We start from the raw sequence: 115343 nt of genomic DNA on the forward strand, positions 1-115343 counted from the left end.
TACCCGAGTTCCCGCGGGCACCACGCACCGCCCCGATCGCAAGGGAGTCAGCGACATCGCCGCCATTGTCGAGCTCCGCTACCGCTGCCTCCATAGTGTGCGCCATATTCGAGCCCGTATCGGAATCCGGTACGGGAAAGACATTGAGCGCGTTGATCTCATCGCGGCGATGGGCTAATTCGCCCACGGCGCGGGTAGCCCAATTGCGCATTCCGTGGGAATCCAGCGTGCTGGGGTAGGACATGCGCAATAGTTTACAAGCGCCAGTCTATTTCCTGTGCGCCTTGGTCCCGCAAAAGGGCGTTTGCCCGGGAAAAGGGCTGAGACCCAAAGAAGCCGCGGCTGGCAGAAAGCGGTGAGGGGTGCGGGGACTTGATACAGGGGACGTCGGGAAGAAAGCGCTCACACGCTTGCGCATCCCGGCCCCAGAGAATCGCTACCATGGGGCTGCGGTTGAGCGCGCGAATGGCAGCCTCGGTGATCTCTTCCCAGCCGATGCGGCGGTGCGAACCAGCTTGGCCTGGGGCTACGGTAAGCACTCTGTTAAGCAGCAGCACTCCCTGGTCCGCCCAGGCGCTCAGGTCACCATCCTCCCTGCCGTTGATGCCCAGATCATCGTGCAGCTCGCGGTAAATATTGACCAAGGAACGCGGTGGTTTCACACCCGGGCGGGTGGAAAAGGCCATGCCCATGGCGTGTCCTGGGGTGGGATAAGGGTCTTGGCCCACGATGAGCACTCGGACCTCGTCCAGCGGCATCTGCAACGCACGGCAGACGTCCTCCGCCGGGGGCAAATAGTCCTGTCCCTCAAGAGCGTGAGAAATCTGTGGCCATTGGCTTTCTACTACCGGCGCCAACACCGGTTCCCAGGAAGGGTGGTAAGTGGGATGCATGGTTAAAAACTCAGCCAGCCTTTCTGATAGCTCGGTGTAGTGCCTCCCAGCGTAACCCCGCAGCCGCGGGTTACGGTGCCAATCTTTCGGAATCCCGAGGGTGCTTCCTTTGCGGTCGTGCCGATGAGAGTGTGGTCTTCGCCGCCGCTGAGTACCCATTCCCAGGGATCGCAGCCGAGTAGATCCGCGGCCTGGCACAGCAATTCTTCCGGTTGCAAGGCCTGCGGATCCAAGTCCATGTGCACACAGGAGTGCTCGGCCATCGTCGTGCAGTCTTGAATCAGACCGTCTGAGTTATCGGTCATTGCGGTCACCCCCGCGGCACGGGCAATGACGCCGCGGCCGGGGTTGAGCCAGGGGGCACAGTGGGCGTCGATAAGCGGCTGCAGGTGCTCATGCCCTGCAGGCAGGTTCCGGCCAAAGCGCTCCAACAAGGCCAAGCCGGCGGCCGAATGGCCGATCTTGCCGTGCGCTACTACCTGCTGGCCTGCCCGCGCCCCGTCCAAGGTCAAGGCAGGAAGGCTGCCGCCGAGGAAGCCTACGGCCGTGATATTGATGACCAAGAGATCGGACTTCGTAAGGTCGCCGCCTACCAACTCGGCGTTATAGAAAGAGCTATGCTCCGCGATTCCCTCGGCAATGCCGCGCACGAAGGGCACCGGGGTATCGCCTGGCGCGGCGATTGCGAGGAGAGCGGCAACCGGTCGGGCACCCATAGCTTCCACATCGGCAAAATTGCGCAAGATGGCCTTCTTGCCAATCTCGCGCGGGGTAGACCACTCGCGCAGGAAATGACGTCCCTCCACCATCAAATCGGTGGCCGCTACGGTGCGGGAATTCGGCGGCGCACTGGGCAGAACCGCGGCATCGTCTCCATTGAGCCCACTGGAGGCCACGGAGGTAATTTCCCGGATAGCGGCGCGTTCTCCCACATCTGCGAGAGTCTGAGTTAAGTTCACCAGCTTCCTTTCGATACTATGAGCCCTTATGACATCCCAATTTAACCGCACCGCGATCTTCATTTCACTTGGGTTGTCCATAGTGATGGTTCTGGCGGTCCTCTTCGGCGCAAAATACGTATTCAATAACGTCGCCAAAGCACCCGTGGCGGTCTCCCCCGTGGAGTCTAAGGAGGCAGACTCGCAAGCCTGCCGCAGCTTTATCGACGCCCTTCCAGATCAGGTCATGGATAAGCCACGCGCCGATATTGCCGAACCCGTGCCTTCCGGTGTCGCAGCTTGGGCCGCTACTTCAGACGATAAGGTCACCGTGCGCTGTGGCGTGGATATGCCTTTCCAGTACACCGAGTACTCCCAGACCCAGGACGTAGAGGGCGAACAGTGGTTCCAGGTGCGCGATGCCACCCCTGGCTCCAACCTCACCACTTGGTATGCGCCGCAGCGCTTCCCTATTGTCGCGGTGACCGCCTCCACTGATGCAGAGCCGGGCGAGCTGAACGACGCCCTTTCGTCCCTCGAGAAAAAGCCAGCCACCGCGCACGAGGCGCCACTCAAGGCGCTCAAGGCGGGCGATGACCAGATGTGCGCCGAGGTGGACAAGGCCCTGCCCGATTCGGTGGCTGAGGGATACAGCCGCCGCGAGGTAGAAGAAGAGAATACCTATGTGTGGAGCGCCGATGGCCGCGAAGACATCGTTGCGCGATGCGGCGTAGCCAAGCCGGAGAACTATCGCGCCGGAGTCAAGCTCCAGCAGGTTAACGATATTCCGTGGTTCGAGGACACCACCTTGGCCCATGGCACGACCGCAGGCACGTGGTTTGCCCTCGGCCGCGAAGACTACCTTGCGCTACACGCCCCACAAGATGCCGCACAAGCGGCACTCGTGGAAATCGGCGATGTGCTCGCAGAGCACACGACCGAAAAGTAGGCAGCGCTCGGGCCTACTTGGCTAGGGCCTGCTCGATAAGCGCCTCGAGTAGCGCCGGGTATTCCACCCCGGAAGCCGCGAGCACCTGCGGGTACATGGAGATCGGGGTAAAGCCCGGCAGGGTATTGATCTCGTTGATGTACACGGAGTCCTCGGTGACGAAGAAGTCGACTCGGGACAGACCCTCACAGTTGAGGGCCTCGAAGGCGCGGATTGCCATGCCTCGTAATTTCTCGGTTAGCTCAGGTGCGAAAGGTGCAGGGATTTCGGCGGTGACCACATTGTCGAGGTACTTGGTGTCGAAGCCATAAAAGCCCTCATCGGAATCATCGATACCGGCGAGCAGCGCTGGGACGGAGGCCAGCAAGGTGCCATCGGCATAGTGAAGTACGCCGATTTCTACCTCTTTGCCTACGATTTCCGGCTCCACCAGGATCTTTTCGTCATCTTCCAGGGCAAGGTCAACGGCTGCGGGAAACTCCTCCCAAGTAGTGACCTTGGATACGCCGATGGAGGATCCACCGCGTGCGGGTTTTACAAAGACGGGCAGGCCTAGTCGCTGCTTTTCGTCCTCGCTTAGCTCGGTGCGGCCTTTGAGGATAACCTCGGGTGCTACTGGCAGGTCTGCGGCCGCCAGCACCTTCTTGGTGAATTCCTTGTCCATACCCACCGAGGAAGCCAATACCCCTGGGCCTACATAGGGCAAGCCGGAAAGCTCAAAGAGTCCTTGGACCGTGCCGTCCTCACCAAAGGGGCCATGCAGAATGGGAAATACCACGTCGACCTCTGCGAAGAGCGTGCCGTCGGTGACGTTGTGGAACTGGCCCCTGGCATTGGGATCAAGAGAAAGGGTCAGTTCCACACCTGGGCTGACCTCCGGCATGACACCATCGACAATTTCTAAGCCCTCAGTGGTGCCGGGTGTCCACGTGCCCTCGCGGGTGATGCCGATGGGCACCACCTCGAATTTCTCTGGGTCGAGGTGGTTCATGATCGCGCCTGCGGATACGCAGGATACGGAGTGCTCGGTGCTACGGCCGCCATAGATAACGGCCACGCGGGTCTTTTCAGTCATGCCCGCAGATTTTACCCTCGACCTACTCTGACTTCTTGGACCGACCCATCAAAGCGATGATCATATCTTCCACCGCCATACCCTCGTAGCACACGCCATAAACCGCGTGCGTGATAGGCATCTCAACTCCGGCCTGCTGGGCGAGGCGATAGATGGAGTCACAGGAGTAGACGCCCTCCGCGACCTGGCCATTGGTCGCAGCCTTGGCCTCTTCAATCGTGCCGCCTTGACCCAAGCGGTAGCCAAAGGTGCGGTTGCGCGAGAGTGTCGAGGTGCATGTTGCCACCAAGTCGCCTATGCCTGCGAGGCCGGAGAAAGTAAATGGATCCGCCCCCAACTCCACGCCCAGGCGAGTAATTTCCGCCAAACCGCGGGTGATGATGGTGGCCATGGTGTTATTGCCCAGCCCTTTGCCGGAGGCGATACCACAGGCTAAGGCGATGACATTTTTACAGGCGCCACCGATTTCTGCGCCGATGACGTCGGTATTGGTATAGGGCCGCAGGTACGGCGCGGCGACCGCTGCTTGCACGCGCTGAGCGCGGTCTTCATCGGAGCAGGCAATCACCGTTGCGGCCACTTGGCCGGCAGCAATCTCCTTGGCCAGGTTCGGGCCAGACAGTACCGCCACCCGGTCTGCTGGCACGCCCGCCGCATCCATGATGACCTCGCTCATGCGCTTGAGCGTGGCGGTCTCTACGCCTTTCGAGATGGACACCAGGGTCGCGTCCTCTGGCAGGTGCGGCGCCCACTTTTCCACGTTGGCGCGCAAGGTTTGGGAGGGAACGCCGAACACGACGACGTCGGCAAGCGCCAGCGCTTCGACATCATTGGGGGTGGCCCGCACCGCGGCCGGCAGCCGGGTATCCGGCAAATAGTCCGGATTGGTGTGGGTCTCGTTGATGGCCTGCGCCAATTCCGCGCGGCGCGCCCACAGGCGAACGTCATTTCCGGCGTCCGCAAAGACCTTGGCCAAAGTAGTGCCCCAAGAACCAGCACCCATCACGGCAACATTAACCATGGTGTCTCCTCCAAACGTGCAAATCTATAACCCCAACCTTAAAGCATGCCTGACCCCCGTGGGGCGAGGATGCACAACGCGCCTTACCCGTGGGACAATGGGCGCTTAGACGTTGTTCTTATATACCCGATTACTGTGGAAAGGCCCGTGGAGGCAGACGATGCCCAATATTAAAAAGATGCACGAAACCGACAAGGATCAACAGCACGAGGAATTTATCTCCGGCCGCCATCAGGAAATCCCGGTGGACCCTGCCAAGGAATTCCACCGCACTACCCTTGCCGCCGGCGCCGTAATCTGGCGCGGGTCCCCGCAGGACCCAGAAATCGCGCTCATCCACCGCCCCCATTACGATGATTGGTCCCTGCCCAAGGGCAAGGTGGATCCCGGCGAGTCTCTTCCTACCACCGCAGCCAGGGAAATCCTGGAAGAGACCGGATTCAGCGTCCGGCTAGGCAAGCTCATCGGCAAGGTAACGTACCCAGTCCAGGGCCGCACTAAGGTGGTCTACTACTGGGTAGCCAAGTACCTGGGCGGAACCTATTCCGCCAATAGTGAAACCGATGAGCTACGGTGGCTGCCCATCGACGAGGCGCAGGACCTCCTGTCCTACGACGTTGATACCGCGGTAGTGGCCAAGGCGGCTAAGCGCCTACGCATCGCGCCCGCTACCCGCGTGCTCTATGTGCGCCACGCACGCGCGCATGACAGCGGTAGCTGGGAAGGCGATGACAACCTTCGCCCACTGGATAAAAAGGGCCGCCGCCAAGCAGAGATGCTGGTGCCAATGCTGAGTGCCTTCCACCCCACCGCCATTTACTCGGCCTTGCCCCAACGCTGCCAGCAGACTGCTGCCCCGCTTGCCGACGAACTAGGCAAGGACATTTCCATCAACAAAAACTTTGGCGACGAGGCCTGGGAGAACGACCCAGAAGCAGCCAAGAAAGCTTTCCGCCGCGTGGTCAACGAAGGCGGGGTGCCCGTCATCGTCAGCCAAGGCGCCACCATTCCTGGCATCATTGAAGACCTCGCCCCAAAGTTCCTGAAAAAGCCGGTGGACAAGCTGAAGTTTAAGAAGGCTTCTGTGTGGGTCTTGTCTTTCAACAATGGCGAGCTCACCGGTGCCGATTACCTGGCTAGCCCACTGCCGGTGCGCTAGTTTTCTGGTTCCTCGCCGACCAACAATTAAGGCCCTGCCTTCCATCTCATGCGGTGGACGAGCAGGGCCTTATTTGCGCAACTATCGTGCGGCTGCGGGGTTTTCTAACCGCGCAAGCCGAGCGTGCGACGGACGAAGAGGACCAAAATGAGGGTATTCAGTGCTGGGTACACAAACATGCCGACTAGGGTAAAGCTCAACACTGCGTACAGGACGGCACTCAGGACGACTACCAAGATGGTCACTCCGACATTCTTCTTCGCTACCTCGATGGAAGCCCCAAAGGTCTCGCCAACGGATAGCTCAGGACGTACGGCCTTAACAGCCGGCATCCAAGTAAAGAAGAAGGCGGCGAAGAGTCCCGGAATAATCAGGAGAACGAAGCCCAGGGAAATAACCAGCCACGAAAGCACATTCACCGCCATGAGACCGGCGACATTTTTAAAGCTCAGAAAGTCCTTTATCTCCAGCATCCCGGTATCAACCTGTTTATTAGCAGCCTTGTACCAGGTGCTAATGGACCAAATAAACACTAGGAACATGGCGATAATAGCTAAGAACATTACCGCAATTAACCCACCAGTAAGTGCGGCATCGGAACCCGAGCCACTATTGGCTAGGGCATCAATGGATGTACCGCTGCCTGCTAGGACGAGGGTCAACAGCAAATAGAGAATGGAGACAATTACGATCTGCACCAGTGGGCCAAAAATCCACTGCGCCCAATTGCGGCCGAAGTAGCGGAAGCTATCGCCGATGATCTGAATAGCATCTACATCTCGGCCAAACAGGGAATCGTCTCCCGGATATGGGCTTCCGGCGTATCCGGGCTGGCCGTATTGCTGCTGGCCAAACTGCTGTTGACTATTGTGCTGTTGGCTGTAGCCAGGCTGGCCATTCGCATCGTGTCCATAAGATGCAGACTCATGGCTGGCTCCGGGATACTCTGCCCCGTTGTTTCCTGAATTGAAGGAATCATTATTCGAATAGGGATTGCTCATAAATCTAAAGCTAGGGGGATACTTTGTTGCGGGAAACTGGAGCAAGCAATTGTTATCTATACGTTACCGAGTTGTACCCCCATTTACCCCAAGGCGAAAGCTTGAGGTTCACGTATGAACGCACAGCACCCCCGACAGCCTTTTCGCCTAGCAGGACTGTAGGGGCACCGCCGGCCCGCCGATCGCCATCGACTTTTCTGCTATTGAGCGTGAACAGCGGGCTTGAAGCTGGGGCGGCGCGATTCGTACGCAGCGATTGCATTTTCATTGCGGAGGGTAATGCCGATGTCATCCAGCCCTTCCATCAACCGCCAACGGGTGTAGTCATCAATATCGAAACGGTAAGTATTTTCTCCTACCGTGACCGTTCGAGCCTCCAGGTCCACGGTGACCTGAGTTTCTCCAGATTCGAGCTGCTTCCAGATGAGCTCGATATCTTCTTGCTCCATCAACCCAGTAAGCAGTCCGGATTTTCCAGCATTGCCGCGGAAAATATCAGCAAAGCGGGAAGAAAATACCGCGCGGAAACCGTATTCACTCAACGCCCATACTGCGTGCTCACGGGAGGAGCCGGTGCCAAAATCACTACCCGCAAAAAGCACCGAGCCATCCTTGAATTGCGCCTGGTTGAGCACAAAGTTGTCATCGGAGCGCCAATTGGAAAATAGGCCTTCAGAAAAACCGGTCCGCTTAACCGACTTCAAGTAGCGCGCGGGGATGATCTGATCAGTATCCACATTGGAAGCGCGCAGGGGCACGCCCGTTCCCGTATGGGTAATAAATTTCTCCATTGTCAATGCCTTTCTAAGCGCTTAATCCAGGTCTGCAGGGCTAGACAGGTAGCCGGTCACGGCAGTTGCGGCAGCCACCTGCGGGGAGACAAGGTGCGTGCGCCCACCAGGACCTTGACGGCCCTCGAAGTTGCGGTTGGAGGTGGAGGCGGATCGCTCGCCCGGAGCCAATTGATCTGGGTTCATACCCAAGCACATCGAGCAGCCGGCGGTACGCCACTCCGCGCCGAACTCTCGGAAGACTTCGTCGAGGCCTTCCTCCTCCGCTTGGGCCTTGACCAGGGTGGAGGACGGCACGACCATCATCCGCGTATCGGCAGCGATGGTGCGTCCCTTGACCACGTCGGCTGCAGCGCGCAGGTCTTCGATGCGGGCATTGGTACAGGACCCGACGAAGACGGTATCGATCTTGATATCACGCAGTGGAGTACCTGGCTGCAGGTCCATATACTGCAAGGCCTTTTCCACAGTGGCCTTTTCATTATCGTCACCACAGTCTTCCGGATCTGGGACCTTCTCCCCTAACGGAAGGCCCTGCCCAGGATTGGTTCCCCAGGTAACGAATGGGGTCAGCGAGGAGCCATCAATTTCCACGACGGTATCGAATTCTGCGCCTTCGTCCGTGGGAAGCGTCTTCCAATACTCAACTGCAGCATCCCAGTCTGCTCCTGTGGGAGCGAACTCGCGCCCCTTGACATACTCGAAAGTCGTCTCATCGGGAGCGACCATCCCAGCGCGGGCCCCTGCCTCAATAGACATATTGCACATCGTCATACGCGCTTCCATGGACATCTTGCGAATGGCCTCACCGCGGTATTCAATGATGTGGCCTTGCCCGCCACCGGTACCGATTTTGGCGATAATGGCCAAAATGAGGTCCTTGGCAGATACCCCCTCTTGCAGCTCGCCAGTCACCTCAATAGCCATGGTCTTGAATGGCTTTAAAGAAAGCGTCTGCGTAGCCATGACGTGTTCTACCTCAGAGGTGCCAATACCCATGGCGATAGATCCAAAGGCGCCGTGCGTGGAAGTATGCGAGTCGCCACACACGATCGTCATACCTGGCTGGGTGATTCCCAGCTGCGGGCCAACCGTGTGCACGATGCCCTGCTGGGCATCACCCATCGAGTGCAAGCGCACTCCAAATTCCTCGCAGTTCTTGCGCAGGGTCGATACCTGGGTGCGTGAAACCTCATCCTTGATTTCCAAGAGGTTTCCGGTCTTGATGCCTTGCGTGGGAACGTTATGGTCTTCGGTAGCCAAGTGCAGCTCAGGGTGACGCAACGTGCGGCCGGCCAGCCGCAGGCCATCAAATGCCTGCGGACTGGTAACTTCATGTAGTAGCTGAAAGTCAATAAAGATGAGGTCTGGTGCCCCAGCATCGCCGTGTTGGACGACGTGATCGCGCCACACTTTTTCTGCCAATGTCAGCTTCTGGTTCATAAACATCTCTCCACACTTGAAATCTCATAAGTTGGGACGTAGATTTCATTGTATGGGAGAGTATAGCGCAGTTTCCGGAATTAAGGTGTTGGATCGAGCAATGGCCATTATGATGGCCGCCGCCAACCACCCCTCCACCCTCAATGAATTATGCGAAACCACGGGGCTACCTCGGGCGACGGCACATAGATTGGCCACCGCGCTCGAGGCACACCGCATCCTCGTTCGCACCCCCGATGGAAAGTGGAAGGCCGGCCCTGCCCTTCCCGGCAACCGCGATCACCTCCTCGAGGCAGCGGGACCAATCATGGAGAAACTGCGCGAACACACCGGAGAATCCATCCAGCTCTACAAAGTCACTGGAAATACCCGCACCTGCATTGCCACTAAGGAGCCGGAATCCGGCCTCCACAACGTCGTGCCAGTCGGGCGCCAGCTACCGCTTAGCTCCGGCTCTGCCGCACGCATCATTGCCGCATATGTAGACATCAATACCGACGACGCCTCGTTTACCCAAGAAGACATTGAGGCGGCCAGAAACCAAGGTTATTCCGAGTCCATTGAGGAACGCGAAGCCGGCTTAGCCTCCATCTCCGCGCCGGTTTTCGATGGTTCCGGCACTTTCCTCGCAGTATTGTCGATTTCCGGATCTGCCGAGCGCTTCCAACCTTCCCCGGCCCAAAAATACGCCGACATTCTCACTTCTGCCGCACGCGAATTGAGCAATCTCCTTTAAGATCCTCCCTAGCTTTACGACGCCCGCCTCCACCTACCCCAAGGAGGCGGGCCCTTTTATTTCCCAAACCAGAAAAATCAAAGAAACGCGCCCACGCCTATTGAAACCGAAATGAAAATGCGGTTTAATGAAAACACACTGAAAACAACGGGGCTTCCCCCACCAGAGAGGATCAGACATCATGACCCACACCACCCACGAAGACCATACCCACACCCATGGCGCCGATTGCGGCCACGTTTCCTTCCCACACGGCGACCACACCGACTACCTCCACGAAGGCCACATTCACCGTGAGCATGATGGCCACTGGGACGAGTGCGAGACCACCGAGCACGTTGAAGCCGAGGCGCACGCCGACCACACCCATGGTGAAGGCTGCGGCCACGTAGCGATCCCGCACGGCGACCACGTGGACTACCTGCACGACGGCCACCGCCACGCCGCCCACGGCGATCACTACGACGAGCACTAAGCGCTTATCGAGGCATAGCCCCATACCGCTTGCCGCCTGGACCCCTTCAACTGTGGGCCCAGGCGGCCTTCTCTATGCCCACCCCCTACTGCTGAAATCCTCCCCGAAATTCACACCAGAAACATATCTGCAAGCTCGGCGGGACGCGCTCTCTCATTTCTGTTTAAAATGACAGTCAGACTATTAGTTCTTTCCGGTTGGGTGCTACGGTTTTTCGAGTGATTACTAGTTGGAAGATTTTTCTTCAAGATTTTGTCCGCTTGTGGCGGACCCCGCAGGTCTGGGTGATCCTCATTGGTTTGATGATCACCCCAGCCCTGTATTCTTGGGTAAACATCTCCGGTTTCTGGGACCCATACGGAAACACAGAACACCTCAAGGTCGCCGTAGTTAATGAGGACAAAGGCGCATCCTCGGAGATGACTGGCCACTTAGACGTTGGCGGGCAGATGATTGACAAGCTGCATGACAATGACGAGCTGGGCTGGCAGTTCATGGACAGGCAGGAAGCCGAAGACGCCGTTAAGAAGGGTGACGTCTTCGCCTCGGTGATTGTCCCCGAAGACTTCTCGGCCGATTTCGTGAACCTTTTTAAAGGTACCTATTCTCAGCCCACGCTGGAATATCACGTCAATGAGAAGCTCAACGCCATTGCACCGAAGATTACTGATACTGGCGCTTCGACACTAGACACCACCATCAGCTCGACCTTCAAGGAGCAGGTAGCGGATTCGGTGGCTACGGAGCTAAAGAACTCCGGTGGCGATTTGAGCCAGAAGATTAACAGTACCGCAAGCAAGACCGCGGATTCTTTTTCAGAGACCGCAGATACGGTAGCTAACTCCCGCAGCCAACTTGCTGACGTGCATTCCACCATCGAGGATGCGCGCCCAACTATCGCGCAAGCCCGCGAGTCTTTGGGCACGGTGCAAAAGACCCTCGACGATGCCCAGACCGCCTTGGATGAGCTGAACGCTATAACCGCAGAGGTCCAGCGGGAAGTCACTTCTTTCTCGGACGATGCCACCGCTGCCTACGTAGAAGGCACGACCGCTATGGCGGACGGCACCGCCTCCGCCAATGCCACCGTGGGCTCGGTCTCCGGCAAACTGCGCGGCGCCCTCAACCGCGTTGCTGCCGCATCCGCTGGCGCGTCTGGAATCGTCGGTGAAGCTGATCGGGCTATCGATCAGCTCGATAAGCTTGCGGCTTCACCGGCCCTGCCCCCGCAGGTTTCCCAACAGATTAAGGATCAGGTAGGAGAACTCCGCGAACGCAATGACCAAAATAAGGCCGTTCTCGGTGACTTAGATACTCTCAACGGCGATACGAACGACACCATCGATTCGCTCAATAAGACCACGGGCATGTTGGAAAAGATGGCCGCCCAAACGCGCGATGATTCCCACGCGCTGCGCGATAATGTAGCCGAAGGCCTACCCAAGCTCAACGCTGCGCTTTCCGCCGTCACCGCTACCACCGGCAAGCTATCCGCCTCACTCGAAAGCCAGCAGGCACTGGTCGGGCAAACCGATGGGCTCTTGGGCGGCGTCGACGAGCAGCTAAGCCAGGCCCAGCAAGTAGTTGAGCGTTTTTCTGTGGACCTCGACGGTATTGAGGAGGGGCTTCGTGCCTCCCGCAGCGACGTGATTGCGCTGAGCAATACTGCCAATAACAATTCCATTTTGCAGTCTGTCAAGGGCCTTAACACCGATGAGGTGTCTTCCTTCCTTGCCTCCCCTGCGGAGATGGAAAGCCACGCCGTATTCCCTGTAAAGCACTATGGTTCCGGCATGTCCTCGCTCTTTATCAACCTCACGCTGTGGATCGGCGCGTTCATGCTGCTCATCATCTTCCGTGCTGAGGTAGACCCGCAGGGCCGCAAGGACCTCACCATTACCAAGGCTTACCTTGCCCGCTTCCTTTTGCTTTCCTTCTTTGCCATTGCCCAGGCACTCATCGTGTCCATCGGCAACCTGGCCATTGGTGTTGAACATGCCAATGCATTGGCCTACGTCGCTACCGCGGTCATCGTGGGCCTGTGCTACCTGAGCATTACCTATAGCTTGGTTTCTACGTTTGGACACGTAGGCCGCGGCATCGCGGTGGTCTTCGCCTTCATCCAGATTCCGGGCGCATCCGGCCTCTACCCCATTGAGATGACGCCGGACTTCTTCCGCGCGGTGCATCCATTCCTGCCCTTTACCTACGGCATCGATGCCATGCGCGAGACCGTCGGTGGTTTCTACGGCAACCACTATGCGCGCGACCTTGCCGCGCTCATCGGCATGGCCGCGATCGCTTACCTCATCGGTACTGTGATGCGCCGCGGCCTGTCCAACGTCAACATGCTGGTCAATGACGAACTGCATAAGGGCGGTCTCGTTATCAATGAGCAGGTCCACCTGGTCGGCAGCCGGTACCGCTTTACCGACCTCCTCTATGCCTTGAATGACCGCGAGGCGTACCAACAAAGCTTGGAGGATAAGTGGAGCATGGCCCGCAGGAATTACTCCCAGCTGATGAAGATTACCGTCGCGGTAGGCCTAGCGTTAGTCGTCGCTTTGGGCATCTACTCACGCATTAACCCTGAAGAAAAGGCCATCATCTTCGGCCTGGCCTGCCTGGTGACGCTCATTGCGGTGGGCGTTATCTGCTCCCTTGAGTACGTCAAGCAGAGCATCGCGCACGATAGCCGCCTGGCGGATCTCAGTGATGAGGAAATCCAGGAGCACCTCGAGCACCGACAGGAACACCCAAACCGCTACCTCCTAGAGGACTTAGACGAGGAATCCACATTTTCTAATGCCAGCGAGACCAAGGAAATGCCCGCCGTTGATGGCGATGGCTCCGGAAAGGGAGGCGAGTAAGTCATGAAAAACATCCTGACCATTCTCCGCGATGACCTCCACGCCATTCGCACCAATGTAATGACCGCGGTCATCATCTTTGGCCTTGCCATCATCCCGTTGCTTTTCACCTCCTTCAACGTGTTGGCCAGCTGGGATCCCTTTTCTAATACCGACCAACTCAAGATCGCTGTGGCCAGCGAGGATGAAGGCCACGAAAGCGACCTCGCCTCCCTGAAACTGAATTTGGGCGATAAGGTGCTCTCACAGCTCAGCCGCAATCAAGATATCGATTGGGTCATTACTGATAGCGCCGATGCCGTCGAAGGAACGAAGTCTGGCGAATACTATGCCGGCATTGTTCTGCCCAAGGACTTCAGCGCGGATTTGCTCACGTTTTATGTAGAAGGAACCGAGCCAAGCAAGCTCAACCTCTATACCAATGAGAAGAAGAATGCGCTGTCTACCATCATCACGCAAAAGAGTGCGGACGGCGTCATCCAGAAAATCAACGAGTCCTTCACCCGCGTGGTATCCAATGTCGGCCTTGGCGTCGTCTCGGATTTTGATAAATACCTTAATGAGGACGATACCCAGACTGCACTCAATAACCTGCACAACCGCGTCAATAACGTCAGCACTCGCCTCGATGCTGCGGCTGGCACCGTAGGTGCACTAAGCAATCTGGTCGACTCCACCCTGCCGCTTACGCAGGCTGCGGACAATATCCTCGCCGAGGCTGGCCGCCAGGCTACGGAGACCGACAATGACCAAGGCGAAAACCCCATCGACGTTCTGCGCTCTACCCTCAATGACTCGGCTGGCTCACTCGACGCTTCCTTGGCGGCTACAACGCAAAGCTACGATGCGCTCTCTGCCCAGGTTGATGAGTTGCTCGATAATGCAAGCACCACCAGCGCACAAACGGCGCAGACCTACCGCACCGCAGCTGAGCGTGTAGACGAGCAGACAAAGGCCTTTGAGGGAGTTCGCGCTTCCCTCAAGGACCAAGCCGATAAGGTAGCTCTACCAGCTCCAGTCGCGGGTGGATATAAGGCGATGATGGGCCAGATTGATGCCTCCATTGCGCAGAGCAACGCGCTGCATGATTCGCTGGTATCTACCGCCGATGACCTTGAGCAAGGCCGTGGCACGTCCCAAGACTCCCGACAGCGCACCAAGGGTGCCATCGCCAATGCCAAGCAGGCTGCTGAAAAGGCACGCAATTCCTATAACGAGAACCTCAAGCCGCAGCTAGACCAGCTCAACCAGAGCGTCTCGGTGGTCGCGGACGATATTGATGCTGTCAAGCAGGACATCGCAGGCATTCGCTCTTCGGTCTCCCAGAAGGAGGGGTCGCCACAGCAAAGCCTGGCGCGCGCCCGCGATACCACCGCCAGCCTTGCCAGCACCCTGCGGGAGCAAAGCGGCCGTTTTGCTGACATGGGCCGAAAAATCGACGAGGTGCGCCGTGGCGGCGATTTAGACAAGCTAGCGGATATCGTCGGCAACGATCCAGAACTGCTCGCCTCCCGCATTGCCGCTCCCGTGGCTGTAGACCGCCAGCCGGTCTACCCTGTCGCTGCCTTTGGCGTGGGTATGACGCCGTTCTACCTCGCTTTGTCGCTGTGGGTAGGGGCCCTTCTGGCATGCGTGCTGGTGCATACCAACGCCGAGCGTAAATACTTGCGCAAGGACGAGAACGGCAATTACGACGAGAGCGAATTCACCCGTGGTCAAGCGTTCTTCGGTCGCTTTGCCACACTCGGCCTAGTTGGCCTCGCGCAGGCCACCTTGGTGGTTCTCAGCCTTATCTTCTTCGTCCAGATCGAGCCCGCGCACCCATTCATGCTCATGTTCGCCGCATGGATAGTCTCCCTGGTGTTTATGTTGATCATCTATTCACTTGTCATCACACTCGATAGTGCCGGCAAGGCCTTGGCGGTGTTGTTGCTCGTGATACAAGTCTCTGGCTCCGGCGGCGCGTACCCGCTGCCCCTGCTGCCTGAGTGGTTCCAGAACGTGAGCCCGTGGCTGCCAGCGACGTACGCTATTGATGCTTTCCGCAGCGCCATTGCGGGCATCTACCACGGCGATATATGGCGCGAGTTGGGCATGCTACTGTTATTTACCATCCCCGCACTCATCGTCGGCCTCATTCTCCGCCGCGCTATGGATGCCTATCACAAGCGCCTCAAGAAGGCGATTAAGAAGACGAAGGTCATGGCGTAGCCGCGCTGGGCGACGTCTCCCCTTCCGCACTTCCTACACCGCCCACCAAGCCCTTTTCACGGCTTGGTGGGCTTCTTTCATCGTCGGGTCCCACGCTAGTGCCCCAAAGACCTAGAAGGGGCCGAGAAAGCCGCATATGCATCCACTAAAGGGACTCGGATACCCTTCCTATCGGCTAGTTCTAGCCTCCTTCTTAAGGGATTCCCTCGAACGCAGCTATCGGGCACGTAGTCACTTACGGCCCACCTGAGTCCCTACTAAAAGACCGCTACGGGAGTCTGCGCCCCGCTTTACCTCGGCTCCCAAACCGTCCCGTGGGCAGGACGGTTAGCCCTTAACCCTCGAGGCCTCCCCTACATGTCGCTAGACCGCACAGGTCTTAGGTAAAGAAAAAGCTGCGAGCCATCTGGCTCGCAGCTATCCGTTGGTACCCCGTACGGGATTTGAACCCGTGTTACCGGCGTGAGAGGCCGGCGTCCTAGGCCGCTAGACGAACGGGGCGCGTTCGCAGCAATCGCACACTGTGCGTTGCGGACTTGTTAAGAGTAAACGATGGGTTAATTCAGCACAAATCGCGCGGTCAAGAACGGTTTTGGGGGCAGGCGAAGGAAAACGCAAAAATTCCCGAGTCCGGTACTGCAGTGAGGGTTCTTCGTGGCCGAGGTGCGGATCGAATCAGTGGTTATTCCGCAGGCAATCTGTGGATAGTCCGTGGCCGAGAACGCTGTGCTAGTAGGACTCGGGATGGCGCTGTGCGTCGAAGTGCATATGCTGCAGGCTCCTATACTTCGTACAAACGTTGGTGGGAAGGAAGTTGTGGATTATAGCGTTACTACCTGGCTGTGCTTTCGGGCTGTGCGCCTTGGCTGTGGTGCGTTTCGCTTTCTGTCACCCGCTCTCCTTTCTGTTTGTTTTCTGCTGTACTTGCAGTGTATGCCTGCATGTGCAGGACAGGAAGGGTTTTGCACAACTTCGCGGTGGTCTTAACCCTGGTTTCATTGGCAGCAGGCTGCGGCCTGCGCAGATAAGGTTAATGGTCTGGGGGTAGGTTATAACCAGTTTTGTTCGCGTCGTGGTCGCGCCCCAGACTGACGCTGGAAAAAGACATTGCCCCGGATATGAAAAATCCTCCAGCCTTTGGGCTGGAGGTCTTTGTACCCCGTACGGGATTTGAACCCGTGTTACCGGCGTGAGAGGCCGGCGTCCTAGGCCGCTAGACGAACGGGGCGTAGAACTAGTGAGCCTGCCATTTAAAGCATTTTCACTGCTGGCCTACCAGGACTCGAACCTAGAATGGCGGTACCAGAAACCGCTGTGTTGCCAATTACACCATAGGCCATTTGCTAACTTGCGTTGGAAGCTTACTACCTTTCGGCCGTTCTCCCTTGCTCGCTGCAACGTGTAATAACTATAATGATCATCGCGTAAACTGCCAAATCGCCAGCACACAACGCATTTTCAGGCCAGTAGAATGGTTAATAAAAATGCGGCGAATGACAGCGCTGTAGTTCAGCTGTCATTCACCGCATCGAAGGGCGGGGTTAGATATCTATCGCCGCCTTGCTGGAGGCACTCCTCCTACTGTGCTGCCGGCACGTAGGGAGTCACTTCACGCGCCGCACGAAGGCGGGCCAGGGTGGACTCCTTGCCCAGCAGCTCCATGGACTCAAAGAGCGGTGGGGAAACCTGGGCGCCGGAAATAGCCACGCGCAGTGCGCCATAGGCCTTACGGGGCTTCAGTTCAAGGTCTTCGATAAGCGCCTTGGATAGTGCCGCCTCAATATTCTCAGTCTTCCACTCCGCAATACCCTCGAGGGTCTCAATACCCACCTCGAGCGGCTGAATGGCCTCTTCCTTGAGATTCTTCTTCGCCGCCTTCTCATCGAGCTTTAGTTCGGCATCCGGGGTCACCAAAAAGCTCATGAGGCCATAGGCATCAGACAGAGTCTTGATACGGGTTTGGACAAGGTCTGCAGCGAAGGCGAACTTCTCGCCGTCATAGTCGGCCGGGAAGTCCGTGTACTCGGTCAAGTAGTTACGCAGACGGAAGGCAAACTCTTCTGGGTCCAGCTGGCGGATGTGGTCCGCGTTGATGGCCTCGAGCTTCTTCTGGTCAAAGCGCGCGGGGTTACCCAGCACGTCGTGGACGTCGAAGTTTTCTACCAAGTCATCCATGCTGAAGATGTCCTGGTCCGCGGACAGCGACCAGCCCAGCAGGGACAGGTAATTGAGCATGCCCTCAGGAATGATGCCGTTATCGCGGTGATTAAAAAGGTTGGACTGCGGGTCGCGCTTAGATAGTTTCTTATTGCCCTCGCCCATCACAAAGGGCAGGTGGCCAAACTCTGGGGTGAACTCGGCAACGCCGATCTTCTTAAGGGCGTCGTAAAGTGCGAGCTGACGCGGAGTAGAAGAAAGCAGGTCCTCACCACGCAACACGTGGGTGATACGCATCAGGGCGTCATCTACGGGGTTAACGAGGGTGTAGAGGGGCGCACCATTGGAGCGAGCCACCACATAGTCCGGCTGGGTCTCCGACTTGAAGGTCATCTCCCCGCGCACCAGGTCGGTCCAGGTCCAATCCTGCTCCGGCATGCGCAGGCGCCAAACCGGTTTGCGGCCCTCAGCCTCGAAAGCGTCGATCTGCTCCTGGGTGAGATCGCGGTCAAAGTTGTCATAGCCCAGCTTCGGGTCACGGCCAGCAGCCTTGTGGCGCTCCTCCACCTCTTCGGCGGTGGAGTATGCCGGGTAGACAAATCCGCCGTCGATAAGCTTGTCTAGGACCTCTTTGTAGATGTCCATGCGCTGGGACTGACGGTAAGGCTCGTGCGGGCCGCCAACATTGATGCCTTCATCCCAGCCCAGGCCAAGCCAGGTCAGGGAATCAATGATGGCCTGGTAGGACTCCTCAGAGTCACGGGCGGCATCGGTGTCTTCGATGCGGAATACCAGCTTGCCGCCGGTATGGCGGGCGTAGGCCCAGTTGAACAACGCGGTGCGCACCATGCCTACGTGCGGCGTACCGGTTGGGGACGGACAGAATCTAACGCGTACTTCAGTCATGCCCACCATCGTAGTGGAGGTCGCAATCCCAGTCCGCACCAGCCCAAAGCGGGCCCACACCACCCCGGCGCGCGGGGCTACTTTCCGTGTGCACCTACACACAAATAGGGGTAAGCGGAAATAGATTTCAGTAAAAATGCACAGGTCATCGAAAACGGCTTCCATTACCACTAACGGTTTATGAAATTCATTTTCTATAGTTTCTGATGGAATTATGAGAACTGTAGAAAGGCCTCCCCAACAGTGGCTTCCCCACGCATCCGCTTCCTTGCCGCGCTCAGCACTCTAGCGCTTATCACGCCCGCCACGGCCGTCGCCGGCCCCGATGATGGCAAGCACATTGCCACCGATACCCATGTTGACTCCCCTAAGTCTTTCTGGGAAAACAACGACTTCGTGCTGAAGTCTGAATTTGGCGGCCAGGAACCGCCGATCGCAGACACCGTCGCCTGGGTGGGCAGGGGCTACAGCGCTATGGACGGCCACAACCAGTTCCTCTATACGCTGCCGGAAAACGGCACTCAGGACTATATTGGGGCGCCCGGAACCACGTACTACACCGCGCCGCACCAAGTGTCCGGCAATACTTCACCCATCTGGTTAGGCTTTGGCGCCGATACCTCCCTGCCCACTGACAAATTCCGGGATGGCATAGCCTTCCTTGACTTGCTCAGCGTCGATGGCCCCGGCGAGGTCGAGCTTTTCACCAATAAAGATGATGAGGACGGCACCCAGCTGCACCGTATGCTCGGCTCCTTCCCTGATTCACCGCATTCGGCCTATCTCGTTGCCGGCACGCACACCCACAACTCCACGCTGTTTACCAAGCCTGGCCGTTACCGCCTGACCTACCGCACCAGTGCGCGCGGCAAGGACGGCCAGCTCATCGCCAATGAACCGCAGACCACAACGATTCAAGTAGGCGGCCAGAAGCCCAAGGATGAGCAGACTCCAAGCCTCAAGGAACGCTTTGCCCAGTCCGCGACTGGCGACGCCGCCGCTGCCGGCTACAGCCTACGCATGGCCCCTAAGCGCAATCCCGAAAAAGACGGCGATGACAAGCTCACCACTATTTCCTTCGACGCTAAAAATAAGGCGCAGGGTACCCTGACGCTGCTTATCGACGGCTACTTCCTCACCGACCTCCCCGTTAAGAACGGCCGCGCGCAGTGGGACGAGTACATGGGGCCAGAGCCTTCCCAGGTACAGGCTGTGTTTACCCCAGAGGGTGATGCCCCGCGCTGGATTTCTAATCCCCTTGATGTCCAGCCCGGCGCGTCCGTTCAGACAGATTCTTCTTCTGCCGCCGAGACGTGGCAGGAAGCCTCCCACCCGCGCCAGCTTGCCCCCACCCAGGAAACCGAGCTGCAGGAACTGGGCTATACCATCCGGATGCGCAAGCAGGGCAAGGGTGGCACCAAGATCGTGGTCGATACCGAGGATAAAAACTTCAACGGCCTTCTCACCGGCGGTCTTTATGATGCCAAGGATTCCAAATACCCCACCGTGGATCTGGAAACCCCTATTACCAACGGGCACGGCGAGGTTTCCTTTGACGAGGGCGAATACTTCACGGGCTCTTATGCAAAGGTCAATCTCTTTCCTCATTCCACCGTGAAAGCTGGGCACGCAAGCAGCGTAATTACCGAGTCCTTTGCCTTCGGCGAAAACTACGAAACCACGGGGCGGTTCTCCACTTCCAATGAGGAACCGGACACCACTCCTGGCAAGGAAGACTCGCCATCGCAAGCGCCGCAGCCTGGCGCAAATGAAGCGGAAGCCGACACTCACCAGTGCAGCGAGAAATACCTACTGGACCGTGGGCACGTGGACATCAAGGCTCAGCCTGCCGAAGGCGGCTTTACTACCGTTCTGCGCGATGACACGGCACAGGTGGATAAGAAGTCCGTCGACCGCAAACTCGATGACGTGGTGCTCGGCGTACACGATAATGCGCTCACCCGACGCAACGACAAGCTTGCGGGCAAGGAGTTCGACTTCCTCGGAAAACCCGGTGAGCGCTTCTATCACCTACCGCAGACACAGAATCAACACATTATCTGGCCCGGTTATAACACTCAGGACTTGGATTATTCCGCGACCAAAGACAATGCCGTCAACCTCAACCTGAAGCCCACCTCCACCCCAGACGGGGCCGAGTGGGGCGCCTTTATCGACGCCTCCCATGGCAAGGGCTTTTCGGTCTTGGCGAACTCCGCGGCCAAGGACTACACCATCGAGACCAACTTTCCGGCCCACACCCACACGCACTGGGCCTTTTCCAAGCCTGGCCTCTATACCTTCGAGGCCACCTATACGGCCACGGGGAAGGACGGCAAGGAACTTAAGTCCGAGCCGCAAACTCTGACCTTTGCCGTGGGCGATAAAACCCTAGATTCTTGTTCCTCCCGCAAGCCGAGCGACTCCGAGGGCGAGACACCCAGCGAAAAGCCGACCGAGAAGCCGGACGATGCCCCTAGGCCAGAAGAGCCAACGGGCTCCTCGTTTAGCCCGTGGAGCTTAGTCCTCCCAGCGGTCCTCGTGGTGGTCTTCAAGGCCTTCTATAACTTCTTCCGCGATAACGAAGACCTCATCCGCCGGCGCTTCGGCCTCAATTTCTAACCCACACCAACCCAACTGACTAGACGGGACACCACAATGCACCAAACCCACTCTCCTGCCACCCGGCGCGCCCCACAGAGGCGCCGGTTCATGTCGGTACTTGCTGCTGTCTTTGCCGCAGCTTTAGCCTTCTTCTCTCCCGGCGCAGCCTTGGCCTTCGATGAGGTCTTTGATTCCGGACACGTCGACGCCTTCTATGTCACGGCCCCTGATGGCACGCTGCACCTTTCCATGAAGGAAGACATCACGGGGTCTGCCGTTCCGCGCTCTGGCGATGACGTAGTGCTGAAAGTCGTCGAGGATGCCTGGTCCGATGCCACCGAGGGCGTGCCAGAAATCGGCCAACCCACCTATTTCCTGCCACAGACCCAAGACCAGCGCATCATCTGGCCGGGCTGGGATACTCAACCCGCCCGCGATGGCGGTTTCGAAAGCGTTGATTTGGAGTTTGCTGAGGTCTCCGGCCCCGGTTCTGTGTATGTCTTTGAAACCAGCGGCTTTGGCGACGTCAAGGCTGTGACCGATTCTGGTTCCATGGAGCTCACCAGCGGTGAGGTCATCAACCAGCCCAATCCTGCCCACCGGCACGTCAATTGGGCTTTTAGTGAGGCCGGCACCTACACCATGACGGTGCGCGCCCATTCCAATGGTGAATCCAGCAATGCGGTGACCTACACCTGGGAGGTGGGCGACGGCGGCGATGCCTCCACCGCGGATCGCGCGGCTGATTCCGGCGACGCCACCACTGACCAGGAAGCTGCAAGCACAAAGCGACCTGCAGGCAAGAGCGACGCGACAGGCTCGGAGACCTCCGGCGCAGCAACAGGCGAAGAGTGCACCCCGGGCATGACCCCGCAAATCAAGGACGATACGGTCTCGCCCTCCGAGTGGCGCGATGCCGATGGTGCCACCTTCTACCTCTCCGATAAATCCAGCGTGGATCTCCCCCAAGAAGTAGGACCAGTGCCAGCAGGAAAGGCCTGGATGATTGGTTCTACCCAGGTCGAGGGTGTTCCGTGGTTAGGTGCGAATACCCAAAGCCCGTCGATGCGCGAGAATATCCCCGGCGATGTCACCTGGGAGCTGGTGGGTTTCAAGGGCCCCGGCCCGATGATGGTCTACTCCCAAGGCGGGCTAGGCAAGGTCGTCGGCGAGGAATGGTTCCGTGGCAACGCAGATGCAGCAGAAGGCACCCATTCCATCGCCCCGAATACCCACGTGCACCCCAATTGGGTCTTTGGCGCCCAGGGAACCTATGACGTCACCATCCGCCAAGTGGCTCAAACCGGTGAGGGAAAGCAGGTTGCCGGTGAGGCAACGCTCCATTTCGTCGTCGGCGGCGATGCACCGGCCAAGGCGTTTGATAACGGGCACTTCGACCTGGGAGCTGCCGTGAATCCAGACGGCGGCGACTGTGGGAATGGCGCGGCTGTAGGTGGGGCGTCGGCAAGCGCAAGCAGCTCTGCCGCACCCACCGGATCGGGCAACGGGCAGTCGGCGCAGGCACAAGGCACGGGCGGTTCTTTAGCCAATACTGGGACCCCCATCGTGCCCCTCGGCATCGGGGTATTGGGCCTGGGAATGCTCTTCCTCGGCCTGGGCATTGCGCGGCTGGCCGTAGCTAAGGCAGCGGACTAATGGAGCGTTCATCTTCCCACAATCGCCGGTGCCTTACCGTAGGGGCGATTCTGGGCTGTTGCCTGCTCACCGCTGGTTGTGCGTCCTCGGCCGCTGGTGATGCTGGAGACGGGGAAGGAGTCAGCGTGGTGGCTACCACCCCAATCCTGGCAGACCTAGCGCGCAACGTGGCAGGAGAAGATGCCCAGGTCAAAAGCCTCATCCCCAGCGGCAAGGATCCGCATACCTTCGAGCCAACGCTGCGCACGGTGCGCGATATTGCCAATGCCAACCTGGCGCTAAGCAATGGCTACCTGCTAGAGCCGCAAGCTCTTATCGATACGCTGCACGAATCCACCGACGCCCCCGTGGTGGAGGTCGCCGACGCTGCCTCCACCCGCGGTGCCACCCTGGTGCCACTGGTCGAAGATGTCTCCTTGGATGCCATTTGGCTGGGCCTGCGCATCAGCGGCGCCGCGCAACACTCCTCCGGAGTGGACTTTCGCATGGTTTCAGCCGACGGACCGGGCGACGTGGCGGCCTATGTGGTCTCCGCCTTCGGTACCCCGGAGATCCTCTTTAACTCAGCTGATGGCGTCGATGGCAAGGAAGATGCAGTAACCCTTCCTGCCAACGCCCACACCCACGTCTCTTGGGGGTTTTCCCAACCGGGGATCTACCGCCTTGGGTTTCAGGCCGACGGGACCGAAGTCCAGCACCTCACCGTGGCCGTGGGCGTCAACCCACCTAAAGGAATGCAGGCAATAGATTCCGGGCACCTGGATATTGAGGCCAACCTGGCCCAGCACCGCATTGACCTGCGCGACCAAGACAAGCGCTTTGACCCCGCCACCACCGCGGTATCTATCCCCTCGTCAGTGCTGCAGCCCATCCCGCCGGATCCGGCCTACCGCTTCCTCGGCGCGCCGGGCTCGGATACCTATCTCCTGCCGCAGGCCGTGCTGGGCAAGCACATCCATGGCGAGGTGGATCCGCACTTGTGGCACAACGTGGACAACGCTATCGCCTACGTGGATGTCATTGCGGAGGAGATGGCGCAAGCCGATCCCTCCCACGGTGCCGCCTACCGGCAGCGGGCAGCGGCCTATACCAAGCGCCTGCGGGACACGGATTCCTATGTGGACCGCGCCATTGCCTCTATCCCTGCTGAAAACCGGCACCTAGTGACCACCCACCATGGCTACGCCTACCTCGAGCAGGGCTATGACATTTCGGTGGCAGGATTCGTCACACCTAACCCGGCCATCGAACCTTCCCCGCGGGAGGTTATAGCCTTGCGCCGCACGCTGGAGAACCTGCACCTGCCGGCCGTTTTTGTCGAGCCCGTGCAACAGGCCAGCACCGAGACCCTTACCCAGGCCGCCGCGGAACAAGGCGTGGCGCTGTGCCCCATTTATGGCGACACGCTGGACGGCACCGTCGGCTCCTATATCGACCTCATGAAGTTCAACGCTGATTCCCTCCAGCGTTGCCTGAACCCCAATTCCACTGATGGAGAAAACAATGCATAAATTCGCTACCCGTACCGCTATCCGCACCGCCGCCTGCGCCCTTACTGCCGGCCTTGCTTTTTCTACGAGCCCTGCTTGGGCCGGCGACCTCGCACAAGTGGTCGGCGCCGAAGAACAGGTCGCCCCACAAGGCGAGGACAAGGTCATCGACACCGGCCACGTTGACGTTGGCGCTTTGCTCGACGGCACCGATTCCGAGCTCATGGCCCGCGATGACGCCGGCGACAAGCCCGTCTGGCGCCACCTAGATGATCTTGTCTTTGCCGTGGGCGATAAGGCGCAGCAAACCCTACCGGAGACCGATGACTTTGGCTTCGTTGGCGCCGATTCCGGCGAAAAGGTCTGGGTAGTTCCCCAAACCGAACAGGTCGGGGTTCCCTGGCTGGGTTGGAATACCCAGGCGCCCTCGCTTGTCGATGCCGCCGATCGCGGAGTCACCATGGAATTTCTCGGCCACTCCGGTCCTGGCGATTTCTCCCTTTTCTTACAAAACGGCGGCTTTGAAGCACCACAGCTGCTGTGGTCTACCGCGCAAAAGAGCGACGAAGACTTCTGGGTGGACCTCAATACCCACACCCATGCCAATTGGACGTTTACAGAGCCAGGCACCCATCAGGTAGGCATCAGGGTCAAAGGTAAGACCAAGGATGGCGCCGATTTCAGCACCGATGGCGTGCTCACCTTTGCTGTGGGCGATGATGCTGACGTCCAAGCGGCCCAAGATACTACTTGGAATCCAGACGATGCCCAGACCGCAGGCTCTTCCATCCCCACTTGGGTCTTTATCCTCGCCGGCGTGGGTGCCGTCGTACTCGTGGTGGCCCTTGGCCTAGTGCTGCGCTCTTCCAAGCGAGGCGATAGCCGTGGCTAAACCGCTCATTTCCGTTGCCGACTTGGAAGTATCGCTATCCCACCGGCGCGTAATCACCGGTGCGAGTCTAGAGGTCCACCCGGGCGAATTCATTGGGCTTCTCGGACCCAATGGCGCGGGCAAGACCACGCTCATGCGCGCCATTTTAGGGCTCATCCCCTCCTCCGGTACCCGAGAGATCGGGGGAATCGTAGGCTACGTGCCCCAGCGGCACGAGGTGGAATGGGGCTTTCCCATTAATGTGTACCGCACCGTACTCAGCGGGCGCACCGGCATCATTGGCTGGCTCAAACGGCCACGCGCCGCGGACCACGCCGCGGCGGCAGAAGCTCTTCGCTTGGTAAACATGGAAGATTTTTCCACCCGCCCCATCGAAGAGCTCTCCGGCGGTCAGCGCCAACGCGTCCTCATCGCCCGAGCGCTCGCCACGCAACCAGACGTGCTGCTGCTCGACGAGCCCTTCACCGGCCTAGACGCCCCCAATACCGAATCACTACTCGAACTATTTGAAGAGCTTTCCCAGCGCGGCAAGGCCATCCTCATGTCCACCCACAACTTGTCTGAAGCAGCGCACTCCTGCCACCGCTTGGTCCTCTTTAACGGCACCGTAGTGGCCGATGACTCCGCTCCGCGCCTTCTTCACCAGAGCGCTCCGTGGACGCAAACCTTTGGCGTACGCGCCGGCTCTCCCCTGCTTTCTGCCATTGGAGTCTCCGCATGATAGAAATTTCCTTCCTCGATTTCCTGCGTGACCTCGCCAACCCCCACCTCGACTTTCTCGCCCGCGCGGTAGGTATTTCTGTGCTTGCGGCCATCGTCTGCGGCGTCGTCGGCTGCTACGTGGTGCTGCGCGGCATGGCCTTTATCGGCGACGCCGTCTCCCACGCGGTCTTTCCCGGCTTGGCCATAGCCTTCGCTTTACAAGCCTCCGTGCTCGTCGGTGGCGCGGTGGCCGGTGCGGTTGTGGCGTTGCTCATCGCCGCCTTTTCACAGCGCCGCCACGTGCGGGCAGATTCCATCATCGGCATCTTCTTCGCCGCTGCCTTTGCCTTAGGCATGGTGATCATCTCGCGCACCGATGGCTATAGTGCTTCGCTGACCAGCTTTCTCTTCGGCTCGCTCACCGGCGTATCCCGCAGCGATATCATCGTCGCGGCCAGTGTGTGCGCTTTGGTTATTGCCGTCGTCGTAGCTTTTGGCCCCCAGCTCAACGCCACCTGCCTGGACCGGGAAACCGCACGCGCCATGGGGCTTCCCGTTGTTGTGCTCGACATCATGTTGTACCTGTGTGTCACCGCTGCCGTGGTCATTTCTGTGAGCACCATTGGCAATATCTTGGTCCTCGCGCTTCTCATCACCCCGGCCGCGACGGCACGCCTGCTTACCACGCATCTTGCGACCATGATGTGGCTTTCCGCCCTCATCGGCGCGCTGTCCAGCTTCCTCGGCATCTACCTGGCATGGGCCATTGATCTTCCGGCCGGCGCCACCATCGTGCTCACGCTCACCGTTATTTTCTTAAGCGTTTGGGCCATCCATCCACTCCTCGGCGCCCGCAAGCACGCCGGTGCCTCGCTTTCCGACGCCCCACGTCCCGACACCCCACGAAAGGAATCCGTTACCTCATGAAACCAGTCTGCCGCACCACGGTGGCCCTAGGCGCTGCCAGTCTCATCGGCCTCGGCTCACTTTCAGGGACGGGCGTAGCCGGCATAGCCCCCACCTCCGCCCACGCAGAAGAGTCCGCCGCGGCCTGCTCTGCCAGCGACTTCGATCTGATTACCAAGGGCCACCAAGACATGGCGCTTAGCGGCGATTCCGGCGACCTCAGCTTCACGGTCAAAGACGATGACAAAGGCATCAAGCATGACTCTGGGACCTTTGCTATTGAGGTGTCCGATGGCTTGAAACAGCCACTATCTGGGCTCGGCGATAGTTCCCTTCCTGAAGAAGGCTGGGTGCTGCCTCAAACCCAAGACCCCACCGCTCCCTGGCTGGGCTTTAACACCCAGGAGCTATCCCAAGACCTACTCGCCGCTGATGACACCGCAACCTTGAGCATGGCGATCGCACAGGGCCCGGAAGATGGGCGCATTGTGGCCTACCAGGCGGAGCTAGGCGAACCCACGGTGCTCATGGACACTGAAGATGGATCCGCCTGGGATTACCCAGGCAATTCGCATTCCCACCCGGCATTTGCGTTTACCAAGCCCGGAACCTACGCGGTGAGCTTTACCTTTGAGCTTCCCGATGGCTCCCGCCACCACCTCCATGCCGGCTTCCTCGTAGGAAAGCAGGCTGAGGCCAAGGACCTATGCGGCGTGGACTATTCCGAAGCGGATGCGGCCACTGGTTCTGGCAACGGCGCGGATAGTCGCCCCAAGCAACTGGAAAAGGACATCAAAGATGTAGACAAATCCATTGCCGGGTTGGACAAGGAACTGGAGAAGACCCTGCAGGAAGGCCAAAAATTCCTTGACGGCGGCGCACCTGACGATGCAGAAAAGGGCAAGCACTCAACACCCAAGAAGCCGGCGAATACTGAAAAGTCTGGAGCGCCACAAAAGTCCCACGCTCCGACATCAACCCGATCCACTGCCCCTGCGCAAAAGTCCAGTTCTGGTTCACGAACTACGACCCACCACTCGGCTAGCCATGTCAACGACTCTGCCTCCACCGCAAAATCAGGCAAGAGCACGTCATCTGGCTCGCACTCCTCGGCTTCCACCAGCGGTTCTTCCCGCTCGACTGCCAAGAAGTCCGCCAGTAGGAAGGACACAAAATCCTCCTCCCGTACGAAAGCAAAGTCCGCCGACGCCCGCAGTGCACAGCATGTTCCAGATGCAACCGACACAGAGAATAAGGACAGCAAAAATGTGCTGACCGATGCCGCTGCCTATACCTCTACCCTCGCAAAAAGCAGCTTTTGGGCGGGGATCCTGGCCGGACTGGGCGCATTCGCCTTAGTACTCGGCATCGGGTTGTTGGTCTATGTCCAGTTCTTCCGCAAAAAGAAGACACCACACCAGCACCAGGCCAGTGATGCCACGGCGAACATAACGCGCGTCGATTAGCGCAGGTCCGGCTTAAGAAAGCACAAAGCCCAGAGGATCTCTCCTCTGGGCTTTAGCGGTGGCTAAGAGCTACTGCTTTTATACCCGGGTCTTGGACGATAGGAAGTCCCAGACCACGTTCGGCGTATCTGGCTGCCAGAACCAGGTGTGGTCTTGCGGAACCTTTACCAGTTGCACATCCTTGTGGCAGCCGTTAAAGCTCAAGCGTTCTGAACCGCCGGCCTCTGGAGTGGATTGGAAGGTCATATCGCAGCGATTGCGCTTCAGGTAGCCGCCGAGGACCGTGCGCACGGGAAGGTATCCAGCCTCGTGCCGGTCACCGCCCTCATAGGTCATCATCTTGTCGTTAACGCCGTGCATGATGAGGGTATTCATCGGCGCATCGGCACAGTTGACCTCAACTGGATTGTAGAAGGCACCCGAAACCATAGCTACAGCAGCAAAGGTGTCCTGTGCGTGGCAACCAAGCACCGAGGTAAAGCCGCCACCATTAGACATACCCATGGCGTATACGCGGTTTCGATCAACATGGTAGTCCTTGTCTACCGAATCAAGAATACGCTTGATAAAGCGGATATCCTCCCCATCGCGCGTCTTAGCATAAGGCGCCGCCTCCCAAGCTCGCTCAAATCCCTCTGGATAGACGATGATGGCCTCGTTATTGGCCTCAGTGGTCTGCATGCGTGCATAGCTGGAATAGTTCTCCGGGGAATCTCCCCACCCACCAAAGCCGAAGAGAACTGGGGCCGCCTTTTCGGGCGAATAGTGGTTAGGAATGCGCACCAAATACCTGCGGGTCTTACCCTCGTGTTCCATCTCTAGGGACTGCATGGAACCCGGCGCAAACGGCGGGTTCGGATTGATGCTGGTATCAACCATTGCCGGCCGCGGCGCTGGCTCGGGAAGGGATGATCCCTCCGGAACAGGGGCTGCATTGTCATCGCTGCTGCCGTTTTCTGCTGGTGCCGGGGTGGATTCCTTAACACCTTCTGGAACTAGGTGGGACCCATCGGGCTGCGGGGTAACCGGCTTTGCGTTTTCGGGAGCAGGTACTGGAGCCGGGGCCGGTGCAGGAGCGGGGGTTGGCCCTTCTTGTGCATGGGCAGGCGCAGCACACACTAGCGCAGCGCTAGCCAGCGCAGCAGCGAGGATTAGGTAAAGGGAACGATAAAGAAACTTAGTAACATTAGCCACAAGGTTAAAATTAACCACATCATTCACTTGATTCACTGTTTACACGCCCAGTGCACACTCAATTCTGTAAGAAAAGCCCAAGGCACTAAGCTAGATCCCCATGCACGAAGACAGACCAAGCACCGCCCCCGATTTTTTGCTTTCGCGAGCAACGGGGTCTGTCCGTACCCAAGGTGCGCGCCACACTTTTAATGACACCGACGCGGCGATTTCCGCCCTGCGCAGCAAAGATGTTGACATGGTCGTCGGTGCGATCCCGTTCGACTCTGACACGCCCGCCGCGCTAACGGTACCGGAGGCCATCATCCGCGAAGAGGGTCCGCTGGAACCGCACGCCTACTACCGCAATAAGAGTTTGAGCTCCCGCGTGGTTGGCTTCGATCCAGAGCCCGAGGAGCACCTGCGCCGAGTTGAAGCGGCCATCGGCACGATCGAGACCTCCAAACTGGAAAAGGTGGTTTTGGCACGCGCCGTAGATATCGAATTCCCTGGGGCTATTGATCCGCGCCTCGTGGCGGCTCGCCTTATCGACCTTTCCGCCAACCGCGATGGCTTCATTGCCGATCTCTCCCCCGCCGGGCGGCCGGGCGCGATGCTGGTTGGTTCTTCTCCAGAAGTTTTGGTCAAGCGTCAGGGCTCGACCGTTTCTGCTTTCCCCTTGGCCGGATCGTCACCGCGCCGCACCGCAGCGGCTGAGGACCACATCGCAGGTCAAGATCTCTTGCATTCCGCCAAGGATCTCCACGAGCATTCCTTCGTAGTGGAACACCTGCGCCGAGTGCTTAGCCCGCTATGCGAGCAGCTAGACATTCCGGACGCCCCGCATCTCATTAGCACCAATGAGATGTGGCACCTTGGCACGCCAATTTCCGGAACACTCAAGGATAAAGGCTTGACCGCTCTTGAGCTTGCCCTGGCGGCACACCCCACCCCGGCCATCTGTGGCACGCCTGCAGAGGCCGCCCAAGCCCTCATTGAGACGGCAGAAACGGACCGTGGATTCTACGCCGGAGCGGTCGGCTGGTGCGATAGCTCCGGCGACGGCGAGTACATGGTAGCCATTCGCTGCGCAGAAGTGGCCGGCGATGGGCTATCGGCGCGCGCGTGGGCCGGCGGTGGCATTGTGGGCGATTCCGACGCCCAGGCCGAACTGGAAGAAACCACGGCCAAGCTGCGCACCATTTTGAAGGCGCTCAGCCTCTAGGCTGCACGCTTGGCGACGAGCACGACGTCGCTGCGGTGATGCGCACCGGCGCCTTCCGTCAGGTGACGCTCGCGGCGTGTCAGCTCGACGGTCTCTAGCTCGCGCAGGTTTTCCGCTAGCCATTCCGGCATCGCTATCTCAGCCGATTCCATGTCGTGATGGACAAAGAGCAGAGTTCCACCAGGAGCTACCAAACGCTCTAGCTTTTCTACGTCTTCTTGCGTTGCGCGTACCCCGCCATAGTGGACGCTGACCAAGTCAAAGGGCTCATGGCTAAAGTCACTAAACGTGGCGACCTGCGCCGCGACGCCGTGGACTTTAGTGCGTGCGACGGCAGTCGGGGCGAAATCAATTCCCAACACATCCCAGCCGTGGTTCTTTAGCCAGAGCGCATCCGCGCCTTCTCCACACCCGATATCAAGGGCAGTGCCAGGGGTCAGCTTCGCAGCATAATCGACAAGGGTCTCGTTGGGATTGCCCGACCACACCTGCTCAGACCCCTGATAGCGTTCCTCCATTTCCTCGGAGGTGGGTACGCAGGCGCGGTGTTTTTGGTCGCTCGGGTTATGCACGGTGGATGGTATTGCGCAGGTTACCGAGGCCTGGGATCTCGATTTCGATGGTGTCACCTGGGACCATAGGAGCGGTGCCAGCCGGGGAGCCTGTGGTGATGACATCGCCAGGCAGCAAGGTGTAGGCAGCGGAGATCTCCTCCAAAATGCCGCCCATCTTCACAATCATCTGGTCCGTATTGGAATCCTGCTTTTGCTCACGAGAACCCTCGTGCGTCAGATAGGCATTAATCTTCTGATCGTCTAGATTCAAGCTGTCCAGATCGGTTTCGATCCACGGGCCGAGCGGGCAGAAGGTGTCAATACCCTTGGCCCGAGCCCATTGACCGTCTTTGAACTGCAGGTCGCGGGAGGAAACGTCGTTACAGATGGTGTATCCCAACACGTGATCTTTCCAGTTCTCGGCCTTGATATTCTTCGACGGCTTGGAAATGACCACGGCGAGCTCGCCCTCAAATTCGACATTGGTGGCGTAGTCCGGGATCTTGATCGCGGCGTCCGGGCCAATCACCGCGGTAGATGGCTTGATGAAGATGGTGGGAGGAAGGCTATCTGCAGACTTTTTGAAAACCTCGGCAACGTGGTCCGCATAGTTGCGTCCAAGCGCTACCACCTTGGTGGGAAGGGTCGGTGCCAAGAGGCGAACCTCGTTAAGTTTCCACTCGCGGCCGGTCGGCTCCGGTGGAGTAAAGGGCGTGCCGGCAATTTCCTTTGCTACTAGCTCTTCCATTGGGGCATCTTTTGGCCCATCGATAATGGCGAAACAGATTCCTTCTGGGTGTGCAATTCGTCCTAAACGCATAGCGGTAATCCTACTCAATAGCCACCTTCACATGTGTGCAAAGGATACGGTGTTAATTAGTTAATTTGAGTAAATTCCCATTGTCCTTTAATCACCGTTGCTAACCCCAGTGCGGACTACGCCAGGACGCGGGGGTTGGGGACGTCGGCAAGCGCCCAGCGCAAAAAGCCCGCTTCTATTCGACGAGCAGCTTGGCGATTCGGTCACCGACTTCGACGGTGTTTATTGGTTCGGCACCGCGGTCCGCCACATCCTGTGCCACCGCATCCTCAATACGCCGCGCATTGGACTCATCGCCCAGGTGACGAAGAAGCATGGCGGCGGACAAGATTGCCGCCGTTGGGTCTGCTATCCCCTTACCTGCAATATCTGGCGCAGAACCATGCACCGGCTCGAACATGGAAGGATTCGCGCCTGAGGCATCGATGTTTCCGGATGCAGCAAGGCCAATACCGCCAGTTACCGCGCCCGCCAAATCGGTGAGAATGTCTCCAAAAAGGTTATCGGTGACAATGACGTCATAGCGCGCCGGATCGGTCACCATATAAATGGTTGCAGCATCAATATGCTGGTAATCCACCCGAACCTCTGGAAACTCGGCGGCGACTTCATCAACGGTGCGCTGCCACAACCCACCAGCATTGACCAAGACATTTGTCTTATGCACCAAGGTCAGATGCTTACTGCGCTGCGCTGCCCGCGCAAACGCATCGCGCACCACACGCTCCACACCGAAACGAGTATTTTGCGATACCTCGCTGGCCACCTCGTGCTCAGTTCCCTCTCGCAAGGTACCGCCGTTTCCGCAGTACAGCCCCTCGGTACCTTCGCGCACCACAACGAAATCGATATCACCCGGTTCAGCGAGCGGCGAGGAAGCGGTGGGATAGAGCTTGGACGGGCGCAGGTTCACGTGATGATCCAGCGCAAACCGCATCTTAAGCAACAGCCCTCGCTCCAGCACGCCTGGTGGCACCTCACCTGGGGCGCCGATCGCCCCCAACAGGATCGCATCGTGTTCGCGCAGACTCTTCAAGTCAGCGTCCGTGAGAAGCTCCCCATTGCGCAGATAACGGCGCGCGCCGAGATCATAATCAGTGGTCTCGATATCGGAGCGAACGGCTCGCAGCACCTTGAGCGCCTCGGCCGTCACTTCTGGCCCAATTCCGTCGCCGCCAATCACCGCAAGTTTCATTATGTAGGATTCCTTTCTCACAGAGTGGATATGGACTTACCCTACCAAAAGAAACCCGCGCGGCGCAGGAAATTACCTAACACCACGCGGGTTGAGACTCTGTTGCAGTCCGCAGCCTTATGCTTCCATGTCCAGCTGTTCGCATTCAGCTCCCAAGGCCGCATTAATGTCGGCGATGAGATGCTCTGTCACCTCGGCCTCCACGCGCAGAATCAGCACAGCATCAGATTCCTGTTTACCGTGCGTAAGAGCGGCTGCCACGATGTTGATTCCCGCAGCACCCAACTTGGTTCCTACCGTCCCCAATGCACCTGGGGCGTCCGCGTAGCGGAAGAAAAGGTTGCGGCCGGTAGCACGCATATCTACGCCGCGGCCGTTGATGCGAATAAACTTTTCGGTTCCATCGATGCCGATAAGTGCGCCGGTGAGCGAGGAGCTCTCGCCATCGGCACCGATAACCTTTACCTGCAGGGAGGAGCGGTGCCCCTTGGACTCCGTATTAGTAGTTACTTCCACCTCTACCCCGCGACTATTTGCAATCTGCATTGCATTGACAAAGGTCACCGGCTCCGAAGTAACGCCGCTAAACAGGCCTCGGACAGCAGAAAGTCCTAGCACTTCTACGTCTTCGGTAGACAACTCGCCACAGGCCTCCACTTCAACGGCAACGGGGGCCTGACCCAAAAGGCGGCCAGCAGTAAGTCCTAGCTTGCGGGCGAGGTCCAACCAACCAGCAACCTCTTCTCCCACTGTCCCGCCAGAGACGTTGACAGCATCCGGCACAAACTCTCCTTCGAGAGCCTTCAAGACCGACTCCGCTACATCTGTTCCCGCACGGTCCTGGGCCTCTACAGTGGATGCGCCTAGGTGCGGGGACACGGTGACTTGCGGCAGCTTAAAGAGCGGAGAATCAGTGCACGGTTCCGTGGAATAAACGTCAAAGCCCGCACCTCGATGATGTCCCGACTCGATAGACTCAGCCAGGGCCGCCTCGTCTACCAAACCGCCTCGCGCTGCGTTAATGAGAATCTGTCCTCGCTTCGCCTTGGCCAAAAGTTCTCTATCAAACATTCCTGCAGTCTCGGGAGTCTTTGGCAGGTGAATGGTCACGAAATCGGAACGCGACATCAGTTCTTCCAGCTCAACCAATTCCACGCCCAGCGCCGCCGCGCGAGCCGGGTTGGCATAGGGATCGTGCGCGACAATGGTCGTCTCAAAGGACTTCAGACGCTGGGCAAAGAGCTGGCCAATGTGTCCGAAGCCGACAATGCCGATGGTCTTTCCGTAGACCTCTACGCCCTTGAAAGAAGAGCGCTTCCACTCCCCTTCGCGCAGGGACTGGTCGGCCGCTGGTATCTGGCGCGCCGTCGCTAAGAGCAGGGCAATTGCCTGTTCACACGCAGAGTGAATATTCGATGTTGGCGCATTGACCACCATGACGCCCTTGTCTGTGGCCGTCGGAATATCGACATTGTCCAGTCCCACCCCGGCACGGCCCACAATCTTGAGCTTTGTGGCCGCTTCCAATACCTCTGCATCAACGGTTGTGGCAGAGCGCACCAGCAAAGCCTCTGCTTCCGGGACCGCGGCGAGGAGCTCCGCACGGTTCGGTCCATCTACCCAACGAACCTCAACGGAATCCCCCAAGGCCGCAACTGTAGATTGAGCTAATTTATCGGCAATGAGAACTACCGGCTTCGACATATCTTCCTTCGCTTAAGTGAAATGCGGTGCACGCGGGATGTCCGCGTGTCAAGGAAGTGTAGTTCAGTCGGGGTTGCCCTGCTTGATTTTTGCCTTAAATTCTTTCACTCGACCGAATTCCGGCCCCAGGGCCACTAAGGCGCCATCCTCTAGGCCGGCAACAGCGGCCATACTGTGTTTATCCTGCAGCGGATCGGCAGTCGGCATCACCAAAACCCTTCCACCGTAGGCCGCCGCCGTAATGACGTTTGCGATGGGGCTATCTTTAGTTGCAACGATATTCGGCGCCATTTGGCCGTCCCTGCGGGACTGCGCTGGTATGGGGTTCTTCTTTTTCTCATCAGTGCGCGCCTCGCCTTCATACGGCACCCACGCAGGGCGCAGCTCCACTTGGGGAGTCTTATCCAAACGCGCGATATCCTTCACCATCTGTTCTGGGGAAGCAACCACCTTGGAGCCGTACTGGAATGCCGTGAACTCCCCCAATGCTTTATGCGTTCCCGGATCCTTGATCACGTTGAAGTCCCCAGATGTTTCCGTCCACGGCACGTCTCCAATTACCACCAAGCGACTTACCCCTAGGTCCGTGAGCAGCTTATGGATTTCCAAACGCCTATCATCGTCATACTGCACCGCCGGCAAATGCTGGTTTACCGCCAAGGTCGCTGCTCGAAGGGTTGATTTATCATCCCCTGCGAAAAGGACCAGGGAATCCGAGTCTTCAAAAAATAGGCGGCTGGCTTCAATCCCAATGGTGTCATTGACAATGACAAACCTTTGATCAAATTTCGGATCAATGAGCCGATTTTGGTTTTCCGCCTTGGCCTTGTTGAGGTCAATTTCAGACTCGTCCAAATCGGACAAACCACGTTTGACCAGCTTGGATTCTGTGACCGGAGTGCCACAGGCTGATAGCGCTAGTGCAGCAACCAGCACTGTGGCTGCCAAGCGCACAAATTTAGCGATCAAAAGCTTGCGGACCTTCCTCTCCACCACAAAGGTTTGTTTCATCCACATCACGAATAACGGGTTTACCTAAAGCATATTCCACGATGCCCAAGAACCTATGGCGGCGATCCGCAAGGAATTCACGCGGCTGTGATGCGCGCAGATAATCCAGATTCATTTCGTGAGATGCTAGCACCTCATCAAATTGCGCATCTTCCATGATGGACTTGGACTGAACGCGGGGTAGGTAGCGGTTAGGAGCGAAACCGTCGAGCACCACCTCGGTACGCTTGCCCATCGGGGTGTAGTTCATGACTGACTCTGCCAAAACGGGATCAACTCCGTGGCGCTTGCACCAGTTCAGAGGAAACACGGGGAAGAATCCTGGCTTCAGCTCTTCAAACGTATGGCGATTGAAGGCCTTTCCGGTGCGCCAGTCCTTCGCGCCGCGCGCCATGAGAAGGGCGTAAAGGCCATGCCAGACACCGTCTTTGTCATCTACGGAAAGCAGACGAGATTCACGGAAGGTGGCATCGGTGACAGTTTTCGGAGCCTCATCCGTAGCACCGGCTACCCATTCGGTGACCTCATCGACGTCGCGAGCAGCGCGCAGCTGCACCGCAGAAGAACCGTAGAGCTCGCCAAAGACACCACACCAGAACCACTGGTTGATGCGGTCCCACGACTGCTGGGTAGACAGCGCTCCCCCGCGCTTAGCCAACCGGGCGATGATGACTGCCAGGGGAACGATCTGCTCATTAAACGGAACTTGGTCCAAGCTAAGGATGCAACGCTGCGCGAGGAACTCGGAGACTTCGCGGAAAGTAATGCGCAGATCGTTGGCCGCCGACTTGTACTCCGCCAAAGACAACTTCAAAATATCCTCGCGCTGGCCACCGGCACAGCCCTTTTCGCCGGAGACCAGAAGCGATACTGCGGAAAGAAACTCGGTGCGCCCAATTCCGTCCAAGGCTGGGGACTTACGCAGGTCCCTTTCCACTTCTTGCCAATCAGTGGCCAAGTGGAAGCTGGGGTCCTCAGAGGCGAAAACGGCAGTAAGAAGATCGAATACATCCATCTGCAGGCCGGCCGAGTTCGCTTGGGCAAAAATCGAGCCGATGCCGGCTCGCTCCGTCTCGCGGGAAAGTCGAATCATTGGCAGGTCATAGCCAGACAAAGGTCGAATGATGCGATTATTAAAAGCCGCCAGTTCTGCGCTGTATTCCTGCTTGGTTGCTGCAAGTTCAAATAGCCTGCTTACGCCATCTTCGCTCAACAAAGAAGCCACGGGAATGCACATATTCTCTAGTGCATCTTCGCGCGATAGGATGTCGCCCTCAATTGCCGGTGCGAAGTGCGAACGAATCTTACCGTCTTGATTGACCGCGAAGATGGCGTCATCCGGCATGAGATCACCGCGCACGGCCGCACGAATATCGATAAAAAAGCGGCGGTGAATCTTCTTCTTGCGGAAGTCAGTGGTGTCTACGAAGCCTTCGCCGTTGAAGCAGTGATACAGGGTGGTCAGGCGTTGTTGCCCGTCCAACAGGAGCAAGCCGGGGTCGACGCCAGTGTCGGGTGCGCCGGCAAGGGCACGGGGACGGAAGCGCATCTTTTCGTTTCGAGTATCGAGAGCCATGAGCGCGCCGATGGGATAGCCGCGCAACACGGAAACAATGAGGGAACGAATACGATCTTCATCCCAGGCATAACTGCGCTGGAAGTCAGGTAATTGGATATCCCCGCGATCAATTCGTGCAAAAAGGTCTTTGAGATCATAGCTTGGCGTCGTAAAACCCATGGCCCTCATCCTACTCCCCGCACTGGAGTTTTACCTGACACAAATAAGGCAAAACCCACGGTAAACATGCCTGTTCACCGTGGGTGTGCGCTACAGACGCCGCCTTTTATTCCTAGGCAGTAGCATCCAGCGGGTTCTTGACCCAGCTCATCAAATCGCGCAGCTTGGTGCCGGTCTTTTCAATTTCGTGCTGCGCAAATTCCTCACGCAGATTCTCCAGCTCCTTGTTGCCGCCTTCAATATTGGCAAGCAGGCGCTTGGTGAAGGTGCCATCCTGGATATCGGACAAGATATCCTTCATGCGCTGCTTTGCATCGGCATCGATTACGCGAGGGCCAGAAATGTAGCCGCCAAACTCGGCGGTATCAGATACCGAGTAGTTCATGTTGGCGATGCCGCCCTCAAACATCAGGTCCACGATGAGCTTCATCTCGTGCAGCACCTCAAAGTAGGCCATTTCTGGCTCGTAGCCAGCCTCAGTCAGGACCTCGAAGCCGGTGCGAATCAGGAACTCTACGCCACCACACAGGACAGCCTGCTCACCAAAGAGGTCAGTAACCGTCTCTGCTTCGAAGGTCGTCGGGATAACGCCGGCACGCGCACCACCGATGGCTGCGGCATAAGACAGAGTCAGATCGTGGCCTTCGCCCTTAGGATCCTGTTCGGTCGCAATCAGACACGGAACACCCTTGCCATCAACGAACTGACGGCGAACCAGATGGCCAGGCCCCTTTGGTGCAACCATGCCAACGGTGACATTGGCTTGCGGTTCAATCAGCTTAAAGTGAATATTCAAGCCGTGCCCAAACAGCAGCGCATTGCCGTCTTCCAAGTTGGGGGCAATTTCATCTTCAAAGATCTGCTTCTGAGAGGTATCTGGTGCCAACAGCATGATTACATCCGCCCACTTGGCAGCCTCTGCAACGGTCTTGACCGCAAAGCCTGCCTCCTCAGCCTTTTCGGCCGACTTGGAGCCTTCACGCAGACCAATAACAACCTCCACGCCGGAATCGCGCAGGTTCTGCGAGTGCGCGTGCCCCTGGGAGCCGTATCCGATAACGGCTACCTTACGACCCTGAATGATAGACAGATCCGCATCATCGTCGTAAAAGGTTTCAATAGCCATGTTGTAGTCCTCAATTCTGTAGTGATTGTAAGTTCAATGAATCAACGTCCCACCTAGCACTGTACCACTGCATGAGACGCTATGCCCATATGATGGGATTTAATTTCGCGGGGGTGCCATCGCCTTGGGACCACGCCCCAAGGCCACGTCACCAGACTGCACCAGCTCGAGCACACCGAATGGCTCCAGGACATCGAGAAGCGCCGCCAGCTTTCCAGGGGTGCCGGTAGCCTCCACGACCACCGATTCTTGTGCCACGTCTACCACGCGGGCACGGAAGATATTAACGGCATCGACCACCTGCGGCCGGTTGGCATTATTCGCAGCCACCTTGACCAGCATCAGGGCTCGCGCCACGGTCGAGTCCGTTTCGAGCTCCACCACCTTGATGACCGGCACAATCTTGTTGAGCTGCTTGGTCACCTGTTCCATAATCCTTTCGGAAGCATCGACCACGATGGTCAGCCGGTTAATCCCTGGATTTTCCGTTTGGGCAGAAACCAGCGAAATGATGCTGTATCCACGTCGGGAAAACATGCCCGTCACGCGCGACAAAATTCCCTCTACGTCTTCTACCAGGACCGACAGGGTATGCCGGGAAACGTCACTGGGGGCCATGCCTATACCTCCTGGATAGTCTCGTCGATATCGGCAGGAGTTTCTGCTGCCGATTCATTTTCATCAAACAGCGGGCGCAAGCCGCGGGCATACTGAATCTCCTCGTTAGACGCCCCACCACCAATCATGGGCCAGACTTGAGCGTCCTCACCAACGATGAAGTCAATGACCACCGGGCGGTCAGTGATTGCGCGGGCCCGTTCAATGGCCGGCACCACTTCTTCCTCACAGGTGACGCGGATAGCCTCGCACCCTAGCGCCTCTGCTAGTCGTACGAAGTCTGGGGTATAGACATCCCGTTCTCGCAGCTTGGTATTGGAGTAGTTCTCATTAAAAAACAGTGTCTGCCACTGACGGACCATGCCGAGGTTGCCGTTATTAATGACGGCAACCTTAAACGGAAAGCCCTCCAATGCCGCGGTGGTGAGCTCCTGGTTGGTCATTTGGAAGCAACCGTCACCGTCAATCGCCCACACCTCCTTATCCGGGCATGCTGCCTTGGCACCGAGGGCCGCCGGCACGGCATAGCCCATAGTTCCGGCACCGCCGGAGTTGATCCAGGAGCGTGGGTGTTCAAAGTCAATGAACTGTGCCGACCACATCTGGTGCTGCCCCACACCGGCACAGTAGATAGCCTCAGGACCTACGGTTTCACTCAGCTTTTCCAACACAAATTGGGGATTGAGCTGCCCATCCGGAGTGGGATCATAGCCACGGGGGAACCGTTTCTTGAGCCTATCGAGGTAATCTCGCCATGGGCCTACCTGCGGAGAATTCACCGCGGAGTTTTTGCGGTACTCCTTTAAGAGACCTGCCAACACGTTGCGGGCATCACCCACGATTGGCACGGCAACGTCGCGGATTTTCCCAATTTCAGCCGGGTCAATATCAGCATGAATTACCTGGGCCCCAGGGGCAAAAGTGGAGGTATCACCGGTTACTCGATCATCAAATCGCGCGCCGATAGTAATCAACAGGTCAGCTCGCTGCATGGCCGCAACTGCAGGGACGGTGCCATGCATGCCCGGCATCCCCATGTGCAGCGGATGAGATTCCGGAAAGGCACCTAAGGCCATGAGCGTAGTCACGACGGGGATTCCGGAAAATTCCGCAAACTCGCGCAGCTCCTTGGCCGCCTCAGCCTTGATGACACCGCCACCGGCATAGATGACCGGCTTTTCTGCCTGTGCAATGAGCTCAACCGCTTGCACGATCTGGCGATGATGCGGCTTGGTCGTCGGTTTATATCCAGGCAGATCAAACGTAGCCGGGAAGGAATATTCCAATTCACCGTTTTGCACGTCCTTTGGGATATCCACCAAGACCGGCCCCGGACGGCCCGTAGAAGCCAGATGGAATGCGGCTGCAATGGCAGCTGGAATCTGGCTGGGTTCTGTCACGATGTAGTTGTGCTTGGTAATCGGCATCGTCACGCCGCGGATATCGGCCTCTTGGAAGACATCGGTTCCCAAGAGGTTGCTGCCCACCTGGCCGGTGATGGCGACGATGGGAACGGAGTCCAGGTTTGCGTCGGCAAGCGCTGTCACTAAGTTGGTCGCACCCGGCCCGGAGGTGGCAATGCATACGCCTACCTTGCCGGAAGCTTGGGCATAGCCTTCGGCAGCGTGGCCGGCACCCTGTTCATGGCGGGTGAGCACGTGCCGCAGCTTGGTCGAGGTGTGCAAAGCATCGTAAAGAGGAAGCACGGCACCGCCTGGAATGCCGAAGACGAGATCGGTTCCCAAGTCTTCGAGAGTGCGGACAATGGCGTGGGCACCACTCATCCGCTCCGGAGCGTGGGCGCGTGAGGCCGCAGCCACCGAAGCGGGCGTGGGCGAAGTTGTCGTAACCACGGTTAATGTGCTCCTTGAATTGGTCTTTTACAGTCCTGATCATCATCGATACCGGCCCCAGATATGAACAAAGCCCCCGCGGGCTTGTCTGTCTGCGGGGGCGAAATGCGTCGACGTCATCGGTCGTCGCGGTCACCACCGCGTTGGTACTACCTGAAGTCGAATAATGATCATGGGCATGACTATACACTGATAGGTATTGCGCACGTGCCGATTACCCCCTTTTGGGATCACATTCCCATGTGATGGGACACGCCTGAAAAATAGGTTCGCCCTTGCCCGCCTAAGTGAATTAGGCTTGCACACTATGACTCCACCACCTAAGGACAACAAACCTCGTCAGTCCACCACCCAGGCAGAGGTTTTCAAGCCATCCCGCGACCATATCCTGGGCATCCTCATCCTGTCCGCCATTGCCCTGCTGAGCATCGGATGGGCCCCCAAATACCTCGCATGGCTGTTCATTATCCCCATCCTCGGATTGTGGTGGGTCATAAAATCCCGCACCAGAGTCTCCGAATCTGGAATCGCTATCTCTTACGCATTCCGGAAAAATATCCAGATCGCATGGGACGATTTTGCCGGAATCGGCTTCCAACGCGCCCGCGCCTTCGCCCGCACCAAGACCGGCGCGGAGCACAGCCTGCCCGGCATTACTTTCAACTCGCTCCCACGACTTTCGGAGGCCTCGCGCGGCCGCATCCCCGACGCCCTTACCCAGGGCCGTGAAGCGGCAGATGACAAGGTGGTCATTGTCCACCGCGACGGCCAACAAGTCCTCCTCAGCAAAGAAGAGTATGCGGACTACCTCGAGCGCCACCCCGAGCTCAAGCCTTCGGCCGAAAACTAAATACGCCGCCTACACTCTCCCCCACATCCCTTGAAGGAATGGTGACTGAAAACCATGTTCCCGCTGCGCTCAAAAGTAACTACCGTCGGCCGCCAAGCCTCTGGCGCCCGCGCCCTCTGGCGGGCCACCGGCACCAAGGAGAATGACTTTGGCAAACCGATTATCGCCATCGCCAACTCCTACACTCAATTCGTCCCCGGCCACGTACACCTTAAAAACGTTGGCGATATCGTCGCCGACGCCGTGCGCGAGGCCGGAGGCGTACCCAAGGAATTCAATACCATCGCCGTCGATGATGGCATCGCCATGGGACACAGCGGCATGCTCTACTCGCTGCCTTCGCGCGAAATCATCTCCGATTCCATCGAGTACATGGCCAATGCCCACACTGCCGACGCCCTGGTATGCATCTCTAATTGCGATAAAATCACCCCGGGCATGCTCAATGCGGCGCTGCGCCTGAACATTCCCACTATCTTCGTCTCGGGTGGACCGATGGAGGCCGGCAAAGCCGTCGTGGTTGATGGCGTCGCCCACGCCCCTACCGACCTCATCACCGCCATTACCGCCTCCGCTAATGACGCAGTATCTGATGAAGGCTTGACCCAAGTAGAGGAATCCGCCTGCCCCACCTGCGGCTCCTGTTCCGGCATGTTTACCGCCAATTCCATGAACTGCCTGACCGAGGCACTCGGCTTGGCACTGCCTGGCAACGGCACCACCCTGGCCACCCACACGGCCCGCCGCAGCTTATTTGAAAAGGCCGGCTCCACCATCGTCGATATGTGCCGCCGCTATTACGGTGAGGAGGACGAATCCGTTCTCCCCCGCAATATCGCCACCAAGGAAGCCTTCACCAACGCCATGGCGCTAGACATGGCCATGGGCGGATCCACCAACACCATCCTGCACACGCTCGCAGCCGCGCAGGAGGGCGAGGTGGATTTCACCCTCGATGACATTAATGACATCTCCTACCGCGTGCCCTGCCTGTCCAAGGTCGCACCCAATGGCACCTACCACATTGAGGATGTCCACCGCGCCGGCGGTATCCCCGCTATCTTGGGAGAGCTTCGCCGCGCCGGGCACCTGAACTTGAAGGTGCATACGGCGCTATATGACAACGCCGAGCAGTGGCTCGATGACTGGGATATCCGCAACCCGCACGCCACCGATGAGGCCCGCGAACTGTACTACGCCGCACCGGGCGGTGTGCGCACTACCGAACCATTTTCCCAATCCAACCGCTGGGACGAGCTCGATACTGACGCCGCTAATGGCTGCATTCACGACGCCGATCATGCCTTTTCTTCCGACGGCGGCCTGGTTGTCCTGCGCGGAAACCTGGCTCCAGACGGTGCCATTGTGAAGGCAGCAGGCGTCGAAGAAGAGCTGTGGACCTTCTCCGGACCTGCCCGAGTGGTGGAATCCCAGGAGGAGGCCGTATCGATAATCCTGAATAAGGAAGTCCAACCCGGCGACGTGATGGTCATTCGCTATGAAGGCCCGTCCGGCGGTCCTGGCATGCAGGAAATGCTCCACCCCACCTCCTTCCTCAAGGGCGCCGGTCTGGGCAAGGCATGCGCCTTGATTACCGACGGCCGCTTTTCCGGCGGCACCTCCGGCCTTTCCATCGGCCACATCTCCCCCGAGGCGGCCCACCAGGGCCTTATCGGGCTCATCGAAAATGGCGACACCATCACCATCGACATCCACGAGCGCCAACTCACCCTGGATGTGGACGAGGACGTGCTGGAGCGCCGCAGAGCCGCCCAGGAACAGCGCGAGCAACCGTGGACTCCAGTGAACCGCAACCGCCCCATCACCAAGGCGCTGCGTGCGTATGCAGCCATGGCCACCTCTGCCGATCGCGGCGCGGTGCGTGTGGTCGATGGCCATGTAAATTAGCCAGTATTAACTGCTAAATCCCTGTGAGCCTCGGTGGGGTGCACGCCCGTTTACCTGCAGATCGCATAAAGTGTACTGCGATGAAACTCGCGCGCACCCCACTTTTTCGTTATGTCTTAGCTCTGCTGGGCCTCATTTTTGGCGCCTGGAAGGTTGTTCAAGACACTCGCATCACGGACTTTCCCATTGACATGGTGGTCTACCGCGAGGGCGTCAAGGCCTTCCTTGAGCATCGCTCTGTCTATAGCGAGCCCATGCTGGCCGGGGATATTGAACTTCCCTTTATTTATCCACCCTTTGGCGCGCTCGTCATGGTTCCACTCACGGCCTTTGACGGCATTGACCACGATATGGCGGGCGACCTTATGGTCGTCCTGTCCGATCTACTCTTGCTCGTCTGCCTCTACTTCGTCTTCAAGGCGGTGCTGAAGAAGCCGGATTTCCTCTTGCCAATTACCGCCATTGCCTGGGCCATTGCCTTGCGCTTTGAGCCGGTTGACCTCAACAATGGTTTTGCGCAGATCAATATCGTGGTGATGACACTGGTTATCCTCGACCTGGTTCCACGCAAGCGCTTCTTGCCCCAAGGTATCTTGATTGGCCTAGCCGCCGCTATCAAAATTACCCCGCTGGCGATGCTGCTCTACTTCCTCGTGCGCAAGGAATGGAAGCAGATTGCCACGGCTTTCCTCTCCGCAGTCGCTGCCACTCTCCTCGCCGCAGCCTTCCGCTGGGACGCATTCGTGGAGTTCTTCAGCTCTAAATTGCTCGATATGGGCTCTGGCGGCGACTTCGGCGTCGCAACCGACTACCAGTCCAATAGTTCCATCAAGGGAGCCATTCAGCGCATGTATTCTTCTACGGAAGCCATGGACGCCAATGGACTGACTATCAACCTTGCGTGGCTCGCAGCTTCCCTTGTGGTTATTGCCTTTGCTGCGTGGCTTATCAAGCGACTGTGCGAAGAGCATCTGCTTGTCGACGCCCAATTGGTCACCGCCCTCACCCTCCTCCTTATCTCCCCTGTTTCCTGGTCGCACCACTGGGTCTGGCTCACGCTCATCATCCCAGTCTTTGTCTACCGCGCTTGGACCTGGCTGCCGTCTGGATGGGCTGCGGGCAGCCTCCTGACCGTCCTTATCGCTTGGGCAGCCATGCTGCTGACCGTCCCTCCTAAATGGTGGTGGGGCGATCAAGTCGATGTCCACGCCATGGAGCGCTACCAAAAGTTCTGGGTGGATGACTTTGTCTGGCTCACCGTGCTTACCGTCGCGCTGTACGCGGCCGCGTTCTACGCTGCCCAGCGCAACCGCCGCACAGGCACCGCTACTCCTGCCCCGCTAGCGTCTTAAGCGCTGCAAGGTGCGAATCGAATGCGGCCTTACCTTTCGCCGTGAGCATCACCCATACCGTGTCCTTGCCACGCGAGGATCCATACTCACGAAAGCGACTGATATACCCCTCTTTTTCCAGTGCGCTTAGCTGCTTAGACAGCGTGGCATCGGACTGATTCACCTTGTCTCGAATCGCGGCAAAGCGCATCTCTTTGTTGATGGCGCCTTCCACAGCCCCAGCCGCGTTGAGCACCGCACAAATCTTAAATCGGTTGAGCGGATGAATGACCGGATCTATCTCATTCATTAGTACTCTTCTGTGCCCTTTCCCCCGCTGGGCGCGTAGCGGGATCCATAGCTCCGGATTCCAAAAGCCAAAAAGTCACTATTCCCCACAGGGTAAAAGCCATTGCTGCCGCGACCATGTGTCCCTCGAGGAAAGGACGGAAGAAAATCGGGGATAAACAGACAAAGAAGCCGCCATAAAATTTTTTATCCGTTTCCGGCCCCTTAAATGGGTCCTGACGATAACTGGGGCGGACGTTCCCCTGGTGCATCCCCACCCAGAACAGCAGTCCGAGCATGGATACCATAAAGGCGAGAAAGACCCAGGTCGGGATAATCCCCGCCCATTGGGACATCACGAAGTAAGCTCCGGCTATCACAATGGAGAAGAGTGCATGAAAAGCTGTTTTTGTGGTGCTTTTGGGCTTACTATTGACTTCCTCGTTGAAGGCTAATGCCTTGCGTACATTTTCATCCATGGCCATGCTTCCCTTTATCCCCTTCACTGCCCAGTTTGTTTTCCACTTTAGAAAGTATCATACTTTCCACCCCGGAAAGCAAGGGGAAAAGAAAATCCGCCGCTATTGCGACGGACAACCTATTAGCGCCTAATTCAGCGGATTAACCCCCGCGCCGAAGAACCAGAGGGCGGCGAGGATGGCGATGCCGATGAGAACAAAGGCCCAGGAAGTACCCAGTGGGCGGCGCGCCCAGGAGCGTTTGAAGTCTAGGGAGATAAAGCCTGGGCCGGTAAACTGCAGGCCCACTGCGATGACAAAGAGGACCAAAGAAAGCCATACGGATTCCGGCCAGCTAAAGACGTCCAAGCCGGCATCGGTCTGCGCTAGCTCGTGGACGGCAGTAAAACCGGTCACTACCAGGCCAATCATGGCCGCCAGCGGCGTAATGAGGCCGAGCAGCAAGAACACACCAGCGATAAGCTGCATGGTCGGCACCGCGATGGACAGTGCGGTATCCCATGCATAGTTAGCAAAATCGCCTTCCAGGCCGGACAATCCCTCACTATCGCCAAGGGTAAAGAAAGCCTTTGCACCGGCGACGATGAGGTAAGCGCTCAGCGCCAAGCGGATGAAAAACAGGCCGAAATCGATGGTGCCGCGGCGACCATAGCGCTGATAGCCTTCCTTTTCTTCTTGTTCCGCCTGTAGGCGCGCCTCGCGCTCCTCTGCGGTTTCGGTGCTGAGGGTGCTCTCTACGGGGGCGTCGGCAGTAGCAAGTGCCGTTTCTTGCTCTGGGGTAGCCGGCGTGGTGGACTCCGGTTGTGCGAAGGCTACGGTCTCCTCGCCTGCACCGCTGTCCTGACGTGCGGCTTCATTTGCACTGGAATAGGACAGTACCTCGGTTTCAGGGTGGTCCTGCTGCGCCTGGGAAGGCTTGATCTCCTGCGGCTCGGCGCGGCCGGCGCGCTCGAAAAGGCCGGGCTTCGACTTTTTCTGGCCGGAGACAGAATCCTTACTAGCGGGCTTCGCGTTGTAGGTAGGCACGTCCATATCCTCATCAAACGGGCTGGCTTTATCCGGTTGCTGCTTATCGCTCATAGCTCCAACTTAGGGCACGTGCCTGCACTTTTGTGGTACCCACCACGGCGCGCCGCACGAGCTTGCGCGCTATATGGCCACCAAGTCGCTCGCAGCTTCGATGACCGAACGCGTAAGTTCACCCAATACCTCCGATTCCAAGCGCCACCGCTGCCAGTAAAGATCGATATCGAGCGGGGAGTCGTCGAGAAGCACCAGCTCTTTTGCCGCCAATAGGGGCAGCGCTTGGGCTTGGGGCAGCAAACCCCACCCCAGGCCAACGCGAACGGCCTCGAGGTAGCCCTCGGACGAAGGGATCTGTGACACCCGGGCACGCACCACGGACGAATCAATGAAGCGCTCCCGCATCGCATCGTCCAAAACCTGGTCGTTAGGACCATACCCCACCAGCGGCATGGTTTCCCAGGTCAAGCGGCCACTATGAAAGCTCTCTGCAATATGCGGCGCCGCGACTGGGAAGTAACGCATCGTACCCAAAAAGCTAGACTCACACCCTGAGACCGGTGTGGCTTCCCTCGTTACCGCGCCAAGCACATCTCCACGCCGCAGCATGGCTAAGGTGCGCGCCTCATCCTCAATCCGAATGCGCAGGGCAACATCGCCCCGCCGCGCGGTATCGCTAAGGACCCTACGAAACCATGTCGCTAGGGAATCCGAGTTCACTGCAACAGAAAGCGGGACCCGGGCCAGGCGGTGGCCCAGGCGCGCGTCCGTTTCGGCCTGCACCAACGCCATACGGCGTGCGGATTGCACCAGGATCTCCCCCGCTTCTGTCGCGGTTACCGGAGTGGCACGGCGAAGGAGCACTCGACCGGTGCTCGATTCTAGGGCCTTGATGCGTTGGCTTACCGCAGACGGCGATATACCGAGTACGGCAGCGGCAACATCGAAGCTGCCTTCGTCCACGATGGCAAGCAAAGTTTCTAAGTGCACCGGGTTCATGAAGCTATTCTAAACCAACTGTAGATTCATTAACTGGACTAATTCAGGCCAGGAATTCACACTGGAAGGCATGTCCATCGTGCTTGCTGGTTTCTTCCTGGGATTATCGCTCATCGTGGCCGTCGGCCCGCAAAATGCCATGCTGCTCAAATACGGCATCCGCCGCGACCACATCGGCCTCATCATTGTCGTCTGCGCGCTTTCCGACGTCATCCTGATCACCTCCGGCACGGCCGGCGTGGGCTACTTGGTAGAAAAATTCCCCAACGCCCTGCAGGTTTTGAAATATGTCGGCGCCGCTTACCTGGCGTACTTCACCTTTACCTGCTTCCGCGATGCGCTCAAGACCAAAGGCGAGGCCATCGAGGTGGAATCCACGCAGCCGAAGGCACCGCAGGAAGTCGCTTCCTTCGATGGCTCTCGGGCGCGCAGCACGACCAAGAATGCAACTCGCGTCGAGATCAAGCGCTCCCCTTCATGGGTTAAGCCGCTATTGACCGCCCTGGCCTTAACATGGCTCAACCCAGGCGCCTACGTAGACGTAGTGGTCATGCTCGGCAGCATTGCTAATCAATATGGCGAATCGGGGCGCTGGCTTTTCGCCGTGGGTGCAATCTGCGCCAGCTTCACCTGGTTCCCCTTCATCGGCTTTGGCGCGGCGCGCTTCTCCCACGTGCTGTCCCGACCCACAGTGTGGCGCTGGATCAACTTCGGCATCGGCGTCATCATGATTGGCCTAACGCTCAAGTTGCTCCTGCTCTAGGGAACGAGCACCACCGCGCCTAGTCGCCGCGAACGCGCGAGGCGGTGGCGCCTGCCCAGCGGTTGATGCCGGCGTCATGGGCGGCGTCGTCAATCGCAGCCAGCTCCTCCGCACTGAAGTCAAGCTTGTCCAGCGCGCCCAGGTTGTGCTCGAGCTGCTCCACAGAAGAAGCACCCAACAGCGCCGAGGTAAGCGTGCGATCCCCCTGGTCACGCAGCACCCACGAGATGGCCATCTGAGCCAGAGACTGACCGCGCTCGCCTGCAATATCGTTGAGCGAACGGATCATGGAAAGGTTTTCCTCATTGAGCCAGTCCTTTTCCAGGGTCTTATTCTTCGCCGCTCGCGAATCTGCAGGGATGCCGTCGATATAGCGGTCCGTCAGCATGCCCTGTGCCAACGGCCCGAAGCCGATAACGCCCAGGCCGCTGCGCGCCGTAACGTCAAGCAGCGACTCACCGTCTTCGCCCGGGCGCTCAATCCAGCGGTTCAAAATGGAATAGCTCGGCTGATGGATCAGCAACGGGCAGCCTTCATCTTCCATAAACTCCACGGCCTCTGCGGTGAGCTCCGGACCATAAGAGGAAATGCCCACATACAGGGCTTTGCCGGAAGCTACGATATCGCGCAGAGCGTATAGGGTCTCCTCCAGCGGAGTATCCGGGTCCGGGCGATGGTGGTAGAAGATGTCCACGTAATCCAAGCCCATGCGCTTCAGGGAAGCGTCCAAGGAGCTCACCAAGTACTTGCGAGAGCCGCCGAAACCGTAGGGCGAATCATTCATTACCCAACCCGCCTTGGAAGAAATGATCATTTCATCGCGGAAGGGGCGAAAATCGCGGGCAAAGATGCGGCCGAAGTTGTCCTCCGCGGCGCCTGGTTCAGGGCCATAGTTATTGGCCAAATCGAAATGAGTAATCCCCCGGTCATACGCCGCGCGCAGGATTTCGCGCTGCGTGGCCAGGGGACGGTCGTCGCCGAAGTTCTGCCATAGGCCAAGGGAAATGGCCGGCAGCTTCAGCCCAGAGTTGCCTACTCGGCGGTACTCCATCGAATCATAACGGTCAGATGGGGGTGCATAGATACTCATGGCACCCATTGTCCGCTTAACTCTTGGAATTGTCAGCCTTTGGCAGCTCCTCATCTTCTTCAGGGTCGCCGGATGCGCCGGTCTCTTCGACCCACTTTTCAATTTCTTCCGGGGTGCGGTCAGTTTCTACCGCATCACGCTCGGTGTAGTAGGAGTAATCGTGGCGATTTTCCTCGTACTTTTCCTTGTCAAAGTCCACGTCGTCGTCACCATCGAGCTCTTCGGTGACTTCCTCCACCAGCTCATCGTAGAGGGCCTCATTGTCCATATTGGAGTCCTCGATGTGCTGGCCAATTTCATCGTCATAGCGCTCAGCATCATATGCCTTGTCCGGGTGCAGCTTCAGGTGCATGAGGGCACGTACACGCTCACGGCGCACAGCCTCATCCTGGATCTGAGACTGGCTGCGGAACCAAGCAAAGACCAGGATGGCCACCATCAGAATGCCCATGTAGCCGATGACGGGGTAGATGTAGTTCATCAGGGTCTTGAAGCCGGCGAAGGACACGGCGAAACCAGCCAAGCAGCCAATAACGAAGATAACCGGGAAACGCTTCTCATGACCGGCAGACAGGCGCTTGCCCAACGCGTAGAACATACCGATAGCGGTATTGAAGATCATCAAGTAAATGATGACCGCCATGATGGAGCCGAGCGTCGGGTTAACGCTATCTACCAGAGACAGCATCGGAATATCGGAGCCTTGTGCCTTGTCCGAGTTCATCAGCAAGGAGAATCCGGCAAGGCCCATCATGATGGAGTAGATGACGCCGCCTACAACGCCGCCCCAGCCAGCCTCGCGTGGGCTGATATTGTCGCCGCCGATAACCAGGGACATGGACACAGCGAGCATCAGCGCCAGGCCGTTGTAGTTCAGTGCGGAGATGAGCCAGTTGCCAATCGGGGTGTCGATCTGGCTGGAGGCGTCCATTGCGGCACCGATGTCATCCGGCATATTGAGGCCGGTGTAGATGGCTACGCCAATGACCGCAATGATGATGGTCGGTGTTACAGCACCGATGACCTTGGATACCTTATCCACGTCGAGCATGCCCACGATAAGCACCATTACCAGCATGAGCGTGGAGCCGATCCAAGTCTTCCAACCAAACTGCTGCTCCATATTGGAACCCGCGCCGGCCAACATCACAAAGCCAATAGCAAAAAGGGTGATGATGACCGCGACGTCCAGCAACTTGGACACGATCGGGTGAGTGACATTGCGGAATACGGTGTTGTGTTCAGAAGCGTGGAAGTAGCTGCCCAGCTGCAAGAACACGGTACCGGCAAGGGTCATGACGAGTGCGGCGATAATGATGCCAGGAATACCCCAGGAACCAAAGGCGGTGAAGTACTGCACCACCTCTTGGCCTGTGGCAAAGCCGGCGCCGACCAGCAAGCCCACGAAGGACATAGCGATGGCGATAATGTTTTTAGAAGACACAGTTGCCTAACTTTTGTAGCGAATATCTCTCGCATACTAGTGCGCGCGGCCCCTTGTCCCCCACTCCCCCAGCACGTGGGCAACACAACACCGATATGCGTTCCTTAAGGAATGGTACGTAAGTGACCCGTTAAACACCTACTGACACATACCGATGTTGTGATAAATCACATTTGGGGATGCATCGAAATCAACCTAACGCCTTAGTCGTCGAAGGTCGCGGTATCAATCACGAAGCGGAACTTTACATCGCCTTCCACCACGCGCTCATAGGCGTCATCAACATCGTTAACGCCGATCTTTTCAATAACGGCGCCGATGCCGTGCTCCGCGCAGAAGTCCAGCATCTCCTGGGTCTCTGCAATGCCGCCGATGTTATTGCCCGTAAGCACCTTGCCGCCGCCGACGAGGCTGCTCATATGGATTCCCAGCTCCTCCGGCGGAAGTCCGACTACGGACATAATGCCGCGCGGCTTCAGCAGCTGCAGATAGTCATTGAGGGAGTACTGGGCAGAAATGGTGGACAAGATGACGTCGAATTCGCCACGGTGGTTGGCAAAGAAGTCTTCGTCCTCACCGGTGGCCAGAATGTGCTTCGCACCCAGCTCATAGGCTTCCTTTTCCTTGCGCAGGGAGCGGGAAATCACGGTTACTTCCGCACCCTTAGCCGCCGCGATCTGCACACCCATGTGGCCCAAGCCGCCCAAGCCTACTACGGCAACCTTGTCGCCTTCCTTGACCTGCCAGCGGGCCAGCGGCGAATAGGTGGTGATTCCGGCGCACAGCAGCGGGGCTGCGACATCAAAGTCAATGCCTTCTGGAATAGTGCACACAAAGTTTTCGTTGACGACTACCTTCTGGGCATAGCCGCCTTGGGTAATGGTGCCGTCTACGTCTTCGGAGTTATAGGTGCCCACATTGCCATTCAGGCAGTTCTGCTCCTGGCCGTTGCGGCACTGTTCGCACTCGCCACAGGAGTTCACCAGGCAGCCCACACCAACACGGTCGCCCACCTTGAACTTGGTGACCTTATCACCCACAGCTTCCACAACGCCGGCGATCTCATGGCCCACCGTCAGCGGGAAGTGGGCTTGGCCCCACTCGTTGCGGATCGTGTGAATATCGGAGTGGCAGATGCCCGCAGCCTTAATATCAATGACCACGTCGTCTTCGCGCGGATCGCGGCGTTCAATTTCTACGACCTTGAATGGTGCTTCAGGGCTTTCCTTTTGCAATACTTTGCTCTTAATTGTCATGCCCACGACCCTACGCGTAACCCCACTGACCTCGCCTAACGAAAATTATCACCAACTTCAACGGGGAAGGAAAACCAAAAAGGCCAGCCACGCCCCTCTCGTTGAGGAGGGATAGACGCGGCTGGCTATTTGGGGGTCTTAGTTCAGCTTCTCTGCGATGAGCTTATTGACCTGGCCCGGATCGGCCTTGCCCTGGGTGGCCTTCATGACCGCACCCACGATGGCACCGGTGACCTTCTTATTGCCGGCACGGTACTTTTCCACAATGTCCGGGTTGGCGGCCAGCGCGTCATCTACGGCCTTCTCGATGGCGCCGTCATCGCGCACGACCTCCAAGCCGCGCTTTTCGACGACCTCGTCGACGTCACCCTCGCCCGCCAACACACCGTCAACGGCCTTGCGCGCGAGCTTGGTGGTCAGCTTGCCCTCGTTAACGAGTGCGATAACGCGCGCCACGTGCTGCGGGGTAATAGACAAACCAGCAAGATCGGTATCCTGCTCGTTGGCCTTGCCGGCCAGGTAGGAAACCCACCAGGAGCGTGCCTCGTCCGGCTTCGCACCGGCTTCGACGGTATCCACGATAAGGTCGAGGGCACCGGCGTTGACCAAGTCGCGCATCTCCTCATCCTTGATGCCCCACTCTTCCTGGATGCGCGCACGGCGAACCCATGGCAGCTCCGGAAGGGTCTGGCGCAGCTCTTCTACCCACTCGCGCGGAGCGATGACCGGGGGTAGGTCCGGATCATTGAAGTAACGGTAGTCTTCCGCGGTTTCCTTCGGACGCCCCTTGGAGGTGGTGCCATCGGCCTCTTGATAGTGGCGGGTCTCCTGATCAATGGTGCCGCCATCTTCGAGCACCTGCGCCTGGCGCTGCATCTCGAAGCGAACCGCCTGCTCCACGGAACGCAGAGAGTTAATGTTCTTGGTCTCGGTACGGGTACCAAACTCTTCCTGGCCCACCGGGCGCAGGGACAGGTTGGAGTCCACACGCATGGAGCCTTGATCCATGCGGGCGTCGGAAACGCCCAAGGCTGCAACGAGCTCGCGCAGGGCGGAAACGTAGGCCTTTGCCACCTCCGGCGCGCGCTCACCGGCGCCAATGATCGGCTTGGTAACGATCTCAATGAGAGGAATGCCCGCACGGTTGCAATCCACCAGGGATGCCGTGGCGCCGTGAATACGGCCGTCTGCACCACCGAGGTGGGTTAGCTTGCCGGTGTCTTCCTCCATGTGTGCACGCTCGATTTCCACGCGCCACTCGGTGCCGTCTTCCAGCACAACGTCCAGGTAGCCGTCATAGGCAATCGGCTCATCGTACTGGGAAATCTGGTAGTTCTTCGGCTGGTCCGGGTAAAAGTAATTCTTGCGGGCAAAGCGAGAGGACTCCGCAATGGAGCAATTAAGCGCTAGGCCAATCTTGATGGCGCCCTCCACGCCCTTAGAGTTAACTACCGGCAGCGCACCGGGCAGGCCCAGGGAGACCGGGTCAACGTTGGAATTAGGCGCTGCGTTGAAGTTCGTAGGAGAGGTAGAAAACATCTTAGTTTCCGTATCCAGCTCTACGTGGACTTCCATGCCCATTACCGGTTCGAACTTTTCTAGGACCTCATCGAAGTCCATCAGGTCATACATCGCAGCAGTCATGCGTGCCATCTTAATACGTCCATGCGCCCGCGCGCTCACGCCCCTAAGCTGAATATTATGACTACACCACATAGCGTTGATGCCGCGCTTATCGATGCCCCGTTGATCAACATCGCAGTCTTCCGCACTGCCCCTACCCCTGAAGAGGTAAGCGAGCGCCTGACCACCACTTTTGGCGATCGCCTGGGAGATATCACGCCGGGCAAGAATCCGGGAAGCATCATGGTCGAGCTTGATGATTCCTTCTTATTGCACTACCAAGCCGTCGATACCCCACCCACCCGCGATAGCTATGGCCTCCACCCCATTTTGAGCGCGGATGCCCGCGGCCTCGATTCCGCCACCGCACAAATCCTCGTGTCCGTGCTTCCCCGAGAGACCGAAGATGATCGCGCGAAGCAATTCCGCGAGGCCCGCCGCGATCACCTTGAGCTACTCTCCAAGGCCACTGCGGTGGTAGCCGAGCACCCCGACTGCCTGATAGTCCACAACCCCCGCGGAAACGTTTCTATCGCGCCGAACACTTTCCTCGAAGCCGTTCGGGATAACCTTGCCCCAATGCACATCGCTCCGGTGTGGCTCACCCAAAAGGGAAACAAGATCTTGGGCTATACCGTGGGGCTGGTCCAAGCTGGACACCCCGAAATCCAGGCGGCCACCGAATCCATGGACCCCACCGATCTCTATTACAAGCTGGCCAATATCGCAGACCATGTTCTGCAAGGCGCCACCGTCAAAGACGGCGACACCCTATCTTTCGAGCAAGACCAGCCCCCACTGACCGTGCAGAAAGAGCCCTGGTTTGTAGACGAGTCCTATCCTGCGGTCACGATCAATTTTTAGCGGAATCCCCCCTACTTCCGGGAATCCGAATAGCGGCAGATGGCTGCCAGCACCGCACCAGAAAGGTTGTGCCACACCGAAAAGACGGCTCCTGGCAGGGCGGCCAATGGGTTCATATAGGTCGATGCCAGGGAGGTGGCCAAGCCAGAATTTTGCATGCCCACCTCGACGGCCATGGTGCGCCGTGCGGCGACCGGCTGCTTGGTCAGCATTCCGGCTAGGTAGCCCAAGCCGTAGCCGCAGGCGTTATGGATTACCACTGCGGCGAAGACGAGTGCGCCGGCGGTAGCGATGGTGTCGTGCGCGCCGCCGACCACGATGCACACAATGGCGGAAATGGCCGCAACCGAGATCCACGGCAATGCCGCGTTAATTTTTGCCACCACGCGCGGAACCAGCATGCCGATGAGAATGCCGGCGATTACCGGAATGAGCACGACCTTCACAATGGACCACGCCATGGCCGAGGCGGAGACCGGCATATACTCCCCTGCCAGCAACAGTGTCAGCAACGGCGTGAGGACCGGCGCCAACAGGGTGGAAATGGACGTCATGGTCACCGACAAAGCCACATCACCGCGCGCAAGGTAAGACACCACGTTGGAACTCGTGCCGCCGGGCGCGCAGCCCACCAGGATGACACCGGCAGCTACAGCATCGGGAAGATCCATCACCGCGACCACCAGCAGCGCCACCAGCGGCATGATGACGAACTGCGCCAACACTCCGATGAGAACGGGCAGCGGACGGCGTGCTACCAAGGAAAAATCCACTGGCTTGAGGGTTAGGCCCATACCGAACATGACAATGCCCAACAGCGGGGTGACCTGCGGGGCGAAGGAAGCTGCGGTCTCTGGCGCGAGGTATCCCACCACGCCACCGATAATCACGAGCACGGGAAAGCCTAGCGCTGCAATAAGTGCTTGGCGGTCTTGTGCTGAGGAGGGCGCAGCGTTCGCCTCCACCCGATTATCTGTCATGCTATCGATACTCATGGGAAAAAGAATACGCTCCCACCCAGTGGGAGCGCTAGCTTAATATTCGGAACGCGGAATGCCTCTAGCCAAAGAGCGCTTGGGCGTTGCGGTAACGCGATTCCGGCACCGTCTTCAGCGTACCCACGGCATCTTCCAGCGGGACGAGGTCAATATCCTCGCCATGGAGGGCAACACACATGCCAGACTCACCTTCGTGGATGGCGCGCGCTGCGTGCACGCCGTAGCGAGTAGCAAGCACGCGGTCATAGGCAGTCGGCGTGCCGCCGCGCTGAATATGCCCCAGCACGGTCGTACGCACGTCATACCCGGTGCGTGCCTTGATTTCATCGCCGATTACCTGGCCAATGCCGTTGAAAGTCTGGTGCCCAAACTGATCGACGCCGCCGGCCTCGAAGTCCATCGTCCCTTCCTTTGGCAGGGCGCCTTCTGCCACGCAGATAATGCCGTACTTTTCGCCCATCTGGAAGCGACGTTCCATCGCCTTCGTAATCTCCGCGATATCGAAGGGCTCTTCCGGTACCACGGTGTAGTGCGCACCACCGGCCATGCCGGCATGCAGGGCAATCCATCCCACGTGGCGGCCCATGACCTCCACGATCAGGATGCGGTTATGGGACTCCGCGGTGGTATGCAGACGGTCGATAGCATCGGTGGCCACAGAAACGGCGGTATCGAAACCAAAGGTGTAGTCGGTGGCGTTAACGTCATTATCAATGGTCTTCGGCACGCCCACTACCGGCACGCCGTTATCAGAAAGCCACTTTGCGCCCTTGAGGGTACCTTCACCACCGATGGCGACAAGGGCGTCTACCCCGGCATCCGCCATGTTGGACTTAATCTGGTCAAGGCCGGCCTTGAACTTATCCGGATGCAGGCGGCCGGTGCCCAGGATGGTGCCGCCGCGCAACAGAATACGGTCGATTTCCGCATCGTCATAAAGATCGCGGCGGCGGTCTTCCATCAGGCCCACCCAGCCGTCTTCATAACCTACAACGGTATCTCCAAATTCATTGGATGCGGTACGCACTACCGCACGGATTACAGCATTGAGGCCGGGGCAATCGCCGCCGGACGTTAAAACACCTAGACGCATATCTACCAATCTAGCGCGCGATTTTTAGGCCTGCAGAGTGTCCCTAAAACCTAGGGCAGAAACCAGGCCCACCACCAGCGCAGCCACGATGACGAGCAGCGAATTAATAATTGCTGTCTCTGGGCTACCTGTTTGCATAACTGCGGAAACTAGGGCAACTCCCACCACGGAACCCACCTGGCGGGAGGTGTTGTACACACCGGAGGCAGCGCCCATGAGCTCCGGCGAGATATCGCGCAAGGTGGTAGCTGCGTTGGAACCCCAAATGAAGGACTGTCCCACGCCGAGCCCGGCAATGGGTAGACCGAGGATCCACGGAAGGGCGTCGACCTGCATGACCCACCATGCCGCAAGGAGCGAAAGTATCAGGATGGAAAATCCCAGCACCCCCAGGATCCGCGGGTTAACATAATCCGCCATGATGCCGGCGAGCGGAGATATCAGGAGAGACACCAGCGCCATAGGAGCCACGATGATGCCGGCTTCGCCCGCAGGCACTCCCTGCATGGTCTGCAGCCACAACATGATAGGCAGCATCACCGCGGCAGCCATAAATCCCATTGCGATGATGCCTACCGAGCCCGCCAAATAATTGCGGTCACTAAATAGCGCCAGTGGCACCAGCGGACTCGACCCGCGGGCCTGGGCAGTTGCTTGCAATCGAATAAACCAGACGCTAGCGGCAACTCCGGCGAGCAGGATCAGCCAAATGGTCCATCCCCAGCCAAGCACCGGGCCCTGCTGAATACCAAAGACGATCGCCGCCAAGGCGATGAACGACACGATGGCCGAGGGCGCATCGATAGACTGCGCGGTCGTGGGTAGCTCAGGCACCCACAGCAGCGCGAAGACAATGGCTAGCACCACGAAGGGAACGTGTACCCAAAAGGCGGCCTGCCACCCAAAGTGCCCGACCAGAAAGCCACCGGCGAGTGGACCGGCAAGTGCCGCTACCGAGCCGATCACACCCCACACGCCCAGTGCGCGCCCACGGCGCTCACGCGCGAAGATGCGATTGATAACGGACATGGTCTGTGGCATCTGGAGGGACGCCCCCACGCCTTGCACGGCACGCGCTGCAATGAGCACTTCCACAGTGGGCGCCACGGCACACGCCACCGCACCCAGCCCGAAAATGCCCACGCCTAAACAGAACATCCGGCGCTGGCCCAAAACATCACCCAAGCGTCCGGTAAAGAGCAGCGGCACCACCACAGCCAACAAATAGGCCGCGGATACCCACATGGTGTGGTTTACCCCTGCGTTCAGCTCGCGTTGCAGGTCAGGCAGCGCCACCGCCACCATGGATTGGTCCAGCAGAGATACAAAGAATCCGAGGGACAGTGCAAACATGGCGCGCCATGCTTGGCGCTCGGGCGGCAGATGCGTCTCCACAGTCATGGCCTTAGAGTCTAGCGGGCCGAGAAATGTCGACCTAGACTGGCTGCATGTCCATGATCGATATTAAAAAGCCCCAAGACGTTTCTACCGCCACCACTGTCACCCTCGGCCTCATCGGTGGCTGGGTCACGGCCCGCGAGACCGGCATTCGCCCGCTGGGTGGCGTGATCCTCGCCGCTGCCGGTGTATGGGCGGGTCGCTCTTGGGCCAAGAAAACCACCCCGGCTACCACCGCCGGCCTGTGCGCGCTCTACGTGGGTGCATTCGGCGCCTCCCACCCGCTGGCTAAGAAGATCGGTGCGTGGCCGGCGGTACTGAGCGTCACTGCAGCCTCGGCGGGCGCGGCTTATGCGCTTTCCGACGCCAAATAGTCCCCACCCACACAAATGCGCACCACGTCCCTAGACATGGTGCGCATACTTTTATCCTGCGTGTCGCTATTTTCTACTTGGCTACCGTGAACTCAACCGCAGCATTCTCGCTACCCAAGGCAACGGTGCCGCCGGGGAGGTTATAGAAGGAGGGGTTGGATTCGAGGAGGCCACGGAGGGCGTCGGAAAGCTGCTGTGTATGCTCGTCGCAGGCCGCGCGGGTGGAATTGAACTCGCCCACGCTGATGGTGCCATCCTTGGCCACCTCGTAGGTAGTGGTGTAGGTATTGCAGCCATCATTGACCGCCAAGGTGCGATCCTTGGCAAAGGTGACGCTCAGCTTGCCATCTTCCTTAACGGAGTGGAGCTCGCCGGTGATGGTCTGGCCTTCAATTTGAGGCTCCAGCTTCTCGGCGCCCTCTGGGAGCGGAGAAATCAGGTCAGACTGAGTCGGCGCTGTCATGCTAAACCCCGGATCGATGTCGGGGACCTGCGCAGCGTTGGCGGCTCCAGCGCCCATCAGCGCAGCGGCGAACAGCGAAAATAATGCGGTCTTCTTGAAATGCATACCCAATAATTTACCCCCGCCGGATATAAATTCAACGGGGGCAAACAAACCTTTATGGAATCGTCAGGGACTCCACAGGCGGCGATTTACTTGTCGCGGCCAGCCTCATAGGCAGCGCCCACCTTGTAGAGGCGGTCATCCGCAAAGGCCGGAGCCATGATCTGCAGGCCAGTCGGCAGGTTAGTATCGCTCGCCATACCGGAGGGGACGGACATGCCGCACAGGCCGGCCAGGTTCAGCGGCAGGGTGCACAGGTCAAAGTTGTACATTGCCATGGGATCCTCGGCCTTCTCCCCCAGCTTGAAGGCGGTAGTCGGGGTGGTCGGGGAAACGAGCACGTCAACCTGCTCGAAGGCCCGGGCAAAGTCCTGCGCAATGAGGGTACGCACGCGCTGTGCCTGCAGGTAGTAGGCGTCGTAGTAGCCCACGGACAGCGCATAGGTTCCCAGCATGATGCGGCGCTTTACCTCGGGGCCAAAGCCCTCCGCACGAGACTGGGACATGACCTGCTCCGCGGAGTGGGAGCCGTCATCTCCCGCACGCAGGCCATAACGCATGCCATCGAATCGTGCCAGGTTCGAAGAAACCTCACACGGCATGATCAGGTAGTACGCCGCCAGTGCGTCATCGAAGTGCGGGCAATCAACCTCAACAATTTCGGCACCCTGCTCGCGCAGCTGATCGACGGCGGCGTGGTAATTCTCCATCACGCCCTCCTGCCAGCCATCGCGCTCAAACTGCTTGATGAGGCCAACCTTTACACCGGACAGATCGCCCTTGGCACCTTCGCGGGCGGCGGCGACGACCGGCGCTACCGGCTTATCCACGGAGGTCGCATCGAAGGCATCGTGGCCAGCGATAACCTCGTGCAACAGCGCGGTATCTAGGACCGTGCGGCCACAGGGGCCGGCCTGATCCAGAGAGGATGCAGCAGCAATAAGGCCATATCGGGACACGGTGCCGTAGGTTGGCTTAACACCCACAGTATTGGTCAGCGCGGCCGGTTGGCGGATGGAGCCGCCGGTATCGGTACCAATACCCAGCGGTGCCTGGCCGGAAGCGAGTGCAGCGGCGGTACCGCCACCCGAGCCGCCCGGGGTGCGCTCGGTGTCATAAGGGTTATGAGCTGGGCCAAAGGCAGAGTTCTCATTGGAAGAACCCATGGCAAACTCATCCAGGTTGGTCTTACCCAGGATGGGAATGCCGGCCTCGCGCAGACGCTTGGTCACGGTGGCATCATACGGAGAAACGTAGCCTTCCAGCATCTTGGACGCCGCGGTGGTCGGCGCATCGGTGGTAACGAGCAAATCCTTCAGCGCCAGCGGCACGCCAGCCAGCCCGGAAGCAGGCTCTTCGCCGGCATCGAGGGCCTTATCCACGGCGTCGGCAGCCGCGAGGGCTTCTTCCGCACCCACGTGCAGGAAGGAGTTAAGCTCCTCATTGGTCTCTGCAATGCGATCCAGGAAGGCCTGGGTGACCTCGCGGGAGGTAATTTCACGGGAGTGAATCTTTTCCGCCAGGTCGGCGGCAGTCAGAGAGGTCAAGCCCTCCGCAGGAACGGTCAGGTTAGACATTTATTCTCCTCCCAAAATCTGTGGCACGACGAAGCGCTCATCTTCTACGGCCGGCGCCTGATCCAAAGCCTGTTCTGCAGTAAGGGTGCGCACAATAACATCCTCGCGCATCGGGGCGTCCACGGAGTGCGGGTGACTCATCGGCTCCACACCCTCGGTATCCACGTTTCCTACCGCGGAAACGGAATCAACAATTTCATCAATCTGCGTTGCAAACTGGGCTAGCTCTTCCTCGCTGAGGGCCAGGCGGGAAAGCTTGGCGAGGTGGGCTACCTCATCACGCGAAATCTCAGACACGCGAACTCCATCCTTTATCTGCATAATCGACATGCCCGTGAAAAATATTCACACTAAGCATGTACTATGTGAATTGCTAACGACCCATGGTACTGCACCTACCGCGACGGCTGCCGCGTCACCCCAAATTTGCGTTGCTTGAAGCCGCCATTGTGACGCACGTATCATGTTCGGGACTACAAACAACCGAAAGCGTGCGAGACCATGTCCTTTTTGATCCGTGTACTGCTCCCCGATTCCCCTGGCAGCTTGGGCCAGCTTGCCGACGCCTTTGGACTCGTCGACGGCAATATCCAGTCAGTCGACATCGTAGAAAACTTCCCCGATGGAACGGTCATGGATGACATCGTCATTGAACTGCCCACAGGTGCCATGGCCGATGTCCTCATTACCGCTGCTTCTTCGGTAGACGGCGTCGAGATTGATTCCATCCGCCCCTTTAGCGGCCGTGTTGATCGCCGCGGCCAGATCGAGCTGCTCGCGCGTGTAGCTCATGCCACCAATGTCACTGCGGCCATGGAAGAGGTTGTCGCGGCTATCCCGAAGGCACTCACCTCCACCTGGTGCATCGTCATTGATAATAACGAGCCTATCCGCCGCCTGGCCTCGTCCAACGCAGCGCCAGAAGATGACGGCACCGTTCCTCACGACATTGAGGTCGAAAGCGCCCGCGTCCTCCAGCCCGAGCGCGACGAGTGGGTACCCGAAAGCTGGTCACTACTTGACTCAGCACTCGCCGCCGCCCCACTCGGCGATACCGGATTGGTCATCGCCATGGGGCGAACCGGCGGCCCTGACTACCTCGCCTCCGAGGTCGAGCACTTGGGCCACATCGGCACTATCTTGGGCAGCTTCCTGAAGTAACTGAAGCGAATTAGACTTCGCCGGTTTCTAGTAGTTGCTGGAATTGCGACTCGTTGAGAATCGGAATGTCCAGTTCGCGAGCCTTATCCTCCTTCGAGCCAGCCTTTTCGCCGGCAACGAGGTACGAGGTTTTCTTCGACACCGAACCAGTTGCCTTGCCGCCGCGAGAGACAATCGCTTCTTTCGCGGAATCCCTGGTGAAGTTCTCCAAGCTGCCGGTAACCACAATGGTCAAGCCCTCGAGGGTCTGCTCCTTGTGATCCTCGGCCGCTACCTCCATGGCCACGCCCGCAGCAGCCCATTTGTCCACAATCGTGCGATGCCAATCCACCTCGAACCAATCGTGGAAGGATTGCGCGATGGTCATACCAACGCCATCGACCTCTGCAAGCTCCTCCGTCTTCGCAGCGCGCAGCTTGTCCATGGATCCATAGCGGGAAGCAAGCGCCCGGGCCGCAATCGGGCCCACGTGACGTATGGACAGCGAGACCAAGACGCGCCAGAAGTCGCGACCCTTGACCTCCTCCAGGTTGTTCAGCAGGTTCTGGCCTGCCGTATTGACTTTGACGTTGCCCTCCTTTTTGGAGCGCTTGTCTTTGGTGTCCTTCTTTGCGGTATAGACATCCGAGGCCAAGAGCTTTTCCGCGGTGAGCTCAAAAAGCTCCGACTCATCAACGAGAATGCCGTTGTCGATCAGATCCATCGCGCCCTTCTCGCCCAAAGCCTCAATATCCAGCGCCTTGCGGGAAGCCAGATACTCCAATCGTGCCGAGAGCTGCGCCGGGCAGGACTGCGTATTGGGGCAACGCCAATCGGCGTCACCGTCCTTCTGCGGAGCCAGCTTCGTGCCGCACGCAGGACAGTTCTCCGGGAAGGTCCACTCATGCTCGCTACCATCGCGCTGCTCGCGCACCGGCCCAAGGACCTCCGGAATAATCTCGCCCGCCTTGCGAATAATGACGGTATCCCCAATGAGCACGCCCTTGCGCTTGACCTCGGATTGGTTGTGCAGGGTAGCCATTTCCACCGTAGATCCGGAAACGAAGACTGGCTCCATCACTGCGTACGGGGTTACTCGCCCGGTACGGCCTACCCCCACCTCAATGTTCTTGAGCTTCGTGGTCACTTCCTCCGGCGGATACTTATAGGCAATGGCCCAGCGCGGCGCGCGGGAGGTCGAACCAAGTGCGCGCTGTGAAGCCAAGTCATCGACCTTGACCACCAGTCCGTCCATCTCAAAAATCGCATCGTGGCGATGCTCTGCCCAATACGCGACTTCGTCTTGGACTTCCTTGGCCGAGTGCACCTGCTTGGTATACGGGGACACAGGCAGACCCCACGCCGCAATCGCTTTATAGGCATCGTGCTGTGAGGTCGGCGAAAATCCCTCGCGCGCACCCAAGCCGTGGCACACCATTTTCAGGCGGCGTTTTTTCACTTCGGCAGGATCCTTCATACGCAGTCCACCTGCCGCGGCGTTGCGCGGGTTAGCAAATTTTGCCTTACCGTCAGCCGCGCGCTCCTCGTTGATCTCCGCGAAGTCCCCGGGGCGCATATATACCTCACCGCGAATCTCAATAAGCTCAGGGACCGGATATTCAGCAGTACCAGTCAACTCGTGCGGAATATCCTCGATAACACGAGCATTAGCAGTGATTTCCTCGCCCACCGTGCCGTCGCCACGAGTAGCAGCGGTAGTCAAGCGCCCATCGCGATAAACCAAGTCGATAGACAAACCATCGATCTTCAGCTCGGTGAGATAGGTCTTAGCCGGGGTTCTATCCAGCCAATCCTGCATCTCGCCAGCACTAAAGACATTGTCCAGGCTCATCATGCGCTCAAGGTGCTCAATATCCTCGCCGGCGCTCGGAGCAGCACCTACCTGCTGGGTGGGTGAATCGGGCACGGCAAGCTCTGGGTGCTCTTCTTCTAGCGCAAGAAGGCGCTGGAAGAGGGCATCAAAGTCGGCGTCGGGAATAGCCGGCTCACCGTTGTAGTACAGGTTGCGGTGGCGGCGGACTTCCTGCGCGAGGTCATTCCATTCACGGTGCAGATCAACTGGATTAGTCACGCTGCCCAAGTGTAGCTATCCCTCGTGTCGGGGCTAGCTACTAAGGTATGGATCATGAATTTCGACGCCTCCCGCATGCTCGCCTTCGACCTTGAGACCACCTCGGCTAACCCTAAAGAAGCCCGCATTGTTACCTCCGCCCTAGTCCGCATTGACGGCCGCGATGTGCAAAAAATAGAGCACCTAGCCGATCCCGGAATCGAAATTCCGCAGGAAGCGACCAATGTCCACGGAATCACCACGGAAAAGGCTCGCGCCGAGGGCCGCCCGCACGAGGAAGTGTTGAAGGATACGGTCGAAGCAATCAAAGCCGCATGGGAGGATGGCCTCACGCTGATCGTCTACAACGCAGCATTTGATCTCACCGTATTGCGCAGCCTGACCGGAGATTTTACGGTAACCGGCCCGGTCTATGACCCCTACGTGATTGACCGCGTCAGCGATAAGTGGCGTAAAGGAAAACGCACCCTCGGCGCAGTGTGCGAGCACTACGGCGTTGAGCTTGGCAATGCCCACGAAGCTACTGCCGACGCCCTCGCCGCCGCCCGCGTGGCGTGGAAGCAGGTTCGCCAGCACTACCCCAACCTGGCGCAGATGGAGGAAAACGAACTCATGGAGTTCCAAGCCGTCAAATGGTACGAGGACCGCGTCGCCTTCAAAAAGTACTTGGAAGGCAAGGGCCGCGATGCCTCGGATGTCTCGACGGCGTGGCCGCTGATCGGATAAAGTCTCCCAAATCTCCACTTCGAGCCGAAAGTCTCCCAAATCTCCGACGAAACGGGTTACACTAGCCGCATGGACAACCCATTCCGCCCGACATTCGGCGCCCCTCCCCTGTTCTGGGTCGGCCGCGGCATCGTACTCGATAGTTTCCGCACCGCCCTCGATGGCTCGGCAGGTAATGCCTCCCGTTCCATGGTGCTAAGCGGCGCTAGGGGCATCGGCAAAACGGTCCTCATCAACGAGTTGGAAGACATTGCTGAAGCGCGCGGTTGGGTAACGCTGCGCGCCTCCGGGCGCTCCACCATGGTGGAGGAACTGGTCAACACCACGATTCCGAGACTTCTCGAGCGGCTCTCGCCCAGCGATAAGAAGAAGGTCAGCCGCATCGGCATCGGCGGCGTGGGATCAATCGGATTCGACCACCAGAAGGAAGACCGTTTCACCCCCACGTTAAATACTCGGCTCCGTGAGCTTTCCGCCGAGCTAAAAGGTAGCGGCATCCTCCTCACCATCGACGAGGTTCAAGACGCCGACGTCGAAGAGCTCACCACCATCGCCGTGGCCTACCAAGACTTGGTGCGCGATGAAATCGATATCGCCTTGGTTGCCGCTGGCCTGCCGCAGGGAGTCAACCACTTACTGGACCTGCCCGGGGTAACCTTCCTGCGCCGAGCCCAGAAATTCGTGCTCGGCCCCTTGTCGCCGGCTAATGCAGAGCAGGCGCTCGAACATACAGCCTCGGGCTCAGGGCTGGAGTTTAGCCACGAAGCGATTGCGGACGCCGCCGCGCTCACCCGCGGCTACCCCTACCTCGTGCAATTGGTCGGCTCACTGGCATGGGAGCGCAGTCGCCGGAACCAAGAAAGCGGCATTTCCCAGCAGACAGTCGCCACAATCGCCCCTGATGCAATATCAATCATGGGCGCGCAGGTGCACCAACCTGCGACGCTAGCCCTGCCGCCGGCGCAGCGGGAGTTCCTGGAAGCGATGGCCGCAGTCGAAGTCGAAGGCATCGCCACCATCGCAGACATCGCGGGCCACATGGACCGGACGGTGCGCTCCTTATCGGCCACCCGCCAGCGGCTTATCGACGCCGACCTCATCGAACCCACCGCACATGGCAAGCTGCGCTACGTCATCCCATATATGGGCGAATACTTCACCACCACGGATAGCCGCGGTCGCGTTGATTAAAGATCGCCGGCGTCGCGGATGAGGATTCCCGCCACCTCAGCGGCAAAAGAATAGCTGTGCGCTGCCTTTTCCACCGGCCACGGGAAGATATCAACCTGCCCTGGAATTCGCTCCCGCGACAATCCCATACGGTCAAAGTGCTGCGCAATAGAAATAGCCTCCGTACGAGCATCTTGCCCTGCCACGCCGAGACCAACGCGAGCGCCGCCATCAATCCACTGCCCCAAGCCATCGAGATGCTCGGGCGAGGCTAGACCAGCGAAATCGAGCAACACCGTCTTCGCTGCTACTTCCCATAAGGGCTCGCGAAGCCTTAAGTAGTCCGCGTCAAACTCCGCCAACGTCGCATTGACCTGGTCCGCGGGAACAGCCCTAATCGTATCGAAATCGGTGGTGCCTGGAAGGGTGCCCGAAAGGACGTCGGCAAGCAGGGGCTCGTCCAGCTGCATTCGCACTTTTGCCCCAAAACGCTGTGCCAACTGTGCCTTGTGTTCCTGAATTCCGGCCAATAGAGCATCACACAGGTCCCGGAAAGCGCCCGAATCAGTAATCGCGCGGTGCCCGTTTCCTAGCTCCACAGCGGCCGCCAAACTCCACGGGCCTACTGCTTGGACCTTGATACGGGGAACTGACTCACCCCACACCTCCTGAATCTCGTCCAGGTCCCGGCACATCTGGTCACCAATCCGATGAGAGATGAGCTGCGGCCGATCACTGAGCACCCACGAGCGCGGTCCGCGGTCAATGGAGACTGCTTCCAATAATCCCGCTGTTCGCCCAATGGCCCCAGCTTGAATCCCGCGGTCCGGCAACTGCGGAAGGTGCGGGAAACCACCCGTCTCGCCCATCACGATGTCTGCCGCCTCACTCATGGAGTATCCCGGCATAGGGCCTAAGCCAAAAGCGTCCATATTCACCTCGGCGCTAGTATTATTTCTCAGAACTATCTACCCGATACGTGACGTATCACTTGGAAAGGAACCTTACTATGGGCGTGGAAAAATACTCCGGCTGGACCTTCTACAACGAGTGCGAAATCCCTCAGGACATTTCCACCGTCTTGGCTGAACAGGAATATCCTGTCTGTGCCTTCAAGACCGTCCGCGATGCCGCCGTATTTACCAACAAGCGCCTCATCATCCGCGATGCGCAAGGCCTGACAGGCAAAAAGGTAGAAATGTATTCCCTGCCCTATTCCTCCATCAACATGTGGTCCACGGAAAACGCGGGAAAGCTCCTTGACCTCAATGCGGAGCTGCAACTGTGGACTAGAGCCGGCGAATTCAAAATCAACATTGGCCCCAATATCGATGTCCGTGCCCTAGACCGGCTCATTGCCAACTGCGTGCTTAATTAGTTCCGCAGATGGTGCCGGAGCCGATGACGATGTCTCCCAGCTCGTCCGGCGAAGGCAAATACAGCACCGCCGCTTGGCCGCGGGCGACACCGGATAGCGGCTCCTTGAGTTCGAGGCGCATCTCGTCCGCCTCGCGGTCAACGTGGGCGGTACATGCCACCACGGAGCCGTGTGCACGCACCTGAACCTCGCACTCGAAATCCCCATCCATGCCTGGGTGGAGGTACTTCAGGCGATCGGCCTGAATCGAGGTTACGGCCAAGTCCTCGCGGGCGCCAACGGTAACCGTGCCGGTAGCAGCATCAATATCGGTGACGTAGCGGGGGCGGCCGTCGGCAGCCGGCGCCTTGATGTCCAGGCCCTTGCGCTGGCCGATGGTGTAGTTCCACGCGCCATCGTGCTCCTTGAGCTCCGTGCCCTCTTGATCCACGATCATGCCGGGGCGTAGCCCAATGCGGGCACCCAAAAAGGCCTGCGTATTACCGTCTGGAATAAAGCAGATGTCGTAGGAATCTGGCTTTTTCGCGGTGGAAAAGCCATGCGCCGCTGCCTCTTCGCGGATCTGTGGCTTAGGGGTGTCGCCGATGGGGAAAAAGCAATGCTTCAACTCTTCGGCCGAGATCACGCCGAGCACATAAGACTGATCCTTATTCTCGTCCAAGGACCGGCGCATATAGCCGTCCTCATCGATGGTGGCGTAGTGCCCCGTCGCAACCGCATCGAAGCCAAGCGCCATGCCCTTTTGCAGCAGCGCCCGGAACTTAATCTTCTCGTTGCAGCGCAAGCAGGGATTGGGCGTCTCGCCGCGGGCGTAGGAATCCACGAAGTCCGTGATGACCTCTTCTTTGAATTCTTCCGAAAAGTCCCACACATAAAATGGGATGCCCAGCTTATCGCAGATGCGACGGGCGTCGGCCGAATCCTCCAACGAGCAGCAACCACGTGCCTTTTCCCTGGTCTGCTGCGCGTCTTTGTGCAGCGCGAGGTGAACGCCAATCACCTCGTGGCCGGCTTCTACTGCGCGGGCGGCGGCAACCGATGAGTCCACGCCGCCGGACATGGCAACCAATACTCGCATTGTGCTCCCCATTTCACCTTGACTACAGGCCCGAAAGTCTACTCCCTAGCCCCAACGCGGCTTAAATCGAATCCATTCCCTAAGCTTGGGTGACATGGGCAGAAAGCGAGCTTCCACCGACCCGGGAATCACCGGCACCTACAACATTTCTACCGGCACGGCCGAGGTGGTGCCGGATGAGTTCCGCGATGGTGCCTATATTCTCAACGTTAATGGCGTGCCGAGCAGCCACATTATGCTAGGTGAGCCGGAGGAGCTGGAGTTTGAGTACATGCGCTGGATTGCGTCCGCGGTTGAGCACCTCAACACTCGGCCCTCAAATAAGCTCCGCGTCACCCACCTAGGTGGCGCGGGATGCTCGCTTCCGCGCTATTTTGCCAGCAAGCTTCCGGGCAGCCGCCACACAGTGGTGGAGCTGGACGCCAAGCTGGGCGAATTGGTGCGTACGCTTTTCGACGTCCCCCGTTCCCCCACCGTCAAAATCCGTGCCGCCGAGGCCCGCAAAGAAACCGAGGGGTTCCTTCCGTCCAGCCGCGACATCATCATCCGCGATGTCTTTGCCGGCGACAAGACACCGGCCAACCTCACCACCGTGGAGTTCTTTCAGGCTGCTAAGCAGTCGCTGGCGCCGGGTGGCCTCTACGTAGCCAACTGCGGCGACCATTCCGATCTACAGCTGGCAAAGAGCGAGCTGGCGGGCCTAGATAAAGTATTTGACCACCTCGCCGTCATCGCGGACCCACCGATGCTCAAGGGCCGGCGCTACGGGAACATCATCCTGGTGGCCTCAGATACAGAAATGCCAGCCGAGGGCTCCATGGAAGCCGCCCAGCTGGCAAAAGCACTCCTTGGCGGGGCCGTGCCCGCCCATTACAAAGACGAGGCCTGGACCCGCGCGTTTTTCACCGGTGCTACTGCAGCACGCGATTAAGCAGCGTGGCTACCTGACCCGCATCGAAATCGGGAACGTCAGCGCCGGCGTTCTTGGCGGCATTCTTAGCTTCCGATACCTCTGACTCGGAGACGTTGCCAGATTTCACGTTGTTCACGTGACCGGCATTGTCCAGCAGGATAGCTAGGTCGCTGACGGAGAAGTTGCCCTTGGCCATATCGCCTAGGTCCTCCACTGGGAGGGCATCCTTGTCCTTAAGGGTCTTGACGAAGCCAGCCAGGCCCTCCGCCGCTTGGGGATCGAGACCGGACTTTTCGGCGGCGTCGGCAAGCTGTGGAATCGCGATCAACCCCGCCGCCAGTGCCAAAATGGCGCCGATGAGCGGCGTACTATCGGAGCTCAAGTCAAGCCCATCGCTGACAACCAGCTGCTCTAGCGCGCCGCCGACGTCGACGTAATTGCCGTCACTGAAAGACTGCAGCTGCTGCTTGGAACCATTAAACAGGTTCATGTCGACGTCGGTAGAAATGCCTGCTACCTTGCCAGAACCAGAACGCTGCCAGAAGGAAAGTTCCTTCCATCCGCCCACCGCTTCAGGCGCCTGGTCCTGATAAGCCGCAAGCCACAGTGGCATATCCGAGAACTTCTGGGAGTTATTCATCTGCCCCATCCAGAAGTACTTGTAGGTGTAGATCATGGGCGTGCGGCCGGTAAGACGCTTGAGCTCGCGAGTAAATTCTTCAATCCACTGCTCTAGCTGGGCCGCAGACTTTCCTTCCGCCACCTCGATATCAAGTGCAGGAGGCAACGTCTGATCCGGGGCAAGGGCGATCTGCGCGGCAAAATTGGCCGCCTGAGTCTTGGCATCGCCAGCCGGACGTGCATAGTGGTACGCACCAGTCTTGAGTCCAGCAGCATTAGCCGCCTGAATATCCTCTACATAATGTGGGTTTACCCAATCCCCACCTTCGCTAGCTTTCACAAATGCAAAGGACTGGCCGTCGGACCGCACTTTAGACCAATCGATGGGCGTGCCGCCCGGATGCTGGTGCGCCGCCACGTCAACGCCCTTTGGCGCACCAAAGTTCACCGCCTGGGCAACAGCGGTTCCACTTACAGCTAGTGCAGCCACGGTGACTACCGCAGTAATGCTCTTTCGGAGTGCCTTCTTTGAAGTCATGCGCGTGAGTCTAGCAACGCCTTCACTCCCACCACATCTTTAACACGCACCACTTGAGATATTTTTCTTTACTTCCGTTTCCCCCTTCTGGGAATACAACCTTTTAGAACACATATTTGCTCATAACTCTTGCGAAGCGGCAGGGTACAGCCTAAAATGAACACCATGAAACTACGCACACTAGTTCTACTATTCGGGGGATTTAATCTTGGACACCTACTACATAGTCAATGACCCCAACGATCCGATAGCAGTAAAAGCCACAGAAATAAGAAAACAAGAATACCTATTCTGGAATGAGGCGAAGCCAGAACTAGAAGAAGATTTCGATATATCTTGCCACACACTTTCCACCCGCACCGGTTTAAGCGAGCGGCGCACGCGAGACATAATAATGGCCCTATATCGACTCACAGAGCTACCACTCACAAAGGCACTCCAGGAAACCTATTACTTCCTGGATTTCTCTCGGCTTATTACTATCGACGCCGTGCTTAGCAAGCTGGGCGACATCCCGACCGATATTCTCGACCGGATAGACCAAGAGCTTGCGCGTTACCTAACCCCCACGAAGCCCGGCCAAGTACTGCCTTCGAATACGAATTTGCGGCGAAAACTAAATGGCCTCATCGCTGTTGAGGACCCACACCCCAATGAAGATACAGAGCCTGATGCAGGGAACGACTCCTATTTCACCTACCACAGTTTCGGCGGCAAGGCCGGGCTAGCAGCGGAATTCGATGAAGCTACCATGCTAGCCATCGATGAACACGTCAGTAAGGCAGCCGAAGAGCATAATCTCACCAAAGCTGAAGCCCTAGCCAAGTTGATTCTGGGCGAAATTGAGTCGCGGGCAAAAGTGGTTCTTCATATGTACCGAGCCCACGACCAGGAGGCTGCTCCCGCATTTATCCGGGGATTCGGATGGGTAAGCCCTGAGACCGCTGACAGTCTGCGTCCCACGCAGACGCGGGATATGGACCTTGCAAAAAGGATGGAGAGCGAAAGCTACGTTACTCCCCCACTCATTGGCGCCTACGTAGAAGGCCGCGATGGCGTGTGCCGCTGGCCAGGTTGTAATCGCCCCGCAGAAAACTGCCAAAAGGACCACCGAATTGACCATGCACAGGGAGGGAAAACGGCGGGAAGCAACTTGGCATCGCTTTGCCAGCACCACCACAACATCAAGACCGATGGTGGTGCTTTCTACATCATGGATCCACATACTGGGGACATAGTGTGGCTCTTTGACAATGGCCACTGGGAATACGATGAGCCCCAAGGACCGTTAGCGCCCAAGAACAAGAACTGGGCGCTAACGGTGGGCCAAGCTATCGCCGCCCGGCGGGCAGCGGCGAAGGAAAGGAATGATAGCTAGACGGAACGGGCTCGGGAAATGATCTCCGGAAGATGAGCCAAGACGTAGTCAACGTCCTCTTCCGAAGTAAGCCTGCCGAGAGTAAAGCGCAGGGAACCGATTCCTTCCGCCTCACTTACGCCCATTGCCTCGAGGACATGAGACATGCGGTTTACGCCTGCGCTGCAAGCGCTGCCAGTAGAAGCCTCGATCTGCAAGGAATCCAGCAGCATGATGAGGCTATCGCCGTCAGCACCGGGGAAAGAGACGTGCAGGTGGGAAGGCAGGCACGGCTCGGCGGAATTGACCACTACGCCATCGATGGTGGCGAGAATTCCGTCGCGCAGCTTATTGCGGAGAGCAGCTATTCGCTCACCCTGGGCAGTGATCTCGGAGACTGATTCCTCCAACGCCGCAGCAAGACCGGATGCGCTCGCGACATCCACGGTGCCAGGGCGGATGCCCCGTTCTTGGCCGCCGCCGTAGGCAATCGGCTGGGGCGCAGGACTGCGCTTGGCCAAAAGCAGACCGATGCCGCGGGGGCCGCCGAACTTGTGGGCGCTGGCGGCGAGGCTGGTGATCCCTAGAGCGGAAAAATTGATGGGAACTTTGCCCACGGCTTGGACCGCGTCGACGTGCACGGGCGTGCCTGTCGCATTCGCACGTGTGGCTATCTCTTCGATGGGCTGAATGGCGCCGGTTTCGTTGTTGGCCCACATGCAGGTAGCGACGTCGGCAAGCGTGTCTAGGGCAGACAGATCTGCGATGTGCCCAGAACGGTCGACGGGAAGGATATCGACGGCCGCTCCGGTTTTCTTCAGCTTAGAGACGGTATCGCGCACGGCCGGGTGCTCAATATCGGTAGAGATAATGCGGTTTGTTTGCCCAGCCGCGTAGAGCCCCTGGATGGCGATATTGTCCGCTTCGGTGCCAGAAGAAGTAAAGATGACTTCGATGGGCTCGCAACCGAGGAGGGAAGCGACCTTTTCGCGGGCATCATCCAGCACGGACCGAGCCTTGCGGCCAGAACCATACTGCGCGCCGGAATTGAGGGAGCCGGCCGCCGCCACCCACGCGTCAATTGCGCTCTGGCGCATCGGCTGGGTAGCGGCATAGTCAAAGTAGTGCGGCATTACTGGCGCGCCTTCAGTTCCTCGGTTAGGGCCGGTGCGATTTCATGCAGGTCGCCCACGACGCCGAGATCAGCGATCTGGAAGAACGGCTCATCCTGGTCTTGGTTGACCACCACAATGGTGCCGGAAGTCTGCATGCCAGAGGTGTGCTGGATAGCGCCAGAGATACCCAAGCCGATGTAGAGGTCGGGCGAGACGGTAACACCGGTCTGGCCGATCTGATAGGCGGCGTCATAAAAGCCTTCATCGACGGCGTCGCGGGTGGCGCCGACTGCGGCCCCGAGGGCGTCGGCAAGCGGCTCGACGACGGCCCCGAACTCGTCGCCCACGCCACGGCCGCCGGCGACGACTGCCTTGGCCTCGGTAATTTCCGGTCGTGCGGACTTCTGAGCCGGAGTAAAGGAAGTTACCTTGACGTCTTTAGCCGTGGCGGCCGGCAACGGCATCGGCGCCGGCTGTGCCTCCACCTGCTGTGGCGCAGCCTCAACCGCACCCGGGCGAAGGGTGTAGATCGGGCACTGACCAGCGGCGGTAGAGGTGGTCTCATAGGAACCACCGAAAATGCTCATCTGGGCGGAGCCATCGGCGGCGATGCCATTGACATTGACCAGTGCGCCAGAGGCGAGGCGAGCTGCGAGACGGCCGGCAATCTCGTTATTGGCCGGAGTTGCGGCCAGCACGATGGGCGCTGGGTTCGCAGCGCCAAGCGCATGCAGGGCATCGACCTCAGGGGTAAGGAAACGCTGGTCATAATCCTCGGCCGTTGCCTGAACTACCTGTGCGGCACCGAGGCCAGCAAGGTCGGCATCGAACTTATCGGCCTGCTTGCCGACGACCACTGCGGACACCGTACCCAATTCCCGCGCGGCCGTAATCAGCTCGCCGGTAACGGGAAGGAGGTTGTCCGCGTCGTGCTCAACTAGTACGTAAACGTGCGACATATCTACTCCTAAATCAAGTTCTTTGCGGACAGGAAATCAGCGATTTTCTTCGCTGCATCTTGCGGGTTGGGCTCCGAAATAACTTCGCCGGCGGTGCGGGGTGGGCGCTTCTCAGCGGCCGAGACAGAGGTCGTCGGCGCGATGGCCTCGATGCCCAGGTCAGCCAGGGTGAAGGTGGTGATTTCTGCCTTCTTAGCTGCCATCAGGCCCTTGAAATTGGGGAATCGTGGCTTGTCACTCTTATCGTTCACCGTAACGATCGCCGGCAGTGGCGCCTCGAGTTCCCAGGTGCCGCGCGCGTCATCGCGGGTGCCCTGCACGGTGCCGTCAGCTAGCTCTACTTTGTGCAAGCCGGTAAGGGCCGGCAGCTGGCGGTATTCGGCAAGAAGGCCGGCAAGCAGGCCGGTGGAGGCATCGGAAGCCTCGGTGCCGGCGGTGATCAGCTGGACGTCGTCAAGCTTATTGAGCGCGGCGTTGAGGGTCCAAGCGGTCGATAGCGCGTCCGCTCCGGCCAAGGAATCATCGGAGACGAGCACGGCATCGTCGGCACCCATGGCCAATGCCTTACGCAGTGCCTCGTCGGCCTGGGCCGGCCCCATGGTAAGTGCTACGACTTTGTAGCCCGCATCGGGGTTATTGTCGCGCAGTCGCAGGGCTTGTTCCACGGAGTACTCATTAACCTCATCAATGACGTTATCCACGGAGGTGCGATCCAGGGTGTGGTCATCGTTCAAAGACTTGGTAGACCACGTATCCGGCACGTGTTTGACCAGAGCCACAATAGTTGGCATTGGGCACTCACCTTTCCGATATATTTATGTTGCGTAATTATCCTCGGACGATGATACTCGGGGTTGACACAGCAAGGCGATTCCCTGTGAGCCAATTCGCGTAATGATGACCGCAAATGGTTTCTTTCCCTTCAGCTTCATCTTCTTCCGTAGCTGGTCAGGGTCCACCTCTACCCCGCGTACAAGGATTTCTAGGCTTCCCGCGTCATAGGATTTAAGTACGGATTTTAATCTCTTTAGGGGTACTTTTTCTATGAATGGAAATCCCGAAGTTCCCTCCGGAATCCTCTCTCCTGTCAGGTATGCGATGCGCGGATCGATTTGATGCAACCCTTCCCTGGCCGCGTAGTGCTGGACCAACCCCGCTCGCACAATGGCCCCATCCGGGTCGATGAGGTAACTGCCAATGCCTCCTGCATCGGGTAGGTCGTCTGCGTGGTCATCGAGGACATCCAGCTTGTTTCCTCGAATCATTACCGCTCTTCGGCCGCTGCCAAGGCCTGGGGTATAAAGGCAGGCTTCTTTTACCCCGCCATCGACGCTCGCGACGGTGACGAGGCCGTCCCACTCGCTGAAATCAAGGCCAGGCGCGCACTTGATGGCCAGTTCCTTATCGCGATGCTTTTCGACGACCTCCGGGAGCGGTGGCACCAAATCCTCCGGCCGCGTGATTCGCCTGCCACCGGCGCGGCGGGCCGGGTCTGCAAGGAGAACATCGGCAGTGGTAGTAGTCGTCAGCGCATCCGCGCGGAAAATCTTGGCGGAAGAAAGGTTATGCCTCGCCATTCTTACCCGGGATTCATCCAGGTCCGAGCCACAATAGTCGAGCGGAGAATTATAGCCTTCCGTGCCGATGGAACAGGTGACGTCGTGGACGCTGCGCACTCCCTGCTCGGCGAGGAATTTCGTCCGATACGCCGCCACTTCAATGGGGGTTGCTTGCTGGGCGGAGTCTGCATCCATAAGCCAATCGTGCGGGAGCTTGCCGGAACTGCGGGCGGTTACCAGCTCCATGACCGCGCGGCCATATTCACCGAACTTAGCTTTGAGGATTTCAGTGTCTTTGAGCCGAGAAGCCTTGGTTAAGGTGAGGTCGAGGTGTGCTATTTCCTCTTGATGTTCGGCAAGGAAGTCGACTTCTGCGGGGGTATAACTCATATTCGGTCTAAAGGGGTGGTGGAAAAGAATTCGCGGTAACGGGGGTCTTCGCGTGGATCCCCAATGACGGGGCGCAGGTCCGAAAAGGACGCATCATCTAGGACCTCTTGGACGGAGGAATACTTGCTCAACCTTTGCATCTGTGCCCACGTGGGGATGGCAAGGCGCACCAGCCCGGCGCGCCAGCCGTCCAGGATGAGCTGCGGGGGGAACCATCCGGCATCGTCTGCTTCATCGGTATCCCCATCGGGTTCTTGGCCGGAGGGCAACACGCCAACAAAGAAGAAGGTGTCGAACCAATGGCTTTTCCCCTTTCCTACCCAGCGCGCCCAAGGAAGGAGCATATCGGCGTCGACGCGCATTCCGTTATTGCTAAGGAATTCGGTAAAGGAAATGGTGTGGTTTTCTAGGAGTTTTCGCTCTTTGTGATAACGCCGCGCATTGGAGACAATGCCGTCCTCGCGGATGGCGAAAAGGGTGCCGGCCTCTTCGAAGAGCTCGCGGGCAGCGGCGAAAACGAGGGCGTGGGCTTTGTACTTGGTCACGCCCATCCGGCGGGCCATGGAAATGACAGACTTTCCGGCCCACAGCTCGCCCGAGTCCCAGGAACGCGGCGGAAAGTCACGTGGGTCTACACCGCCGCCGGGAAAGACTGAATGCCCCGGGTAGTTGTGCATGGTGTGGACGCGCTCTTGTACCCACACTTCAAGACCGTCAGCGCCGTCCCGCAGGAGCAGGACGGTTGCCGCCAGGCGCCCACCGTGGAAGCCGGTGGTATCGCTGGCGTCAATGGCATCGAGACGGTCATGAAAAGGATTGGTCATAGAGAAGCTCGGCGGGCGAAGTATCGCTGTCCAATGCGGTCCACCTGAATTGGCTGGTGGAAGGCGCGAGTCAGATTTTCGGAGGTGAGGACGGAATTAATCAGTCCTTTTGCCACAACTTTACCCTCATCCAACAGCATGGCGTGGGTGAAGCCATAGGGAATCTCCTCCACGTGGTGGGTGATCATGACTATCGCTGGGGCATCGGGGTCCATGGCTAGATTGCCAAGGTAGCCCACGAGGTCTTCGCGGCCTCCCAGGTCCATGCCTGCGGACGGCTCATCGAGGATGAGCAACTCCGGGTTAGACATGAGAGCGCGAGCGAGAACGACGCGCTTCTTTTCTCCCTCAGACAGGGTTCCCCAGGTGCGCTCTTTGAGGTGGGTGGCGCCAACCTGCGCCAAGATGTCATCCGCGCGGGAGAAATCCATGTCCTGGTATTCTTCGCGCCAGCGGCCCAACACAGCGTAACCTGCGGAGACAACTAGATCGTCCACCCGCTCAGTGTCCGGGATGCGCGATTGCACCGCCGCGGAGGAGATGCCGATAAGCGCGCGCAGATCGCGCATGTCGGTTTTGCCGATTTGCTCTCCCATCACAAAGGCGGTGCCTTTCGAGGGGAACTCTTCGGCCGCAGCCATGCGCACCAGCGAGGTCTTGCCCGCGCCATTGGGGCCAATGATGACCCAGCGCTCATCGAGCTCTACTTGCCAGTCCACGGGTCCGACGAGGGTCTTGCCGCCGCGGCGCAGTTCGACGCCGCGAAAATCTACGAGCCAATCTTGATCAGTGGGAGTTACGTCGTTCACGCCTTCCATTGTGACTGATTTGTTCTTTGCCCGGTGAAATTGACACAGCTGCATTAGTCTTATGGGCATGACTACTCGCCTTGGTATTGACGATGTCCGCCCGCTTATCTCCGCCGGTTCTGTAGCCTCCAAAGCCGTTGTAGGCGAGGTAATTCCTGTCACCGCCCTAGTCTGGCGCGAGGGCCACGACGCGGTCTCGGCAACCCTGTCTGCGTGGGCGGCACGGACCACGGCTACCTCCTCCGTCACTATGCAGGTTGATCCCGATGACCAGGATCGCGTACACGGCGTATTTACCCCGGGCACCCAAGGCACCTGGTACTTCCGCGTCGATGCCTGGTCCGATCCCATCGCCACGTGGAAGAACGCGGTAACCAAGAAGATGGCGGCTGGGCAATCGGCTGCTGAGCTTGCCAATGACCTGCAGCATGGCGCAGAGTTGTTTTCTCGCGCGGCTCTGCAAACCCCGTCGGATGTGGTGGAACCGCTCTTTGTGGCTGCTCGGGATTTGGAGGATGAGTCCTTGGACGTCGATAAGCGCGTGCAGGTAGCGCTCTCGGAAGAGGTAGCAGGCATCCTGCACTCGCATCCCCTGCGCGACCTGCTGGTAGAGGGCGCAATCCACGAGGTATATGTGGAGCGCCGGGCCGCGCTCTATAACTCGTGGTACGAGCTTTTTCCCCGCTCCACGGGAGGCTGGGATGAAGAGGGAAATCCAGTCCACGGCACTTTTGACACCACTGCCAAGGCACTGGAGCGGGTGGCCGATATGGGCTTCGATACGGTGTATTTTCCGCCCATTCATCCCATCGGCAAGGTACACCGCAAAGGAAAGAATAATTCGGTCGTTGCCGAGCCCGGCGATGTGGGAAGCCCCTGGGCCATCCAAGACCACTCCACCACCCATCCGGACTTGGGCACCATGGAGGATTTCAAGAAACTAGTCTCCCGCGCCCAAGAACTCGGCCTGGAGGTAGCACTCGATTTCGCTCTTCAGGCATCGCCCGATCACCCGTGGGCTAGCAGCCACCCAGAATTTTTCACCGTCCTTCCAGATGGCACCATCGCCTACGCCGAGAACCCACCGAAGAAGTATCAGGATATCTATCCACTTAACTTCGATAACGCTCCTGATGCCATCTACCACGAGATCTATGAGACCTTGATGATTTGGGTGGAAGCCGGAGTGAATACATTCCGCGTGGATAACCCACACACCAAGCCGGCAAACTTTTGGAACTGGCTGATTACCCGCGTGCATGCCACCCATCCGGATGTCATCTTCTTGGCCGAGGCCTTTACCCGCGCGCCTCGCCTCTTCGGTCTAGCGAAGGCGGGTTTTTCCCAATCCTATACCTATTTCACCTGGCAGACCTCCAAGCACGAGCTCACCCAATTTGGCCAGATGCACGTCGACCAAGCAGATATCTGCCGCCCCAACCTCTTTGTTAATACCCCGGATATCCTGCACGAGTCCCTGCAGACTGGCGGGCGTGCGATGTTCGCCATTCGCGCGGTCCTAGCCGCCACCATGTCGCCTCTATGGGGTGTGTACTCCGGCTTTGAACTCTACGAGCACACCCCGGTAGCCCCAGGCTCTGAGGAATATCTCGACTCTGAGAAGTACGAACTGCGCCCGCGCGATTTTGCGGCGGCGGCTGCGTCGGGAGATTCCCTTGAGTCCTATATCCGGCTGCTCAACCAGATCCGCCGCGATAATCCCGCTTTGCAGCAACTGCGCACCCTGCGGTTCCATGACACCGACAATGAAGCCATCATTGCCTATTCGAAGGCGGATCCAGCCTCCGGCAATGTAGTCCTCGTCGTGGTCAACCTGGATCCGCGCAATGCACAGGAAGCCACCGTGACGGTAGATATGCAGGCTATCGGCCGCCACCCCGGCGAGTCCTATACCGTCCAGGACACGATTACCGGCTCTGCCTACCACTGGTCCGAGCGCAACTTTGTGCGCCTAGAGCCGCTTCGCGACGTCGCCCATGTCTTCGTCCTTCCCCCTGCCGACCACGCCCTCCAGGAACAGCTCACCTGGCGCGTAGTTAGCGACTATCGCCCGTAAACATTCGCCCACCGGACCACACCCGAACTAGGTACTCTGATTGTATGACTATCCCGGCCGCTGACCTCGCTCGCCTCAATGACTGCCGCCACCATGACCCGCACGGTTTCTACGGCTGGCACGAAGGTACTGTCCGCACCCGCCAACCGGGTGCTACCGCGGTCCAGCTGCACACTCCCACGCAAACCGTGTCCATGGAATTGGTTGGCGATGACATCTGGGAGGCGGAAATTGGCGATAACTGCGATTACCGCTTAGAAATCTCCTATCCGGAGGCCCCTACGCGCACCGTGGCAGACGGCTATCACTTCCTTCCCACGGTGGGCTCGCTGGATCTGCACCTGATTGGAGAAGGCCGCCACGAGCGTCTCTGGGATGTCCTCGGCGCCAACCTGCGTTCTTATGACACTGAGATGGGTACCGTGTCCGGCGTCTCCTTTGCCGTATGGGCGCCCAATGCCCAGGGAGTTGCCGTTGTGGGCGATTTCTGTGGCTGGAACCCCACCCAGTATCCGATGCGTTCGCTCGGCTCTACCGGCGTATGGGAGGTCTTTGTTCCTGGTATCGGTGCTGGCGAGCACTATAAGTTTGCCATCTTTAGCCACGAGGGCCGCAAGGACAAGGCCGATCCCCTAGCCAAGCGCACCGCCTGCCCGCCGGAGACGGACTCTATCGTGGATTCCACCAGCTTCGCCTGGTCCGATTCCGCCTGGATGGACAAGCGCACCGGCAACCTCGATGTGCCCATGAGCATTTATGAGGTCCACGTTGGCTCGTGGAAGGTTGGCGCCAACTACAACCGCTTGCGCGAGGAGCTCATCCCATACCTCAAGGAGCACGGTTTCACCCACGTCGAGCTCTTGCCCGTGGCCGAGCATCCCTTCGGCGGGTCCTGGGGATACCAAGTCTCTGGCTATTACTCGCCTTCTGCGCGCTGGGGCTCGCCGGATGAATTCCGAGAGCTGGTCAATGCCCTGCACGAGAATGGCATCGGCGTCATCGTGGACTGGGTGCCGGCACACTTCCCCAAGGATGATTGGGCCCTTGGTCGCTTCGACGGCCAGGCTCTCTACGAGCACCCCGATCCCCGCCGCGGCGAGCAGGCCGATTGGGGCACCTATGTCTTTGACTTCGGCCGCAATGAGGTCCGCAATTTCCTCGTGGCCAACGCCCTATACTGGGCCGAAGAATTCCACATCGACGGCCTGCGCGTAGACGCCGTGGCTTCCATGCTCTACCTAGACTATTCCCGCGATGAGTGGCTGCCCAACCAATATGGTGGCCGCGAGAACCTAGAGGCGGTGCAATTCCTCCAGGAAACCAACGCCACCCTCAACCGCACGCATCCAGGGGTACTCACCATCGCAGAGGAATCCACTTCCTGGCCGGGCGTTACCGCCCCCACCTCTGAAAACGGCCTGGGCTTTTCCCTGAAGTGGAATATGGGCTGGATGAATGACACCTTGGAGTACTTCAAGCACGAGCCCATTCACCGTTCCTATCACCACGGCGAGCTCACCTTCTCCATGGTCTATGCCTACTCCGAGCGCTACGTACTGCCGTTTAGCCACGACGAAGTTGTGCACGGCAAGGGCTCGCTGTGGGAGCGCATGCCTGGCGACGACTGGAATAAGGCCGCCGGACTCCGCGCCCTCTATGGCTACATGTTCTCCCACCCCGGCAAGAACCTGCTTTTCATGGGGCAGGAATTTGGCCAGACTACCGAGTGGGCCGAGGGGCATTCCGTGGACTGGGGTAACCTCCACGGTTGGGGTAGCGAATGGCACCAGGGCATCAAGCGTCTCGTACGGGATATCAACCTCGTCTACCGCGATACCCCAGCACTGTGGAGCCAGGATTTCAGCCAAGACGGCTTCCAATGGGTCAAGGCGGATGATTCGAATAATAACGTGCTCGGCTACGTCCGCTACGGCGCAGACGGCTCTGCGCTGCTCGCCCTGTGCAACCTTTCTGGTTCTTCCATCCCCAACTATGGCCTCTGGGTTCCACACGACGGCGAATGGCAGATGGTGCTCAACACCGATGACGCCGTCTACGAAGGCGCTGGGAACCCACTTCCCCAGCGCATCCACGTGGAGAACAACTCCACGACGCTGCATCTGCCGGCCAATTCCGTGCAGTGGTATGTCTTGGAAGGCTAAAGAGCTACCGCTGCGCGCGCACGAACTCCGCCACGCGGGCATCGATGTCATCGCGCAGCGCGTCCATGCGCTCTTCCCCTTCCAATCCGCGTAGCGATGGATCCTCAATGTCCCACCGTTGCGCTGGGCCATCGTAATCCGCATCGCCTACCACCACCACGTGGTCAACAGTTGCGGCAATCTGGGGATCCACGAGAGTGGGCGTACCCGACATCTCTACTCCCACCTTCGCCAGGGAAGCTTTCGCCTCTTTGTTGATTCCCTGCTTGACGTGCTCATCGGTAGTTTGCACGCCAGCAGAGTAAATATCCCAATCTGGTGCATGTTTGAGGGCGAGTGCTGCTGCCATTTGCGACTTGCCTCGGTTGGTATTGCAAAGAAAAAGCACTGAAGTCATGCTTTCCCATGCTACCCAAGCTAGTACAGGGCGCTCGCCAGCTTGGTGCGGGCGTCGAGCACGCGCGGGTCATTGCCTTCAAAGAGCCCAAAGAGCTCCAGCAGGCGCTCGCGCACGCGGGACTTCTCGTCGCCGGCCGTTGTTTTCATCGTCTCGATGAGGCGATCAAAGGCCTTTTCTGGGGCTCCAGCTACCACCTCGGCGTCGGCAGCCCGCATTTGCTTATCGACGTCCCCTTTATCCCCTTCCGCGGCCGCAATCGGGTCTTCGGTCTGGTTGGCAGGATCGAGGCGCTTGAGCAAGACTGTGGTGTCACGCGCCTGCTTAATCTGCACATTATCGGGCTCGGATTCCAAGATGGAGTTGTAGACGTTGAGAGCGCCATCAAAGTCGCCGGCGTTCAAGAAGCTTTCTGCTTCCTGGAGACGCGGATCCTCTTCTTCCTCTTGGGGCTGTTCCGATGCCTCATTGCCTTGCAGGCCCTTCAGCTGTGGACCCACATTCTGTACCAAGGTATCTACCCATTGCTTTAGGGCGTCTTTGGGTTGCGCACCCTCAAAATTGGTCAGTGGCTGCCCAGCACCCAAGGCCACGACTGTCGGCAGGTTCTTAACACCAAAGGCCTGCGCAACCTGCGGAGTAGCATCCGCATCCACGTAAGCAACCAAGAAGCTCAAGTTTCCTTGCGCGGCCAAATCCGCAAGGTCAGTCTTCAACTGCTCCGACTGGGTAGAGCGAGCAGTACCGATGAGAACCACGACCGGAACTTCTGTAGAACGGCGAACCACATCTTGGTCGAAGTTGGCCTCCGTCACTGTGAAGAAGGGCTGGATGCCGCCGGCACTTGTCTGCGGCGACTCCTGCGCCTTTTGCCGGGCCTCGGCTCGCGCCTTGACCTGGCTGAGGTCAAGTGCTCCTCCTACATAAGCATTATTTGGTGAAGTCATCTAGTCCTCCTTTGCAAGGCGGCGGTTAACCGCATCTACCTTGTCCGTTAGCTGATTAGTTACGCCTTCGCGAATATCGGCTTTGACCACCAAAGAAGTGCGCGGGGATACCGCACGCACTGCATCGGTGGCCTTCTTAATCGTGTCAAAGACCTCGTCCCATTCGCCTTCTAGCAAGGTGAACATGGCATTGGTCTCGTTGGGCAGGCCGGATTCGCGGACTACGCGCACGGCCTCGGACACGGCGTCGGCCATTTCTTGGGAGTCATTATTGACCACCGCAGGGGCTACAGAAAATGCAACAATCATGCCCGCTAGTCTACCTACGCTCCCAGCAGTGGCGGTGCCAGTGCCGGCGATCTTCGCCCTGGCGGCCCACGTCCCGCGGCCAGGCGACGATGTGTGCCACCCCGGGCGGAATGTTCTGGTTACAGCCAGGGCACACGTAGTACTTCTGAGCGCGAGCAGAACCGATATGCCGCATGACATAGGGCTCGCCATGAGTCCAACTTGGTCCCTCGACAGTTTGCGAACCTAGAAAGGTTGAACCGTCTTTGGGCAGGGACCGGACTTCCACGGGTTTGCGCCTATTTCGCCGTGGCATTAGAACAGTCGCAATTCGTTCGACTCGAGCCCGCGTAGCTCCTGGTAATCCAGTACGACGCACCGAATGCCGCGGTCCTCAGCCAAGGTACGCGCCTGCGGCTTGATTTCCTGGGCTGCGAATACACCAGACACAGGGGCGAGAAGCTCATCGCGGTTAAGCAGCTCCAGATACCGTGTCAGCTGCTCTACGCCATCGATGCCGCCGCGGCGCTTTACCTCGATGGCGACGTTATTATTGTTCTCATCCTTAGCCATGATATCCACAGGACCGATGGCGGTGGGATATTCGCGGCGCACCAAGGTGTAGCGCTCGCCCAAGGTATCAATCTGGTCTGCCAAGAGCTCTTGTAGGTGAGCCTCGACGCCATCTTTGACTAGGCCTGGGTCCTCGCCCATGTCATAGGAGATTTCTTCATGAATCTCGGCAATGGTGATGCGCAACTGCTCGCCCTTAGGGTTTTCCACCAGCCACAAAACCTCGCCTGTGTCTTCACCGTCGAGGTCCTCAATCGCGGACTCCTTCAAGGTGCATGGAGGCGTCATCCAGTTGAGTGGCTTATAAGCGCGGTCGTCGGCATGCACGGACACGGAACCGTCCGCTTTGACGATGAGCAGGCGGTCTGCCATCGGCAGGTGGGCATCCAAGCGGCCCACGTAATCTACTGAGCATCGGGCGATTACTAAACGCATGCTCTCTACCCTAGCGGGTGGGCCTATCGCTTGGATTGACGGGTAGCGCGCTCGCGCAATTGCCGGAAGTCAAAGCGCTGCTGGCGCTTGGATGGAGCGGCCTCTACCCAGGCTCCAAAGGCCATGATTCCGTGGGCGTCCGACGCCAGCTCATATTCTCTTCCCTTGGCCCGAAAGCGAACGACTTCGGTGGCAGCGGACATAAAAGAAGCCTCGTCATCATCTAGCGGACGGGTGCTCACTACTTCGATGTCGAGGCGGTTGATGCGCAGATCGCAGCGCGGAGAGACAGAGCGGAGCTTGAAATACTCCACAAATTCACCCTCATATCGCAACGAACCATGGCGCCAGGAAAGGGAATTCTTAGCCGGAACTCGGCGCAGGAGGACGGAAGTACCGCGCGATCGCACGGTGAAAAAGCGAAGCGCAGCCAGAAAAATAACTAGCAGCAGGGCCACTCCAAGGGCCCACAGAAGCACTGCAAACACCGTTGAATTCATGGGCCTTTCACGCCATCCTCGCTCTGTGGAGAAACTGATTCTTTGGATTGTAACGCCTTGAAGGCCCCACACGCCAATAAGAAAAGGCAAAGAAAAACGAAGAAGGCGCACCGGCTATAAACCGATGCGCCTTAAGAGAGCAGGAAGGGCGGCTATTGCTGCCCTCTCCTACCAATCCAAGGTATTAAGCCTTGGCGCGGCGAACTGCACGCTGTGCGGCCTCGCCACGGGACTTGGTGAGCTCGTGCTCAGAAGCGAAATCCTTCTGAGCCTTCTCCTCATCCACCTCATCGGACCAGATGGCCCAATCAGCGAGGACGGTGATCTTGTCCTGGGTAACGGAGAGGAAGCCACCCTGCACGGCGGCGACGCGGCGCTCGCCGTCCACTGGGTGGATGGTCACCACGCCATTATCGATCAGCTGACCGATCATTGGCTCGTGACCGGGAAGCACGCCGATCTCACCCTCGGTGGTCTCAGCCGTGACCATGGAGGCCTGTCCAGACCACAGCAGGCGCTCGACGGAAACCAATTCGGCGGTGATGTCAGCCATGTGCCTCTCCCTACTTCTCGTTCAACTTCTCGTATGCAGCCTTGACGTCGTCCAAGCCACCCAAGCCGTTGAAAGCCTGCTCTGGGTAGTGGTCAAACTCGCCATCGCAGATGCGCTCGAAGGCATCGATGGTCTCAGACAGCGGCACGTAGGAGCCCGGCAGGCCGGTGAACTTCTGTGCGACGAAGAAGTTCTGGCCCAAGAAGCGCTCGATACGGCGGGCACGCTGAACGGTGACCTTGTCCTCCTCGGACAGCTCGTCCATACCAAGGATGGCGATGATGTCCTGGAGTTCCTTGTTCTTCTGCAGAATACCGATGACGCGCTGTGCAACCTCGTAGTGCTTCTCGCCAACGATACCCGGCTCGAGGATACGAGAGGTAGAAGTCAGCGGGTTCACTGCTGGGTAAATACCCTTGGAAGCAATAGCACGGTCCAGCTCGGTGGTGGCGTCCAAGTGAGCGAACGTCGTAGCCGGAGCTGGGTCGGTGTAGTCATCGGCAGGAACGTAAACGGCCTGCAGGGACGTAATCGAACGGCCCTTGGTCGAGGTAATGCGCTCCTGCAGAACACCCATCTCATCAGCCAGGGTTGGCTGGTAGCCCACAGCGGAAGGCATACGACCCAGCAAGGTCGAAACCTCGGAGCCGGCCTGGGTGAAACGGAAGATGTTGTCGATGAACAGCAGCACGTCCTGGTTCTGCACATCGCGGAAGTACTCCGCCATGGTCAAGCCGGACAGAGCCACGCGCATACGGACTCCTGGCGGCTCATCCATCTGGCCGAAGACAAGTGCGGTATCTTGCAGCACGCCCATTTCTTCCATCTCCAGGAAGAGGTCGGTGCCCTCACGGGTACGCTCGCCGACGCCGGCGAAGACGGAGGTACCGGAGAACTCACGGGCGATACGGGTAATCATCTCCTGAATGAGAACGGTCTTACCCACACCTGCGCCACCGAAGAGGCCAATCTTGCCGCCCTTAACGTACGGGGTCAGCAGGTCAATGACCTTAATGCCGGTCTCCAGAATCTCGGTCTTACCCTCGAGCTGGTCGAACGCTGGCGGCTCGCGGTGGATGCCCCACTGCTCACCATCGCGGCCGAGACCCGGCTCGTCGAGGCAGTCACCGAGGGCGTTGAAGACGTGGCCCTTGACGACGTCGCCGACCGGCACGGAAATTGGCTTTCCGGAGTCGATGACCTCGGCACCGCGGACGAGGCCGTCGGTCGGTGCCATGGAGACGGTACGGACAAGGTTGTCACCGAGGTGCTGAGCGACCTCGAGGGTGACGGTCTTTGCAACAGCTTCGAGCTTAATGTCGACGTGCAGTGCGTTGTACAGGGCCGGCAGTGCCTCACGTGGGAATTCCACGTCCACAACCGGACCGATGACGCGCACGACACGACCGGCGACTGCCGAAGACTGTGCATTCTGCTCTTGCAGAGCTGTAGTCATAATCTAGTCACTTTCTGCGCTGTCAGATAGCGCGCCAGCGCCACCGACGATCTCTGAAATTTCCTGGGTAATCTGTGCCTGACGGGCCTGGTTAGCCACGCGAGAGAGGTCCTCGACCATCTCGGTTGCGTTGTCAGTAGCAGACTTCATAGCTGTACGGCGTGCAGCGGACTCGGAAGCAGAAGCTTCCAAGAACATAGCAAACAGGATACGCGAGACGTACTGCGGAAGCAGCGCTTCCATCAGCGTATCTGCGTCTGGCTCAAACTCGAATCCTGCGGCAACATCGTCCGCAGACTCGGCGTCAGTCAGAGCGGAGTCACCGAGGTGATACTCCTCATCCTGAATGACCGGCTGAACTGGCAACAGCTGCTGAGCACGCGCGGTCTGGGTCAGCATGGACTCAAACTCGGTGTAGACAACGTGTACCTGGTCAAAGCCACGTACACCGGCGCCCTCACCCTGCGCATGCAGGCCGTCGCGGCCCTTGGTAGTGCCATGAGAACCAGCAATAAAACCATCAATCAAGTGACGGCGCACATCGTGGGTGGTCTCCCAGGTTGGATCCTGAGAGAAACCGCCCCAGCTGCCCACTACTTCGTCCTCGCGGAACTTGTAGTGGCCGATGCCCTTATTACCAGTAACGTAGCGAACTACCTCGTAGCCCTTGCTTTCCAGGAGAGCCTGCAGCTGTGCCGCCTTCTTGAAGACGTTGTTGTTATAGCCACCGCACATACCACGGTCAGAAGTGACCACGAGGATGGCGGCGACGTTTCCGTCTTCACGCTCACGCAGCATGTCATGCTCCAACGTAGAAGCCGCAGCCAGCTTGTTCATCATGCTGGTCATCTCAGCCGCGTACGGCTGAGAAGCCTCTACCCTAGCCTGCGCCTTGGTAATGCGCGAGGTAGCAATGAGCTCCTGGGCCTTGGTGATCTTCTTAGTCGAATTGACGGACCGGATGCGGTCACGTAGTTCGCGAAGATTAGCCATCGTTTCTCCTCCCTTCTTTAATCTAGACGGTTAGTTGTGAGTTCTGAACTCTACTTAGCCGTCTTGCGGGAGACGTTGAGCTCGGTGTTCTTTACGTCGCTTTCATCCAAAGGCTCTACCGGTGCCTCGGAGCCCAGGTTATGGCCCTCGGAGGTGCGGAAGGTCGGCTGGAAGTCCTTAGCTGCCGCAACCAATGCGTCCTTGGACTCATCGGTCAGCGGCTTGCCACCGGAAATCTGCTCAAAGACCTCTGGGGTATTGGCGTTGAGGTACTCGTGTACCTCGTCCTCGAAGCGGCGGACGTCTTCAACGGGAACGACGTCGAAGATGCCAGCCTCGGCGAGGTAAATGGACACCATCTGGTACTCCACCGGCTGCGGGGAGGACTCGGACTGCTTCAGCAGCTCGACCAGACGGGAACCGCGCTCCAGCTGAGCCTTGGAAGCGGCGTCCAGGTCAGATGCGAACGCAGCGAAGGCCTGCAGGTCACGGTAGGAAGCCAGGTCCAGACGCAGATTACCGGCGACCTTCTTCATGCCCTTGGTCTGTGCAGCGCCACCGACACGGGAGACGGAAACACCGACGTTAATAGCCGGGCGAACGCCCTGGTTAAACAGGTCGGACTCCAGGAAGACCTGGCCGTCAGTAATGGAAATGACGTTGGTCGGAATGAAGGCGCCGACGTCGTTTGCCTTGGTCTCGATGATCGGTAGGGCGGTCATGGAGCCAGCACCCATGTCGTCGGAAAGCTTTGCAGCACGCTCCAGCAGGCGGGAGTGCAGGTAGAACACATCGCCTGGGTATGCCTCGCGTCCCGGCGGACGGCGCAGCAGCAAGGAAATGGCACGGTAGGCCTCAGCCTGCTTGGTCAGGTCATCATAGATAACCAGGACGTGGTTGCCCTGGTACATCCAGTGCTGACCCAGCGCTGCACCGGAGAACGGTGCCAGCCACTTGAAGCCGGCGGAATCGGAAGCCGGTGCGGCCACGATGGTGGTGTAATCCAGTGCGCCGTGCTCCTCAAGGGTGCGGCGCACGCCAGCGATGGTCGATCCCTTCTGGCCGATCGCGACGTAGATGCAGCGTACCTGCTTATCCTTGTCGCCGGACTCCCAGTTAGCCTTCTGGTTCAAAATGGTATCGATGCAGACCGCGGTCTTACCGGTCTTACGGTCACCGATGACCAGCTGGCGCTGGCCGCGACCGATCGGGGTCATTGCGTCGATAGCCTTGATGCCGGTCTGCATTGGCTCTTCAACCGGCTGGCGCTGCAGCACGGATGGTGCCTGCAGCTCGAGGACGCGCTCCTCTTCAGCGTTGATTGGGCCCATGCCGTCGATCGGCTGACCCAATGGGTTAATTACGCGGCCGAGGAATTCCTCGCCCACTGGGATGGAGAGAACCTCGCCGGTCCTCTTAACCTCGTCGCCCTCCTTGAGGGACTCGAAGTTGCCCAGGACCACAACACCGATGGAGTTGGTGTCGAGGTTCTGTGCGACGCCAATCACGCCGCCTGGGAACTCGAGCAGCTCATTCGCCATAACGGATGGCAGGCCAGAAACCTGCGCAATACCGTCAGCTGCCGAAATGACCACGCCGACCTCCTCACGGGAGGCCTCCGCGGAGTAGCTCGAGGTGTAGTTCGCAATCGCACTACGGATCTCGTCGGAGGAGATCGTCAGCTCCGCCATGTTCTTCCTGCTCTCGGTAGTATCTTCCAGCACTTACTTAAATCGTTTCTGTCGTTTCGGCTACGCCATCTGGGCACGCAGGCGGGCAATCTTGCCTGCCGTGGAGCCATCAATGACTTCATCGCCGACGCGGATGCGCATGCCACCGAGGAGGCTGGTGTCAACCTCAGAGTGAATGGACATCGCACGACCATAAATTTTGCCCAGCTTCTCAGCGAGTACTGCTTGCTGGCCTTCGTTTAGTTCACCCGCTGCGGTAACGCGCGCAATGGTGCGGTCCTGCAGATCAGCTGCAGTATCGGCCAGTGCGGCTACGTCATCGATCGGGTTCTGCTCTGGGCGGGAGATGGCCTGAAGCACGAGGGCCTCAGTAAACATCGTGACCTTGCCGTAGAGCACGTTTGCCAGCAATCCGCGCTTGCGGGCGGAATCAGCAGTTCGGTCGGAAAGCAGCTGGGTGAGCTCGCCCTCACGGTCAAGGATCTGAGACAGGCGGAAGAGCTCGTCTTCTACCTGGCCCAGCTGACCCTGCGCCTCAGCACCGCGCAGCAATGCGCGGCGGCCCAGGGACACCAATCCCTTGACAAAGTCCTTCGGGGTGGACCACTGTGCGGCCGCAGCTTCCTGGATGATGCGCAAGGCGCCATCGGAAATCTTGGAGCCGAACAGGGTCTCTGCTAGGGACTTGCGTGCCTCGCTCGGGGCGGCGATATCGGTGAATGCGACGCGCAATTCGCGGTCAGCATCCAAGACATCGACAACCTCAAAGATATCCAGGCCCGCCTGCGCGGCGGTGGCGACGTTGTTGTCGCCTGCCAGGATTTCATCCAAGCGGGTTTGTGAGGTTGCGAGTGCTTCGCGGCTAGCTGCCTTCATAGTTGCCTACTTTCCGGCCGGTGCCACAGAGTCGAGCTCGGACAAGAAGCCATCAATGGTGGAGGACTTCTTAGAGGCGTCGGAAAGCTCGCCGCCCAGAATCTTCTCCGCCAGGTTGATGGAGTTCTGGCCCATTTCGGAACGCAGCTCAGTAACAACCTGCGAGCGGGAAGCCTCCAGCTGCTTCTCGCCATTGGCGACGATGCGGCGGGACTCTTCTTCCGCGTTGGTCTTAGCCTCGGCCTCAATCTGCTTACCGCGCTCGCGCGCCTGCTCGCGGATCTCGGCTGCCTCTGCACGGGCGTCGGCCAGCTGAGCATTGTACTTTTCCAGAGCGGCCTTAGCCTCGGCCTGCTGGGCCTTGGCACGCTTCAAGCCGCCCTCGATCCGGTCTTCACGCTCCTGCAGCATCTTGTTGTACGCCGGAAGAACGAACTTCCAGAACACAATCAGGATGATGGCGAACGGAATGATCGACCAGACCAAGTCGTACATCTTGGGCAGGAGGATGGAGTTGCCGCTCTCCAGCGGCAGGTGCTCACTTCCTTCTGCTGCAAGGTAGTAAATGACGTTGTTCATGGGTCTCCGTTCTTAAAGTTCGATTTACTTGTGTAAAGCGTTCTTTAGAACAGGAAGCCTGCAACGAGGCCGATGAGGGCAAGTGCCTCAACGAAGGCGATACCCAGGAACATGGTGGTACGCAGCTGGCCGGCCATCTCAGGCTGGCGTGCCATGCCCTCAACGGTCTTGCCAACGAGGATGCCGATGCCCAGGCCCGGGCCGATGGTGGCCAGGCCGTAGCCGAGGGACTGAAGGCCGTCGAAGGAGGTGGTTGCTGCGTCCTGAGCCAGGATGATCTCGTTCATGTGAAAGTCGTTCCCTTTCAATGTATATCCCGCGGGAGTGTCCTGCGGGGCGGTGTTGGTTTGATTTTGGGGTATTTAGTTAACCGCGAGGTTCGCGTTGTTGTTAGTGCGAATCTGCATGCAACGACAATTCGATGTATACCGCCGTCAGCAGGGCAAAGATATATGCCTGCAGGAAGATGACGATAAGCTCGTAAAGCGTGAACAGAACCGCTGCGACCAGGGTCAAGCCACCCACTGCGGTCCAGGCGTTGAACTGGAAGAAGAAGAAGTTCGTAGCCGAGTACAACAGGACCAAAATGAGGTGACCAGCCAGGAAGTTCGCCATAAGACGAAGAGCCAGGGTGACTGGGCGCATAACAAACGTAGAGAAAGCCTCAATCGGCACGACAAGAATGTGCAAGGCCGGCGGCAGGTTAGGAATAACCACCGAGGACTTGATGAACTTGCCAAAGCCATAGCGCTTAGCGCCGGCGTAAATCATGGCGATATACGCGACAGCTGCCAAGACGATTGGCATACCGATACGGGCGTTCGGAGAAATGTTCAGACCCGGCACAATAGTTGTGAGGTTCCAGAACAAAACTGCAAAGAAGATAGAGGCCAAAAGTGGAAGGAAGCGACGTCCTTCCTTCTTGCCCAAGATGTCTTCTGCGATCTGAACTCGCACGAAGTCAATCGCATGCTCGCCTACGTTTTGAATTCCTCTAGGAACCAGCTTGGGGTTCCTGAAGGCGACAACAAATAGGAGCACCAGCACGGCCGCCATCAGAAGGCGAACAAGCATGATGCGATCCAAAGCGAACCAACCGTTGGCAAAATCGCTCAACCAGAGGTCAACGACTCCGCCATCATCGGTTACGTGCCCCGGGAAAAATTCTGGGTCCAGTTCGGGTGCGTGGAAGCTACCCTTCATGGCCAATGTTGTAACGCTCAGCGTTCTCTCCCGTGTTCGGGCCACACAGCTTGTCGAAGGCCGTGTGGTGCGATGGACGTCTCAAACTCTCTGCCTCACACACGGACTCCGTCGCACATCAGCGTGCGCAAGACAGGGATTCACCGCTGCGAAAGCCAGCTTTTGTGCTAGCCCGCGGTAACCCGAAGAAAAGCGTATCAGTTAGATCGAGAGTTTTCGCACGTGGGGGGCCACTAACGGCCCTAGTTTCGCCACTGCAGGCTCAATTCCGCCACAAATTCACAACAAAAAGGCCACATTCTGCCGAAATCCTGCTACGTGGAGTTCATCACACTGGCCTATTTCCCCACCTTGACGGGGGTAACCCCCAACAGAAACGATTGCATGCACACAGAGCAAAAGGGCCCACCACCTTTCTTTAAAGAAAAGCGGTGGGCCCGTACAAAGGCCACTTGCCTGCTACGAGACGTAGGTGACCCGCGAGGTAACGACGGCCCATACCTCCGTGCCCAAAGTGGCAAAAAGGGCCAGCATCACGGTCACGAACAGCGCCACGTTGTCATAGAAATCCATATCTCGGATTACGAGAAGCACCATGACCAAAACGATGACCTTGAGCAGCCAACCGCCCAGCACCACGGCCATGGTGTTGGCGGGAGTGGTATTGGCAGTCAGCAAGACCGACAAGGCGGTAAATAAGACGAAGCCGCCACCGATAGCGGCACCGACTAGGACTCCCCAAATGCCGGGGAGACCACTGATACCGCCCCAGACGGCTAAGGAGACCACCGTGATAACCAGCAGGGCTAGGCCGCCCAGTCTGACCGCCCTTTGCATGGGACGGCGGTGGTCATCAAATTCCGAGGGTTGCGTAGTCGCTTGTGCTTCACTCACGGCTACACACCCTACCTCACGAGGGCTCGGATTCCTTCACCACGACGGTCTCTCGCGCAGCTGGGCCAATCTTTCCTTGCCGCAAAGGTACGAGGGTTGCCGCGAATGCCAAGAGCAAGGCAACAACGGTAACGCCAATGGCCACGGGTGCGGGCACGATAGAAAAGGACACCGCGCCGAAGGCTACGGCGGAGACCCACAGGTAGAGGACCAGCACGGTCCGGCGGTGGGTATGGCCGAGCGAGAGTAGGCGGTGATGGATGTGCGCCTTATCTGCAGAAAACGGCGAACGCCCTTGGGATAGTCGACGAATAACGGCCCAGACAAGGTCCAGGACTGGAATGAACACCGCTGCAACCACAACGATGATCGGCGACATCAAGGCGACAATGTCCACCGTGCCGTAAAGCGACATGTTGATCTTGCCAGACGCGGAAGTCGAGGCCGCAGCAAGCAAGAGACCAATAAGCATCGAGCCTGAATCCCCCATGAAGATGCGAGACGGTTCAAAGTTATGCGGCAAGAATCCAGCGCACATTCCCACCAGGGCTGCGCTGATGATGGCCGGTGGGTATGCCGAGACCGCACCGCCTTGGTCATGGAGAACGGTCAAAGAAAACACCAGAATTGCCCCGCCCGCAATCATGCCAAGGCCTGCCGCTAGGCCATCGAGGCCGTCGACAAAGTTGATGGCATTGATGAGCAGAACAGTAAAGAAAGCGGTGAGCAGGGTGCTTTGCAATTGGTCGAGGACGACCGTGGTGCCGCCGCCAAAAGGGATGAAAAGCAGTGTCCAGGTAAGGCCCAGCCCGCTCATCAAGGTGGCCGCAAAGAGCTGTCCAAACAGCTTCACTATGGCACTCAGCTCCACCAAGTCATCGACCACTCCGACAAGCACTAGCGCCAGGGCCGCCCAGAGCACCGCATTCATCTCCGGAGTGACGGGCATAAAACCCCGAGTCAAGGCTGGAAGCTGGGCTGCGAGGAATATCGCCGCCGCGAAGCCGATAAACATGGCCACCCCACCCATGCGCGGGGTGGGCTGCGTGTGGGCGTCGCGCAGGCGAATCTCCGCCACGCGGCCGGTGCGCACCAAAACGGAGCGCACCACGCCGGTGGTGAGATACGTAAATGCTGCTGCGACGAGGATGACGAGGGCCAGCTCGCGCAGCGGTACACCACTGCCGCTCACGCGCATTCCTCCCTTAAGCCTGTGGGCGGGTACGCAGGGTCTGCGCGTCGACGCCAATGACCTCGCCGATTTCCTCGGCCGAGAGTGCCCCTTCTCGCAGCAGATACGGGCGCTCGCCGGAGAGATCAATGATGGTCGAGGGCTTGCCGACGGCCGTCTCTCCCCCATCCAAGTAAACCGTCACGGCTTTACCAAGCTGCTGCTTGGCCATGAGCGCCGTGGTCGGCGGCTGGTGACCAGAAATATTGGCGGAGGAGACAGCCATGGGGCCAACCTCGCGCAGCAACTCGATGGCAATGGGATGCAACGGCATGCGCAGCATCACGGTGCCGCGGGTATCGCCGAGGTTCCACGGCAGAGACGGCGCTTGCGGAACGACGATGGACAGGCCACCGGGCCAGAAGGCCTCAACCAAGTCGCGCGCGGTATCCGTATAGGAAGCAACGAGGCCGCGAACGGTATCCCAGGACCCCACTAAAACCGGCACCGGCATATCCGGGCCGCGCTGCTTGGTGGCCAAGAGGTTGGCTACGGCATCATTATCAAAGGCATCGCAGCCGAGGCCGTAGAGCGTATCGGTGGGCATAACCACAAGGCGGCCGGATTGCGCAGCCTTGACCGCAATATTCATCCCCTCTTCGCGCTCGGCATCATCGGCGCAGTTAAAAATCTTTCCTTGCATAATCTTTTCCCCTTCTTGCCCTCAATGGTGTCTTAGTCTACCCCGCGCACCGCAGTGACAAAGCGGGGCGTTCCCGTCAGGTCTTGCAGCGCGGCGATCTGTTCAAAGCCGCCGTGGCGGACCAATGCGGCTTGTACGGCCTCGCTCGTGGAATCGTCGTGTTCGATGGCTAACTTGCCGCCTGGGCGCACAAGGCGCGCAATGGTCGGGATAAGGCCGGTGATGACCCCCATCCCATCCGTACCGGCAAAGACCGCGTTATGCGGGTCATGATAGACCTCCGGTTCAAGATCCGAGGTCTCTGGCACATAGGGCGGGTTGGTCACGAGGAGGTCCACGGTCCCATTCCAGTCCGCCAAGGTATCCTCGGCCGTGGCGTCGGCCTGAATGATCTCTACCCCGGTGTTACGGGTATTGGCTTGGGTATAGGCCAGGGCGGCGTCGGCAAGCTCCACTGCCTTCACCTGGGCGTCAGGCAGATAGTGGTGGAGGTAGAGCGCCAACGCGCCCGTGCCGGTGCACAAATCAACGAGCCGCGGGCCTTCGGCATTGCGCACCGCCCAGTCCGCCATAACCTCGGTTTCCAGCCGCGGGATAAACACGCCCGGGCCCACCTTGAGCTCCAGCGGGCCGAACCAGGCGCTGCCTAATACGTACTGCAAAGGCTCGCGGGCCTCCCGGCGGCGCAGCAGTGCATCAAAGGCCACGTCGAAGCCGGGCATAGGAGACTGATCGAGCGGGATATCCATGTGGCCGCAGTGGATTAGGTGCGCGGCCATGATGCGTGCATCCCATTCAGGGCTGGCCACCCCGGCAGCACGAAGGCGCTGCACCCCGCGGCGCAGCGCCCGTCCATACGTGTTATCCACGCTGAGTTACCCCTCGGCCTCGAGGCGCTCAGCGCGCTCTTGGTCCTGCAGGGCCTTAATAAGGTCATGCATGTCACCGTTCAACACGGAATCCAAGTTATTAGCCTTGTAACCAATGCGGTGATCCGTAATGCGGTTTTCCGGCCAGTTATAGGTGCGGATGCGCTCGGAACGGTCCATGGTGCGCACCTGAGAGGCGCGCTGCTCGCCGGCCTCAGCCTCGCGCGCCTCGCGCTCCATTTGATCCAGACGGGCCTGCAGAACCTGCAGCGCACGCGCCTTATTCTGAATCTGGGAACGCTCCTTCTGGCAGGTCACGATAAGCCCAGTAGGCAGGTGGGTAATACGCACCGCGGAGTCGGTGGTGTTCACGCCCTGACCGCCCTTGCCGGAAGAGCGGTAGACGTCGACGCGAATATCCTTGTCATCGATATTGACGGACTCGACCTCTTCCGGCTCCGGGTAGACCAGCACGCCGGCGGCAGAGGTCTGGATGCGGCCCTGGGACTCAGTGACCGGAACGCGCTGTACGCGGTGCACGCCGCCCTCAAACTTGAATACGGACCATGCACCGTCGCGCGACGGGGACTTGGAACGGAAGGAAATGGTCATATCCTTCACGCCGCCCAGATCGGACTCATTGAGGCCCAAGACCTCCCAATTAAAGCCCGTCTTATCCGCATAGCGCTCATACATGCGGGCCAAGTCGCCGGCAAAGAGGGCTGCTTCTTCGCCGCCCGCGCCGGCCTTGATTTCCATAATGATGTCCTCGGAATCCTGCTCATCACGCGGCGCGAGCAGATCAGCGAGCTTTTCTTCCAAGCTCTCCACGGACTTTTCTAGGCGGTCCGCTTCCTCCTGGAAGTCATGGTCCTCATAGGCCATCTCCTTAGCATCAGCGAGATCCTCGCGCGCCTGAGTCAGCTCATCATTGACCATGATGATGGGGCGCAGCTCCGCGTAGCGCTTGGAAAGCTTGCGGAATTGCTTCTGGTCGCCGGCAACTTCCGGATCGGCCATCTGCATCTCAATGCCCTGGTACTCGGACACGATGTCATCAACGAGCGAAACCTGATTAGACATAATCTTCTTCATCCTTATCCGCAGCCATCGGGGCCGAGGAGGCCACCTGCATCAAAAACTCGCCATTGGAGCGGGTCTTCTTCAGCTGCTTAATGAGCAGGTCAATGGCCTGGTGGGAATCCAGGGCGGAGAGGATGCGACGCAGCTTGGTCATGATGCGTGCTTCCTCTGGTACGAGCAGCAGCTCGTCCTTACGAGTACCGGACGGGTTAACGTCCACGGCTGGGAAGACGCGGCGCTCAGAGATGCCACGGTCCAGCTTCAGCTCGGCGTTGCCCGTGCCCTTGAATTCCTCGAAGATGACGGTATCGCCGGTAGAGCCGGTCTCCACCATGGCGGTGGCGATAATCGTCAGCGAGCCGCCCTCTTCGATATTGCGGGCGGCACCCAAGAAGCGCTTTGGCGGGTAGAGCGCATTGGAGTCCACACCGCCGGAGAGAATGCGGCCAGAAGCCGGAGAGGAATTGTTATAGGCGCGGCCCAGGCGGGTAATGGAATCCAGCAGGACCACGACGTCCTTGCCCTGCTCCACTAGGCGCTTGGCGCGCTCGATAGCCAGCTCCGCCACGGAAGTGTGCTCTGATGGCGGGCGGTCAAAGGTGGAGGCAATAACCTCACCGTTAACGGAGCGCTGCATGTCCGTAACTTCCTCAGGGCGCTCGTCTACGAGAACGACCATGAGGTAGCACTCCGGGTTATTGGTAGAAATCGCGTTGGCGATATTCTGCAGAATCGTCGTCTTACCGGCCTTTGGCGGGGAGACGATAAGCGCGCGCTGGCCTTTACCAATCGGCATGATGAGGTCAATGACACGGGTGGTGAGGATCTTCGGATCCGTTTCCAAACGCAAGCGCTTATTCGGATACAGCGGGGTGAGCTTATTAAAGTGCGGGCGCTGCTTTGCGCCTTCCGGATCAATGCCGTTGACGGTATCGACCTGTACCAGCTGGTTGTACTTGCGGCGGTTGCGGCCATTGCCGTGCGTATGCGTCGGGCCGGAAACCTTGACCTGACCGGTAATGGCGTCACCAGAGCGCAGGCCAAGGCGGCGGACGATGCCGTTGTTCACGAAGACGTCGGAAGCCGCGGCGCGATAGCCCGTGGTGCGCAGGAAGGCGACATTATTGTCTACGACGTCCAAGATGCCGCCGACGGCCTGCAGCTCATCGCCCTCGCGGACCTGCAAATCGTTGCCGCCGTTATTGTCATTGTTATTGCCGCGGCCGCGGCGGTTGCGGCGGTTGCGGCGCCCACGGCGGTTGCCGCGTTCGTGGTTATTGTTGTCCTCATGGCGGTTGCCGCGCTGCTTATTATCGCCACGGTCATTCTTCTCGCCCTGATTATCGGAGCCGTCCTGGGAGTTATTGTCGCGGTTGTCCTTAGTGCCGCCCTGCTCCTCGTTGCGGTTGCGCTCCTCACGCTCTTGCCGTTCTTGGCGCTCCTGACGCTCTTGGCGGCGGGCGCGGTTGCGGCGAGCGCGGCGGGCCTGGGAGCGCGACTCATAGCGCTGCTCCTCGCCAGAGCCCTGCTGGCGGTTATCCTGCTTCTCGCTGGATTCTTCCTGCTTTTCCGCCTTGTGCGGCGCATTTTCCTGCGGCTTATCTGCCTTCTCAGGCTTCTCTGCCCTTTCCGCCTTTTCTACCTGAGCGGCCTTTTCCACCTTGGCCTTGGCCTTAGGCGGGACCTTTCCGGTCTTGATGGCGGTGATGAGATCCCCCTTGCGCAGGGCAGAGACACCACGTAGGCCGCGCTCTGCGGCCATTTTGCGCAATTCCGGCAGCTTCAGGGATGCAAGATCCTGTGCTGCGGTGTTGTCCGTTTCGCTCACGGATATCCTTTCGTTGCTTGACCAGGTCCGATTATGCGGGAGTCGCCGCAGCCTTTGCTCGCGGCGTTGCACTGGAAGCCAATGTGTATTTTTCTAGGACTTCTCGCCCTCGTGCCAAGGCGCATGCGCGTCCTGCCGGGCAATAAGTATGAGGCCTCTTCCGTGTCCTTATGGAGACTTCGCACAGCGAGTGCACGAACCGGAAGAAATCAAGAAACGACTGCGGGCAAAAATACTTCTCTGGGCCCGAATGCATAGGAAAGGGGAGCTAAAACTTTCCAGTTTCCTACCAGTCGCGAACAAGTATAACGCATAGGACGCAACGCCCGCACCATGACACCGCTACAGTAGAGGCATGCTTTCCACGATGATGGATATCCCCCTCTCCCTGACCCGCATTTTGGAATACGGCGCCTCGGTGCACGGGGACACCACGGTTACCACCTGGCACGGTGAGGGCACCGGCTCGGAATTCGATCCGGCCGAGGAAGTTACCTTCCGCGATATCGCTGCCCGCGCCGCCGCGTTCGCCCACGCCATTCACGATGAATTGGGTATCACCAGCGATGAGCGTGTGGGCAGCTTTATGTGGAATTGCGCCGAGCACTTGGAGGTAATGTTCGGTACCGCCTGCAAGGGCGCGATTTTTACCCCGCTGAATAAACAGCTGATGAATGACCAGATTCGCCACATTATTAACCATGCGGAAATCTCCGCCATCGTCTGCGATCCCCGCCTGGCGCAACAGCTGGGCAAGGTGCTCGTGGGCACCAACTCCGTGGGAAGCGTCATCATCACCGGCGCCCAACCAGCGCAGCAGTTTGCCCACCTTTTCCCCCGCGGGGTTGAGGTCTATTCCTATGAGGCTCTTATTGACGGCCGCTCAACTGTCTATGACTGGCCCGAACTAGATGAGCGCACGGCCGCGGCGCTGTGCTATTCCACGGGCACCACGGGTGCCCCCAAGGGAGTTTTGTATTCGCACCGGTCTCTCTACTTGGAGGCCATGCAGCTGCGTTCCTCGGACTCGCTGTGCATTACCCACGGCGAGACCTTCCTGTGCTGCATTCCTATCTGCCACGTGCTCAGCTGGGGCGTTCCCTTCACCTGCTTCATGACGGGTACCCCGCTGGTGCTTCCCGACGCCGACGTGTCCGCCCCCACCCTTGCCAAAGCCATCGCCGCTACCTCTCCGCGCGTGGCACACGGCGTGCCCACCATCTGGATTCAGCTCTTTGTCCACTACATGCACCATCCACCAGAGCGCATGACGCTCACCGAGATCTACGCCGGCGGCTCCCCCGTCCCGCCGACGCTGATCAAGATGTGGGAGGAGCGCTACGGCGTCGATGTGGTCCACGTGTGGGGCATGGTGGAAACCTCCACCGTAGGCAGCGTTGCCCGCCCGCCCCAGGGCGCCTCCGGCGATACCCGCTGGGCCTACCGCGTATCCCAAGGCCGCATCCCCGCCTCACTGGAATACCGCGTGGTCAACGACGGGCAAGTCGTCGCCCGCACCGACCGCAATGCCGGCGAGCTGCAGGTGCGCGGCAACCTGGTCACCGGTTCCTACTACCACTCGCCCACCGCTGAGCCGGGCGAAATCGCCTCCGAATTCCGCGGCAAGCAAGTCGAGGCCGCTGAGGATAAGTTCACCGCCGATGGCTGGCTGCGCACTGGCGACGTCGGCTCTGTTACCAAGGACGGCTTCCTTACCGTGGAGGACCGCGCCCGCGATGTCATTCGCTCCGGCGGCGAATGGATCTATTCCGTGCAGCTAGAAAACCTCATCATGTCCGACGAGCTTGTCGTCGAGGCCGCCGTCATCGGCTACCCCGATAAGCAATGGGTCGAGCGCCCACTCGCCGTCACAGTATTGGCCGAAGGCGCCTCGCCCACCATTGAGACCGCGGAGCGCCTGCGCGCCAGCATGCGCAAGGAACTGCCGAGCTGGATGCTGCCGGAGTATTGGACCTTTGTGAAGTCCATCGATAAGACATCCGTGGGCAAGTTCGATAAGAAAGATTTGCGCGCTCACCTGGCAGAGGGCGAGTACAACATCATCCGGCTCAAGGGTCCAGGCGAATCCCAGCGCCTCGATGCCACCAACGCCACCGATTTAAGCCGGGAAAAATAGGAATAAATTCGCGTCAGTCGCCGTTGCAGCTTGGTGTACCTCGTCCCCTCTCTTAGACTGGCACCAATGACCTCTTCCTCCCAGCAGCCCGTGGTTCCCCTGCCCCTGCCTACCGTAGGCCGAGCGAAACCGCCGGCGGATCTGCCTGCACCGGCCGCTGATGGCACGCGCGCACTGTTGGATCGCTATGGGCGCCAAGCCCGTGACCTGCGCGTCTCGCTGACGGATCGCTGCAACCTGCGCTGCACCTACTGCATGCCGGCCGAAGGCTTGGAGTGGATGCCCACAGAGCAAACCTTGAGCGATGAGGAAACCATCCGGCTGATCCGGATAGGCGTCGGCAAGCTAGGCATCCGCCAAGTGCGCTTTACCGGCGGCGAGCCCCTGCTGCGCAAGTCGCTGGAGAAAATTATTGCCGCGACCAAACAGCTGCGCACCGACCAAGGCCGCTCCCCATCCACTGCGCTGACCACCAACGGACTCGGTTTGGAAAAGCGCGCCGGCGCCCTCGCCGCGGCCGGGCTCGACCGCATCAATATCTCGCTCGACACCATCGACCGTGAGCGCTACGCCGCGCTCACCCGCCGCGATCGGCTCGACCACGTGTTGCAGGCCATCGCCGCCGCGGATGCCGCGGGCCTGCATCCCATCAAGATCAACGCCGTAGTCATGCCCGGGGTCAACGAAGAAGACATCGTTCCACTGGCGGACTATGCCGTCCACCACGGCGCCCAGCTCCGCTTCATCGAGCAGATGCCGCTTGGTCCCCGCGAGCAGTGGCGCCGCGAGGACATGGTCACGGCCGAGGATATCCTCGCCCGCCTGCGCACCCACTTTTCTATGGCGCCGGCACGCGAACCACGCGGTTCCGCCCCCGCCGCCCTATGGGAGGTCAGCGCTCCGGACGGCACGCGCGGCACGCTGGGCATCATTGCCTCGGTCACCCACCCCTTCTGCGGCGATTGCGACCGCACCCGCCTTACTACCGACGGCGCCATTCGCAATTGCCTCTTTGGCAATTCCGAAACCCCACTGCGAGACCTGCTGCGCTCCGGCGCGAGCGATGAGGACATCATGGAGGCTTGGGCCGGGGAAATGTGGAGCAAAAAGCCCGGTCACGGCATCGACGACGAGGGCTTTCTCCAACCAGACCGCCCGATGTCCGCCATCGGCGGCTAACCTGAGTCTTATGTCCACGCCCCGCAGCATCTCCGCGCACCTCGACGCCGTACTCGCGCTGGCTTCCACGCCACCGGCCGAGTCCGCACCAGTCGATGCCTCCCTCATCGGCCGCATCCTCGCCGCCGACGCCACCGCGCGCTTTCCCGTGCCACCCCATGCCAATTCAGCGATGGATGGCTTCCTCGTCCATGCCGCGGATCTTTCTTCCTCCGCACCGTGGACCCTCCCCGTCGCCGGCGATGTACCGGCCGGCGCGGCTCCCATCGATGTGCCCGCCGGCCACGCCGTCCGCATCATGACCGGCGCCCCCGTGGCCGATACCGCAGGGATGCTCGTCGTCCCAGTCGAAAACACCACCACCCCGGCCGGCCCCGTAGCACTTCCGGACGAGGTCACCATCACGGAGGCCCCCGCCAAGTCGCATATCCGCCCCGCCGGCGAGGACATCCAGCCCGGCGCGCCAGTCGCCACCGCCGGCACGCTTATCGATGCCGCCGTCATCGCCGCCCTCAACTCCGCCGGCGTATATTCCGTCGCGGCCTACCGGCGCCCGCGCATCGCGGTGATTTCTTCCGGCGAAGAACTCGTCTCTTCCCCAGCGCAGCTCGCCCCCGGCCAGCTGCCGGATTCCAATGGCCCGATGCTCTCCGCTCTCTCTGGTGCAGACGCACACGTCCACGTGGGTGATGCCCCTGCGGACCTAACCTCTGCGCTGGATGAGCTTGCCACCTCCCACGACCTCATCATCACCTCAGGTGGAGTATCCGCCGGCGCCTTCGACGTCGTCCACACCGTACTCGGGCGCACGGATTCCGCGTGGTTCGGGCACGTCGATCAGCGCCCGGGTGCCCCGCAGGGCTACTCGCTGTGGAATGACGCCCCGGTGCTTTGCTTGCCCGGCAACCCCGTAGCGGCCTTCGTCGATTTCCAGCTCTATGCCCGGCCACTTATCGCCGCACTGTCCGGACACCCCGCACCACGCCAGCGGGTCAACCTGCGCGCCCGGGTGGATTCGCCCCTTCCCGCCTCCCGCGGACGGCCGACCATTGTTCCCGTCACCGTAGACTTTCAGGCAGCGCCCGCCATCACCTCGCACCTGCCCCACGGCAGTCACCGCATCGTGTCGCTGGCCGGCACCAATGGCTATTGCCTCATTGACTCCGCGCCGCCGGCCATGGGCGAGGACATCACCGTTTATCTGTATTAAGGAGTAACCATGGAATTTACCCACCTGAACTCTGACGGCGCCGCCTACATGGTCGACGTCACCGAGAAACAGCCCACGGTGCGCACCGCCACCGCTGAGGGCGAGGTAGCCTGTTCCCCGGAAGTCATGACCGCCTTGCGCGATGGCACCGTGCCCAAGGGCGATGTCCTCGCCGTTGCCCGCATCGCCGGCATTTCGGCCGCCAAGAAGGTTCCCGAGCTACTTCCCTTGGCACACACCATCGGCGTACACGGCTGCGCAGTCGAGCTCACGCTTGCCGATGACCACGTTTCCATCTCCGCCACCGTCCGCACCGCCGACCGCACCGGCGTGGAAATGGAGGCTCTGACTGCCGTGAACGTTTCCGCGCTCGCCATCATCGACATGGTCAAGGGCGTGGACCGCTCCGCGTATATCCGCCGCTGCGGAATCGTGGCGAAATCCGGCGGCCGCTCCGGGGACTGGTCCCGCACCCTCCCGGAGTCCTAATGCTCGGCGCGGTCATCCTCGCCGGCGGCCACGGCAGGCGCATGGGCGGCGCCGATAAGGCCTCCCTTTTTGTCCACGGCACGCGCTTTATCGACCGCCTGCTCGCCCAGCTTCCCTACGGCACCCCGACCGTGGTTGTCTCCCCGCATCGCCTCGGCGTGCCCCAGGTGTGCGAGTCACCGCTCTACGGTGGTCCTGTCGCCGGCATCGCGGCCGGTGCCCAGGCGTTATCCCACTGCTCCGAGCTCGCCCTCTTCGCCGTGGATGCCCCCGATTCGCCGCTACTGCTTCCCCGTCTGCGCTCGACCCTCGCCTTCTCCACGGCCGATGCCGTACTCACCCGCGCCGCCGACGGCTACCTCCAGCCGCTGTGTTCCCTCTGGCGCGCTCCCGCGCTCCAAGCTCAGCTCGATTCCCTTCCTACGGCTCGGAACGTCTCCGTCCGTCGCCTCATCCATGGCGCCGACTTCATCGAGATTCCCGGCACCGGCGCCGAACGCGACTACGACACCCGTTCGGAGCTGCGCGAGCTTCCTGCGTTCACTCCCCACACCGCCCTTCGCGCTCACCGGCAACCGCTGACCTAACTCACCTGAGCGCCAAGGGAAGAAGTCTCGGCCTCCCCTCCCTTCGCGCTCACTGAGAGCCGCAGCAAGCTCGAAATCGCCGCCTCCGTGAGCGCGAGGGGTGGACGAATGCACAAACCCGCCCTTCGCGCTCACGGTGGGCACCAAATATGACCACGAACGTTCGCTGGTGAGCGCGAAGGGTGGGAGGACCGAGCGGCGAGAGGAGCCGAACCGCGGGAGGACTACTCGGTGACGATGAACTTGCCGTGCTGGCCCTTCTCCGCGTTAGTCATGATGTGATTGACAAAGGAATAAGTACCGGGCTCGTTGAAGGTCATCTCGACGAATCCTCCTTGCGCCGGGAGGAGGTCCAGAGCTTGCGAGCCGGTCGAGTCCTCATTTTTGATGAGGTAGGCGCCTTCCGTGTAGGCAGTATCGAATTGCTCGCCCACAACGTGGAAGCTCAGCGGCTGGTCGGGGCCTAAATTGGTCAACCACAGGCGGACGGTATCGCCTACCTTGGCTTTGATGGGCTCTGCGTCATATTGGCCAGGGTAGTAATTGAAGGCCATCAGGTCGAAACGACCGTCGGCAACGCGCTGGGCGTCGGCGCCGGTGGATTCCTCGCCCAGGAAGACATCGGTAGCCATGAAGTTATACTCCGCGTCAACGGGCTTGAGGTTCGGCGGATCGATGATGACATTGCCGGCCATGCCGTTGGCGATGTGAAGGGACATGGGCATCGTGGAGCAGTGATACATCCAGATGCCGGAGCGGTTCGCGGTGAACTTGTAGGTCAATTCTTCGCCCGGCTGGATGGATTTCATGGTCTTATCTGGGTTGACCTCGCCGGCGTGGAAGTCAATGGAGTGGGCCATGGAGCCCTCGTTCTTGATGGTGATTTCGAACTTATCGCCCACCTTGCCACGCAGGGTGGGCCCCGGGGCTTGGCCGTTGAAGAGCCAACGCATCTGCTTGATGCCAGGGGCGACCTCCACGACTTCCTCGGTCATCGTCCAGGTCTCTTTGTGCGTCTTCGTCTCAGCGGCCGGCTGCAAGGTGGCGTCAAAGGCGGAAAAATCGTCGCGCTGTGCGCCGAGTTCGGCGGCAGTTGGCACGTCTACGTGCGGATTGCTAGCTGAGGACACCGCATGGTCATGTCCTGCAGCGGCGCCGTCTCCCACGTTGACCTGGAAGGTCATGCCCTGCATCTTGTGGCCGGCGATGGTGCAATAGCCTTCCTCGGAGGAGTCGATGACTCCGGCGTCGAGTTGGACGGTCTCGCCCGGGTCAACGCGGCCGGTTTCGGCGTCGCCAATCTTAAGGTCATGGACTTGGTCGCCGGAGTTGGTGAAGTTGACCACCAGGTGGGTGCCGGGCTCGATGTCGATGGACGAGGGGGTAAAGGCCATACCATCCACGCCCACGTCAATGGTCTGCGTTTCGCCAGAGGATACCGGTGCGGCAGACTCCGTGCCCTTGCCGGTGGAATTGATCACCGCGAGCGCGATGACCGCCGCCAGCGCGATGCCGATGAGCAGCCACGAGGCCCACGATGAATCCTTCGGCGCGGGTTTTTCCGCAGGTTGTGAGGAAGAAACGCTCAGCATTTAACTCTCCAGTCTTTTCTGTAGGTAGATGGCTCGGCCGACGGCAATAACGTTGGCGGCAAGGCCTATCCCCATCATGATAAGCCCGGCCACGGTAGCGCCTAGCAATGTCAGCAGTCCGCCCACGTTGATGAGCAGCAGACGGGCGTAGCCGGTGCGCTCAGTGGTATCAGGGCGTGCGCCGGTAAGGATGGGTAGCAGGTGGTGAAGGACTCCGGTGACCAACTGCAAGAGGCCGGCACCGAGGAAGGCGGGCAGCAAAACCAGGGTGATGGTGCGCGGGTAAGCGCCCACCGCTGCGGAAATGGCGTCACCGGCACACAGCGCCAACATCCACAGCAGTCCGGCGATGACGGCAACGGTGGCGGTGGTCAGCCGCGGCGAGCGGCCCATTACGGTGGCAAGCACCGGCTGAATGACGAGCACCGCCGCGAGGACCACGAGCAGTTGGGCCACGCCTGCGGCGCGGGTAAGGCCCACCGCGTACAGCGCCATCGCCAAGGACAAGCCAACGCAGTGCACGATGAGCGCGCGAGTACACCGCGCGCGAGCGGTGGGCGAAATCGCCGTGGCCGATAGCGTGGGGAGCAACGTAACCACCGTGCCGATGACGGTAAGCCACGCGAAGCCCCAGACCATGCCGCGCGAGTGGGCGCCGACGAGGAGGGAGTACTCGCCTACCCCATTACCGCTGAGGATGACAAGCACCACGGAGGCAATCATGAACACAGCCGCCGCGATATAAAAGGGCACGGTCACGGCAAAAGAACCAGACAGTGAGCCGCGAAGGCGCCGCGCAACGAACCACAGGTGCCAGGTGAGGGCGGCGATGATGAGTATAGAGGCGGCGTCGGCAAGCGGGCCCCAGTCATACCCCGCCCTATCAATGAGCAGCAGGATAAGCCCGAGCTGCACTAGGCCCACGCGACTGCCGACGCCCCGATAGTCCCCACCCGCAGTCCGGGTCAACGCCTCAGTGAAATGGGTGGAAAAGACGATGATCGCCGTGGTCAGCGCGCCAATAGTAAAGGGGTGGATGATATCCCACCACACCACGGGAGCACCCAAGGATCCCGCAATGAGCAGACCGAGGCCAATAAAGATCCACAAGCCAATGATGGCGGCGCTCAGGGTATGCCAGCGGCCGCGCGCGGCCAGGGATACGTCATGAATGCGCACGTCGCGCCTCCTTTACGGTCAAGGCAATGCCGCAGGCGAGAAAAATTAACACTGCGAATATCGTAACCACCCCGCCGGTGTGGAGGGCAGTGGTGTGCTCGGCGCAATCGGCAAGGAGGCGCAACGCGAGGCCGCCATGTAAGAGCACCACCGGCACATAGAGCACCGGGTGATACGGCAATCGGCGGCGGATAACGGAGGTGAAGATGATAGGAGCGTGCGCGAAAATCATGGACATAACAAAGCCCAAGAAGATGGCGTGCACTGAGGCATCATAGGCAAAGCCGGTGGACTGTCCGTGCAGCAGCCAGAGGTAACCGCCGAGGGCGAGCCAGCCATAGCCAGCCAACATGCACGCTGCCGAGTAGCGCGGCAGGCCGTGAGAGCGCACCAGATTCTTGGCCACGTCTACCCGCGCGGTGGCCGCTGCGATGGCGATGAGCACCAGGCCCATGGCACGATAGCCCACCGCTGGGGAAAGCACGTAGATGACGCTGGCCGCTGCAAACCCCAAAACCAGGAGGGTGAGGTAGTTTTCGGCGCAGGTTCCGGCCATGGTGACGCGCGCTAGTTCCATGCGCTCGCCGATGATGGTGGCCACGGCGTAGAGGACACACAACGGCATCGCCGCAGCGAACCCGGGGCCCATGGCCCACAGTGCAGCGGCTGCTACTCCCCCGATTACGCCAGCTGCCTGCACCAGAATTGCGAGGCTCGCCTGGCGGCGATAGATAGTGGCGTAAATGAAGCCAAGGACAAGGAAGCTGGCGGCAAAACACACTGCGGGGACCGCACGCGGCAGGCCGGCGAGAATGCCCAGTACGCCGGCGACGTGGCATACGGGCCCGGCCCATGCCCACGAGGTGCGCACAGCGACGGTGCGCTCCAGTCCGATGGCTCCGCCCACGAAGCCGAAGACCATGAGCGGTCCGTGGTCGGCGGCAAAGGACGCGCCAGGGGTGGCGGTCAACCCCAAAAGAGTGGCGCCCGCAGCTAGGCCCACCAGCAGCGATAGGCCAGCGAAGGCGAGGAAGATGAGGCGATGCGCCACGCTATTATTTTGCACGGGTTTTATCGTACTAATATTGCTAACAGAGCGAAAACCGCACCCCTTAAGAAAGGACTACAAACCATGCAACTGCCCATTTCCGATGCCAATAAGCCGCACTCCATCCCGACCCTGAACGCCTCCGAAATTCCGCACGCCGTTCGCCACGGCGCCATCCATGGCGCGCTGGGCACCCTCAACGTGGGCGAATCCATGATCCTCATCGCCCCACATAATCCAGTTCCACTGCTCAAGGAGGTCGAGGCTCGCGAGGAGAGCTTCGAGCTGGACTACCTCAAGGAAGAAGAAAACGACTTCCACATCAAGTTCACCCGCGTGCGCTAAACCCTCGCAGGGCGGAGGGCTATCCTGGATAGGTCACACTCTCCGCTGTAGAAGGAGCCCTCCGCAGATGAAGAAGCGCGCCGCCGCACTCCTCGCCGCCATCGCATTCGCCCTTACATCCTGCGCTCCCCCAACGTCAACGACCTCCGCCCAGGACACGGATGCTCCTACGCTTAATGTCCTGGCTGCGTCCTCCACCCGCGTCATCAATGAAAAACTCACTCAGCGCGCAGGCCAGCTCGAGCCTCCAATGAATCTGAGCTTTGACAATGGCGGCTCCTCCGATCTCGTGAGCAAGCTGCGCGAGGGCGCCCCAGCAGATCTTCTCCTAACGGCGTCCAAGAAAACCATGGACCAAGCAGTAAAAGACGGCACCGTCACCAAACCTAAGGTGCTTGCCACCAACGTCATGGTCATGGTGGTGCCTAAGGGAAACCCGGCCAATATTCACTCGCTGCAGGATCTTTCCCGCGCCCGCCACTTTGTGCTCTGTGATCCGCAGGTACCCTGCGGCGATATCTCCTCTCAGATCATCGATGACAAGCACCTCGACGTTCACCCCTCCTCCCAAGAGCGCCAGGTAGCGGACGTTTTAGGAAAAGTGTCCGCGGGTGAAGCCGATGCCGGATGGGTGTATTCCACCGATGCCGCCGCAGCTGGCGATGATGTCGAAGTAATTGCCATTCCTGGGGCAGACAAATTCGCTAACCAGATCGTCGGCGCAGTCACGGCCGAAGCCGAACACCCCAAGGAGGCGCAGGAAGTCCTAGATCTTTTGGCCACTGACTTTGATTCCACCTGGCGCGACCGCGGCTTCACCCCGGCGGAGTAGGCTATGTCCGCACCCCAGCCCCTTCGCCCCAAAGCCCCGCTTCTTATCGGCCTTATTGGCCTCATTGCGGTAGCCACCATCATTGTTCCGGTGGCGGCCCTCGGGCTGCGCGTGCCGTGGGATCGCATCGGCGACTACCTCGCGCGTGACGAGATCCGAGACATGCTACGCATCTCAGTGGCAGCCGCCTTCCAATCTATGGTCCTTGCGCTCGTGCTGGGTTTGGGGCTGGCCCTGTGGGTGCAGCAGCTCGGCCGCGGCAGCGCCGTAGTACGCCTCTTGGTCTACCTCCCTCTGGCCATGCCACCGGTGGTGGGCGGCTTGGCACTTACCGCAGCTTTCGGCCGCAAGGGGTATCTGGCCCCACTTCTCGACGCCCTAGGTATCCACTTCGCTTTCGCCTTCCCCGGAGTCGTTTTGGCACAGACCTTTGTGGCGCTGCCCTTTGTGGTGGTGGCGGTCGATTCGGCGCTGCGCCAGCTAGACCAGGAAATCCTCGCTTCTGCGCGCGGCGTGGGCTTGGGGCGGTGGGAGATACTCGGCAAAATCACCCTGCCTTCTATTGCGCCCGCTTTGGCGACCGGTGCCGGCTTAGCCTTCGCCCGATCCCTAGGCGAATTTGGCACGACCCTAACCTTCGCCGGCTCGCAGCCCGGTGTTACCCGCACCATGCCGCTGGGCATTTATTTAGAGCGCGAGGTCGACGCGGACGGCGCTTATGTACTTTCGGCGCTGCTCATCAGCCTGGCATTACTATGCCTGGCACTGGCAGGCTTGCCTGTCCTGCGGCGGAGGCACTACCAACCGCGGGCGCGGAAGTTGCACACCTTCGACGTCGACAAGCTGCGCGAGCTCACCCGACCCGCTGAGGTTCCGGCCGTTTCCGTGAAGGTCGATGGGGTGCGCACGGACTTTTCCCCACGCGCTATTACCGCCATAGTGGGCCCAAACGGCTCCGGTAAAACCACGCTCATGGGGCGCATTGCCGGGCGTCTGAGCGGCGGGGAGATCTCCCCGGAGGGCGCCGACGTCGTCTTGCTCACCCAGCGGCCGGGGTTGCCGCCGCGCTCGACGGCCGTGGAGGCGGTGGCCATGGTCACCCGCGATAAGGTACGTGCGCAGGAGCTCCTGGCGGCAGCGGGATTGCACGAGCTTGCCGACGTCCCCGTTCCCGCCCTCTCCGGCGGCCAAGCCGCCCACGTGGCGCTGGTGCGCGCGCTAGCCGCACGGCCGGCGGTGTTGATTGTGGACGAGCCCCTGGCCGCAGTCGACGTGAAATCGGCCGAGAGATGGCGCCGCTTCTTGCACGCGGCCTGCGCAGACCGCACCACACTGCTTGTTACCCATGATGCGCTCGATATTGCGCACCTAGCGCAGGACATGCTGGTCATGGAATCCGGCCAGGTGCGGGCGCACGGCGCAACCGCGCGTCTGCTTGAGGCACCGCCGACAGGATTCGTTGCGGCGCTAGCGGGTCTTAACCGCCTCGAGGGAACCGTAACCGAGATTGGCGCGTCCGCGGTAGAAGTCGCGTGCGGCGATATTACCGTTCTGGCGACCACGGAGCATACGTCTTTTGAGCCCGGGCAGAAGGTGGCGGTGACCTTTGACCCGCAGGCGGCCACAATTGGCGCAGCGCCAGAGGCCTGCAATCAATGGGCAGCGCGCGTCCTTGCAGTCGAGGCCACCAGCCTCGCAGCGGCGCAGCTGCGCGTTGATCTGGGCGGCCAAGAGGCTACAGTACCGGTAGACCGCGAGTTCGCTTTAGGCATCGCGGTGGGTAACATCGTATCCTTAGCGATATCTAAAGCACACGTTTTTGTCCACCCCAACTAGTTTTTCTGTATTCGCAGACCCCAAGGCGGATTTCTACCATGCCTGATTCACTTCCCCGGCCCACCACCGAGCTCTTTCCAGAGGCCCTCAACCTCTCACCCAAGCAGCGCGAGGTCCTCACCGCTGTGCAGCGCCACCCCGAAGGCGCCAAGGCCGGCACCGTAGCCGAGGAACTAGGCATGCACGTCAACACCGCTCGCGGACACATCGATGAACTGGTCAACGCTGGGGCCGTCAATGTAGTATCCGCGCCGAGTAAGGGCCGCGGGCGCCCCTCCCTCATCTTCCAAGCCCGCATTCCAGATAATAAAGCGGTGGCAGAGGAATACATCACCTTGGTGGAAGTGCTGACCACGATGCTGGCGGATAAGGAAGAGCTTGATGACGCCGCCTCGGCCAAGGCCCTCGAGATCGGGCGACGCTGGGCGCGCGCCGCGGGCGCAGATGCCTCCGATGGTGCGCTCGATACGCTCTTTGCCACCCTGCGCGATATGGGCTTTGATCCTGCCACCAAACCCGATTCAACCGACATCGAGCTTCATGCTTGCCCGTTTGTCTCTTCGGGTCTCGAGCCTTCGCCGTTCCTGTGCGCGGTACACGCTGGCTTCCTGCAAGAAACCAGCGATGATGACACCTCGATCACCTTGGTGCCGCGCCAGCACCCCAACGTGTGCCGTCTAAAAATTAAGCCTGCGTAAGCTCCACGCGGACGGGGCCGGCCACGGTGAGGTCGATGACGCGGAGGTTCTGCTCGCGGGCGTCGGCAAGAATTCCCTCCTCAATATCCTCGGTGTGGAGCACCATGACGGTGGGGCCAGCGCCGGATAGGTAGGCCGCATAGCCGCGGTTGCGCAGGCGGTTGACCCACTCCGCGGTCACGGGAAGCACATCCGCGCGGTACGGCTGGTGCAAGCGATCGCGGGTTCCCTCCCACAGGAGATCCGGGTAGTTCTGCAATGCCGCCACCTGGACCGCGGTGCGCGAGACGTTGAACGCCGCATCCGAATGCGTCACGTGCGAGGGCAGGACGCGGCGCACCGCCTGGGTGGAGGCGTGGAAATCAGGCACGAGCGCGGTGGCGCGGATATCTTCGTGCACCTTGATGGACGCGGCGCGGTAGTCCGGCAAAGAATGGCCGTCGACGGGGACATTGGTCCACGACACCACGGCGTCACCCAACACGGAGGCGGCCGCATTATCGGGGTGGCCCTCAAAGGCGGAAGAAAGCTGCACCACTTGCTCTTGGGTCAGCGGGCTTCCCGCCAGCGCATTGCCGGCGGCCACGCCCGCCACCGCGGCGGAGGCGGAAGAGCCCAGGCCGCGCGACTGCGGGATATTATTATGCGAGACCACGCGCAGGCCGGGCACCGTGGCGTCGGCCGCCGAGAGTGCGGAGCGAATCGCCTTGACCACCAAGTGGGAGCCATCGCGCGGAAGGTCTTCTGTGCCCTCGCCGAAAATTTCCACCGTAAGGCCCGAGGCGGTTACCTCTACCTCGACGGTGTCATACAGGCTCAACGCCATGCCCAAGGTGTCATATCCTGGGCCCAGGTTCGCCGTGGAGGCAGGAACGGTCACAATGGCTTTAGTGCCGACTTCAACTTCGATACTCATAGCTATCCAGTCTATGGGGCCCGGGCTAGCTGCCGAGGCGGATTACGGAATGAACGGCCTTGACCTCTTCGAGCTCGCCCAAGGCAGCCACAATGGTGTCCAAGGTGGCCTCCTTCGCGGCATGGGTGACCACGATGAGGCGGGCGGTGTCCGCGCCGTCTTCCTGACGCACGGTGCGCAGGGAAACGCCATTATCGGCAAAGACGGCGGAGATGGCGGCCAGCACACCGGTGCGGTCTTGGACTTCCATATCGATGTGGTAGCGGGTTTCTACCTCACCGAAGTCTGCGATAGGCAGGTTGGCATAGGTATTCTCGCCCGGTGCGCGGCCGCCGTGGACGATATTGCGGGCTGCCCCGACGACGTCGCCAAGCACGGCAGAAGCCGTAGGATTGCCGCCCGCACCATTGCCGTAGAACATCAGGGAACCTGCGGCCTCGGCCTCGACGAAGATGGCATTATAAGACTCGCTCACGGAAGCCAATGGGTGCTCCTTGGGCACCAACGTGGGGTGCACGCGGGCATTGACCGCCTCGGAGCCGTCCTCGCGCTGAAGGCGCTCGCAAATGGCCAGCAGCTTGATGGAATAGCCGGCATCATTAGCGGCGGCGATATCCGCGGCGGTGACCTTGGTAATGCCCTCGCAGTGGACGTCCTCAAACTTCACGCGGGTGTGGAAGCCCAAAGACGCCATGATGGCGGCCTTGGAGGCGGCGTCATGGCCCTCTACATCCGCAGTGGGATCGGCCTCGGCATAGCCCAGGCGGGTAGCCTCCGCCAGCGCTTCATCATAGGATGCGCCCGTGGACTCCATCGCGTCCAAGATGAAGTTGGTGGTGCCATTGACGATGCCGGAGATGCGCTCTACCTGATCGCCGGCCAAGGAGCGCCGCAGCATGCCTACCACCGGAATCGCGGCGGCTACGGCAGCCTCGAAGTAGAGATCTACACCGGCGCGGTCGGCGGCCTCCGCCAGCTCGTCTGCGTGCGCGGCCACCAGGGCCTTATTGGCGGTCACCACCGATTTTCCGGAATTGAGTGCGGCGAGCACCAGCTCGCGTGGGAAGTCGATACCGCCGATAACCTCAACCACGAGGTCGATATCATCGCGGGCGACGAGCGCCTTGGCGTCATCGGTCAAAAGCTCCTTGGGCACACCCGGGCGCAGCTTATTCTTATTGTGGATGGCGATGCCGCGAATCTCGGCTGGACCACCGATGCGGTGAGCAAAGGCATGAGCATTCTCTCCTAGCAGGCGAAAGACCTCAGCACCAACGGTGCCAAAGCCCAGCAGCGCGATACCAACGGTCTCGCCCTCGCCCTTGCCGGAATGCTCGTGTGCCTGAAGCTCGCTAGTCGATGCAGCCATAGTCCGTCTCCATTGTGCGGTTGGGGTAAAGGTTTAGTGCCCGCTAATTGCGGATACAGGACACTATACAGAACAAGCTGTCTACTTTCGCCCTAAATAGAGCCATTAATAGAAAAGTCCCCGTCACAGGGCGTGAATTAAATTCCGCCATGTAACGGGGACTGAAGGATGGAGGTTAATCCACCTCTAAGGAAAGAAGATCCTCGATGGTCTCGCGGCGCAGCATGGGCTTGGTCTGGCCCACGCGCGTGGCGACGACCGCCGGGCGCACCGCACCGTTATAGCGCGAGGACATCATGTACTGGTAGCCGCCAGTCGCCGCAAAGGCGATCAAGTCTCCCGACTGGATATCATTGGGCAGCTCGCCGTCTTCAAGGAGAATATCGCCGGACTCGCAATGGAAGCCCACCACGCGCGAGGGCACCACTTCCCCATCGCTAAAGCGGTTGACCACGCGCACGTCATAGGCCGAACCGTAAAGCGCAGGCCGGATATTATCTGACATTCCACCATCGACGGAGATGTAGCGACGCAGCGGCAGATCCGACTTGCCAGTTTCTACATCCTTAACGGTACCCACGCGGTAGACGGTCACCGCCGAGCCGGCGACCAAGGAGCGACCCGGTTCCACCAAGAGGAAGGGCGCCTCAATGCCCAACTCCTCTGCGGTGTGCTTGACTGCGCCGAGCATATCGCCG

At 59.3% G+C, this 115343-nt stretch carries 106 protein-coding genes and 3 tRNA genes (2 of these 109 cut by a window edge); 37 read left to right on the forward strand and 72 right to left on the reverse strand.

All coding sequences use genetic code 11. The features are described 5' to 3' along the window. The 3 genes in view from QP915_RS00265 to QP915_RS00275 are tightly spaced (at most 10 nt apart) and all read right to left on the reverse strand, a layout consistent with a single transcriptional unit that may run on beyond the window. A protein-coding gene (locus QP915_RS00265) for a DAK2 domain-containing protein (RefSeq protein WP_284767385.1) crosses the window boundary here: on the reverse strand, positions 1-244 show its 5' portion. The gene continues 1100 nt to the left of window position 1, outside the view; the window shows 244 of its 1344 coding nt (coding positions 1-244); its start codon is at positions 242-244; the stop codon falls past the left edge of the window. A 10-nt stretch (positions 245-254) separates the two neighbouring features. Next, entirely contained in the window at positions 255-893 is a 639-nt protein-coding gene (locus QP915_RS00270; protein ID WP_239279357.1) for a uracil-DNA glycosylase, read from the reverse strand. 2 nt (positions 894-895) lie between these two features. Then, positions 896-1933, reverse strand: a complete 1038-nt coding sequence (locus QP915_RS00275; protein WP_239279358.1) for a thiamine-phosphate kinase — start codon at positions 1931-1933, stop codon at positions 896-898. Between QP915_RS00275 and QP915_RS00280 the strand changes: the two genes are divergently transcribed. After that, positions 1881-2780, forward strand: a complete 900-nt coding sequence (locus QP915_RS00280) for a DUF3515 domain-containing protein (RefSeq protein WP_284767389.1) — start codon at positions 1881-1883, stop codon at positions 2778-2780. The genes QP915_RS00275 and QP915_RS00280 overlap by 53 nt on opposite strands. A 13-nt stretch (positions 2781-2793) precedes the next feature. Here QP915_RS00280 and QP915_RS00285 read toward each other — a convergent pair whose 3' ends face one another. Further along, a complete protein-coding gene (locus QP915_RS00285; RefSeq protein WP_284767390.1) occupies positions 2794-3855 on the reverse strand; it encodes a D-alanine--D-alanine ligase family protein in 1062 nt (353 codons plus the stop codon). A gap of 22 nt (positions 3856-3877) precedes the next feature. After that, positions 3878-4876, reverse strand: a complete 999-nt coding sequence (locus tag QP915_RS00290) for an NAD(P)H-dependent glycerol-3-phosphate dehydrogenase (RefSeq protein WP_284767391.1) — start codon at positions 4874-4876, stop codon at positions 3878-3880. A 160-nt stretch (positions 4877-5036) separates the two neighbouring features. Here QP915_RS00290 and QP915_RS00295 point away from each other — a divergent pair, with 160 nt between their 5' ends. Then, complete coding sequence (locus tag QP915_RS00295) at positions 5037-6035, forward strand: NUDIX hydrolase (protein WP_284767392.1); 999 nt, start codon at positions 5037-5039, stop codon at positions 6033-6035. Between the two features lie 104 nt (positions 6036-6139). Here QP915_RS00295 and QP915_RS00300 read toward each other — a convergent pair whose 3' ends face one another. The 3 genes from QP915_RS00300 to leuC all read right to left on the reverse strand — a co-directional run bounded on the left by QP915_RS00300 (position 6140) and on the right by leuC (position 9270). Beyond that, positions 6140-7036: a hypothetical protein gene (locus QP915_RS00300; RefSeq protein ID WP_284767394.1), complete on the reverse strand. Its 897-nt coding sequence runs from the start codon at positions 7034-7036 to the stop codon at positions 6140-6142. A 200-nt stretch (positions 7037-7236) separates the two neighbouring features. Further along, positions 7237-7827, reverse strand: coding sequence for a 3-isopropylmalate dehydratase small subunit (leuD, locus tag QP915_RS00305; RefSeq protein WP_284767396.1), 591 nt, complete (start codon positions 7825-7827; stop codon positions 7237-7239). A 21-nt stretch (positions 7828-7848) separates the two neighbouring features. Further along, positions 7849-9270, reverse strand: a complete 1422-nt coding sequence (gene leuC, locus QP915_RS00310; RefSeq protein WP_284767397.1) for a 3-isopropylmalate dehydratase large subunit — start codon at positions 9268-9270, stop codon at positions 7849-7851. Between the two features lie 52 nt (positions 9271-9322). Here leuC and QP915_RS00315 point away from each other — a divergent pair, with 52 nt between their 5' ends. From QP915_RS00315 to QP915_RS00330, 4 genes are all read left to right on the forward strand, one after another. After that, on the forward strand, positions 9323-10006 hold the full coding sequence (locus QP915_RS00315; protein ID WP_284767399.1) for an IclR family transcriptional regulator: 684 nt from the start codon (positions 9323-9325) through the stop codon (positions 10004-10006). Positions 10007-10187: 181 nt separating this feature from the next. Continuing rightward, positions 10188-10481 carry a hypothetical protein gene (locus QP915_RS00320; RefSeq protein ID WP_234447205.1) on the forward strand — a complete coding sequence of 98 codons (294 nt, stop codon included), beginning with the start codon at positions 10188-10190 and terminating at the stop codon, positions 10479-10481. A 218-nt stretch (positions 10482-10699) separates the two neighbouring features. Continuing rightward, entirely contained in the window at positions 10700-13351 is a 2652-nt protein-coding gene (locus tag QP915_RS00325) for a YhgE/Pip domain-containing protein (protein ID WP_239279383.1), read from the forward strand. Positions 13352-13354: 3 nt separating this feature from the next. Continuing rightward, positions 13355-15562: a YhgE/Pip domain-containing protein gene (locus tag QP915_RS00330; protein ID WP_239279384.1), complete on the forward strand. Its 2208-nt coding sequence runs from the start codon at positions 13355-13357 to the stop codon at positions 15560-15562. A gap of 425 nt (positions 15563-15987) precedes the next feature. On the opposite strand, the gene QP915_RS00335 is transcribed toward QP915_RS00330, so the two are convergent. The 4 genes from QP915_RS00335 to gltX all read right to left on the reverse strand — a co-directional run bounded on the left by QP915_RS00335 (position 15988) and on the right by gltX (position 18634). After that, positions 15988-16063 (reverse strand) — tRNA-Glu (locus QP915_RS00335). A 654-nt stretch (positions 16064-16717) separates the two neighbouring features. Continuing rightward, positions 16718-16790 (reverse strand) — tRNA-Glu (locus QP915_RS00340). Between the two features lie 39 nt (positions 16791-16829). Continuing rightward, positions 16830-16901 (reverse strand) — tRNA-Gln (locus QP915_RS00345). Between the two features lie 239 nt (positions 16902-17140). After that, positions 17141-18634 (reverse strand): glutamate--tRNA ligase, encoded by a 1494-nt coding sequence (gene gltX, locus QP915_RS00350; RefSeq protein ID WP_284767748.1) that lies wholly within the window; start codon positions 18632-18634, stop codon positions 17141-17143. A gap of 234 nt (positions 18635-18868) precedes the next feature. Here gltX and QP915_RS00355 point away from each other — a divergent pair, with 234 nt between their 5' ends. The 7 genes from QP915_RS00355 to QP915_RS00385 all read left to right on the forward strand — a co-directional run bounded on the left by QP915_RS00355 (position 18869) and on the right by QP915_RS00385 (position 28341). After that, positions 18869-21247, forward strand: a complete 2379-nt coding sequence (locus QP915_RS00355; RefSeq protein ID WP_284767403.1) for a choice-of-anchor M domain-containing protein — start codon at positions 18869-18871, stop codon at positions 21245-21247. A 90-nt stretch (positions 21248-21337) separates the two neighbouring features. Then, positions 21338-22885 carry a choice-of-anchor M domain-containing protein gene (locus QP915_RS00360; protein ID WP_284767404.1) on the forward strand — a complete coding sequence of 516 codons (1548 nt, stop codon included), beginning with the start codon at positions 21338-21340 and terminating at the stop codon, positions 22883-22885. Next, positions 22885-24396 (forward strand): anchored repeat ABC transporter, substrate-binding protein, encoded by a 1512-nt coding sequence (locus tag QP915_RS00365; protein WP_284767405.1) that lies wholly within the window; start codon positions 22885-22887, stop codon positions 24394-24396. Before QP915_RS00360 ends, QP915_RS00365 begins: the two co-directional genes overlap by 1 nt. After that, positions 24389-25267 carry a choice-of-anchor M domain-containing protein gene (locus tag QP915_RS00370; RefSeq protein WP_284767407.1) on the forward strand — a complete coding sequence of 293 codons (879 nt, stop codon included), beginning with the start codon at positions 24389-24391 and terminating at the stop codon, positions 25265-25267. Before QP915_RS00365 ends, QP915_RS00370 begins: the two co-directional genes overlap by 8 nt. Next, complete coding sequence (locus tag QP915_RS00375) at positions 25254-25988, forward strand: anchored repeat-type ABC transporter ATP-binding subunit (RefSeq protein WP_502869305.1); 735 nt, start codon at positions 25254-25256, stop codon at positions 25986-25988. Before QP915_RS00370 ends, QP915_RS00375 begins: the two co-directional genes overlap by 14 nt. Next, positions 25985-26896, forward strand: coding sequence for an anchored repeat-type ABC transporter permease subunit (locus tag QP915_RS00380; RefSeq protein WP_284767409.1), 912 nt, complete (start codon positions 25985-25987; stop codon positions 26894-26896). Before QP915_RS00375 ends, QP915_RS00380 begins: the two co-directional genes overlap by 4 nt. Continuing rightward, positions 26893-28341 (forward strand): choice-of-anchor M domain-containing protein, encoded by a 1449-nt coding sequence (locus QP915_RS00385; RefSeq protein WP_284767410.1) that lies wholly within the window; start codon positions 26893-26895, stop codon positions 28339-28341. The genes QP915_RS00380 and QP915_RS00385 overlap by 4 nt, the downstream gene beginning before the upstream one ends. A gap of 78 nt (positions 28342-28419) precedes the next feature. Here QP915_RS00385 and QP915_RS00390 read toward each other — a convergent pair whose 3' ends face one another. Continuing rightward, positions 28420-29535 carry a CE1 family esterase gene (locus QP915_RS00390; RefSeq protein WP_284767411.1) on the reverse strand — a complete coding sequence of 372 codons (1116 nt, stop codon included), beginning with the start codon at positions 29533-29535 and terminating at the stop codon, positions 28420-28422. 100 nt (positions 29536-29635) lie between these two features. On the opposite strand from QP915_RS00390, the gene QP915_RS00395 reads away from it, so the two are divergent. Next, positions 29636-30739, forward strand: coding sequence for an isochorismate synthase (locus tag QP915_RS00395; RefSeq protein ID WP_284767413.1), 1104 nt, complete (start codon positions 29636-29638; stop codon positions 30737-30739). Here the strand turns inward: QP915_RS00395 and QP915_RS00400 are convergent. From QP915_RS00400 to QP915_RS00440, 9 genes are all read right to left on the reverse strand, one after another. After that, positions 30736-31257, reverse strand: coding sequence for a class I SAM-dependent methyltransferase (locus tag QP915_RS00400; protein WP_284767749.1), 522 nt, complete (start codon positions 31255-31257; stop codon positions 30736-30738). The genes QP915_RS00395 and QP915_RS00400 overlap by 4 nt on opposite strands. 46 nt (positions 31258-31303) lie before the next feature. Further along, positions 31304-32113: a fumarylacetoacetate hydrolase family protein gene (locus tag QP915_RS00405; protein ID WP_284767414.1), complete on the reverse strand. Its 810-nt coding sequence runs from the start codon at positions 32111-32113 to the stop codon at positions 31304-31306. Positions 32114-32288: 175 nt separating this feature from the next. Then, the gene (locus tag QP915_RS00410) at positions 32289-33308 is read right to left on the reverse strand and encodes a 3-isopropylmalate dehydrogenase (protein WP_284766232.1); all 1020 of its coding nucleotides are present in this window, start codon (positions 33306-33308) and stop codon (positions 32289-32291) included. A gap of 117 nt (positions 33309-33425) precedes the next feature. Then, positions 33426-35012 carry a phosphoglycerate dehydrogenase gene (serA, locus tag QP915_RS00415; RefSeq protein ID WP_284767415.1) on the reverse strand — a complete coding sequence of 529 codons (1587 nt, stop codon included), beginning with the start codon at positions 35010-35012 and terminating at the stop codon, positions 33426-33428. A 63-nt stretch (positions 35013-35075) separates the two neighbouring features. Further along, complete coding sequence (locus tag QP915_RS00420) at positions 35076-35966, reverse strand: hypothetical protein (protein ID WP_284767750.1); 891 nt, start codon at positions 35964-35966, stop codon at positions 35076-35078. A 4-nt stretch (positions 35967-35970) separates the two neighbouring features. Then, complete coding sequence (locus QP915_RS00425) at positions 35971-37761, reverse strand: GmrSD restriction endonuclease domain-containing protein (protein WP_284767416.1); 1791 nt, start codon at positions 37759-37761, stop codon at positions 35971-35973. A gap of 112 nt (positions 37762-37873) precedes the next feature. Next, complete coding sequence (gene ilvC, locus QP915_RS00430) at positions 37874-38887, reverse strand: ketol-acid reductoisomerase (RefSeq protein WP_284767417.1); 1014 nt, start codon at positions 38885-38887, stop codon at positions 37874-37876. Positions 38888-38986: 99 nt separating this feature from the next. Further along, a complete protein-coding gene (ilvN, locus tag QP915_RS00435; RefSeq protein ID WP_284766237.1) occupies positions 38987-39505 on the reverse strand; it encodes an acetolactate synthase small subunit in 519 nt (172 codons plus the stop codon). A 2-nt stretch (positions 39506-39507) separates the two neighbouring features. Further along, positions 39508-41358 carry an acetolactate synthase large subunit gene (locus tag QP915_RS00440; protein WP_284767419.1) on the reverse strand — a complete coding sequence of 617 codons (1851 nt, stop codon included), beginning with the start codon at positions 41356-41358 and terminating at the stop codon, positions 39508-39510. A 307-nt stretch (positions 41359-41665) separates the two neighbouring features. Here QP915_RS00440 and QP915_RS00445 point away from each other — a divergent pair, with 307 nt between their 5' ends. The 3 genes from QP915_RS00445 to QP915_RS00455 all read left to right on the forward strand — a co-directional run bounded on the left by QP915_RS00445 (position 41666) and on the right by QP915_RS00455 (position 45468). Then, positions 41666-42208, forward strand: a complete 543-nt coding sequence (locus tag QP915_RS00445; protein ID WP_284767421.1) for a PH domain-containing protein — start codon at positions 41666-41668, stop codon at positions 42206-42208. Between the two features lie 54 nt (positions 42209-42262). Next, positions 42263-44116: a dihydroxy-acid dehydratase gene (gene ilvD, locus QP915_RS00450; RefSeq protein ID WP_284767423.1), complete on the forward strand. Its 1854-nt coding sequence runs from the start codon at positions 42263-42265 to the stop codon at positions 44114-44116. Between the two features lie 80 nt (positions 44117-44196). After that, entirely contained in the window at positions 44197-45468 is a 1272-nt protein-coding gene (locus QP915_RS00455) for a glycosyltransferase family 87 protein (protein ID WP_284767424.1), read from the forward strand. Here QP915_RS00455 and QP915_RS00460 read toward each other — a convergent pair. From QP915_RS00460 to QP915_RS00475, 4 genes are all read right to left on the reverse strand, one after another. Further along, complete coding sequence (locus QP915_RS00460; RefSeq protein ID WP_284767426.1) at positions 45443-45757, reverse strand: transcriptional regulator; 315 nt, start codon at positions 45755-45757, stop codon at positions 45443-45445. The genes QP915_RS00455 and QP915_RS00460 overlap by 26 nt on opposite strands. Next, positions 45750-46220, reverse strand: a complete 471-nt coding sequence (locus QP915_RS00465; RefSeq protein WP_284767427.1) for a hypothetical protein — start codon at positions 46218-46220, stop codon at positions 45750-45752. Before QP915_RS00465 ends, QP915_RS00460 begins: the two co-directional genes overlap by 8 nt. A 123-nt stretch (positions 46221-46343) precedes the next feature. Then, the gene (locus QP915_RS00470; protein ID WP_284767429.1) at positions 46344-47294 is read right to left on the reverse strand and encodes a DoxX family protein; all 951 of its coding nucleotides are present in this window, start codon (positions 47292-47294) and stop codon (positions 46344-46346) included. Between the two features lie 69 nt (positions 47295-47363). Continuing rightward, positions 47364-48236, reverse strand: coding sequence for a LysR family transcriptional regulator ArgP (locus QP915_RS00475; protein ID WP_284767431.1), 873 nt, complete (start codon positions 48234-48236; stop codon positions 47364-47366). Between the two features lie 70 nt (positions 48237-48306). On the opposite strand from QP915_RS00475, the gene QP915_RS00480 reads away from it, so the two are divergent. Beyond that, on the forward strand, positions 48307-48999 hold the full coding sequence (locus tag QP915_RS00480) for a LysE/ArgO family amino acid transporter (protein WP_284767433.1): 693 nt from the start codon (positions 48307-48309) through the stop codon (positions 48997-48999). Positions 49000-49018: 19 nt separating this feature from the next. On the opposite strand, the gene QP915_RS00485 is transcribed toward QP915_RS00480, so the two are convergent. The 4 genes from QP915_RS00485 to gatB all read right to left on the reverse strand — a co-directional run bounded on the left by QP915_RS00485 (position 49019) and on the right by gatB (position 54433). Next, a complete protein-coding gene (locus tag QP915_RS00485; RefSeq protein ID WP_284766246.1) occupies positions 49019-50089 on the reverse strand; it encodes an aldo/keto reductase in 1071 nt (356 codons plus the stop codon). Positions 50090-50105: 16 nt separating this feature from the next. Next, positions 50106-51533 carry a YkvI family membrane protein gene (locus tag QP915_RS00490; protein ID WP_284767435.1) on the reverse strand — a complete coding sequence of 476 codons (1428 nt, stop codon included), beginning with the start codon at positions 51531-51533 and terminating at the stop codon, positions 50106-50108. A 203-nt stretch (positions 51534-51736) separates the two neighbouring features. Next, positions 51737-52789, reverse strand: coding sequence for an NAD(P)-dependent alcohol dehydrogenase (locus QP915_RS00495; protein WP_284767436.1), 1053 nt, complete (start codon positions 52787-52789; stop codon positions 51737-51739). A gap of 138 nt (positions 52790-52927) precedes the next feature. Beyond that, positions 52928-54433: an Asp-tRNA(Asn)/Glu-tRNA(Gln) amidotransferase subunit GatB gene (gene gatB, locus QP915_RS00500; protein WP_198492920.1), complete on the reverse strand. Its 1506-nt coding sequence runs from the start codon at positions 54431-54433 to the stop codon at positions 52928-52930. Positions 54434-54490: 57 nt separating this feature from the next. On the opposite strand from gatB, the gene QP915_RS00505 reads away from it, so the two are divergent. After that, complete coding sequence (locus tag QP915_RS00505) at positions 54491-55276, forward strand: DUF4261 domain-containing protein (protein ID WP_284767437.1); 786 nt, start codon at positions 54491-54493, stop codon at positions 55274-55276. 11 nt (positions 55277-55287) lie between these two features. Here QP915_RS00505 and QP915_RS00510 read toward each other — a convergent pair whose 3' ends face one another. The 3 genes from QP915_RS00510 to QP915_RS00520 form a co-directional block, all read right to left on the reverse strand. Continuing rightward, on the reverse strand, positions 55288-56256 hold the full coding sequence (locus tag QP915_RS00510; RefSeq protein ID WP_502869306.1) for a bile acid:sodium symporter family protein: 969 nt from the start codon (positions 56254-56256) through the stop codon (positions 55288-55290). 79 nt (positions 56257-56335) lie between these two features. After that, positions 56336-57367 (reverse strand): ATP-dependent 6-phosphofructokinase, encoded by a 1032-nt coding sequence (locus QP915_RS00515; RefSeq protein WP_005323342.1) that lies wholly within the window; start codon positions 57365-57367, stop codon positions 56336-56338. Between the two features lie 24 nt (positions 57368-57391). After that, on the reverse strand, positions 57392-58768 hold the full coding sequence (locus QP915_RS00520; protein ID WP_284767440.1) for an MFS transporter: 1377 nt from the start codon (positions 58766-58768) through the stop codon (positions 57392-57394). A 47-nt stretch (positions 58769-58815) separates the two neighbouring features. On the opposite strand from QP915_RS00520, the gene QP915_RS00525 reads away from it, so the two are divergent. After that, complete coding sequence (locus QP915_RS00525) at positions 58816-59139, forward strand: hypothetical protein (protein ID WP_005323344.1); 324 nt, start codon at positions 58816-58818, stop codon at positions 59137-59139. Between the two features lie 73 nt (positions 59140-59212). Here the strand turns inward: QP915_RS00525 and QP915_RS00530 are convergent, their stop codons facing one another. The 3 genes from QP915_RS00530 to gatC form a co-directional block, all read right to left on the reverse strand. Further along, a complete protein-coding gene (locus QP915_RS00530) occupies positions 59213-59707 on the reverse strand; it encodes an META domain-containing protein (RefSeq protein WP_284767441.1) in 495 nt (164 codons plus the stop codon). Between the two features lie 86 nt (positions 59708-59793). Next, positions 59794-61281, reverse strand: coding sequence for an Asp-tRNA(Asn)/Glu-tRNA(Gln) amidotransferase subunit GatA (gatA, locus tag QP915_RS00535; RefSeq protein ID WP_284767443.1), 1488 nt, complete (start codon positions 61279-61281; stop codon positions 59794-59796). Beyond that, the gene (gatC, locus tag QP915_RS00540) at positions 61282-61578 is read right to left on the reverse strand and encodes an Asp-tRNA(Asn)/Glu-tRNA(Gln) amidotransferase subunit GatC (protein ID WP_005327681.1); all 297 of its coding nucleotides are present in this window, start codon (positions 61576-61578) and stop codon (positions 61282-61284) included. A 204-nt stretch (positions 61579-61782) separates the two neighbouring features. Here gatC and QP915_RS00545 point away from each other — a divergent pair, with 204 nt between their 5' ends. After that, positions 61783-62442 carry an ACT domain-containing protein gene (locus tag QP915_RS00545; protein WP_284767444.1) on the forward strand — a complete coding sequence of 220 codons (660 nt, stop codon included), beginning with the start codon at positions 61783-61785 and terminating at the stop codon, positions 62440-62442. A gap of 10 nt (positions 62443-62452) precedes the next feature. Here the strand turns inward: QP915_RS00545 and ligA are convergent, their stop codons facing one another. Continuing rightward, entirely contained in the window at positions 62453-64522 is a 2070-nt protein-coding gene (gene ligA / locus QP915_RS00550) for an NAD-dependent DNA ligase LigA (protein ID WP_502869298.1), read from the reverse strand. Between the two features lie 45 nt (positions 64523-64567). On the opposite strand from ligA, the gene QP915_RS00555 reads away from it, so the two are divergent. Beyond that, a complete protein-coding gene (locus QP915_RS00555; protein ID WP_284767447.1) occupies positions 64568-65239 on the forward strand; it encodes a 3'-5' exonuclease in 672 nt (223 codons plus the stop codon). 69 nt (positions 65240-65308) lie between these two features. Next, positions 65309-66430 (forward strand): DUF8462 domain-containing protein, encoded by a 1122-nt coding sequence (locus QP915_RS00560; protein WP_284767449.1) that lies wholly within the window; start codon positions 65309-65311, stop codon positions 66428-66430. Here QP915_RS00560 and QP915_RS00565 read toward each other — a convergent pair. Further along, complete coding sequence (locus QP915_RS00565) at positions 66427-67341, reverse strand: uroporphyrinogen decarboxylase/cobalamine-independent methonine synthase family protein (RefSeq protein WP_284767450.1); 915 nt, start codon at positions 67339-67341, stop codon at positions 66427-66429. The two genes, QP915_RS00560 and QP915_RS00565, sit on opposite strands and share 4 nt — an antisense overlap. Before the next feature lie 77 nt (positions 67342-67418). Here QP915_RS00565 and QP915_RS00570 point away from each other — a divergent pair, with 77 nt between their 5' ends. Further along, complete coding sequence (locus tag QP915_RS00570) at positions 67419-67787, forward strand: PH domain-containing protein (protein ID WP_284767452.1); 369 nt, start codon at positions 67419-67421, stop codon at positions 67785-67787. Here the strand turns inward: QP915_RS00570 and mnmA are convergent. Further along, positions 67780-68865, reverse strand: coding sequence for a tRNA 2-thiouridine(34) synthase MnmA (mnmA, locus tag QP915_RS00575; protein WP_284767453.1), 1086 nt, complete (start codon positions 68863-68865; stop codon positions 67780-67782). The two genes, QP915_RS00570 and mnmA, sit on opposite strands and share 8 nt — an antisense overlap. 94 nt (positions 68866-68959) lie before the next feature. On the opposite strand from mnmA, the gene QP915_RS00580 reads away from it, so the two are divergent. Next, positions 68960-69796, forward strand: coding sequence for a spermidine synthase (locus QP915_RS00580; RefSeq protein WP_284767455.1), 837 nt, complete (start codon positions 68960-68962; stop codon positions 69794-69796). Here the strand turns inward: QP915_RS00580 and QP915_RS00585 are convergent. Continuing rightward, positions 69777-70937, reverse strand: coding sequence for a glycoside hydrolase family 25 protein (locus tag QP915_RS00585; RefSeq protein WP_284767457.1), 1161 nt, complete (start codon positions 70935-70937; stop codon positions 69777-69779). The two genes, QP915_RS00580 and QP915_RS00585, sit on opposite strands and share 20 nt — an antisense overlap. 208 nt (positions 70938-71145) lie before the next feature. On the opposite strand from QP915_RS00585, the gene QP915_RS00590 reads away from it, so the two are divergent. Further along, positions 71146-72315, forward strand: coding sequence for an HNH endonuclease signature motif containing protein (locus QP915_RS00590; protein WP_284767459.1), 1170 nt, complete (start codon positions 71146-71148; stop codon positions 72313-72315). On the opposite strand, the gene QP915_RS00595 is transcribed toward QP915_RS00590, so the two are convergent. Genes QP915_RS00595 through QP915_RS00620 form a run of 6 tightly spaced genes read right to left on the reverse strand, consistent with a single transcriptional unit; the run spans position 72312 to position 77959 of the window. Further along, complete coding sequence (locus QP915_RS00595) at positions 72312-73427, reverse strand: cysteine desulfurase family protein (RefSeq protein ID WP_284767461.1); 1116 nt, start codon at positions 73425-73427, stop codon at positions 72312-72314. The genes QP915_RS00590 and QP915_RS00595 overlap by 4 nt on opposite strands. Further along, positions 73427-74368, reverse strand: coding sequence for an electron transfer flavoprotein subunit alpha/FixB family protein (locus tag QP915_RS00600; RefSeq protein WP_284767462.1), 942 nt, complete (start codon positions 74366-74368; stop codon positions 73427-73429). Before QP915_RS00600 ends, QP915_RS00595 begins: the two co-directional genes overlap by 1 nt. 8 nt (positions 74369-74376) lie before the next feature. Continuing rightward, a complete protein-coding gene (locus tag QP915_RS00605) occupies positions 74377-75159 on the reverse strand; it encodes an electron transfer flavoprotein subunit beta/FixA family protein (RefSeq protein WP_225747081.1) in 783 nt (260 codons plus the stop codon). A gap of 24 nt (positions 75160-75183) precedes the next feature. Continuing rightward, positions 75184-76317, reverse strand: coding sequence for a THUMP-like domain-containing protein (locus QP915_RS00610; RefSeq protein WP_284766267.1), 1134 nt, complete (start codon positions 76315-76317; stop codon positions 75184-75186). Further along, complete coding sequence (locus QP915_RS00615; RefSeq protein WP_284767463.1) at positions 76314-77141, reverse strand: NUDIX hydrolase; 828 nt, start codon at positions 77139-77141, stop codon at positions 76314-76316. Before QP915_RS00615 ends, QP915_RS00610 begins: the two co-directional genes overlap by 4 nt. Next, positions 77138-77959, reverse strand: a complete 822-nt coding sequence (locus tag QP915_RS00620; RefSeq protein ID WP_239277977.1) for an ABC transporter ATP-binding protein — start codon at positions 77957-77959, stop codon at positions 77138-77140. Before QP915_RS00620 ends, QP915_RS00615 begins: the two co-directional genes overlap by 4 nt. Before the next feature lie 58 nt (positions 77960-78017). Between QP915_RS00620 and QP915_RS00625 the strand changes: the two genes are divergently transcribed. Both QP915_RS00625 and glgB read left to right on the forward strand, forming a co-directional pair. Beyond that, positions 78018-80027: a maltotransferase domain-containing protein gene (locus QP915_RS00625; RefSeq protein ID WP_284767464.1), complete on the forward strand. Its 2010-nt coding sequence runs from the start codon at positions 78018-78020 to the stop codon at positions 80025-80027. Between the two features lie 44 nt (positions 80028-80071). Continuing rightward, on the forward strand, positions 80072-82189 hold the full coding sequence (glgB, locus tag QP915_RS00630) for a 1,4-alpha-glucan branching protein GlgB (protein ID WP_284767465.1): 2118 nt from the start codon (positions 80072-80074) through the stop codon (positions 82187-82189). Between the two features lie 4 nt (positions 82190-82193). Here the strand turns inward: glgB and QP915_RS00635 are convergent, their stop codons facing one another. From QP915_RS00635 to rho, 20 genes are all read right to left on the reverse strand, one after another. Next, entirely contained in the window at positions 82194-82586 is a 393-nt protein-coding gene (locus QP915_RS00635; protein ID WP_239228098.1) for an arsenate reductase/protein-tyrosine-phosphatase family protein, read from the reverse strand. 20 nt (positions 82587-82606) lie between these two features. After that, the gene (locus QP915_RS00640; RefSeq protein ID WP_284767466.1) at positions 82607-83533 is read right to left on the reverse strand and encodes a tetratricopeptide repeat protein; all 927 of its coding nucleotides are present in this window, start codon (positions 83531-83533) and stop codon (positions 82607-82609) included. After that, the gene (locus QP915_RS00645; protein WP_005323373.1) at positions 83534-83842 is read right to left on the reverse strand and encodes a thiamine-binding protein; all 309 of its coding nucleotides are present in this window, start codon (positions 83840-83842) and stop codon (positions 83534-83536) included. It lies immediately after the preceding gene. 10 nt (positions 83843-83852) lie between these two features. After that, on the reverse strand, positions 83853-84137 hold the full coding sequence (locus tag QP915_RS00650; RefSeq protein ID WP_284767467.1) for an Rv1322 family protein: 285 nt from the start codon (positions 84135-84137) through the stop codon (positions 83853-83855). After that, positions 84137-84829 carry an endonuclease NucS gene (nucS, locus tag QP915_RS00655; protein WP_179386385.1) on the reverse strand — a complete coding sequence of 231 codons (693 nt, stop codon included), beginning with the start codon at positions 84827-84829 and terminating at the stop codon, positions 84137-84139. The genes QP915_RS00650 and nucS overlap by 1 nt, the downstream gene beginning before the upstream one ends. A gap of 23 nt (positions 84830-84852) precedes the next feature. Continuing rightward, on the reverse strand, positions 84853-85329 hold the full coding sequence (locus QP915_RS00660; RefSeq protein ID WP_284766273.1) for a DUF2550 domain-containing protein: 477 nt from the start codon (positions 85327-85329) through the stop codon (positions 84853-84855). Between the two features lie 184 nt (positions 85330-85513). Further along, positions 85514-85882 (reverse strand): F0F1 ATP synthase subunit epsilon, encoded by a 369-nt coding sequence (locus QP915_RS00665; protein ID WP_238801023.1) that lies wholly within the window; start codon positions 85880-85882, stop codon positions 85514-85516. A gap of 10 nt (positions 85883-85892) precedes the next feature. Continuing rightward, positions 85893-87338 carry a F0F1 ATP synthase subunit beta gene (gene atpD, locus QP915_RS00670; protein WP_005323378.1) on the reverse strand — a complete coding sequence of 482 codons (1446 nt, stop codon included), beginning with the start codon at positions 87336-87338 and terminating at the stop codon, positions 85893-85895. Between the two features lie 3 nt (positions 87339-87341). Beyond that, a complete protein-coding gene (locus QP915_RS00675; protein ID WP_284766274.1) occupies positions 87342-88331 on the reverse strand; it encodes a F0F1 ATP synthase subunit gamma in 990 nt (329 codons plus the stop codon). Between the two features lie 50 nt (positions 88332-88381). After that, entirely contained in the window at positions 88382-90022 is a 1641-nt protein-coding gene (gene atpA, locus QP915_RS00680) for a F0F1 ATP synthase subunit alpha (RefSeq protein ID WP_023021750.1), read from the reverse strand. A 60-nt stretch (positions 90023-90082) separates the two neighbouring features. Then, entirely contained in the window at positions 90083-90898 is an 816-nt protein-coding gene (locus QP915_RS00685) for a F0F1 ATP synthase subunit delta (protein WP_239191482.1), read from the reverse strand. 6 nt (positions 90899-90904) lie between these two features. Then, complete coding sequence (locus tag QP915_RS00690) at positions 90905-91477, reverse strand: F0F1 ATP synthase subunit B (protein WP_179386381.1); 573 nt, start codon at positions 91475-91477, stop codon at positions 90905-90907. Positions 91478-91521: 44 nt separating this feature from the next. After that, positions 91522-91764 (reverse strand): ATP synthase F0 subunit C, encoded by a 243-nt coding sequence (locus QP915_RS00695; RefSeq protein WP_049361381.1) that lies wholly within the window; start codon positions 91762-91764, stop codon positions 91522-91524. A gap of 103 nt (positions 91765-91867) precedes the next feature. Beyond that, positions 91868-92680 (reverse strand): F0F1 ATP synthase subunit A, encoded by an 813-nt coding sequence (gene atpB, locus QP915_RS00700; protein ID WP_284767469.1) that lies wholly within the window; start codon positions 92678-92680, stop codon positions 91868-91870. A 459-nt stretch (positions 92681-93139) separates the two neighbouring features. Next, complete coding sequence (locus QP915_RS00705) at positions 93140-93517, reverse strand: Cg1360 family ATP-synthase-associated protein (protein WP_284767751.1); 378 nt, start codon at positions 93515-93517, stop codon at positions 93140-93142. 73 nt (positions 93518-93590) lie between these two features. Next, a complete protein-coding gene (locus tag QP915_RS00710; protein WP_284767470.1) occupies positions 93591-94766 on the reverse strand; it encodes an MraY family glycosyltransferase in 1176 nt (391 codons plus the stop codon). A 13-nt stretch (positions 94767-94779) separates the two neighbouring features. Continuing rightward, the gene (locus tag QP915_RS00715) at positions 94780-95448 is read right to left on the reverse strand and encodes an L-threonylcarbamoyladenylate synthase (RefSeq protein ID WP_005327639.1); all 669 of its coding nucleotides are present in this window, start codon (positions 95446-95448) and stop codon (positions 94780-94782) included. Positions 95449-95480: 32 nt separating this feature from the next. After that, positions 95481-96317, reverse strand: a complete 837-nt coding sequence (prmC, locus tag QP915_RS00720) for a peptide chain release factor N(5)-glutamine methyltransferase (RefSeq protein WP_284767471.1) — start codon at positions 96315-96317, stop codon at positions 95481-95483. Positions 96318-96323: 6 nt separating this feature from the next. Next, complete coding sequence (prfA, locus tag QP915_RS00725) at positions 96324-97400, reverse strand: peptide chain release factor 1 (RefSeq protein ID WP_198492893.1); 1077 nt, start codon at positions 97398-97400, stop codon at positions 96324-96326. After that, positions 97393-99228 (reverse strand): transcription termination factor Rho, encoded by a 1836-nt coding sequence (gene rho / locus QP915_RS00730; RefSeq protein WP_284766278.1) that lies wholly within the window; start codon positions 99226-99228, stop codon positions 97393-97395. Before rho ends, prfA begins: the two co-directional genes overlap by 8 nt. A 355-nt stretch (positions 99229-99583) precedes the next feature. Between rho and QP915_RS00735 the strand changes: the two genes are divergently transcribed. The 5 genes from QP915_RS00735 to mobA all read left to right on the forward strand — a co-directional run bounded on the left by QP915_RS00735 (position 99584) and on the right by mobA (position 104830). Continuing rightward, positions 99584-101365, forward strand: a complete 1782-nt coding sequence (locus QP915_RS00735; protein WP_284767472.1) for a long-chain fatty-acid--CoA ligase — start codon at positions 99584-99586, stop codon at positions 101363-101365. 66 nt (positions 101366-101431) lie between these two features. Further along, complete coding sequence (gene moaA / locus QP915_RS00740) at positions 101432-102544, forward strand: GTP 3',8-cyclase MoaA (RefSeq protein WP_284767473.1); 1113 nt, start codon at positions 101432-101434, stop codon at positions 102542-102544. A gap of 10 nt (positions 102545-102554) precedes the next feature. Then, positions 102555-103754 carry a molybdopterin molybdotransferase MoeA gene (locus QP915_RS00745; RefSeq protein WP_284767475.1) on the forward strand — a complete coding sequence of 400 codons (1200 nt, stop codon included), beginning with the start codon at positions 102555-102557 and terminating at the stop codon, positions 103752-103754. A 9-nt stretch (positions 103755-103763) separates the two neighbouring features. Then, positions 103764-104243, forward strand: coding sequence for a cyclic pyranopterin monophosphate synthase MoaC (gene moaC / locus QP915_RS00750; protein WP_198492889.1), 480 nt, complete (start codon positions 103764-103766; stop codon positions 104241-104243). After that, the gene (mobA, locus tag QP915_RS00755) at positions 104243-104830 is read left to right on the forward strand and encodes a molybdenum cofactor guanylyltransferase (RefSeq protein ID WP_284767477.1); all 588 of its coding nucleotides are present in this window, start codon (positions 104243-104245) and stop codon (positions 104828-104830) included. The genes moaC and mobA overlap by 1 nt, the downstream gene beginning before the upstream one ends. Before the next feature lie 224 nt (positions 104831-105054). Here the strand turns inward: mobA and QP915_RS00760 are convergent, their stop codons facing one another. The 3 genes from QP915_RS00760 to QP915_RS00770 are packed head-to-tail and all read right to left on the reverse strand — an operon-like array spanning position 105055 to position 108667. Beyond that, positions 105055-106422 carry a multicopper oxidase domain-containing protein gene (locus tag QP915_RS00760; protein WP_284767478.1) on the reverse strand — a complete coding sequence of 456 codons (1368 nt, stop codon included), beginning with the start codon at positions 106420-106422 and terminating at the stop codon, positions 105055-105057. Further along, positions 106423-107601 (reverse strand): beta-carotene 15,15'-monooxygenase, encoded by a 1179-nt coding sequence (locus QP915_RS00765; protein WP_284767479.1) that lies wholly within the window; start codon positions 107599-107601, stop codon positions 106423-106425. Further along, complete coding sequence (locus tag QP915_RS00770) at positions 107588-108667, reverse strand: DUF8744 domain-containing protein (protein WP_284767480.1); 1080 nt, start codon at positions 108665-108667, stop codon at positions 107588-107590. The genes QP915_RS00765 and QP915_RS00770 overlap by 14 nt, the downstream gene beginning before the upstream one ends. A gap of 66 nt (positions 108668-108733) precedes the next feature. Between QP915_RS00770 and QP915_RS00775 the strand changes: the two genes are divergently transcribed. The 4 genes from QP915_RS00775 to QP915_RS00790 all read left to right on the forward strand — a co-directional run bounded on the left by QP915_RS00775 (position 108734) and on the right by QP915_RS00790 (position 112360). Further along, positions 108734-108994, forward strand: a complete 261-nt coding sequence (locus tag QP915_RS00775) for a DUF2249 domain-containing protein (protein WP_239272903.1) — start codon at positions 108734-108736, stop codon at positions 108992-108994. 67 nt (positions 108995-109061) lie between these two features. Further along, a complete protein-coding gene (modA, locus tag QP915_RS00780) occupies positions 109062-109826 on the forward strand; it encodes a molybdate ABC transporter substrate-binding protein (protein ID WP_284767483.1) in 765 nt (254 codons plus the stop codon). A gap of 3 nt (positions 109827-109829) precedes the next feature. Then, positions 109830-111662 carry an ATP-binding cassette domain-containing protein gene (locus tag QP915_RS00785; RefSeq protein ID WP_284767484.1) on the forward strand — a complete coding sequence of 611 codons (1833 nt, stop codon included), beginning with the start codon at positions 109830-109832 and terminating at the stop codon, positions 111660-111662. A gap of 38 nt (positions 111663-111700) precedes the next feature. Then, complete coding sequence (locus QP915_RS00790; RefSeq protein WP_284767486.1) at positions 111701-112360, forward strand: helix-turn-helix transcriptional regulator; 660 nt, start codon at positions 111701-111703, stop codon at positions 112358-112360. On the opposite strand, the gene thrB is transcribed toward QP915_RS00790, so the two are convergent. From thrB to lysA, 3 genes are all read right to left on the reverse strand, one after another. Continuing rightward, positions 112347-113276, reverse strand: coding sequence for a homoserine kinase (thrB, locus tag QP915_RS00795; RefSeq protein ID WP_284766294.1), 930 nt, complete (start codon positions 113274-113276; stop codon positions 112347-112349). The two genes, QP915_RS00790 and thrB, sit on opposite strands and share 14 nt — an antisense overlap. Positions 113277-113301: 25 nt before the next feature. Further along, positions 113302-114645, reverse strand: coding sequence for a homoserine dehydrogenase (locus tag QP915_RS00800; protein WP_284767487.1), 1344 nt, complete (start codon positions 114643-114645; stop codon positions 113302-113304). Between the two features lie 175 nt (positions 114646-114820). Beyond that, positions 114821-115343: the 3' end of a diaminopimelate decarboxylase gene (lysA, locus tag QP915_RS00805; protein WP_284767489.1), read on the reverse strand. Its footprint extends 815 nt past the window's final position; only the last 523 of its 1338 coding nucleotides appear in the window; its start codon lies beyond the right edge, outside the window; the stop codon is at positions 114821-114823.

It is taken from the genome of Corynebacterium sp. MSK158 (genome assembly GCF_030229085.1).
Lineage (GTDB): Bacteria > Actinomycetota > Actinomycetes > Mycobacteriales > Mycobacteriaceae > Corynebacterium.

Excerpts from the sequence above, each read along its gene's own strand:
- QP915_RS00405 (WP_284767414.1), bottom strand. The coding sequence starts at position 32,113 with ATGCGTTTAGGACGAATTGCACACCCAGAAGGAATCTGTTTCGCCATT.
- leuC (WP_284767397.1), bottom strand. The coding sequence starts at position 9,270 with ATGAACCAGAAGCTGACATTGGCAGAAAAAGTGTGGCGCGATCACGTC.
- QP915_RS00330 (WP_239279384.1), top strand. The coding sequence starts at position 13,355 with ATGAAAAACATCCTGACCATTCTCCGCGATGACCTCCACGCCATTCGC.
- QP915_RS00685 (WP_239191482.1), bottom strand. The coding sequence starts at position 90,898 with ATGAAGGCAGCTAGCCGCGAAGCACTCGCAACCTCACAAACCCGCTTG.
- QP915_RS00785 (WP_284767484.1), top strand. The coding sequence starts at position 109,830 with ATGTCCGCACCCCAGCCCCTTCGCCCCAAAGCCCCGCTTCTTATCGGC.
- QP915_RS00645 (WP_005323373.1), bottom strand. The coding sequence starts at position 83,842 with ATGATTGTTGCATTTTCTGTAGCCCCTGCGGTGGTCAATAATGACTCC.
- QP915_RS00515 (WP_005323342.1), bottom strand. The coding sequence starts at position 57,367 with ATGCGTCTAGGTGTTTTAACGTCCGGCGGCGATTGCCCCGGCCTCAAT.
- QP915_RS00525 (WP_005323344.1), top strand. The coding sequence starts at position 58,816 with ATGTCCATGATCGATATTAAAAAGCCCCAAGACGTTTCTACCGCCACC.
- QP915_RS00520 (WP_284767440.1), bottom strand. The coding sequence starts at position 58,768 with ATGACTGTGGAGACGCATCTGCCGCCCGAGCGCCAAGCATGGCGCGCC.
- nucS (WP_179386385.1), bottom strand. The coding sequence starts at position 84,829 with ATGCGTTTAGTAATCGCCCGATGCTCAGTAGATTACGTGGGCCGCTTG.
- QP915_RS00320 (WP_234447205.1), top strand. The coding sequence starts at position 10,188 with ATGACCCACACCACCCACGAAGACCATACCCACACCCATGGCGCCGAT.
- QP915_RS00635 (WP_239228098.1), bottom strand. The coding sequence starts at position 82,586 with ATGACTTCAGTGCTTTTTCTTTGCAATACCAACCGAGGCAAGTCGCAA.
- serA (WP_284767415.1), bottom strand. The coding sequence starts at position 35,012 with ATGTCGAAGCCGGTAGTTCTCATTGCCGATAAATTAGCTCAATCTACA.
- prfA (WP_198492893.1), bottom strand. The coding sequence starts at position 97,400 with ATGTCTAATCAGGTTTCGCTCGTTGATGACATCGTGTCCGAGTACCAG.
- QP915_RS00760 (WP_284767478.1), bottom strand. The coding sequence starts at position 106,422 with ATGCTGAGCGTTTCTTCCTCACAACCTGCGGAAAAACCCGCGCCGAAG.
- QP915_RS00605 (WP_225747081.1), bottom strand. The coding sequence starts at position 75,159 with ATGCCAACTATTGTGGCTCTGGTCAAACACGTGCCGGATACGTGGTCT.
- QP915_RS00695 (WP_049361381.1), bottom strand. The coding sequence starts at position 91,764 with ATGAACGAGATCATCCTGGCTCAGGACGCAGCAACCACCTCCTTCGAC.
- QP915_RS00410 (WP_284766232.1), bottom strand. The coding sequence starts at position 33,308 with ATGAAACTTGCGGTGATTGGCGGCGACGGAATTGGGCCAGAAGTGACG.
- QP915_RS00665 (WP_238801023.1), bottom strand. The coding sequence starts at position 85,882 with ATGGCTGACATCACCGCCGAATTGGTTTCCGTCGAGCGCCTGCTGTGG.
- ilvN (WP_284766237.1), bottom strand. The coding sequence starts at position 39,505 with ATGGCCCCCAGTGACGTTTCCCGGCATACCCTGTCGGTCCTGGTAGAA.
- QP915_RS00790 (WP_284767486.1), top strand. The coding sequence starts at position 111,701 with ATGCCTGATTCACTTCCCCGGCCCACCACCGAGCTCTTTCCAGAGGCC.
- QP915_RS00545 (WP_284767444.1), top strand. The coding sequence starts at position 61,783 with ATGTCCTTTTTGATCCGTGTACTGCTCCCCGATTCCCCTGGCAGCTTG.
- QP915_RS00615 (WP_284767463.1), bottom strand. The coding sequence starts at position 77,141 with ATGACCAATCCTTTTCATGACCGTCTCGATGCCATTGACGCCAGCGAT.
- ilvC (WP_284767417.1), bottom strand. The coding sequence starts at position 38,887 with ATGGCTATTGAAACCTTTTACGACGATGATGCGGATCTGTCTATCATT.
- QP915_RS00570 (WP_284767452.1), top strand. The coding sequence starts at position 67,419 with ATGGGCGTGGAAAAATACTCCGGCTGGACCTTCTACAACGAGTGCGAA.
- QP915_RS00465 (WP_284767427.1), bottom strand. The coding sequence starts at position 46,220 with ATGGCCATGGATGAAAATGTACGCAAGGCATTAGCCTTCAACGAGGAA.
- QP915_RS00395 (WP_284767413.1), top strand. The coding sequence starts at position 29,636 with ATGCACGAAGACAGACCAAGCACCGCCCCCGATTTTTTGCTTTCGCGA.
- QP915_RS00705 (WP_284767751.1), bottom strand. The coding sequence starts at position 93,517 with ATGCAAAGGGCGGTCAGACTGGGCGGCCTAGCCCTGCTGGTTATCACG.
- QP915_RS00380 (WP_284767409.1), top strand. The coding sequence starts at position 25,985 with ATGATAGAAATTTCCTTCCTCGATTTCCTGCGTGACCTCGCCAACCCC.
- QP915_RS00625 (WP_284767464.1), top strand. The coding sequence starts at position 78,018 with ATGACTACTCGCCTTGGTATTGACGATGTCCGCCCGCTTATCTCCGCC.
- QP915_RS00485 (WP_284766246.1), bottom strand. The coding sequence starts at position 50,089 with ATGAGTATCTATGCACCCCCATCTGACCGTTATGATTCGATGGAGTAC.
- QP915_RS00715 (WP_005327639.1), bottom strand. The coding sequence starts at position 95,448 with ATGCAAGGAAAGATTTTTAACTGCGCCGATGATGCCGAGCGCGAAGAG.
- QP915_RS00295 (WP_284767392.1), top strand. The coding sequence starts at position 5,037 with ATGCCCAATATTAAAAAGATGCACGAAACCGACAAGGATCAACAGCAC.
- QP915_RS00400 (WP_284767749.1), bottom strand. The coding sequence starts at position 31,257 with ATGGAGGAACGCTATCAGGGGTCTGAGCAGGTGTGGTCGGGCAATCCC.
- atpD (WP_005323378.1), bottom strand. The coding sequence starts at position 87,338 with ATGACTACAGCTCTGCAAGAGCAGAATGCACAGTCTTCGGCAGTCGCC.
- mnmA (WP_284767453.1), bottom strand. The coding sequence starts at position 68,865 with ATGCGAGTATTGGTTGCCATGTCCGGCGGCGTGGACTCATCGGTTGCC.
- QP915_RS00560 (WP_284767449.1), top strand. The coding sequence starts at position 65,309 with ATGGACAACCCATTCCGCCCGACATTCGGCGCCCCTCCCCTGTTCTGG.
- QP915_RS00690 (WP_179386381.1), bottom strand. The coding sequence starts at position 91,477 with ATGAACAACGTCATTTACTACCTTGCAGCAGAAGGAAGTGAGCACCTG.
- QP915_RS00445 (WP_284767421.1), top strand. The coding sequence starts at position 41,666 with ATGACTCCACCACCTAAGGACAACAAACCTCGTCAGTCCACCACCCAG.
- atpA (WP_023021750.1), bottom strand. The coding sequence starts at position 90,022 with ATGGCGGAGCTGACGATCTCCTCCGACGAGATCCGTAGTGCGATTGCG.
- QP915_RS00800 (WP_284767487.1), bottom strand. The coding sequence starts at position 114,645 with ATGGCTGCATCGACTAGCGAGCTTCAGGCACACGAGCATTCCGGCAAG.
- QP915_RS00505 (WP_284767437.1), top strand. The coding sequence starts at position 54,491 with ATGACTACACCACATAGCGTTGATGCCGCGCTTATCGATGCCCCGTTG.
- QP915_RS00675 (WP_284766274.1), bottom strand. The coding sequence starts at position 88,331 with ATGGCTAATCTTCGCGAACTACGTGACCGCATCCGGTCCGTCAATTCG.
- QP915_RS00300 (WP_284767394.1), bottom strand. The coding sequence starts at position 7,036 with ATGAGCAATCCCTATTCGAATAATGATTCCTTCAATTCAGGAAACAAC.
- QP915_RS00610 (WP_284766267.1), bottom strand. The coding sequence starts at position 76,317 with ATGAGTTATACCCCCGCAGAAGTCGACTTCCTTGCCGAACATCAAGAG.
- QP915_RS00285 (WP_284767390.1), bottom strand. The coding sequence starts at position 3,855 with ATGACTGAAAAGACCCGCGTGGCCGTTATCTATGGCGGCCGTAGCACC.
- QP915_RS00745 (WP_284767475.1), top strand. The coding sequence starts at position 102,555 with ATGTCCACGCCCCGCAGCATCTCCGCGCACCTCGACGCCGTACTCGCG.
- QP915_RS00530 (WP_284767441.1), bottom strand. The coding sequence starts at position 59,707 with ATGCATTTCAAGAAGACCGCATTATTTTCGCTGTTCGCCGCTGCGCTG.
- QP915_RS00360 (WP_284767404.1), top strand. The coding sequence starts at position 21,338 with ATGTCGGTACTTGCTGCTGTCTTTGCCGCAGCTTTAGCCTTCTTCTCT.
- atpB (WP_284767469.1), bottom strand. The coding sequence starts at position 92,680 with ATGAAGGGTAGCTTCCACGCACCCGAACTGGACCCAGAATTTTTCCCG.
- QP915_RS00425 (WP_284767416.1), bottom strand. The coding sequence starts at position 37,761 with ATGGGTTTTACGACGCCAAGCTATGATCTCAAAGACCTTTTTGCACGA.
- QP915_RS00565 (WP_284767450.1), bottom strand. The coding sequence starts at position 67,341 with ATGGACGCTTTTGGCTTAGGCCCTATGCCGGGATACTCCATGAGTGAG.
- QP915_RS00595 (WP_284767461.1), bottom strand. The coding sequence starts at position 73,427 with ATGCCGCACTACTTTGACTATGCCGCTACCCAGCCGATGCGCCAGAGC.
- leuD (WP_284767396.1), bottom strand. The coding sequence starts at position 7,827 with ATGGAGAAATTTATTACCCATACGGGAACGGGCGTGCCCCTGCGCGCT.
- QP915_RS00585 (WP_284767457.1), bottom strand. The coding sequence starts at position 70,937 with ATGACTTCAAAGAAGGCACTCCGAAAGAGCATTACTGCGGTAGTCACC.
- gltX (WP_284767748.1), bottom strand. The coding sequence starts at position 18,634 with ATGGTGGGCATGACTGAAGTACGCGTTAGATTCTGTCCGTCCCCAACC.
- QP915_RS00580 (WP_284767455.1), top strand. The coding sequence starts at position 68,960 with ATGGGCAGAAAGCGAGCTTCCACCGACCCGGGAATCACCGGCACCTAC.
- QP915_RS00275 (WP_239279358.1), bottom strand. The coding sequence starts at position 1,933 with ATGGACAACCCAAGTGAAATGAAGATCGCGGTGCGGTTAAATTGGGAT.
- QP915_RS00315 (WP_284767399.1), top strand. The coding sequence starts at position 9,323 with ATGGGAGAGTATAGCGCAGTTTCCGGAATTAAGGTGTTGGATCGAGCA.
- QP915_RS00640 (WP_284767466.1), bottom strand. The coding sequence starts at position 83,533 with ATGACTTCACCAAATAATGCTTATGTAGGAGGAGCACTTGACCTCAGC.
- QP915_RS00365 (WP_284767405.1), top strand. The coding sequence starts at position 22,885 with ATGGAGCGTTCATCTTCCCACAATCGCCGGTGCCTTACCGTAGGGGCG.
- QP915_RS00385 (WP_284767410.1), top strand. The coding sequence starts at position 26,893 with ATGAAACCAGTCTGCCGCACCACGGTGGCCCTAGGCGCTGCCAGTCTC.
- moaC (WP_198492889.1), top strand. The coding sequence starts at position 103,764 with ATGGAATTTACCCACCTGAACTCTGACGGCGCCGCCTACATGGTCGAC.
- QP915_RS00290 (WP_284767391.1), bottom strand. The coding sequence starts at position 4,876 with ATGGTTAATGTTGCCGTGATGGGTGCTGGTTCTTGGGGCACTACTTTG.
- QP915_RS00775 (WP_239272903.1), top strand. The coding sequence starts at position 108,734 with ATGCAACTGCCCATTTCCGATGCCAATAAGCCGCACTCCATCCCGACC.
- QP915_RS00480 (WP_284767433.1), top strand. The coding sequence starts at position 48,307 with ATGTCCATCGTGCTTGCTGGTTTCTTCCTGGGATTATCGCTCATCGTG.
- QP915_RS00555 (WP_284767447.1), top strand. The coding sequence starts at position 64,568 with ATGAATTTCGACGCCTCCCGCATGCTCGCCTTCGACCTTGAGACCACC.
- QP915_RS00620 (WP_239277977.1), bottom strand. The coding sequence starts at position 77,959 with ATGGAAGGCGTGAACGACGTAACTCCCACTGATCAAGATTGGCTCGTA.
- glgB (WP_284767465.1), top strand. The coding sequence starts at position 80,072 with ATGACTATCCCGGCCGCTGACCTCGCTCGCCTCAATGACTGCCGCCAC.
- QP915_RS00455 (WP_284767424.1), top strand. The coding sequence starts at position 44,197 with ATGAAACTCGCGCGCACCCCACTTTTTCGTTATGTCTTAGCTCTGCTG.
- QP915_RS00650 (WP_284767467.1), bottom strand. The coding sequence starts at position 84,137 with ATGCCACGGCGAAATAGGCGCAAACCCGTGGAAGTCCGGTCCCTGCCC.
- mobA (WP_284767477.1), top strand. The coding sequence starts at position 104,243 with ATGCTCGGCGCGGTCATCCTCGCCGGCGGCCACGGCAGGCGCATGGGC.
- modA (WP_284767483.1), top strand. The coding sequence starts at position 109,062 with ATGAAGAAGCGCGCCGCCGCACTCCTCGCCGCCATCGCATTCGCCCTT.
- QP915_RS00270 (WP_239279357.1), bottom strand. The coding sequence starts at position 893 with ATGCATCCCACTTACCACCCTTCCTGGGAACCGGTGTTGGCGCCGGTA.
- gatA (WP_284767443.1), bottom strand. The coding sequence starts at position 61,281 with ATGTCTAACCTGACCGTTCCTGCGGAGGGCTTGACCTCTCTGACTGCC.
- thrB (WP_284766294.1), bottom strand. The coding sequence starts at position 113,276 with ATGAGTATCGAAGTTGAAGTCGGCACTAAAGCCATTGTGACCGTTCCT.
- QP915_RS00475 (WP_284767431.1), bottom strand. The coding sequence starts at position 48,236 with ATGAACCCGGTGCACTTAGAAACTTTGCTTGCCATCGTGGACGAAGGC.
- ilvD (WP_284767423.1), top strand. The coding sequence starts at position 42,263 with ATGTTCCCGCTGCGCTCAAAAGTAACTACCGTCGGCCGCCAAGCCTCT.
- QP915_RS00460 (WP_284767426.1), bottom strand. The coding sequence starts at position 45,757 with ATGAATGAGATAGATCCGGTCATTCATCCGCTCAACCGATTTAAGATT.
- gatB (WP_198492920.1), bottom strand. The coding sequence starts at position 54,433 with ATGACTGCTGCGATGTATGACCTGATGGACTTCGATGAGGTCCTAGAA.
- QP915_RS00280 (WP_284767389.1), top strand. The coding sequence starts at position 1,881 with ATGACATCCCAATTTAACCGCACCGCGATCTTCATTTCACTTGGGTTG.
- QP915_RS00495 (WP_284767436.1), bottom strand. The coding sequence starts at position 52,789 with ATGACAATTAAGAGCAAAGTATTGCAAAAGGAAAGCCCTGAAGCACCA.
- QP915_RS00660 (WP_284766273.1), bottom strand. The coding sequence starts at position 85,329 with ATGAATTCAACGGTGTTTGCAGTGCTTCTGTGGGCCCTTGGAGTGGCC.
- QP915_RS00600 (WP_284767462.1), bottom strand. The coding sequence starts at position 74,368 with ATGTCGCACGTTTACGTACTAGTTGAGCACGACGCGGACAACCTCCTT.
- QP915_RS00510 (WP_502869306.1), bottom strand. The coding sequence starts at position 56,256 with ATGACAGATAATCGGGTGGAGGCGAACGCTGCGCCCTCCTCAGCACAA.
- QP915_RS00735 (WP_284767472.1), top strand. The coding sequence starts at position 99,584 with ATGCTTTCCACGATGATGGATATCCCCCTCTCCCTGACCCGCATTTTG.
- QP915_RS00370 (WP_284767407.1), top strand. The coding sequence starts at position 24,389 with ATGCATAAATTCGCTACCCGTACCGCTATCCGCACCGCCGCCTGCGCC.
- QP915_RS00470 (WP_284767429.1), bottom strand. The coding sequence starts at position 47,294 with ATGAGCGATAAGCAGCAACCGGATAAAGCCAGCCCGTTTGATGAGGAT.
- moaA (WP_284767473.1), top strand. The coding sequence starts at position 101,432 with ATGACCTCTTCCTCCCAGCAGCCCGTGGTTCCCCTGCCCCTGCCTACC.